This is a genomic window from Nocardia sp. NPDC051570 (genome assembly GCF_044454005.1).
Lineage (GTDB): Bacteria > Actinomycetota > Actinomycetes > Mycobacteriales > Mycobacteriaceae > Nocardia.
Genome location: NZ_JBITDI010000009.1, coordinates 1 through 113,050 on the forward strand (window position 1 = coordinate 1; position 113,050 = coordinate 113,050).

General features: G+C 68.0%; 114 protein-coding genes, 1 pseudogene and 1 riboswitch (1 of these 116 cut by a window edge). Of the genes and pseudogenes, 72 read left to right on the forward strand and 43 right to left on the reverse strand.

Annotated features, from left to right (window positions below):
• Positions 1-740: 740 nt before the first annotated feature.
• The 5 genes from ACIA76_RS22820 to ACIA76_RS22840 form a co-directional block, all read right to left on the reverse strand.
• Positions 741-1,010, reverse strand: coding sequence for a hypothetical protein (locus tag ACIA76_RS22820; RefSeq protein WP_397153880.1), 270 nt, complete (start codon positions 1,008-1,010; stop codon positions 741-743).
• Positions 1,011-1,389: 379 nt separating this feature from the next.
• The gene (locus ACIA76_RS22825; RefSeq protein ID WP_397153881.1) at positions 1,390-2,499 is read right to left on the reverse strand and encodes a serine hydrolase domain-containing protein; all 1,110 of its coding nucleotides are present in this window, start codon (positions 2,497-2,499) and stop codon (positions 1,390-1,392) included.
• 9 nt (positions 2,500-2,508) lie between these two features.
• Positions 2,509-3,072 (reverse strand): GNAT family N-acetyltransferase, encoded by a 564-nt coding sequence (locus ACIA76_RS22830; protein WP_397153882.1) that lies wholly within the window; start codon positions 3,070-3,072, stop codon positions 2,509-2,511.
• Positions 3,073-3,159: 87 nt separating this feature from the next.
• A complete protein-coding gene (locus tag ACIA76_RS22835; RefSeq protein ID WP_397153883.1) occupies positions 3,160-4,224 on the reverse strand; it encodes a diacylglycerol kinase in 1,065 nt (354 codons plus the stop codon).
• A 10-nt stretch (positions 4,225-4,234) separates the two neighbouring features.
• Positions 4,235-5,023: an SDR family oxidoreductase gene (locus ACIA76_RS22840; RefSeq protein WP_397153884.1), complete on the reverse strand. Its 789-nt coding sequence runs from the start codon at positions 5,021-5,023 to the stop codon at positions 4,235-4,237.
• A 160-nt stretch (positions 5,024-5,183) separates the two neighbouring features.
• On the opposite strand from ACIA76_RS22840, the gene ACIA76_RS22845 reads away from it, so the two are divergent.
• The 4 genes from ACIA76_RS22845 to ACIA76_RS22860 all read left to right on the forward strand — a co-directional run bounded on the left by ACIA76_RS22845 (position 5,184) and on the right by ACIA76_RS22860 (position 6,945).
• Positions 5,184-5,795 carry a TetR family transcriptional regulator gene (locus ACIA76_RS22845; protein WP_397153885.1) on the forward strand — a complete coding sequence of 204 codons (612 nt, stop codon included), beginning with the start codon at positions 5,184-5,186 and terminating at the stop codon, positions 5,793-5,795.
• 20 nt (positions 5,796-5,815) lie between these two features.
• Positions 5,816-6,193, forward strand: a complete 378-nt coding sequence (locus ACIA76_RS22850; RefSeq protein ID WP_397153886.1) for a glyoxalase superfamily protein — start codon at positions 5,816-5,818, stop codon at positions 6,191-6,193.
• Positions 6,194-6,233: 40 nt separating this feature from the next.
• Positions 6,234-6,686: a DUF2752 domain-containing protein gene (locus ACIA76_RS22855; protein ID WP_397153887.1), complete on the forward strand. Its 453-nt coding sequence runs from the start codon at positions 6,234-6,236 to the stop codon at positions 6,684-6,686.
• 70 nt (positions 6,687-6,756) lie between these two features.
• Positions 6,757-6,945, forward strand: a complete 189-nt coding sequence (locus ACIA76_RS22860; RefSeq protein WP_397153888.1) for a hypothetical protein — start codon at positions 6,757-6,759, stop codon at positions 6,943-6,945.
• Between the two features lie 19 nt (positions 6,946-6,964).
• Here ACIA76_RS22860 and ACIA76_RS22865 read toward each other — a convergent pair whose 3' ends face one another.
• A complete protein-coding gene (locus tag ACIA76_RS22865; protein WP_397153889.1) occupies positions 6,965-8,284 on the reverse strand; it encodes an aminotransferase class V-fold PLP-dependent enzyme in 1,320 nt (439 codons plus the stop codon).
• 46 nt (positions 8,285-8,330) lie between these two features.
• A riboswitch (SAM riboswitch) is annotated at positions 8,331-8,444 on the reverse strand.
• A gap of 212 nt (positions 8,445-8,656) precedes the next feature.
• On the opposite strand from ACIA76_RS22865, the gene ACIA76_RS22870 reads away from it, so the two are divergent.
• Positions 8,657-9,277 (forward strand): LysE family translocator, encoded by a 621-nt coding sequence (locus tag ACIA76_RS22870; RefSeq protein WP_397153890.1) that lies wholly within the window; start codon positions 8,657-8,659, stop codon positions 9,275-9,277.
• A 1-nt stretch (position 9,278) separates the two neighbouring features.
• Here ACIA76_RS22870 and ACIA76_RS22875 read toward each other — a convergent pair whose 3' ends face one another.
• The 3 genes from ACIA76_RS22875 to ACIA76_RS22885 form a co-directional block, all read right to left on the reverse strand.
• Positions 9,279-9,743, reverse strand: coding sequence for a flavin reductase family protein (locus tag ACIA76_RS22875; protein WP_397154487.1), 465 nt, complete (start codon positions 9,741-9,743; stop codon positions 9,279-9,281).
• A 111-nt stretch (positions 9,744-9,854) separates the two neighbouring features.
• Positions 9,855-10,328: a YbaK/EbsC family protein gene (locus tag ACIA76_RS22880; protein ID WP_397153891.1), complete on the reverse strand. Its 474-nt coding sequence runs from the start codon at positions 10,326-10,328 to the stop codon at positions 9,855-9,857.
• A gap of 42 nt (positions 10,329-10,370) precedes the next feature.
• Complete coding sequence (locus tag ACIA76_RS22885; RefSeq protein ID WP_397153892.1) at positions 10,371-10,685, reverse strand: 2-oxo-4-hydroxy-4-carboxy-5-ureidoimidazoline decarboxylase; 315 nt, start codon at positions 10,683-10,685, stop codon at positions 10,371-10,373.
• A gap of 156 nt (positions 10,686-10,841) precedes the next feature.
• Between ACIA76_RS22885 and ACIA76_RS22890 the strand changes: the two genes are divergently transcribed.
• A complete protein-coding gene (locus ACIA76_RS22890; RefSeq protein WP_397153893.1) occupies positions 10,842-11,663 on the forward strand; it encodes a crotonase/enoyl-CoA hydratase family protein in 822 nt (273 codons plus the stop codon).
• 85 nt (positions 11,664-11,748) lie between these two features.
• A complete protein-coding gene (locus ACIA76_RS22895) occupies positions 11,749-14,910 on the forward strand; it encodes an AfsR/SARP family transcriptional regulator (protein WP_397153894.1) in 3,162 nt (1,053 codons plus the stop codon).
• A 214-nt stretch (positions 14,911-15,124) separates the two neighbouring features.
• On the opposite strand, the gene ppa is transcribed toward ACIA76_RS22895, so the two are convergent.
• On the reverse strand, positions 15,125-15,634 hold the full coding sequence (gene ppa, locus ACIA76_RS22900; RefSeq protein WP_397154489.1) for an inorganic diphosphatase: 510 nt from the start codon (positions 15,632-15,634) through the stop codon (positions 15,125-15,127).
• Between the two features lie 123 nt (positions 15,635-15,757).
• Here ppa and ACIA76_RS22905 point away from each other — a divergent pair, with 123 nt between their 5' ends.
• From ACIA76_RS22905 to ACIA76_RS22925, 5 genes are all read left to right on the forward strand, one after another.
• Positions 15,758-17,239 (forward strand): D-alanyl-D-alanine carboxypeptidase/D-alanyl-D-alanine-endopeptidase, encoded by a 1,482-nt coding sequence (locus ACIA76_RS22905; protein ID WP_397153895.1) that lies wholly within the window; start codon positions 15,758-15,760, stop codon positions 17,237-17,239.
• 145 nt (positions 17,240-17,384) lie between these two features.
• A complete protein-coding gene (locus ACIA76_RS22910; protein ID WP_397154491.1) occupies positions 17,385-18,392 on the forward strand; it encodes a zinc-dependent metalloprotease in 1,008 nt (335 codons plus the stop codon).
• Position 18,393: 1 nt separating this feature from the next.
• The gene (gene tilS, locus ACIA76_RS22915; protein WP_397153896.1) at positions 18,394-19,374 is read left to right on the forward strand and encodes a tRNA lysidine(34) synthetase TilS; all 981 of its coding nucleotides are present in this window, start codon (positions 18,394-18,396) and stop codon (positions 19,372-19,374) included.
• A gap of 82 nt (positions 19,375-19,456) precedes the next feature.
• A complete protein-coding gene (gene hpt / locus ACIA76_RS22920; RefSeq protein ID WP_397153897.1) occupies positions 19,457-20,014 on the forward strand; it encodes a hypoxanthine phosphoribosyltransferase in 558 nt (185 codons plus the stop codon).
• Positions 20,015-20,375: 361 nt separating this feature from the next.
• Complete coding sequence (locus tag ACIA76_RS22925) at positions 20,376-21,251, forward strand: LysR substrate-binding domain-containing protein (RefSeq protein WP_397153898.1); 876 nt, start codon at positions 20,376-20,378, stop codon at positions 21,249-21,251.
• Here the strand turns inward: ACIA76_RS22925 and ACIA76_RS22930 are convergent, their stop codons facing one another.
• A complete protein-coding gene (locus ACIA76_RS22930) occupies positions 21,252-22,640 on the reverse strand; it encodes an amidase (protein ID WP_397153899.1) in 1,389 nt (462 codons plus the stop codon).
• 334 nt (positions 22,641-22,974) lie between these two features.
• Between ACIA76_RS22930 and ACIA76_RS22935 the strand changes: the two genes are divergently transcribed.
• Genes ACIA76_RS22935 through ACIA76_RS22950 form a run of 4 tightly spaced genes read left to right on the forward strand, consistent with a single transcriptional unit; the run spans position 22,975 to position 28,966 of the window.
• Positions 22,975-25,398, forward strand: a complete 2,424-nt coding sequence (locus ACIA76_RS22935) for a serine/threonine-protein kinase (RefSeq protein ID WP_397153900.1) — start codon at positions 22,975-22,977, stop codon at positions 25,396-25,398.
• Positions 25,399-25,402: 4 nt separating this feature from the next.
• Positions 25,403-27,565, forward strand: coding sequence for a protein kinase (locus tag ACIA76_RS22940; RefSeq protein ID WP_397153901.1), 2,163 nt, complete (start codon positions 25,403-25,405; stop codon positions 27,563-27,565).
• On the forward strand, positions 27,562-28,272 hold the full coding sequence (locus ACIA76_RS22945) for a cyclase family protein (RefSeq protein ID WP_397153902.1): 711 nt from the start codon (positions 27,562-27,564) through the stop codon (positions 28,270-28,272). The genes ACIA76_RS22940 and ACIA76_RS22945 overlap by 4 nt, the downstream gene beginning before the upstream one ends.
• Before the next feature lie 10 nt (positions 28,273-28,282).
• The gene (locus ACIA76_RS22950; RefSeq protein ID WP_397153903.1) at positions 28,283-28,966 is read left to right on the forward strand and encodes a nucleoside/nucleotide kinase family protein; all 684 of its coding nucleotides are present in this window, start codon (positions 28,283-28,285) and stop codon (positions 28,964-28,966) included.
• A gap of 1 nt (position 28,967) precedes the next feature.
• On the opposite strand, the gene ACIA76_RS22955 is transcribed toward ACIA76_RS22950, so the two are convergent.
• From ACIA76_RS22955 to ACIA76_RS22965, 3 genes are read right to left on the reverse strand one after another with little or no spacing between them, the layout of a single operon-like run.
• A complete protein-coding gene (locus ACIA76_RS22955; RefSeq protein WP_397153904.1) occupies positions 28,968-29,831 on the reverse strand; it encodes a PfkB family carbohydrate kinase in 864 nt (287 codons plus the stop codon).
• Between the two features lie 19 nt (positions 29,832-29,850).
• Positions 29,851-30,693, reverse strand: coding sequence for an SDR family oxidoreductase (locus ACIA76_RS22960; protein WP_397153905.1), 843 nt, complete (start codon positions 30,691-30,693; stop codon positions 29,851-29,853).
• On the reverse strand, positions 30,690-32,354 hold the full coding sequence (locus tag ACIA76_RS22965; RefSeq protein WP_397153906.1) for an aldehyde dehydrogenase family protein: 1,665 nt from the start codon (positions 32,352-32,354) through the stop codon (positions 30,690-30,692). The genes ACIA76_RS22960 and ACIA76_RS22965 overlap by 4 nt, the downstream gene beginning before the upstream one ends.
• Before the next feature lie 135 nt (positions 32,355-32,489).
• On the opposite strand from ACIA76_RS22965, the gene ACIA76_RS22970 reads away from it, so the two are divergent.
• A complete protein-coding gene (locus tag ACIA76_RS22970) occupies positions 32,490-33,758 on the forward strand; it encodes a PucR family transcriptional regulator (protein ID WP_397153907.1) in 1,269 nt (422 codons plus the stop codon).
• A 10-nt stretch (positions 33,759-33,768) separates the two neighbouring features.
• On the opposite strand, the gene ACIA76_RS22975 is transcribed toward ACIA76_RS22970, so the two are convergent.
• A complete protein-coding gene (locus ACIA76_RS22975) occupies positions 33,769-34,020 on the reverse strand; it encodes a DUF2277 domain-containing protein (protein WP_397153908.1) in 252 nt (83 codons plus the stop codon).
• A 159-nt stretch (positions 34,021-34,179) separates the two neighbouring features.
• Between ACIA76_RS22975 and ACIA76_RS22980 the strand changes: the two genes are divergently transcribed.
• The gene (locus ACIA76_RS22980; protein ID WP_397153909.1) at positions 34,180-35,007 is read left to right on the forward strand and encodes a DUF1266 domain-containing protein; all 828 of its coding nucleotides are present in this window, start codon (positions 34,180-34,182) and stop codon (positions 35,005-35,007) included.
• On the opposite strand, the gene ACIA76_RS22985 is transcribed toward ACIA76_RS22980, so the two are convergent.
• Entirely contained in the window at positions 35,004-35,915 is a 912-nt protein-coding gene (locus ACIA76_RS22985) for a hypothetical protein (protein WP_397153910.1), read from the reverse strand. The genes ACIA76_RS22980 and ACIA76_RS22985 overlap by 4 nt on opposite strands.
• A gap of 325 nt (positions 35,916-36,240) precedes the next feature.
• On the opposite strand from ACIA76_RS22985, the gene ftsH reads away from it, so the two are divergent.
• From ftsH to ACIA76_RS23085, 20 genes are all read left to right on the forward strand, one after another.
• Positions 36,241-38,616, forward strand: a complete 2,376-nt coding sequence (gene ftsH, locus ACIA76_RS22990) for an ATP-dependent zinc metalloprotease FtsH (protein WP_397153911.1) — start codon at positions 36,241-36,243, stop codon at positions 38,614-38,616.
• A gap of 106 nt (positions 38,617-38,722) precedes the next feature.
• Positions 38,723-39,361: a GTP cyclohydrolase I FolE gene (folE, locus tag ACIA76_RS22995; RefSeq protein WP_397153912.1), complete on the forward strand. Its 639-nt coding sequence runs from the start codon at positions 38,723-38,725 to the stop codon at positions 39,359-39,361.
• A gap of 59 nt (positions 39,362-39,420) precedes the next feature.
• Positions 39,421-40,242 carry a dihydropteroate synthase gene (gene folP / locus ACIA76_RS23000; protein ID WP_397154493.1) on the forward strand — a complete coding sequence of 274 codons (822 nt, stop codon included), beginning with the start codon at positions 39,421-39,423 and terminating at the stop codon, positions 40,240-40,242.
• Positions 40,239-40,613 (forward strand): dihydroneopterin aldolase, encoded by a 375-nt coding sequence (folB, locus tag ACIA76_RS23005; RefSeq protein ID WP_397153913.1) that lies wholly within the window; start codon positions 40,239-40,241, stop codon positions 40,611-40,613. Before folP ends, folB begins: the two co-directional genes overlap by 4 nt.
• Positions 40,610-41,134: a 2-amino-4-hydroxy-6-hydroxymethyldihydropteridine diphosphokinase gene (gene folK / locus ACIA76_RS23010; RefSeq protein ID WP_397153914.1), complete on the forward strand. Its 525-nt coding sequence runs from the start codon at positions 40,610-40,612 to the stop codon at positions 41,132-41,134. Before folB ends, folK begins: the two co-directional genes overlap by 4 nt.
• A gap of 5 nt (positions 41,135-41,139) precedes the next feature.
• Positions 41,140-41,610 (forward strand): DUF3180 domain-containing protein, encoded by a 471-nt coding sequence (locus ACIA76_RS23015; RefSeq protein WP_397154495.1) that lies wholly within the window; start codon positions 41,140-41,142, stop codon positions 41,608-41,610.
• Between the two features lie 193 nt (positions 41,611-41,803).
• Entirely contained in the window at positions 41,804-42,517 is a 714-nt protein-coding gene (locus ACIA76_RS23020) for a DUF6779 domain-containing protein (RefSeq protein ID WP_397153915.1), read from the forward strand.
• A gap of 112 nt (positions 42,518-42,629) precedes the next feature.
• A complete protein-coding gene (locus tag ACIA76_RS23025) occupies positions 42,630-43,553 on the forward strand; it encodes a Rossmann-like and DUF2520 domain-containing protein (protein WP_397154496.1) in 924 nt (307 codons plus the stop codon).
• Positions 43,553-44,500, forward strand: a complete 948-nt coding sequence (gene panC, locus ACIA76_RS23030; protein WP_397153916.1) for a pantoate--beta-alanine ligase — start codon at positions 43,553-43,555, stop codon at positions 44,498-44,500. The genes ACIA76_RS23025 and panC overlap by 1 nt, the downstream gene beginning before the upstream one ends.
• A gap of 14 nt (positions 44,501-44,514) precedes the next feature.
• Positions 44,515-44,934 (forward strand): aspartate 1-decarboxylase, encoded by a 420-nt coding sequence (panD, locus tag ACIA76_RS23035; RefSeq protein ID WP_397153917.1) that lies wholly within the window; start codon positions 44,515-44,517, stop codon positions 44,932-44,934.
• Between the two features lie 16 nt (positions 44,935-44,950).
• Complete coding sequence (locus ACIA76_RS23040) at positions 44,951-45,745, forward strand: type III pantothenate kinase (RefSeq protein ID WP_397153918.1); 795 nt, start codon at positions 44,951-44,953, stop codon at positions 45,743-45,745.
• Between the two features lie 187 nt (positions 45,746-45,932).
• Complete coding sequence (locus ACIA76_RS23045) at positions 45,933-46,550, forward strand: cysteine dioxygenase (protein ID WP_397153919.1); 618 nt, start codon at positions 45,933-45,935, stop codon at positions 46,548-46,550.
• 5 nt (positions 46,551-46,555) lie between these two features.
• Complete coding sequence (locus ACIA76_RS23050; protein WP_397154498.1) at positions 46,556-46,978, forward strand: rhodanese-like domain-containing protein; 423 nt, start codon at positions 46,556-46,558, stop codon at positions 46,976-46,978.
• Between the two features lie 243 nt (positions 46,979-47,221).
• Positions 47,222-48,688 (forward strand): lysine--tRNA ligase, encoded by a 1,467-nt coding sequence (lysS, locus tag ACIA76_RS23055; protein WP_397154500.1) that lies wholly within the window; start codon positions 47,222-47,224, stop codon positions 48,686-48,688.
• Between the two features lie 112 nt (positions 48,689-48,800).
• On the forward strand, positions 48,801-49,166 hold the full coding sequence (locus ACIA76_RS23060) for an Lsr2 family protein (protein ID WP_397153920.1): 366 nt from the start codon (positions 48,801-48,803) through the stop codon (positions 49,164-49,166).
• 192 nt (positions 49,167-49,358) lie between these two features.
• A complete protein-coding gene (locus tag ACIA76_RS23065; protein WP_397153921.1) occupies positions 49,359-49,982 on the forward strand; it encodes an FHA domain-containing protein in 624 nt (207 codons plus the stop codon).
• A 75-nt stretch (positions 49,983-50,057) separates the two neighbouring features.
• On the forward strand, positions 50,058-51,005 hold the full coding sequence (locus tag ACIA76_RS23070) for an esterase/lipase family protein (RefSeq protein WP_397154502.1): 948 nt from the start codon (positions 50,058-50,060) through the stop codon (positions 51,003-51,005).
• A gap of 344 nt (positions 51,006-51,349) precedes the next feature.
• Entirely contained in the window at positions 51,350-53,893 is a 2,544-nt protein-coding gene (locus tag ACIA76_RS23075) for an ATP-dependent Clp protease ATP-binding subunit (protein WP_397153922.1), read from the forward strand.
• Positions 53,894-53,966: 73 nt separating this feature from the next.
• Positions 53,967-54,698: a hypothetical protein gene (locus ACIA76_RS23080; RefSeq protein ID WP_397153923.1), complete on the forward strand. Its 732-nt coding sequence runs from the start codon at positions 53,967-53,969 to the stop codon at positions 54,696-54,698.
• Positions 54,699-54,736: 38 nt separating this feature from the next.
• Positions 54,737-55,591, forward strand: a complete 855-nt coding sequence (locus ACIA76_RS23085) for a TrmH family RNA methyltransferase (protein WP_397153924.1) — start codon at positions 54,737-54,739, stop codon at positions 55,589-55,591.
• Here the strand turns inward: ACIA76_RS23085 and ACIA76_RS23090 are convergent.
• From ACIA76_RS23090 to ACIA76_RS23105, 4 genes are all read right to left on the reverse strand, one after another.
• Positions 55,588-56,382 carry an LLM class flavin-dependent oxidoreductase gene (locus ACIA76_RS23090; RefSeq protein ID WP_397153925.1) on the reverse strand — a complete coding sequence of 265 codons (795 nt, stop codon included), beginning with the start codon at positions 56,380-56,382 and terminating at the stop codon, positions 55,588-55,590. The genes ACIA76_RS23085 and ACIA76_RS23090 overlap by 4 nt on opposite strands.
• Before the next feature lie 37 nt (positions 56,383-56,419).
• Positions 56,420-56,683: a hypothetical protein gene (locus tag ACIA76_RS23095; protein ID WP_397153926.1), complete on the reverse strand. Its 264-nt coding sequence runs from the start codon at positions 56,681-56,683 to the stop codon at positions 56,420-56,422.
• An 85-nt stretch (positions 56,684-56,768) separates the two neighbouring features.
• The gene (locus tag ACIA76_RS23100) at positions 56,769-57,431 is read right to left on the reverse strand and encodes a response regulator (protein WP_397153927.1); all 663 of its coding nucleotides are present in this window, start codon (positions 57,429-57,431) and stop codon (positions 56,769-56,771) included.
• A gap of 8 nt (positions 57,432-57,439) precedes the next feature.
• Entirely contained in the window at positions 57,440-58,651 is a 1,212-nt protein-coding gene (locus ACIA76_RS23105) for a sensor histidine kinase (protein WP_397153928.1), read from the reverse strand.
• A gap of 128 nt (positions 58,652-58,779) precedes the next feature.
• Between ACIA76_RS23105 and ACIA76_RS23110 the strand changes: the two genes are divergently transcribed.
• The 4 genes from ACIA76_RS23110 (at position 58,780) to ACIA76_RS23125 (ending at position 64,131) form a co-directional block, all read left to right on the forward strand.
• Positions 58,780-59,682, forward strand: a complete 903-nt coding sequence (locus ACIA76_RS23110; protein WP_397153929.1) for an ABC transporter ATP-binding protein — start codon at positions 58,780-58,782, stop codon at positions 59,680-59,682.
• Positions 59,679-60,527 (forward strand): ABC transporter permease subunit, encoded by an 849-nt coding sequence (locus ACIA76_RS23115; protein WP_397153930.1) that lies wholly within the window; start codon positions 59,679-59,681, stop codon positions 60,525-60,527. Before ACIA76_RS23110 ends, ACIA76_RS23115 begins: the two co-directional genes overlap by 4 nt.
• 339 nt (positions 60,528-60,866) lie before the next feature.
• Positions 60,867-61,310, forward strand: coding sequence for an OsmC family peroxiredoxin (locus tag ACIA76_RS23120; RefSeq protein WP_397153931.1), 444 nt, complete (start codon positions 60,867-60,869; stop codon positions 61,308-61,310).
• Positions 61,311-61,416: 106 nt separating this feature from the next.
• Complete coding sequence (locus ACIA76_RS23125; RefSeq protein WP_397153933.1) at positions 61,417-64,131, forward strand: discoidin domain-containing protein; 2,715 nt, start codon at positions 61,417-61,419, stop codon at positions 64,129-64,131.
• On the opposite strand, the gene ACIA76_RS23130 is transcribed toward ACIA76_RS23125, so the two are convergent.
• Positions 64,128-64,442 (reverse strand): antibiotic biosynthesis monooxygenase family protein, encoded by a 315-nt coding sequence (locus ACIA76_RS23130; RefSeq protein ID WP_397153935.1) that lies wholly within the window; start codon positions 64,440-64,442, stop codon positions 64,128-64,130. The genes ACIA76_RS23125 and ACIA76_RS23130 overlap by 4 nt on opposite strands.
• Positions 64,443-64,571: 129 nt before the next feature.
• Between ACIA76_RS23130 and ACIA76_RS23135 the strand changes: the two genes are divergently transcribed.
• The 3 genes from ACIA76_RS23135 to ACIA76_RS23145 all read left to right on the forward strand — a co-directional run bounded on the left by ACIA76_RS23135 (position 64,572) and on the right by ACIA76_RS23145 (position 67,548).
• Positions 64,572-65,369 (forward strand): alpha/beta fold hydrolase, encoded by a 798-nt coding sequence (locus ACIA76_RS23135; RefSeq protein ID WP_397153937.1) that lies wholly within the window; start codon positions 64,572-64,574, stop codon positions 65,367-65,369.
• An 87-nt stretch (positions 65,370-65,456) separates the two neighbouring features.
• Positions 65,457-66,626, forward strand: a complete 1,170-nt coding sequence (locus ACIA76_RS23140) for an acyl-CoA dehydrogenase family protein (RefSeq protein WP_397153939.1) — start codon at positions 65,457-65,459, stop codon at positions 66,624-66,626.
• A 112-nt stretch (positions 66,627-66,738) separates the two neighbouring features.
• Positions 66,739-67,548, forward strand: a complete 810-nt coding sequence (locus ACIA76_RS23145) for an enoyl-CoA hydratase/isomerase family protein (RefSeq protein ID WP_397153941.1) — start codon at positions 66,739-66,741, stop codon at positions 67,546-67,548.
• Between the two features lie 8 nt (positions 67,549-67,556).
• Here the strand turns inward: ACIA76_RS23145 and ACIA76_RS23150 are convergent, their stop codons facing one another.
• From ACIA76_RS23150 to carD, 6 genes are read right to left on the reverse strand one after another with little or no spacing between them, the layout of a single operon-like run.
• The gene (locus ACIA76_RS23150) at positions 67,557-67,853 is read right to left on the reverse strand and encodes a DUF4190 domain-containing protein (RefSeq protein WP_397153943.1); all 297 of its coding nucleotides are present in this window, start codon (positions 67,851-67,853) and stop codon (positions 67,557-67,559) included.
• A 59-nt stretch (positions 67,854-67,912) separates the two neighbouring features.
• Entirely contained in the window at positions 67,913-68,887 is a 975-nt protein-coding gene (rlmB, locus tag ACIA76_RS23155) for a 23S rRNA (guanosine(2251)-2'-O)-methyltransferase RlmB (RefSeq protein ID WP_397153944.1), read from the reverse strand.
• Positions 68,887-70,281, reverse strand: a complete 1,395-nt coding sequence (gene cysS, locus ACIA76_RS23160) for a cysteine--tRNA ligase (protein ID WP_397153946.1) — start codon at positions 70,279-70,281, stop codon at positions 68,887-68,889. The genes rlmB and cysS overlap by 1 nt, the downstream gene beginning before the upstream one ends.
• Positions 70,282-70,326: 45 nt before the next feature.
• The gene (ispF, locus tag ACIA76_RS23165) at positions 70,327-70,818 is read right to left on the reverse strand and encodes a 2-C-methyl-D-erythritol 2,4-cyclodiphosphate synthase (protein WP_397153948.1); all 492 of its coding nucleotides are present in this window, start codon (positions 70,816-70,818) and stop codon (positions 70,327-70,329) included.
• Positions 70,815-71,531, reverse strand: a complete 717-nt coding sequence (gene ispD / locus ACIA76_RS23170) for a 2-C-methyl-D-erythritol 4-phosphate cytidylyltransferase (RefSeq protein WP_397153950.1) — start codon at positions 71,529-71,531, stop codon at positions 70,815-70,817. The genes ispF and ispD overlap by 4 nt, the downstream gene beginning before the upstream one ends.
• 2 nt (positions 71,532-71,533) lie before the next feature.
• On the reverse strand, positions 71,534-72,022 hold the full coding sequence (gene carD, locus ACIA76_RS23175) for an RNA polymerase-binding transcription factor CarD (RefSeq protein ID WP_019931623.1): 489 nt from the start codon (positions 72,020-72,022) through the stop codon (positions 71,534-71,536).
• Positions 72,023-72,325: 303 nt separating this feature from the next.
• Between carD and ACIA76_RS23180 the strand changes: the two genes are divergently transcribed.
• The 3 genes from ACIA76_RS23180 (at position 72,326) to disA (ending at position 75,643) form a co-directional block, all read left to right on the forward strand.
• Entirely contained in the window at positions 72,326-73,036 is a 711-nt protein-coding gene (locus ACIA76_RS23180; RefSeq protein ID WP_397153952.1) for a hypothetical protein, read from the forward strand.
• A gap of 76 nt (positions 73,037-73,112) precedes the next feature.
• Positions 73,113-74,507: a DNA repair protein RadA gene (radA, locus tag ACIA76_RS23185; protein ID WP_397153954.1), complete on the forward strand. Its 1,395-nt coding sequence runs from the start codon at positions 73,113-73,115 to the stop codon at positions 74,505-74,507.
• Positions 74,504-75,643, forward strand: coding sequence for a DNA integrity scanning diadenylate cyclase DisA (gene disA, locus ACIA76_RS23190; RefSeq protein WP_397153956.1), 1,140 nt, complete (start codon positions 74,504-74,506; stop codon positions 75,641-75,643). Before radA ends, disA begins: the two co-directional genes overlap by 4 nt.
• A gap of 19 nt (positions 75,644-75,662) precedes the next feature.
• On the opposite strand, the gene ACIA76_RS23195 is transcribed toward disA, so the two are convergent.
• Positions 75,663-76,331, reverse strand: coding sequence for a hypothetical protein (locus ACIA76_RS23195; protein ID WP_397153958.1), 669 nt, complete (start codon positions 76,329-76,331; stop codon positions 75,663-75,665).
• Positions 76,332-76,393: 62 nt separating this feature from the next.
• A complete protein-coding gene (locus tag ACIA76_RS23200; RefSeq protein WP_397153960.1) occupies positions 76,394-77,017 on the reverse strand; it encodes a carbonic anhydrase in 624 nt (207 codons plus the stop codon).
• A gap of 95 nt (positions 77,018-77,112) precedes the next feature.
• Here ACIA76_RS23200 and ACIA76_RS23205 point away from each other — a divergent pair, with 95 nt between their 5' ends.
• Positions 77,113-78,030: an A/G-specific adenine glycosylase gene (locus ACIA76_RS23205; RefSeq protein WP_397153962.1), complete on the forward strand. Its 918-nt coding sequence runs from the start codon at positions 77,113-77,115 to the stop codon at positions 78,028-78,030.
• 202 nt (positions 78,031-78,232) lie between these two features.
• Here the strand turns inward: ACIA76_RS23205 and ACIA76_RS23210 are convergent, their stop codons facing one another.
• The 5 genes from ACIA76_RS23210 to kstR form a co-directional block, all read right to left on the reverse strand.
• Positions 78,233-79,111, reverse strand: a complete 879-nt coding sequence (locus ACIA76_RS23210; protein WP_397153963.1) for a metal ABC transporter permease — start codon at positions 79,109-79,111, stop codon at positions 78,233-78,235.
• Positions 79,108-79,968: a metal ABC transporter ATP-binding protein gene (locus ACIA76_RS23215; protein ID WP_397153965.1), complete on the reverse strand. Its 861-nt coding sequence runs from the start codon at positions 79,966-79,968 to the stop codon at positions 79,108-79,110. The genes ACIA76_RS23210 and ACIA76_RS23215 overlap by 4 nt, the downstream gene beginning before the upstream one ends.
• A gap of 14 nt (positions 79,969-79,982) precedes the next feature.
• Entirely contained in the window at positions 79,983-80,834 is an 852-nt protein-coding gene (locus ACIA76_RS23220; RefSeq protein ID WP_397154504.1) for a metal ABC transporter solute-binding protein, Zn/Mn family, read from the reverse strand.
• 385 nt (positions 80,835-81,219) lie between these two features.
• Positions 81,220-83,793, reverse strand: coding sequence for a trehalose-phosphatase (otsB, locus tag ACIA76_RS23225; RefSeq protein WP_397153967.1), 2,574 nt, complete (start codon positions 83,791-83,793; stop codon positions 81,220-81,222).
• A gap of 183 nt (positions 83,794-83,976) precedes the next feature.
• Positions 83,977-84,639, reverse strand: a complete 663-nt coding sequence (gene kstR, locus ACIA76_RS23230; RefSeq protein WP_397153970.1) for a cholesterol catabolism transcriptional regulator KstR — start codon at positions 84,637-84,639, stop codon at positions 83,977-83,979.
• A gap of 142 nt (positions 84,640-84,781) precedes the next feature.
• On the opposite strand from kstR, the gene ACIA76_RS23235 reads away from it, so the two are divergent.
• The 6 genes from ACIA76_RS23235 to ACIA76_RS23260 are packed head-to-tail and all read left to right on the forward strand — an operon-like array spanning position 84,782 to position 91,719.
• Positions 84,782-86,926, forward strand: a complete 2,145-nt coding sequence (locus ACIA76_RS23235; RefSeq protein WP_397153972.1) for an acyl-CoA dehydrogenase family protein — start codon at positions 84,782-84,784, stop codon at positions 86,924-86,926.
• A gap of 26 nt (positions 86,927-86,952) precedes the next feature.
• Positions 86,953-88,017: an acyl-CoA dehydrogenase family protein gene (locus ACIA76_RS23240; protein ID WP_397154506.1), complete on the forward strand. Its 1,065-nt coding sequence runs from the start codon at positions 86,953-86,955 to the stop codon at positions 88,015-88,017.
• Positions 88,002-89,171, forward strand: coding sequence for an acyl-CoA dehydrogenase family protein (locus ACIA76_RS23245; RefSeq protein ID WP_397153975.1), 1,170 nt, complete (start codon positions 88,002-88,004; stop codon positions 89,169-89,171). Before ACIA76_RS23240 ends, ACIA76_RS23245 begins: the two co-directional genes overlap by 16 nt.
• Before the next feature lie 21 nt (positions 89,172-89,192).
• The gene (locus tag ACIA76_RS23250; RefSeq protein ID WP_397154508.1) at positions 89,193-90,125 is read left to right on the forward strand and encodes a bifunctional MaoC family dehydratase N-terminal/OB-fold nucleic acid binding domain-containing protein; all 933 of its coding nucleotides are present in this window, start codon (positions 89,193-89,195) and stop codon (positions 90,123-90,125) included.
• Positions 90,122-90,547 carry a MaoC family dehydratase gene (locus tag ACIA76_RS23255; RefSeq protein ID WP_397153978.1) on the forward strand — a complete coding sequence of 142 codons (426 nt, stop codon included), beginning with the start codon at positions 90,122-90,124 and terminating at the stop codon, positions 90,545-90,547. Before ACIA76_RS23250 ends, ACIA76_RS23255 begins: the two co-directional genes overlap by 4 nt.
• Complete coding sequence (locus tag ACIA76_RS23260; protein WP_397153980.1) at positions 90,544-91,719, forward strand: lipid-transfer protein; 1,176 nt, start codon at positions 90,544-90,546, stop codon at positions 91,717-91,719. The genes ACIA76_RS23255 and ACIA76_RS23260 overlap by 4 nt, the downstream gene beginning before the upstream one ends.
• Here the strand turns inward: ACIA76_RS23260 and ACIA76_RS23265 are convergent.
• Complete coding sequence (locus ACIA76_RS23265; RefSeq protein WP_397153983.1) at positions 91,706-92,302, reverse strand: TetR/AcrR family transcriptional regulator; 597 nt, start codon at positions 92,300-92,302, stop codon at positions 91,706-91,708. The genes ACIA76_RS23260 and ACIA76_RS23265 overlap by 14 nt on opposite strands.
• A gap of 113 nt (positions 92,303-92,415) precedes the next feature.
• On the opposite strand from ACIA76_RS23265, the gene zapE reads away from it, so the two are divergent.
• The 6 genes from zapE to ACIA76_RS23295 all read left to right on the forward strand — a co-directional run bounded on the left by zapE (position 92,416) and on the right by ACIA76_RS23295 (position 97,738).
• Entirely contained in the window at positions 92,416-93,348 is a 933-nt protein-coding gene (gene zapE / locus ACIA76_RS23270) for a cell division protein ZapE (protein WP_397153985.1), read from the forward strand.
• A gap of 249 nt (positions 93,349-93,597) precedes the next feature.
• Positions 93,598-94,536 carry a DUF4129 domain-containing protein gene (locus tag ACIA76_RS23275; protein ID WP_397153986.1) on the forward strand — a complete coding sequence of 313 codons (939 nt, stop codon included), beginning with the start codon at positions 93,598-93,600 and terminating at the stop codon, positions 94,534-94,536.
• On the forward strand, positions 94,533-95,036 hold the full coding sequence (locus ACIA76_RS23280; protein WP_397153988.1) for a hypothetical protein: 504 nt from the start codon (positions 94,533-94,535) through the stop codon (positions 95,034-95,036). Before ACIA76_RS23275 ends, ACIA76_RS23280 begins: the two co-directional genes overlap by 4 nt.
• 28 nt (positions 95,037-95,064) lie before the next feature.
• Positions 95,065-96,027, forward strand: coding sequence for an AAA family ATPase (locus ACIA76_RS23285; RefSeq protein WP_397154510.1), 963 nt, complete (start codon positions 95,065-95,067; stop codon positions 96,025-96,027).
• Positions 96,024-97,298: a DUF58 domain-containing protein gene (locus tag ACIA76_RS23290; RefSeq protein WP_397153990.1), complete on the forward strand. Its 1,275-nt coding sequence runs from the start codon at positions 96,024-96,026 to the stop codon at positions 97,296-97,298. Before ACIA76_RS23285 ends, ACIA76_RS23290 begins: the two co-directional genes overlap by 4 nt.
• Complete coding sequence (locus tag ACIA76_RS23295; protein WP_397153992.1) at positions 97,295-97,738, forward strand: hypothetical protein; 444 nt, start codon at positions 97,295-97,297, stop codon at positions 97,736-97,738. Before ACIA76_RS23290 ends, ACIA76_RS23295 begins: the two co-directional genes overlap by 4 nt.
• A gap of 138 nt (positions 97,739-97,876) precedes the next feature.
• Here the strand turns inward: ACIA76_RS23295 and ACIA76_RS23300 are convergent, their stop codons facing one another.
• Together ACIA76_RS23300 and kstD are read right to left on the reverse strand one after the other, a co-directional pair.
• Positions 97,877-98,740: a MaoC/PaaZ C-terminal domain-containing protein gene (locus tag ACIA76_RS23300; RefSeq protein ID WP_397153994.1), complete on the reverse strand. Its 864-nt coding sequence runs from the start codon at positions 98,738-98,740 to the stop codon at positions 97,877-97,879.
• 10 nt (positions 98,741-98,750) lie between these two features.
• Positions 98,751-100,460 (reverse strand): 3-oxosteroid 1-dehydrogenase, encoded by a 1,710-nt coding sequence (gene kstD / locus ACIA76_RS23305; RefSeq protein ID WP_397153996.1) that lies wholly within the window; start codon positions 100,458-100,460, stop codon positions 98,751-98,753.
• 124 nt (positions 100,461-100,584) lie between these two features.
• Between kstD and ACIA76_RS23310 the strand changes: the two genes are divergently transcribed.
• Genes ACIA76_RS23310 through ACIA76_RS23330 form a run of 5 tightly spaced genes read left to right on the forward strand, consistent with a single transcriptional unit; the run spans position 100,585 to position 104,045 of the window.
• Complete coding sequence (locus tag ACIA76_RS23310) at positions 100,585-101,370, forward strand: 2-keto-4-pentenoate hydratase (protein WP_397153997.1); 786 nt, start codon at positions 100,585-100,587, stop codon at positions 101,368-101,370.
• Between the two features lie 11 nt (positions 101,371-101,381).
• Positions 101,382-102,293 (forward strand): acetaldehyde dehydrogenase (acetylating), encoded by a 912-nt coding sequence (locus tag ACIA76_RS23315; RefSeq protein WP_397153999.1) that lies wholly within the window; start codon positions 101,382-101,384, stop codon positions 102,291-102,293.
• Between the two features lie 14 nt (positions 102,294-102,307).
• Positions 102,308-103,345 carry a 4-hydroxy-2-oxovalerate aldolase gene (dmpG, locus tag ACIA76_RS23320; protein ID WP_397154001.1) on the forward strand — a complete coding sequence of 346 codons (1,038 nt, stop codon included), beginning with the start codon at positions 102,308-102,310 and terminating at the stop codon, positions 103,343-103,345.
• A 57-nt stretch (positions 103,346-103,402) separates the two neighbouring features.
• The gene (locus tag ACIA76_RS23325; RefSeq protein WP_397154003.1) at positions 103,403-103,759 is read left to right on the forward strand and encodes a type II toxin-antitoxin system RelE/ParE family toxin; all 357 of its coding nucleotides are present in this window, start codon (positions 103,403-103,405) and stop codon (positions 103,757-103,759) included.
• A 34-nt stretch (positions 103,760-103,793) separates the two neighbouring features.
• Positions 103,794-104,045 carry a multiprotein-bridging factor 1 family protein gene (locus ACIA76_RS23330; protein ID WP_397154005.1) on the forward strand — a complete coding sequence of 84 codons (252 nt, stop codon included), beginning with the start codon at positions 103,794-103,796 and terminating at the stop codon, positions 104,043-104,045.
• 34 nt (positions 104,046-104,079) lie between these two features.
• On the opposite strand, the gene ACIA76_RS23335 is transcribed toward ACIA76_RS23330, so the two are convergent.
• A complete protein-coding gene (locus ACIA76_RS23335; protein ID WP_397154007.1) occupies positions 104,080-104,757 on the reverse strand; it encodes a TetR/AcrR family transcriptional regulator in 678 nt (225 codons plus the stop codon).
• A 74-nt stretch (positions 104,758-104,831) separates the two neighbouring features.
• Between ACIA76_RS23335 and ACIA76_RS23340 the strand changes: the two genes are divergently transcribed.
• From ACIA76_RS23340 to ACIA76_RS23350, 3 genes and pseudogenes are all read left to right on the forward strand, one after another.
• A complete protein-coding gene (locus ACIA76_RS23340; protein WP_397154009.1) occupies positions 104,832-106,031 on the forward strand; it encodes an FAD-dependent monooxygenase in 1,200 nt (399 codons plus the stop codon).
• Positions 106,032-106,059: 28 nt separating this feature from the next.
• A pseudogene (locus ACIA76_RS23345) lies at positions 106,060-106,188 on the forward strand (4-hydroxy-2-oxovalerate aldolase); the annotation flags it as partial.
• A gap of 80 nt (positions 106,189-106,268) precedes the next feature.
• Positions 106,269-107,666, forward strand: coding sequence for a glycoside hydrolase family 47 protein (locus ACIA76_RS23350; protein WP_397154011.1), 1,398 nt, complete (start codon positions 106,269-106,271; stop codon positions 107,664-107,666).
• Between the two features lie 254 nt (positions 107,667-107,920).
• Here the strand turns inward: ACIA76_RS23350 and ACIA76_RS23355 are convergent, their stop codons facing one another.
• Both ACIA76_RS23355 and ACIA76_RS23360 read right to left on the reverse strand, forming a co-directional pair.
• Complete coding sequence (locus ACIA76_RS23355; protein ID WP_397154013.1) at positions 107,921-108,295, reverse strand: DUF5615 family PIN-like protein; 375 nt, start codon at positions 108,293-108,295, stop codon at positions 107,921-107,923.
• A complete protein-coding gene (locus tag ACIA76_RS23360) occupies positions 108,292-108,525 on the reverse strand; it encodes a DUF433 domain-containing protein (RefSeq protein ID WP_397154015.1) in 234 nt (77 codons plus the stop codon). Before ACIA76_RS23360 ends, ACIA76_RS23355 begins: the two co-directional genes overlap by 4 nt.
• A gap of 386 nt (positions 108,526-108,911) precedes the next feature.
• On the opposite strand from ACIA76_RS23360, the gene ACIA76_RS23365 reads away from it, so the two are divergent.
• The 3 genes from ACIA76_RS23365 to ACIA76_RS23375 all read left to right on the forward strand — a co-directional run bounded on the left by ACIA76_RS23365 (position 108,912) and on the right by ACIA76_RS23375 (position 111,294).
• Positions 108,912-109,355, forward strand: coding sequence for a hypothetical protein (locus ACIA76_RS23365; protein WP_397154017.1), 444 nt, complete (start codon positions 108,912-108,914; stop codon positions 109,353-109,355).
• A gap of 628 nt (positions 109,356-109,983) precedes the next feature.
• Entirely contained in the window at positions 109,984-110,313 is a 330-nt protein-coding gene (locus tag ACIA76_RS23370; protein ID WP_397154019.1) for a transposase, read from the forward strand.
• A gap of 75 nt (positions 110,314-110,388) precedes the next feature.
• The gene (locus ACIA76_RS23375) at positions 110,389-111,294 is read left to right on the forward strand and encodes a transposase (protein ID WP_397154021.1); all 906 of its coding nucleotides are present in this window, start codon (positions 110,389-110,391) and stop codon (positions 111,292-111,294) included.
• A 15-nt stretch (positions 111,295-111,309) separates the two neighbouring features.
• On the opposite strand, the gene hsaB is transcribed toward ACIA76_RS23375, so the two are convergent.
• The 3 genes in view from hsaB to hsaD are tightly spaced (at most 5 nt apart) and all read right to left on the reverse strand, a layout consistent with a single transcriptional unit that may run on beyond the window.
• Positions 111,310-111,885: a 3-hydroxy-9,10-secoandrosta-1,3,5(10)-triene-9,17-dione monooxygenase reductase subunit gene (hsaB, locus tag ACIA76_RS23380; protein WP_397154023.1), complete on the reverse strand. Its 576-nt coding sequence runs from the start codon at positions 111,883-111,885 to the stop codon at positions 111,310-111,312.
• Positions 111,886-111,890: 5 nt separating this feature from the next.
• Complete coding sequence (gene hsaC, locus ACIA76_RS23385; RefSeq protein ID WP_397154026.1) at positions 111,891-112,796, reverse strand: iron-dependent extradiol dioxygenase HsaC; 906 nt, start codon at positions 112,794-112,796, stop codon at positions 111,891-111,893.
• 3 nt (positions 112,797-112,799) lie between these two features.
• Positions 112,800-113,050: the 3' end of a 4,5:9,10-diseco-3-hydroxy-5,9,17-trioxoandrosta-1(10),2-diene-4-oate hydrolase gene (gene hsaD / locus ACIA76_RS23390; protein ID WP_397154028.1), read on the reverse strand. 625 nt of this gene lie beyond the right edge of the window; the window shows 251 of its 876 coding nt (coding positions 626-876); its start codon lies off the right edge, out of view — the gene reads right to left on this strand; it ends in the stop codon at positions 112,800-112,802.

Sequence of the window (113,050 nt, forward strand, 5' to 3'; positions counted from 1 at the left end):
TGCCCGGCACCGTCTGGATCAACCCGCCGACCGAGGAGACCGACACAACGGCCGCATAACACACCCACTGGTCTCATTCAGCTTGAAAAATTCCGCGCCCGCAACTCCGCCTTCAGTGTCGGTGTCAATGGCAGCGTCCGCCCTGACATCTCCGACTTCGGCTCGTATTCGGTGGCCTGCCCGTTCCCGGCAGGTCGCGACGGCTGCGTCTGGACTTCGGGAGGTTCTCCTCCGTCTCGGTGCCGATCGCCACTCGACCGCGCCGCACCTTCAGTTTCTCGTTCTCGAATCGAGTCCAGCGCATCCCCGACACCTCCGAGCGCTGCGCGCCGTAGGTGGACGGCAGCCAGCAGGCATGGAGCCGTGATCGCGCGCCTCCCCTCGGAACCGCTCCACTTCGGCCACGGTCCACGACTTCACCGCTTCGGCTGCGTCGTCGTCCTCGGGGACCTCGACGCCGGGGTGTTCCACACGAGTGCGATCACGTTGCGCGGCAGCGCGCCCTGAACGACGTGGACTGTACGAGCGCGGTCAGGGTGGATCGGACCGTGACCGGCTTGACTCCGCGTGTGGCCGAGACCCGTTCGGTGGCCGTGTACATCGCACGTCCGTGTGATCCGTCCTGCACGGACGAGCGCCGACAGGGATCGTGGGGATGTCCCGCATTCCGTACCAAGCGTCACTGGTGGGCATAGCGCCGGAGGGTCTGTGCGGGTTCCAGGGTTGTTTCCCGACCCGTGTCAGCCGAGTTTGCCAAGTTGAGAGGCGAGTTCCTGCAACGTTTCTCGTGGATTCTTCCCGTTGAGTTCCTCGATACGCAGTAGTAGCAGTCCTGCGAGGTTTTGCAGGCCGATCGCCAGGTAGATCGGTGCCTGCTCGCTTTCGCTGAGCAGTATGGCGAGCCGGTGGTGGTGAAACGTCGTGTGCTCGGCGGGGTCTTCGCCGTCGCTGATCGACCATGCGGTCATTGCCTCGATCGCCTTGCGTGTAGCGTCCAGGGGCTCTTGCATACGGCCACGGTAGCCGTTTCGCCCACCTCAGGAGTCGTAACAGACGACTCCTGAGGTGGGCGGGGGAGCTCTCTCTTTCGAACGTGGCTCTGGGCACACATTTCGTGATCGGCTCCACGCGTCGACGGCCCGATGTAGCGCTCGCGGCGGCATAGCGCGCGTCGGGAAGCGGTGCCGCCCGGCCGATCCGGGTTATTCATGCGGGATCTCATCTGGCTGAAGGTCTTTGGTGGCCGTGCGCAGAACCGATGTTGCCCGAGAGAAGTCGCAATGGCGTTCGGGTCGTAGCTGGCGAACCACCCGAATGTGGTCCACATCGAAGGTGTTATGGGCATCGCGGCACTTGCGGCGGGGCGCCGGGTGAGGTCACGTGATGTGGTTATGGGCAGAGGGCGTGGCGTAGAAGGATGTCCAGGTCCGGGCCGGAGGTGGCGGTGCCGGTATGGGTCGCGGTCACCGCTCGGCCCGCGATGGTGGCACCGACGATGGTGGTGTAGCCGTGGCCGCCGCCTCGGTGGCCGGAATAGGTTGTGCCGCAGGGGAGGCGCTGGGTTCTGATGCCCAGGCCGTAGTCGCGGCCCTCCTCCAGCCCGACGGTGTTCAGCATCTCCTGTAGCTGGGCGGGGGAGATCACCTCGCCGGCGCGAAGTTCGGTGTAGAAGCGGTTGAGGTCGGGGCCAGTAGAGATCAGCGCGCCGGAGGACCAGGGATTCGTGGGTTCGGTGGGGGTGGCCTCGGTGGTCCTGCCGTCGATGGTGGCGTAGCCCGTGGGGTGGGGGCCGCGGATTCCGAGGTCGCCGGGGGCGGGGAGATAGGTGTCGGTCAGTTGTAGAGGCTCGAGGATGCGGCGGGTCAATTCGTCGGCATAGCTTGTGCCCGTGACCTTTTCGATCAGCAGCCCGCAGACGATGTAGTCGGTGTTGCTGTACCGGGCGTGAGTGCCGGGCGCGAATGCGGCGGGATGGCTCAGCGCGATCTCGATCTGCTCCTGCGGCGTCGTGGTCCGGTATGCCCGGGCCGCGCGGTCTCCGTCGGTGAGCTCCGGCAGGCCGCTCTGGTGCCGCAGCAGCTGACGGACGGTGATGGCGTGGCCGTCCGCCGCGTCGCCGCGTAGCAGTCCGGGCAGATAGGTCTCGATCGGTGCGTCGAGGCGGATCCTGTCCTCTCCCACCAGTTGCAGCACCAGCGCGGCGGTGAACGTTTCGGTGATCCTGCCGACCCGCACCTGCTGGGCCGGTTCCTGCGGGATCGGTCGGCTGGTGGCCAGATCGGCGAATCCGCCGGTGAGGGTCTGGTGCCGGTCCTGATCGGTCACGGTCACGATCACACCCGTCGCACCGGACCGCAGCAGCGCCTCGATATCGGTGCGCAACGGTGAGCTCTGCGATATGAGCGAGGCGGCGCGCGCGGTGGATCGACCGTCGTCGGACGAGCAGCCGACGAGCAGAATTGCGGCGGACAGGACCGCCGCGAGCCGTGACACGCGCATGAGCCGACGCTAAAACCCCTGCGTTCCAGGCACATCAGGGACCGCCCTGACTTTCGTATCACCCATCTGGCCGATGGCCGAGAGGTGCAGGGCCAGCAGCATCCCGGGCCAGGCGCCCACGGAGAACTCCGTGACGCGGGTGAAGCCATAGTTCTCGTAGACCCGCACCAGCTTCCCGTCGCCACCCGCGTAACAGTCGACCCGGAGCAGATCGATGCCGCGCTCGGCGGCCTCGCGCTTCGCATGGTCGATCAGGGCGCGGCCGAGGCCGCGGTGGCGGCGTGCGGTGAGCAGGAGATTGACGTAGAGCTCGCGCTCGTCCGCCGGTGGCGCGTAGGGCTGGCGGGTTTCGCTGATCGCCAGAGCGCCGACGATCGAGTCGGTGTCGTCGATGAGGACGCGCAGATCGTTGACGGCACGGGTGCGGATCGTCGACTTGCGGCGCTCGTTGGCGGTCCAGGGCGTGGTGCCCCACTGTTCGGTGTTGCCACTGGCGTTCAGCCAGGCCACGGTCTCGTCGCCGAGGGCGAGTACGGCGGGCGCATCCTCGGGTGTGCCGAGTCGTATCCGCATGCTGCCTCCCGCGCCGTCGATCAGTGATCGAGCCTACCGGGAGCCGATCGGCGGGCGCATGCGGATTTCCGTGCCGGACAGCAGGTTTCAGGACACCAGGCCGCGCCCGGTGGTGAGAGGGAGATCGAGGGCGGTGAGCAGTCCGGGAGCGGCCTCGACGACCGCGGGGATCGCGCTGACCAGACGGGCGGCGGTGCCGACGACACCGGCGCGGGCGTGGTCGCCGCCGCTGTAGAGCTGGAGATCGAGCCGATAGTCGGGTTCGCCCTCGACTTCGACTCGGTAGCAGCCCTTTCCGGTCGGTTGCGGCCAGTCGGGGGCCAGCGCGGGGTGCAGGCGCGTGACGTGCTCCACGGCGATGATCTCACGGCCGGAACGCATTCCGCTGATCCGGAAGCGCAGCGCCGCGGCGGTGCCCGCCGCCACCGTGCGGCCCGCTACCCGCAGCGGTTCGGGCGCGGGCAAACGTTCGAAATGCTGTGTGACGGAGTCCAATTCGACATCCAGCGCGGCGGCGAGCTGGCGGATCACGCTGCCCCAGGCGAGGGTGAGGATGCCGGGGCGCAGCAGCATGGGCAGTTCGTCGAGTGTGCCGCCGAAGCCCATGATGTCGAACAGGACCTTCGGATTGTCGTAGGTGGAGTAGTCCATGAGCTCCGAGCACACGATCCGATCGATGCGCTCGCTGCCGCTGGTGATCAGCAGTGGCAGCCAGTCGTTGGCCCAGCCGGGGTCGATGCCGTTGACCCACAGCGAGGCCCCGCCTTCTCGGGCGGCCTCGACGATCGGATCGATGGCCTCGGAAGGCAAGGTGCCGTACGGGAATTGGAGGAAGACCGGGCTGCTGGAGACCACGTTGATTCCCGCGCGCAGAAAGGTCTTCAGATCCTCGATCGCATCGGCCAGCCTGTCGTCGGCCATGGCCGTGTGCAGGATGCAGTCGGGGCGCAGCGCGAGCAGCGCCTGCGCGTCGGTGGTGGCCAGGATGCCGGTGGGTTCGTCGAGCCCGGCCAGTTCGGCCGCATCTCTACCGGCCTTATCCGGTCCGGAGACCCAGACGCCCACCAGTTCCAGTTCGCGGCGGGCGATGATGGACCGCAGCGCCCACCGCCCCACATTGCCGGTGCTCCACTGCACTACGCGATAGGTCATCGCCCGCTCCTCACAGATCCGCCACGCCCAGTTGGAGATTCGGGCTCTCGATGCCGCCGTCGATTTCGAGCACCTTGCCCGTGAGATAACCGCCCGCCGGTGCGCACAGATAGACGATGCCCGCCGCGATCTCCCACGGCTCGCCCAGCCGCTGCAGTGGGGTGGCGGCCTCCATCGCCGCCTTCACCTTCGGCTGACCGGCCACCACCTCGAGCGCGGAGGTGAGCACCGAGCCGACCGCTATCGCATTGACGCGGATACGCGGCGCGAGATCCGTTGCGGCCAAGCGGGTCCAGTGCGCGAGCGCGGCCTTGGCGGTGCCGTAGGCGAGGAAACCGCGCCCGGCCGCCCGGCCCATCATCGAAGAGATGTTGACCACGCTGCCGCCGTCGCCGCGCAGCATATGCGGCACCGCGGCCCGCGTCAGGACATGTGCGGTGGACACATTGAAGCGGAAGGCGTCCTCGAGGAATTCGGGAGTGGTGGTCAGAAAGGTGTTCGGCATGGTGCCGCCGACATTGTTGACCACGATGTCGAGGCGGCCCAGTTCGGCGGCGGCCGTTTCGGCGAAGGCCGTCACGGCGGATAGATCGGACAGATCGCATGGCACGGCGACCACGCGCCGGCCCAGCGCACGGACCTGGTCCGCGACCGTGTCCAGTTGAGCCGCGGTGCGGGCGGCGATGGCGACGTCGGCGCCCGCCTCGGCGAGTGCGAGCGCGGTCGCGGCGCCGATGCCGCGCCCGGCCCCCGTGACGACGGCGACACGGCCGTCCAGGCGGAAGGTGTCGAGAATCATGGCGGGTGGTCCTCCTTCGGATGCCCGCGGCGAAACGTCTTGGCCCCCCGGCGGATTGGCGGTGACGGGCGTCACAAGCAGTGTTAAGAACAAACGCTTAACTGTCAAGGATGAGTACTCGAATGCCTGGTGAGTGGCTATTCTTCCGAAGGTGGAAGCGATGACGGCCCGGGAGCGGCTCATCCTCGCGGCGGAGCGGCTGATCGCCGAGCGTGGCGCGGCCGTCCCGCTGCGCGATATCGCCGCCGCCGCCGGGCAGCGCAACAACTCGGCCATCCAGTACCACTTCGGTTCCCGGGACGCGCTGATCGCGGCCGTGGTCGAGCTGCGGATGGCGACCCTGGAGGTGCGGCGACTGGAGCTGCTGGCGCAGCGCCACGGCGACGGCGTGCACGATCTGCTTGCGGCCCTGGTGATTCCGATGTTCGAACTGGGCACTCGGCACGGAATCGGGCACTACGGACGGTTTCTCGAACAGATCCGCACCCACCCCTCGGTCACCGATGCCGCCAATCTCGACGCCGAGGCCCGCACCTCGGTGCGGGTGATCATGCGCGGGCTCGATCGGGCGCTGCCCGAACTGCCGTCGCGGCTGCGGCTGCGGCGGCTGCGGACGCTGCCGACCGTGCTGTTCGCGCTGCTGGCCGATCACGAGCGCGCGGTGGAGGCCGGGACGACCGAGGCCGCCGACCCCGCGGCCTCGGGTGAGGTCGTGGACATGCTGGCGGGGGTGCTCACCGCGCCGGCAGTCGAACGGGTCGCGAGTCGATGAGGATCCGACACCATCGGGGTATGGTCTCCGACGCGATCCGTCTCGCCGCCCCGATTCCGGTGCTGCGCATCTTCGATGTGCGTAAGGCATATGAATTCTATTGCGTCTATCTGGGATTCACCGTCGACTGGGAGCATCGGTTCGAACCGGCACTGCCGCTGTATGCCCAGGTGTCGCGCTCGGAGGCGGCCGTACACCTCAGCGAACATCACGGCGACGGCACGCCCGGCACGGTGGTGTGGATCGCGGTCGGTGACATCCACGCGCTGCATACCGAACTCGCGGCGAAGGATTACGGCTATGCGCGGCCCGGTCCGCCCGAGGACGGTCCGGGCGGACCGGGTTTCGAGGTGGTCGATCCGTTCGGTAATACGCTGCGCTTCGCCCAGTCCGACTGATCTGGCGGAGCGGCTTCGCCGACCGCTACCGTGGACTGTTGTGAACACCGCGCATGCACTGCCCGCCGCACGGGGCGAGATCCGGCCGGGCTGGCGAGCGCTCGGGCAGCCCTTGCTCGTGGCCGGGGCCGCGGTGGGTGTGGCGGCCGTACTGCATTTCCGCGATCCGCACGTATCCGGGTCCTACGGCATCTGCCCGTTCTACGCGCTGACCGGCTGGTGGTGTCCCGGCTGCGGCGGCCTGCGGGCCGTGCACAACCTCACCGAGGGACGGATTCTGGACGCGATGCACAGCAATGCGCTGCTGCTGCCGCTGATCGTCGGTTTCGCCGCGTGGTGGGGCGGTTGGGCACTGCATCGCTGGCGCGGGCAGCCGGGAAGTGCGGTGTCGTTCCGGCTGAATCGCACCGGTCTGTGGATCACGCTGACGCTGCTGATGGTGTTCTCCGTCGTGCGCAACACCCCGTGGGGTAGCTGGCTCGCACCGGTCTGATCCGGTGTTCCGGCCGACTCGTGGCGTGGTGGTCCGGGGTTGATCGTGGCGGACTGGGCATGCTGACACCATGAGTGATTCGCTGAAGGCGCGTGTGCGCGAGAAGATCCTGCGACAGCTGAACGAGGATGGCGCTCCCGATCCCGAGCAGCAGGACACTCGGCAGGTGTCGGTCGAGAACGATCTGGTGGCCCTCGACGCGGTGGCCGAGGACGATCCGCTGATCGAGGAGCTCGCCGAGCGCTATCTGACGCCGTAGTACCGGGAGCGATCCGCGTTCAGAACGAGCAGGGCGCCGCGCCCGCACCCGACTCCGGCGCGAGGCGTGGACGGGTCTCCGGGGCCGGATTCCACTGACCGTCGGTGCGGGTGTAATTCCACTGCGGGCCGCGCTCGACGAGGGTGGCGATGGCCTCGATCAGGCGGTCGACGTCGGCGGCGGAGCTGCCCAGGCCGATGCTCGCGCGCAGGGCGCCGTCGACGCCGAGGCGGGCCAGCAGGGGGTGGGCGCAGAAGCGGCCGTCGCGGACGCCGATGGCGTGTTCGGCGGACAGATAGGCCGCGACGCGACCCGGTTCGAATCCGTTCAGGGTGAACGCGACGATGCCGACGCTGTCGGCGCTGTCCGGCCAGATGCGCAGGAATCGAACTCCCGCAATGGCTTCCAGACCCGCGCGCAGGCGGTCGGCGAGGCGGCGCTCATGCTCGATCGCGGTCCGTTCGTCGAGCGCGCCCAGCGCGTCGCAGGCCGCGGCCAGGGCGGCCACGCCGAGCACATTCGGGGATCCGGCCTCGTGGCGCTGCGGTGCGCAGGCCCATTCGGTCTCGGTCGTGCCGACCTCCTTGACCGCGCCGCCGCCCGCGAGATAGGGCTGCGCGGCGTCGAGCCAGTCGCGGCGACCGACCAGTACTCCGGCGCCGAACGGCGCGTACAACTTGTGACCGGAGAAGGCCAGGTAGTCGATGTCGAGGGCCTGCAGATCGATGCGTCGGTGCGGGGCCAGCTGCGCGGCGTCGACGAGGATGCGCGCGCCGCACTGATGCGCGATGGTGGCCAGCCGCTCCAGGGGCAGCACCTCGCCGGTGACATTCGACGCACCCGTGATCGCAAGCAGCGCGGCCGGTTTGGCGCACAGCTCGGCGACCACGCGGCGGACGGTCTCCTCGACGGTGTCGGCCGCGGGCACCACGCGGCGGCCGTGCCGGGTCCAGGGCAGGAAGTTGGCGTGATGTTCGATATCGAGCACCACGGTGTCGCCGGGCACGCAGGAGGCCAGCAGATTCAGCGAGTCGGTGGTGTTGCGGGTGAAGACGACGACCTGATCGTCGGCGCAGTTCAGGAAGCGGGCCACCGAATCGCGGCTGGATTCGTAGCAGTCGGTGGAGATGCGCGAGGCGTAGCCCGCGCCGCGGTGGACGCTGGCGTAGAAGGGCAGCAGTTCGGTCAGCCGGTCGGTGACCTGGGCCAGGGCCGGGGCGCTGGCGGCGTAGTCGAAGTTGGCGTAGACGCGAGTTCCGCCCTGTACCAACGGAACTCGCAGATCACATCCGGAGACACGGGCGAGCGGGGCACAGGTCTGATCGAGAATGGCAGTCATCGGGCAATCCCTTCGGATGAGGGACTCCGGGGATATCGATGGTCGGAGTCCGCGCTTGCCGCGCCCGGTCGGGCAGCAGCCTGGTCGTCACCCGGAGCACCCCGCCGCGGAGGAGGGTTGCCGGCCAGCAAGCCGGGGCTTCACGCTGGCACTCATGACCTGACCCGAGATTGACAGATGGCGTGCGATCTTGTCAACCCCGGCGAAGAGCGTGCCGGGGTACTGATGGAGGAGGGAACCAGGGGCGTGCCGGGGTACTGATGGAGGAGGGAACCAGGGGCGTGCCGGGGTACTGATGGAGGAGGGAACCAGGGGCGGAAGCCTCGGGGTAATTCCGTTGCTCGCGGCGCTGATCTGGGATTTCATGTGGCGATGAGCGTGTCGCTGGTGCTGGGGTTCGTCGGGGTCTGTGTGGTGTTATCGCTGACGCCGGGGCCCGATTCGTTCTTGGTGTTGCGGTACTCGATCGTCGGGCGACGACCGGCGATCACCTCCGCGATCGGGTCGGCGGTCGGGGGTATCGCATGGGCCGTCGTGGTGGCCGCGGGGGTGGCGACCCTGCTGGAACAGTCGGCGACGGCGTATCGCGTGGTCAAGGTGATCGGCGGAATCTACCTGGTGTACTTGGGCATTCGGACGCTGATCGCACAGCGGCGCGCTCGGGCGGTCGAGGCGGAGCGGTCGGCGCCACGGTCGGTGTCCACGCGCTCGGCGTTCGGCGCGGGACTGCTGTGCACGCTGCTCAATCCGAAGGTGGGGTTGTTCTATCTCGCGGTGCTACCGCAGTTCCTGACCGAGGCGACCTTCGCGCATACGCTGGCGCTCGGTGCGATCGAATCATCGGTCGCCGCAACCGAAATGGTATTGCTGGCGGTGGCGGCGGCCAGGCTCGCCACGCTGTTGCGCCGACAGCGGGTGCGCGATCGGCTGGAACAGATCAGCGGGGGAATCCTTGCGGTACTGGGGATCGGGACGGTCGCGTCGGCGGGCTGAGTCAGTGCAATCCGGTCGGCCGGTGGTACGTGCCGTTGTAGTAGAGCAGCGGTGCGGCGATCGGATGGTCGTCGGTGTTGTCGTGCACCCGGGTGACCAGGCCGACGACCAGGGTGTGATCGCCGATCGGGATCAGCTGGCGCACCGTGGCCCGGACCCAGATCGGGGTGCCGTGTAGTACCGGCTCGCCCGTATCGAGGGTGGTCCACAGCGAGCGGTCGGTGAAGCGCTCGTCCGCGGTGCGCGAAAACCGTTGGGCCAGATGCTGTTGATGTTCGCCGAGGAAGTGCACGACCAGCGAGTCGGCCGCGAGCATGGCCTCGATGCTGGAGGAGGTGTGGGCGATATTGAACGAGATGAGCGGGGGCTCGAGCGATAGTGAGGCGAAGGAGGTGGCCGTGAAGCCGACCGGCCCGGTCGCCGAATTCACCGTGACGATGGTCACTCCGGCCGGGTAGTGCCGCATCGCCGCGCGGTACTGCGTCGCGGTGATGCCACTCAGATCGTCGGGCGCCCGTAGTCGATCGGTCACAGCCCTAACCTACGTCGCTCGGGCCTGCGATATTCCGATCGTGGGTCAATCCACATCGATGGCCAGCCCCGCGGTGATGCGGACCAGTTCGGTGAACGAGGTGCGGAAGACGGTATTCGGATGTCCGGCGGCGGCCCAGAGTTCGCGGTGGCCCGACAGTGCGTTGTCCACGTAGGTGGGCAGATTGGTGGGATGGCCGACCGGTGCGACACCGCCGATGGGCTGGCCGGTCACCTCGCGCGCCACCTCCGCCGAGGCCCGGGTGAGGGTGCCGTCGAGCCGCTGCCCGGTGCGTTCGATATCGACCTGATGGGCGCCGGAGACCAGCAGCAATACCGGATCGTCGTCGAGCAGGAACACCAGCGATTTGGTGATCGCACCCACCGCCACCCCGAGGGCCTGGGCGGCCTGTTCGGCGGTGTGGGTGGGCTCGGACTGGGTGACGATCACGCCGTGGTGTCCGCGCGCGATGAGCGTGTCCGAGACCCGGGATGTCACCGGGGGCAACGACCTGCGCATGGCACCAGCGTAGAGGCGAAATCGGGCTACTGTCGGGCGAATTCAGTATTCGGGGTAGCCCTCGGCGGGGCCGAGCAGCCGGTCGACGTGGTCGCGCATGATTCGGGACAGTTCCCCGACGGTTCGGGCCGAGAACTGTTCGTGCACAAGCGAATCGAATACCCGATCCAGATCGGCCGGGGACAGGGCCAGCAATTCCGCGTCGATGGCGGCCAGCAGCGCCTCGTGGCTGGGGTAGGGGCGGCCGTCGGCGATCTTCTCGGCCCAGGTCACCGCGCAGCAGCATTCGTAGAGCGCGTGTACCGCGCGGCCGCGGGTGAGGGCATTGAAACAATCCAAGCCCAGTCCCTGGTGCATCAACATGATCGTGGCCTCCCGGGACCGGTCGCGGTGGATTGGCTGACGAATACATGATCCGTCTCCGATTGACGCGAAAGCACTGCGACACTCCAGATTTAGCGCAGGATTTACAGGCCCTGCCGGAGTTCATGACGGTATCGCTACGCTGGGCGAATGACCGAATGGAAGGCTTTCACAGTCGAGGCCACCGACCACGTTGCCACGGTGACGCTGACCGGCCCGGGCAAGGGCAATGCCATGGGCCCGGATTTCTGGCGCGAGCTGCCGCTGATCTTCGGCGAGCTGGACGCCGATCCCGAGGTGCGGGCCGTCGTGCTGACCGGAGCGGGTAAGCATTTCTCCTACGGGCTGGATCTGCCGGCGATGAGCCCGGTGTTCGGTCCGCTGCTGGCCGAGAAGGCGCTGGCCGCACCGCGCACGGGCTTCCTGGACGAGATCCGGCGGATGCAGGCGGCGGTGACCGCGGTCGCCGACTGCCGCAAACCGGTGATCGCGGCGGTCTCCGGCTGGTGCATCGGCGGCGGGCTGGATCTGATCGCGGCCGCCGATATCCGATTGGCCAGTGCCGACGCCAAATTCAGCCTGCGCGAGGCGAAGGTGGCGATCGTGGCCGATATCGGATCGCTGCACCGGCTGCCGGGCATCATCGGCGTGGGCCACCTGCGCGAGCTCGCCTATACCGGCAAGGATATCGATGCCGCGCGGGCCGAGAAGATCGGTCTGGTCAACGATGTCTACGCCGATCAGCAGGCCGTGCTGGACGCGGCGCTCGCGCTCGCTCGCGAGGTCGTGGCCAATCCGCCGCTGGTCGTACAGGGCATCAAGGATGTGCTGGATCAGCCCAACGCGAGCCGGATCGCGGACGGGCTGCGGTATGTGTCGACGTGGAATGCGGCGTTCCTGCCGTCGGAGGATCTGACCGAGGCGATTCAGGCGGTATTCGAGAAGCGGTCGCCGGAGTTCAAGGGCCGGTAGCATCAATACGACCGTCCGGTATGTCCGAGATGCGACTATCGGTTAGCGTCGTCGGATCGGAATCGATGCTTTTCGGACAGGACAAATGCTGAAGTTTGCCATGCTCGGTGAGGTTCGTGCGTGGCGCGGCGAACATCGGCTGGAGCTGGGTCCGAAACAGCGACGGGCCGTGCTCGCCGCGTTGTTGCTGCGCCCCGGGCGCTCGGCGACGCTGCCGGATCTGATCGCCGACGTGTGGGGGAAGCGGCCGCCGCCGAGTGCGGTCGGGGCGGTCCGCAATCACGTCTTACATCTGCGTCGGGTGCTGGAACCCGAGCGGGAGAACGGGATGCCGCCCGCGGTGCTGGTCGGCTTCGGGGGCGGATATGCGCTGCGGGTGCCGCCCGGTTCGGTGGATGTCGAACTGGTGCAACGCTATGCGGCCGAGGCCGGGCAGGCGGTCGATCTCGCCTCGGCCCGGGATCGCCTGGATGCGGCGCTCGCGCTGTGGGAGGGCACGCCCCTGGCCGGACTGCCGGGGCCGCATGCCGAACGCGTGCGCGCCCAGCTGTGCGAGTTCCGCCTCGCCCTGACCGAACAGCGCCTCGTGGCCGATCTGCGGCTGGGGCGCCCCGGCGAGGTCATCGCCGAATTACGGCCTCTGATCGCCGAATATCCACTGCGGGAACAGATCCGGAAACTGCTCATGATCGCCCTCTACCGCGCCGGGCGGCAGGCCGAGGCGCTGGAGGTCTTCGCCGATACGCGCCGAATTCTGGTGGACCGCTTGGGAATCGAGCCGGGACCGCGATTGACGGAGCTGCAGCAGCGGATTCTCCGGGGAGAGGCGGTGGACGATGACTGCGCACATGATGTGGACGACAACGAGGTGGGCGATGCCCTGCCCGGCGGATCACTAGGTGCCGGGATCGTGGGTTCGGGGGATGTCGGGGCGCTGAAACCGGGCGACGGGGGAGGTGAAAGCGGCTCGGGGGAACCGGGATTGGAGGGGTGGGCCGCTGTGCTCGGGACGCGTGTTTCGGCGGGGTGGGGGCTGCCGCCCGCGCAACTGCCCGCCGATATCGCGGATTTCACCGGGCGGGGGGAGGTCGTGCGGCGACTGGTGGAGCGGTTGGGGGAGGCGGGGGCCGCGGTGCCGGTGTGTGCGATCACCGGGATGGGCGGGGTGGGGAAGAGCACGGTGGCGGTGCATGTGGCACATCGTGTGCGGCACCGGTTTCCGGACGGGCAGCTGCATGTGGATCTGCACGGATTCGAACGACCGGGCGGGACCTCGGCAGGGGATATCCTCGGGGATTTCCTGCGGGCGCTCGGGATGCCGGAGGGGGAGATCGCGCCGACGCCACAGCAACGGGCCGCGCAGTTCCGGGGCCGATTGGACGGTCGGCGGGTGCTGGTCGTGCTCGATAATGCCCGCGACGGTGACCAGGTGCTGCCGCTGATTCCAGCGACGCCCGGATCGGCGGTGTTGATCACCAGCCGGGCCGCGCTACCGCAGTTGCCGGGGGTGCTCGCGGTGCGGCTCGACGAGATGGACACCGAGGAGGCCGTGGCGCTGCTGACCCGCATCGTCGGGGCCCGGCGGGTCGCGGCCGAGCCGGCGGCCACCGCGGCGGTGGTGCAGGCATGCGGGCGATTACCGCTGGCGGTGCGGATCGTCGGATCGCGGCTGGCCTCGCGTCCGCGCTGGGATATCACGGCGATCGCCGAGCGGCTGGCCGACGAGCGCCAGCGGCTGGGGCTGCTGCGTACCGGCGAACTGACGGTGGAGGCGGTCTTCCGCCTCGGCTATGACCACCTGGAACCCGCGCAGGCCAAGGCATTTCGCATGCTGGCCGTGCCGGAGGCGGAGGATCTGCCGCTGGCAGGTGTCGCCGCCATGCTCGAATCCGGCGATGCCGAGGCCGAAGCGCTGTGTGAATCGCTGGTCGATCTCAGCCTGCTCGACGCCACCGCCATCGGCCGCTACCGCTATCACGATCTGCTCCGCCTGTTCGCCCGCGAGGTCGCGCCCGCCGACGACGCCGACGCCCTGGCGCGGCTGCTGGACTTCTATCTGGCCACGATGAAAAACGTGGTGGTCGTGTGCAATCCGGGCACTCGCCTGCCCGAGCATCTGAGACCCACTGTGGTCGCGGGCCTGTCGTTTCGCGACGGCATCGACGCGCAGTCCTGGCTCAATGCCGAACGCCTCAATCTGATCGCGTTGCTGCGCCAGGCCGCCAGGCTCGGCGGCGACGCGCTGGCGCTGTGCGCCGACTTGGCCTGGGCCATGGCCGAATTGATCGAATGCGGGCCGAATGCGCAGGAACATGTCCGCGCCCTGGAGGAACTGCTGCAGGCGGCCCTGCAGGTCGGTGATCGGGGGTTGGAGTGCCGGGTGCGCGCGGCGCTCGGGGCGGTGCTGACCTACGCACTGGCCCGGATGCGCACTGGCCGCGACCATCAGCGCATCGCGCTGTCGCTGGGCACCGACTCCGCGGACGCCGCCCGGCTGACCGCTTTCGCCGCCCAATTGCTGGCCGCCTCAACCCGAATGGGCACCGAGGTCGCCGCCTCGCTGGCCCATGCCGAACGCGCCATCCGGCTCGCCCGGCGCGTCGATGATCCGGCCATCGAGGGCGCCTGCCTGATCCACGCCGCCAAGTCGCTGTCGGACGCGGGACGGTTCGACGAGGCCGTCGCGCGCGCCGAACAGGGCCTGGCGCTGGCTCGGCGCATCGGCAATCACGCGCTGACCGGGATGGCCACCCATGAGCTCGGTGCGGCGCTGGCCTTCCGCGGGGAGTACGACCGTGCCGTCGAATTGTGTACGCGCGCGGTCGAATCGGCCCGGCTCAGCGGATCGCGGCTGCGGGTCGGCTTCGCGCTGGCCCGGCTGGCCCAGGTGGTCATGTTGGCGGGCCGGCTCGAGCAGGCGGAATCGGTGGCCGCCGCGGGCGTCGACGCGGTCACCGAGGCGGCCGGGCCGCTGCACCGGGCCCGGGTACAGGTGCTGCACGGTGTGGTGCTGCTGGCGCTCGGGCGAACGGATCAGGCGCAGCGGGCATTTCGTTCGGCGGCGGAGATCTTCGTGGCTCTCGAGGACGCCCATCTGGTGCACGAGCGGCTGAACGAGGCGATGGAGGCGCCCGTGGTGGAGATCCTGCGCGTACATCTGGACGCGGTGCTCGCGGAAAAGGACGGGCCGCGTCAGTTTTCCGTCATTTCCACCTCATCGACGGCGCTGACCTGCGTGGACGGCTGAGGGTCGGGGATGCGTGATCCGGTCGACCGGCGTTAGCGTGGAATGGCGGAATTCGGCCGCTGACAAGAACATTCGGCGGTCGGATTCCGGGCGACCGCGCGGTCATCGTCGTTCCTGGGGGGTCGGCGCTGGCGGCACGCGTTCCGGTCGTAGCGACCCGAGCGCTCGGCGGGAGCTCCGCAGCCCGGATCTCCCGCCGAGCATTCGACACGACTCAGTGGCCGCCCTGCTGCTGCAGCCGCGCGAAGGCCTCGTCGACGAGCGTCTCGGCCTTGGCCCGGTCGCCCCAGCCCTCGACCTTGACCCACTTGCCGGGCTCCAGATCCTTGTAGTGCTCGAAGAAGTGCGCGATGGCCTTGCGATCGAACTCGCCGATATCGGTGACGTCCTGAATGTGGTTCCAGCGCTTATCGCCCGCGGGCACCGCCACGATCTTCTCGTCGCCGCCGGCCTCGTCGCTCATGATAAGGACGCCCACCGGACGGGCCTCGACGATCACGCCCGGGAACACCGACTCCGGCAGCAGCACCAGGCAATCCAGCGGGTCGCCGTCGGAGCCGAGGCTGTTCTCGATGTAGCCGTAGTCGGCGGGATAGACCATCGGGGTGTAGAGGTAACGATCCAGCCGCACCCGGCCGGTCTCGTGGTCGACCTCGTACTTGTTGCGCTGACCCTTGGGGATCTCGATGGTGACGTCGAACTCCACGTCATCTCCTTCTGTGATGCGGTTGCGGCTGCCGACTCGCCAGCTCGTTCGGGGGAAGGCCGGCGAGGTGAGGATAGTGTGGTCGGCGGGTGCGTGGGTGCGGCAGGGACGTCACACGGTGATCAGGGAGACAACGGTCAGGTGCTTGGTCGAGACAACAGCAACGTCGGTGAGTCGGCCCCACGGCGGCGTCGCCACATATGGATAGGGGTGAGCGCCGGACTGGTCGTGGTGGTGGCCGCCGCCGCGGCGGTCTTGGTCACGGTGAAACCGTGGACCGAGGAATTCCGCCACGGCGGGTTGACGATCGCCGCCCCGCCCGAGCCGCTCCAGCCGAGTGTGCGGATGCCTGCGGCCCCGCCGAACGCACCCGAGCCCAGCGGGCCGGGGCTCGCCGCGGCGCTGGGCCCGGTCGTCACGAATCCGAATCTGGGCGGATTCTCCGGATCGGTGACCGATGCCGAGACCGGATCCGTGGTGTGGAGCGCCGATCCGGATAAGCCCGTGATCCCGGCCTCGACGACCAAGGTGCTCACCGTGGCCGCCGCGCTGCTGGTGCTGCCGCCGGATCGCCGAGTCACCACTCGCGTTGTCGCCGGGGCGAATCCGAACGAACTGGTGCTCGTCGGCGGCGGCGATCCGACGCTGACCGCACAGCCCGACGGTAAGGGCTACTACCCGGGCGGCGCGCGGCTGTCGGATCTCGAGGCGCAGATTCGCGCGGCGAGCCACGGCATCGACACGATCCTGGTCGACACCTCGCTGTTCAGCGGCCCGCCCTGGCCTGCGGGCTGGGATCCGAACGATATCGGCGGGGGTTCGTGGGCGCCGATCGAACCGGTCATGATCGACGGCGGCCGACTGGATCCACTGGTCGAATACTCCCCGCGCAGCGCGAATCCGGCCCTGGACGCCGGGCGTCGGCTGGCGTTGGATCTGGGCCTGGATCCGGCCAAGGTGCGCGCGGGCCGGGCGCCCGCCGGTGCGGCCGAGATCGCCCGGGTGCAATCCGCCCCGCTGCGAGATCGGCTGCGGGACATGATGGTTCACTCCGACGATGTGCTCGCCGAGACGATCGGCCGGGAGATCGCGGCGGCGACCGGCGGCGAGCAGTCCTTCGCCGGGGCCGCCGCGGCCACCAAGACCGCCCTCGAGGCGGCCGGATTCGACACCACGGGCCTGACCCTCCTCGACAACAGCGGCCTATCCACCGACGACCGCATCCCGGCCCGGCTGCTGGATCGGATCCTGGCGGTGGCCGCGGCGCCGCAGCCGGGCGCGGCCGGCGATCACACGGGCGGAACGCTCACCTCGATGGTCAACAGCGGTACGTCGACCGATATCGGCTCCCCGCTCGCCCCGTTGCTGGACTATCTGCCGATCGCGGGCGGTTCCGGATCGCTGGCCGAGCGGTTCGTCGATCCGCACGATCGCGGCGCCGCGGGCTGGGTGCGGGCGAAAACCGGAACTCTGTCGGTATCGAGCGCGTTGGCAGGGTATGTGCTGGACAGCGATGGCCGCGTCCTGACATTCGCGTTGATGTCGAACGATCGCCCACCGGAGGCGAGTCGCCCGGCACTGGATGCCATCGCTGCCACGCTGCGCAATTGTGGATGTCGATGACGGGTGGATGAACATGAGCGGACCCGGTGACGAGGCGGCCGACAGCCGAACCGAACGTTCCGAACAGACGGTGGTCGACCTGACCACCGGTCAACTGGTCCACAAGCAGAAGCGGTCCGCCCTGGCCGGGGCGGTGGACTGGAATATGGCCGCCCGCACCGCGACCGCGCTGGTGCCGGCGGGCCCGCGGACCTCGCGGTATTCGGCCGAACAGGTGGTCGCGGAGTTGGCTGCGGCTTCGGCGCGGGCCGAAGGCCCGGTGCGCGAGGTGAGCCTGCTCGCCGACGACGGAACGGTCCCGGCCGCACGCATCGTGGACCGGCCCGGCTGGATCCGGGCGGCCGCCGATTCGATGGCCGAGCTCACCGGCGAACCCGAGGCCGAACGCGGCCGCTTCGCGGGTAAGCCCGCCGGAATGCAGGCCGGTGCGATGCTGGCCTTCCTGGCCACCGCGATCCTCGGCCAATACGACCCGTTCAGCGGGCGCGACGGCACATTGCTGCTGGTCGCGCCGAACATCGTCGCGGTGGAACGCGCATTGGGCGTATCGCCCAGCGACTTTCGGCTCTGGGTCTGCCTGCACGAGGTGACCCATCGGGTGCAATTCTCCTCGGCGCCCTGGCTCGCGAACTACATGCGCGAGAACGTGAGCGTGCTCGGCGATGTCGGCGAGGAACCGCTCACCGAGATGCTGGCGCGACTGCTGGACGAGGTGCGCGAGCGCCGCCGCGGCGGCACCGACGCCGACGATCCGGCCGACAACGGCGTGCTCGGCCTGTTGCGCGCCACCCAGGCCCCGCCGCAGCGCGAGGCCTTGGATCGCCTGCTGATGCTGGGTACGCTGCTGGAGGGCCATGCCGACCATGTGATGGATGCGGTTGGGCCCGCGGTCATTCCGTCGGTCGCGCAGATTCGCCACGCCTTCGATCAGCGCCGCCAGCGGCCGGTGAATCCGGTGCAGCGGCTGCTGCGGGCCCTGCTCGGGGTGGACGCGAAGGTGGCCCAGTACGTACGCGGTAAGGCCTTCGTCGACGAGGTGGTCGGCACGGTCGGCATGGACCGATTCAATACCGTGTGGACCGATGCGGAGACGCTGCCGCGCACCGACGAGATCGCTCACCCGCAGCGCTGGGTCGCCCGGGTGCTGGGCTGAGATGACGGGCCGGGCCCGGCCGCTCCCCGAGACACCCGCGGCGCTGGATGTGCGTCGCGCCGTGCGTAATTGGCTGTCGGAGTTCGCACCGGCCGGTGTGGTGGCTGTCGGCCTGTCCGGCGGTGCGGACTCCCTCGCACTGACCGCCGCCGCCGTCGCGGAGGCCGAGGTGGTCGATGCGCTGATCGTCGATCATGATCTGCAGCCCGGTTCGGATCGGGTCGCCGCCGAGGCCGCCGAGGCCGCGCTCGGGCTGGGCTGTCGGGCCGCGCGCGTGCTGACGGTCGAGGTGGGCGGCGCGGGCGGGCTGGAGGCCGCGGCCCGGCGGGCCCGCTACGCGGCGTTGGACACCGCGCGCGACGGCCTGCCGGTGCTGCTCGGCCACACCCTCGACGATCAGGCCGAGACCGTGCTGCTGGGCCTGGCCCGCGGCTCCGGCGCGCGTTCGATCCAGGGCATGGCGCCCTTTGCCGACCCGTGGGGCCGGCCGCTGCTGGGCGTGCGGCGGGCCGCGACCAGAACCCTGTGCGCCGATCTGGGCCTGCGGCCGCATGAGGATCCGCACAACAGCGCGCCGGAGTTCACCCGGGTGCGGCTGCGCATGGAGGTACTGCCGCTGCTGGAGGATGTGCTCGGCGGCGGGGTGGCGCCCGCGCTGGCTCGTACGGCCGAGCAGTTGCGCGCCGACAATGCGGTCCTCGATGAGCTTGCCGAGAAGTTGCTATCCGCCGCGACCGATGGTGAGTCGCTGTCGATCGAGACGCTCGCCACTGCGCCGATCGCGTTGCGCCGCCGGGCGCTGCGGGCGTGGTTGTCCGCCGGTGGGGCAAAGGCGTTGACCGACAAGCATTTACGCGCGGTCGACGCGCTGGTCATCGATTGGCGTGGGCAGGGCGGCGTGGCACTCGGTGGCGGTAAGCCGGGGACGAGGTTGGTTGCCGCGCGCGAACATGGCAGGCTGACGCTGGCGTTGGGTCGATAATGGTTTCGGGTGTCGCTCGGCATCCGGATTTCCCGCTAGCGCCGTGAGTGCCATGACATCACTTGAAGGGAAACCAGCGCACGTGTACGGGGACGACATCGCGTCGGTGCTGATCACCGAGGAGCAGATCCAGGCGAAGGTCGACGAACTCGCCGCCCTGATCGCCAAGCGTTATCCCGCCGATGCGCCCGAGGGCGATCTGCTGCTGGTGGCCGTGCTCAAGGGCGCGATCTTCTTCATGGCGGATCTGGCTCAGGCGCTGCCCATTCCGACCCAGATGGAGTTCATGGCCGTCTCGTCGTACGGCTCGTCGACCTCCTCCTCGGGTGTGGTCCGCATCCTCAAGGATCTCGACAAGGACATCGCCGGGCGCAATGTGCTGATCGTCGAGGACATCATCGACTCCGGCCTGACGCTGTCGTGGCTCAAGCGGAATCTGTCCAGCCGCAATCCGGCCTCGCTCGAGGTGGTGACGCTGCTGCGCAAGCCGGATGCCCTGCGCACCCATGTGGACGTCGCGCATGTCGGCTTCGACATCCCCAACGAATTCGTCGTCGGATACGGCCTCGACTACGCCGAGCGCTACCGCGATCTGCCCTATATCGGCACGCTGAATCCGAAGGTCTACAGCAACGTCTAACCCGGTCGGCGCGTCTCCCATCGCCGCGCCGAAGATGTGATCAATCTCACTACTTGGGCAATTGCCCTGCATGCCCGGTTCGGGCAAATGTTGCTGGCTCCCCGGCCGTGATGCGGCCGGGGTTTCGCGCTGCCCGATTCGTGCGGGCGTGGTCCGCGTTACTGCTGATCAGCTGCCCTGATGACCGACGGCCACCGGGAAGTTCGAGATTGGCCGCGGATTCGCCGAGGCGGGTGTGCCGCGGTTATACATAGGCTCTATGCTGTCTTTAACAAACCTGACGGCTGTTTCTCTGCCTCAATCCCGACCCCGAGGACTGATACAGCTGGATTTCCAAGACCAATTCTGATAGCAAGGTGCTATGGATCCGCATTTGCGCGACTTGCGGTACTTCGTCGCCGTCGCTGAAGAACTGCATTTCACCAACGCCGCCCAGCGGCTGCACATCGCTCAACCCACGCTGTCCCGGCAGATCCGCCAGCTCGAGCGTCAGCTCGATGTGGTGCTGTTCGACCGGAATCAGCGCAGCGTCGCGCTCACGGTCGCCGGTAAGGAACTGCTCGAGGGCGCCCGCAAGATCCTGGAGCTGTGGGAAGTGACCAACGTCGCCCTGCAGGAGGCGGGCGAGGTGCTGCGCGTGGGCATCCAGAGTTCGATCGGCCGCGGCCTGATCGCCGATCTGGAGAGCGCCAGCGGCCACCGCCTGGCCCTGCACTCGGCGTCGTGGACCGACCCGTCCAGCGGGCTGGCCGGGCGCCAGGCCGATCTGGCGCTGATGTGGCTGCCCGTCCCGGATGTCGGCCGCTATCGCTGGCAGGTGCTACGCACCGAGCCGCGCTGGGTACTACTACCGGAGAACCATGCCCTCGCCGAGCGCGAGACCATCGACTTCGCCGATCTGGCCGATGTGCCGTTCGTCGCCATGCCGTCGGAAGCCGGTGCGGCGCGCGACTTCTGGCTCGGTAACGACGGCCGCGGCGGCCGCCAGCCGAAGATCGGCGGCGAGGCCGCGACCGCCGAGGAGCGGCTCGAGGGCGTCAGCCTGGGGCTGGGCGTCTGCCTGCTCGCCGAGAGCAATGTCCCGATGTATCGCTGGCCGGGTCTGACCGCCCGCGAGGTGACCGGTCTGGCCCGATGCGAGCTGGCCGTGGCCTGGCGCGCGGATGACGACCGCCCCACGATCCTCGACTTCGCCAACCGGGTGACGGCCGGCGGATTCGGTTCCGCGAAGGACTGATCAGCCGGCGGTGCGCCGCCACGGCCGCGCGGCCTCCAGCTGGGCCGCCAGCCGCAGCAGCGTCGACTCGCTGCCGGGCGGCCCGGCCAACTGAGCGGCCAGCGGGGTGCCGGTACGCGGATGCAGTCCCATCGGCACGCTCACCGCGGGCCAGCCGACCAGATTCCACAACGGGGTGAACGGCGAATACCGCACGCTGGTAAGCACATTCGGCAGCCAGCCGCGGTCATGCCAGGCCAAGGCGCGCGGCGGGGGTCCGGCCAGGGTGGGCGTGATCACGACATCGTGTTGTTCGAAGAAGTCCAGCAGCCGGGCCTCGACGCGATCGACCTGCCCGGGCCGAATCAGTCCGGCGCGCAACACCGCCCGGCCGAGGGCCGCATGTGTGCGGGTGCGCTTCTGTAGTCGCTCGGGGTGAGCGATCCCGACCGCCTCGCGCGCGGCATTGGCCAGCCAACGCAGCGCGAGCGCGCTGGTGGCACCCGTATAGGGCAGCGTTGCGGAGGTGACGGTGTGCCCGGCCTCGGCGGTCAGCTGGGCGGCCGTGCGGGCCGCGGCGGCCCACTGTTTGTCGACCATCAGCAGTGGTGACGGCGAGGCGAAGGCGAGTCCGATGCGCAACTGCGCGGGCGGTTCGAGTTCGGCCAGCGCCGGGCGGTCGGCCAGGACGGACAGCATCAGCGCGGCATCGGCGACGGTCGTTGCGAGGACACCGTTTTCGGTCATACCGCCCCAGGAGTCCACCCCGATCTGCGCGGGTACCACGCCGCGGCCGGGTTTGACGCCGAACACCCCACAGCAGGCGGCCGGAATCCGGACCGAACCCAGACCGTCGTTGCCGAGCGCCACCGGCACCATCCCGGCCCCGACGGCCGCGCCCGACCCGCCGGACGAGCCGCCCGCGCTGTGGCGAATGTTCCAGGGAGAGCGCGTGATTCGCTCCGGGGTATCGGTGACGCCGAACAGGCCGAATTCGGGCATCTCGGTGAGTCCGACGACGACGGCGCCCGCGGCGCGCAGCCGCCGCACGACCGGATGATCGGCCTCGGCGGGCCGCTCGTCACCGGCCAGCGATCCGGCGCGGGTCACCTCGCCCGCCACATCGACATTGTTCTTCACCGCGATCGGCACGCCCGCCAGCGGCAGCGCCTCCAGATCGGGTCGCTCGGCCAGCGCCAGGCTCTCCGCGCGGGCGGCCTCGGTGCGGATCAGACTGAAAGCGTTGACTTTCGGATTGCCGATGCGGATGCGCTCGAGTGCGGCCTCGAGGATCTCCTCGGGCCGAGCCGTGCCGTCGCGCACGGCCGCGGCGATCGCGGCGGCCGTCGTCAGCGCGGCCGCCGGCGAATCCTGCGGGGACGTCGCGTCGGCCGCATCGTTCGTATCCATCGGCACCTCCTGAGTGGCTCCGGTGACAGTGGTCGATGCCGCGTCCGCTAGTGCGGTGCCCTCGTTCTGCATACTCGTAGCCCCCGTCGCGTCATGCTCGAAATGGGTGATTCGGTACCGATGCGCAAATTATCATTTCCGGCAGTGCTCGGGAATGATGGTCTCGGGGTGTGGCGGATTCTATTCGCTGCGACCTGCGACCGACCAGTGCGGATTTCGGTCATCTCCGTCGAGCCGGACTCCGGGTCATCGCCGACCCGGTCTCCCGGTCTCTGTCGACCCGGCTTCCAGATCTTCGATGATCCGGGCGAAGCCCGGGTTCGTTAGGTGCGATATGAGCTACAGTTCCGACACCGGCGGCGGGTTCGGGCGACCAACGGCCGGAATCGAATTCGGTGCCGTGGCCGCGTTCGCCGCAGCCTGGGAGACCGACGCTCGTCCCCCCGAGATCGCCGACTACCTCCCCGACGCCGACACGCTGCGGCTGCATGCGCTGATCGAGCTGATCCGGATCGACCTACGCCACCGCTGGCTGCGCCGGGCCACCGACCACGGATCCGAGCCGGCCGTCCTCGGAGCGGTGCGCAAGCGGCTGCACGAGTACTGCTCGGAATTCCCCGAGTTGGCGCCCGATCGAATTCCGGCCGGTCTGGTCTATGAGGAGTTCGTGATCCGCCGGCACAGTGGTGAACGGGTCGATCCGCGCGAATGCCTGCGCGAATATCCCGAACAGGCAACGCAATTACGCGACCTGCTCAATGCCGACGACGAGGACCAGAGCACCCGGCGCGCCGCCCCGGACTCGACCGCGACCTTCGCCGCGGCGACCGCCACAGGGACCGGCAACGCCGCCCGGACCACCACGGATCTGAGCCGACCGCCCGACACCGACGGCCTGGACAGCATCCGGGTCGGGCAGCGCATCGACGATTTCGATCTGCTGACCGGCCTCGGCAGCGGCGCCTTCGCCCGGGTGTTCCTGGCCCGCCAGCGCGCGCTGCAGCGGCTGGTCGCGGTGAAGATCTCCGCCGATCGCGGTACCGAACCGCAGACGCTGGCCCAGCTCGATCACGACTACATCGTGCGGGTCTTCGACCAGCGGCTGCTCGACGACCCGATCCTCGAGTCCGGGGTCGATCTCGGCGTGCGCCGACTTCGCCTGCTGTACATGCAGTTTCTGCCCGGCGGCACGCTGCTCGGCGCACTGCGCTGGGTGCGGGCCACCCCGCCCGCACAGCGCAGCGGGCAGTTGCTGCTCGACGCGGTCGACGCGGCGATGGAGGAGAAGGGTGAGATTCGCCCGACCGATTCCAGCGTGCGCGCCGAACTCGCGACGCTGTCGTGGCCGGAGACCGTGGCCTGGCTGGGCCGCCGCCTGGCCGAGGCGCTGGCCTATGCCGACAGCCAGGGTGTGTTGCACCGCGACGTCAAACCCGCCAATGTGCTGCTCACCGCCGAGGCCGTGCCGAAGCTGGCCGATTTCAACATCAGCTTCAGCCGCGGCCTCGAGGGCTCGAGTCCGGTCGCCTACTTCGGCGGATCGCTGTCGTACATGTCCCCCGAACAGCTCGAGGCCTGTCACCCCGGCTATCGCCGTACTCCCGGCGACCTGGACACCCGTGCCGATATCTATTCCCTGGGCGTGGTGCTGTGGGAATTGCTCACCGGGGCGAAGCCTTTCGACGACACCACCGCCGGCGAGTACGGCGATGTCACCACGCTGCAGCAGATGCTGAACCAGCGCTGGGCCGGGGTGGATCCGGCCGCGCTGCACCGCATTCCGCCGGATTGTCCGGCGGCGCTGCACCGGGTGCTGCTGACCTGTCTGGCGCCGGAGCGGGACGAGCGCTGGGGCGACGGTGCGGAATTGGCCCAGCAATTGGAGTTGTGCCTGGACGCGCGGGCCCGTGATCTGGTGGATCCGCCGCCGCACAGCTGGCGGTTTCGGTTGCGGCCGTGGCTGATTCTGGTGGTGCTCCTGGCCATCGGAGTTCCGAATGTCGTTGCCTCGCTGTTCAATATCCAGCACAACCGGACGCTGATCATCGACCGGCTCAGCGAGCCGGCGCAGCAGACGTTCATGATCGTCACCGCGGTCGTCAACGCGGTGTTCTTCCCGGTGGGAATCGCGGTGCTGGTGTACCTTTCGCGGTCGCTGCTCATGGTCCGCCGCGGGCTGCGCAAGGGGCGCGGCTACGATCCGCGGACGCTGGCCCGGGCCAGATCCGATGCGCTGCTGCTCGGTGATCGTGCTGTGCTGGTGGCGTTTTCGCTGTGGAGCGTGGCGGCGATCGTCTTCCCGGTGGCCTTGCAGCTGGTCAACGGCGGGGTCACGCTGCCGATACTGGTCCACTTCCTCTGGTCACTGCTGGTCTGTGGCGCGATGGCGGTCGCCTATCCGTTCTTCCTGGTGACGTTCTATATGGTGCGCAGCATCTTTCCGATCTTTCTGCGCCACGGTGACGTCGGTGTCGCCGAGGTGGAACGCCTGCGCCGACTGGACCGACGGAGCACGAGCTATCTGGCGGTGGCGGCCTCGGTGCCGCTGCTCGCCGTGGCGGGCGTGACTTTCCTTCCGTCCGAGGACATTCCGGGCGTGATCGTGACCGTGCGGTTCCTCTGCGTGGGCGCGATCGCCGCGTTTCTCATCGCCTATATGCTGTTCCGCGCGCTCGAGGCGGATCTGCGCGCGCTGGAGCGCGTGATCGCCCCCACGGCGGGGCGTGCCCCGGACTCGTCGCCGCGGGCGGGAAGATGAGGATATGAATACCGCCTCGGTGGCGACGGTCGCGCGCTTCGCCGCCGACTGGGAGACCGCCCTGCGTGAATCGCGCGCGGAGCCGCCGCCGCTGGCGCACTACATTCCCGACGGTGGGGTGGTCCGGCTGGCGATGCTGGCCGATCTGATCCGGATCGACCAGCGCCAGCGCTGGCGGCGGCGGGGCTCGGGCCGGCGAATGTCGGAATACGGCAAGGACTTTCCGGATCTGATCGGCACCGCACAATTCCTCGAGCTGGTGTGCGAGGAGTACGCGCTGCGCCGCCGATACGAGGCGATCGGATTGCGCGAGTTCTGCGAGGAGTATCCGGAGCAGGCCGCCCAGCTGCACCGCCGATTCGATGATTCCGATGCTGGGCCCGGGCGAGTGGAGGTCGTCACGGCGATGCCGATCGGGATCGAGGTCGGCATCCGGCTCGACGATTTCGATCTGCTCACCGAGCTGGGCGGCCGGATCTCCGCGAAGGTATTTCTCGCCCGGCAGCTGTCGATGCAACGCCTGGTGGCGTTGCGGGTCGAGGCGGGGGACGAGCACGATCCACGCCGGGTGGCCCAGCTCGACCATCAGTACATCGTGCGGGTCTTCGACCAGCGCGTGGTGGCCACGGTGAGTGCTGCGGCGTTGCGCCTGCAGTACATGCAGTATCTGCCCGGCGGCACCGGCGCCGATCTGCTGCGGCTGATCCGCTCGACCACGCCGCATGGCGGGGGCGTGTTGTTGCGCTCGGTGGACGAGGCGATGGAGGCTCGGGGAGAGATCCGGCCGACCGATTCCACTGTGCGGCACGAGATCTCGGCGCTGTCCTGGCCCGAGACCGTCGCATGGGTGGGCAGCCGACTCGCGGTGGCATTGGATTACGCCGCCCAGCACGGCGTTTCACACGGCGCGGTCAAACCGGCGAATGTGCTGTTCACCGCGGAGGGGGTGCCGAAGCTGGCCGACTTCGGCCGCGACGCCGCGCTCGCCATCGATCCGGAGGCGCTGCCGTATCAGGCCCCCGAACGCCTGGCCGCGCTGATCGATCCGGCCGCACCGACGCCGCAGGCCCACGTCGATCTGTTCGCCCTGGGTGTCCTGCTCTGGGAAATGCTCACGGGCGCCAGGCCGTTCGACGATCCGGCCGATGCCGATCCGGACCCGTTGACCAGCCTGCGGCGTGCGCACGACGCGGGCGTCGGCCCGGACGCGCTGGAGCGCCTCCCCGCGGATACCCCCGCGACCCTGCGACGGGTGCTGCTGCGCTGCCTGGATCCGGATCCGGTGCGGCGCTGGCAATCCGGATCCGAACTCGCCGGACAGCTGGAGTTGTGCCTGGACCAGCGGGCCCGGGATTTGGTGGATCCGCCGCCGAACAGTCTCCGGCATCGGGCACGTCGGTGGCCGCTGCTGATCGCGGCGCTCTGCGTCGGGGTGCCGAATCTGCTTGCCAGCCTGTACAACATCCGGCTCAATCAGATCTTGATCGTCGATCGGCTGGCGGCGGGGGATCAGCAGCGGTTCCAGACGGTTGCCCTCGTCAACAACGCGATCGCGTTTCCGCTGGCATCGGTGGTGATGTTGATGCTGTGCCGCCGGGCCTTGGTTGCGGCGCATCGACTTTCGCGTGGGCGCGGATATCCGGCGGGCGCACTGGCGCGGGCGCGGCGAGAGACGCTGTCGCTCGGGGACCGGCTGGTCTGGGTACCGTTCGGCATGTGGCTGCTGGCGGGGGTGTTGTGGCCGCTCGCCCTGATGTACACCGGTGTCGCGCTGCCGTCCCGGAACTTCGTGCAGTTCTATATCGCCCAGGTCGTCTGCGCGACCATCGCCCTGGCCTATCCGTTCTTCCTCGCCACGGTCTATGCCGTGCGTTCGCTGTATCCCCAGCTGCTGGTGGCCGGGCCGGTCGGTCCCGAGGACGGGCGGCAATTGGGCCGGCTGGCGCGGTGGAGCAATGGTTATCTGGCCGCGGCGGCCTCGGTGCCGCTGCTGGCGGTCGCCAGCGCGACGTTCGTTCCCGATGGGCAGCTGGGCCTGGTGGTCGGGCCCATGCGGACGTTGAGCGTGGGCGGCATCGTGGCATTCGTGCTGAGCTACTGGCTGTTTCGGCTGTCGGAGGTGGATCTGCGGGCCTTGATCCGCGCCGTCGGGCGAGGCGCGCGGTGAGCGCGCCGATCGGGCGGGTGGTGAATCTGTCGCATGTGCACGATCCGGCCACCACGCCGCTGTATCCGGGGGATCCGGCCTTCGTCGTCGAGACCGTGGCCGAGATCGACCGGGACGGCTACTACCTGCGCTATATCCGGCAGGGGGAGCATACGGGGACGCATTGGGGGGCACCGAGACATTTCGATCCGGAGGGACTGGCGGCGGACGAATTGGATCCGGCGGATCTACTGCTGCCCGCGGTGCGGGTCGATATGCGCGAGAGATGTTCGGGGAACCGGGATTACGCGATCACGGTGGATGATCTGCGGGACTGGGAGCGTGCGCACGGCCGGATCCCGGATCAGGCGGCGATCGTGGCGTGGACCGGATGGGATGCCCTCTGGGGTACGCCCGAATTCCTCGGGACCGGCGAATGCGCGGGGCACCAGCCCGGATTCGCGCCCGAGACCGTGCGCTGGCTGCTCGGCACCGGCCGCCTCGGTCGCCGCGGCGCGCTCGGCATCGACACCTTCGGGCCGGATCTGGGCACCGACGCGGAGTATCGGGTATCGCGGCTGTTGTATCGCGAGCACCGGATCAGCCTCGAATGCCTGGCCGATCTGGCGGCGCTGCCGCCCGTCGGCGCGTGGGTGCTGGTCGGCGGGCCGATCTATCGGGGCGGATCGGGCGGTCCGGCGGGCGTCCTCGCGCTGATCCCGGGGTAGTGTCGGGGCGGTGATCAGCGAGAATGCCGCTTGGTCCCTGGGCGCTCTGGCCGAGCGCGTATGGGCGCGGGCGCAGGGCCGCGGGCGGCGGTTCGTCCTGGGGATCGCGGGGCCGCCCGGTGCGGGGAAGTCGACCTTCGCCGCCGCGCTGCGCGATGCGGTGAATGCGCGGGCCGGGGCCGGAGCGGCCGAGGTGGCGCCGATGGATGGATTTCATGTCACCAATGCCGAGCTGCGGGTGTCGGGGGCGCTGCCGCGCAAGGGGGAGCCCGATACCTTCGATGTCGCCGCATATCTCGATCGGCTGCGGGCGGTGCGGGAAACTCCGGTGGGACAGCGGGTTTCGTGGCCGACTTACGACCGCGCACTGCATGAGCCGGTACCCGACGGCGTGACGTTCGATCGGCAGCCGCTCATCATCACCGAGGGCAACTATCTGCTGCTCGACGATTACGGCGGCGCCGGATGGTCGGCGGTGCGGGAATACCTCGACGAGGCCTGGTATCTGGACGCGCCGGTCGAGCAATTGCGAGAACGCCTGCTGGAACGGCATATTCGCGGCGGCAAGAGCGAGGCGTTCGCGCGGGACAAGGTGGCGCGCAGCGATCTGATGAATGTGGAGCTGGTGGCCAAGACGCGCGAGCGCGCCGATCTGGTGCTGCGTGCGGCCGGGCGGGACTATCTGGTGGAGTGAATCATTCCCGGTGCCGCATCCATTCGCGCGTGCCGAGGTACCCGCACGAGGCGGACGCCACCTCCGCCGCGTGGCGCAACGCGTCCGGAAATGCCTGTCCCGCAGCGTAATAGTGGCAGAACGCGCCGTGCAGCACATCGCCCGCGCCGAGGGTGTCGATCACCGGCGTCTCGGCGACCTCGATCTCACCGCGGCCGTCCGGCGTGACATAGCGAATCGGCTTGCCGCCGTGGGTGATCGCCGCATATCCGACCCCGAGCCCGCGCAGATGATCGAACAGATCCTCCGGTTCGACGCCGGGCGGGGCGAATGCCGCCGAGCAGATGGCGATATCGGTGAGCGGCAGCAGTTCGGCGTGGATCGCGCGCCAGCGCCCGGCGTCCAGCAACACCGGAACCCCGGCGGCCTTGGCGGCCGTGGCGAATCCGATCGCCAGCTCCGGATAGTGGCCGTCGATCAGCAGGACGGCCGCATCGTTGAGCGGGCCGAGCTGGCGCGGCTGGAACGGGGCCGAGATCTGTGAACCGTCCAGCGAGACGATCGTGCGGGTGCCGGCGCCGGTGGCGACCATGACCGAGGAGATGGGCGGGCGCTGGGCCCCGGCCGAGGTGACATCGACCGGTGCCACGCCGTGCTCGTCGAGATCGTGCCGAATCATCTGCGCCAGTTGATGCTCCCCGAGCGCGGTCACCAGCGCGGGCGTGCGGCCGGACAGGAAGGCATAGGCGACAGCGGCATTCGCGGCCGGACCGCCCGCACTCAGGAATGCCTCGCGGGCCTGGGTCTTGGTGTCCTCATCCGGATAGCGGTCCAGCGCATACGCGATATCCAGCGTTGCGAGACCTACGAATACCGCTGTCGCCATGTCTGCGACAGTAGCGAGATCACTGCGGCTCGGTGCGCACCCGCTGCTCGTAGGCCTTTCGCGCGCCCGCGTCGACCTGTTCGAGGAATGCGTGCTGGGAGCCGAAGACCCGGGCGACGGCATCGCCGATCGGCTCCGGCAACAGGCCGACCACCTGCGAGAGCAGGCCGGCGGCCCGGGTGACACGCACCTTCGAGCGCGGCTGCACCAGCAGTTTGGCGATGGCCTCGGCGATCTCCGCCGGTTCGGCCGGGCGCGGCATCAGCGGGGGCGTCGGGACACCGGAGATCAGTTCGGTTTTGGTCAGGGTCGGCAGCACCGACGAGAACGACAATCCGCTGCCGCGGTACTCCTCGCGCAGTGTGTCGGTGAAGCCGAGCACGGCATGTTTGGTGGCGTTGTAGGTGGCCAGGCCCGGGATATGGGTCTCACCCGCCAGCGAGGCGATGTTGATGATGTGCCCGCGGCCGCGCGGCAACATCCGCGCCAGCGCCAGCTTGGAGCCGAGGATCACGCCGTACACATTGATATCGAGCAGGCGGCGGGTCAGCGCGTCCGGTTCATCGATGACCTTGCCGGTCGGCATGATTCCGGCATTGTTGACCAGCACATCGATCGGCCCGAGCCGTCGTTCCACCTCGTCGAGGAAGGTACCGAACGACTGCTGATCGGTGACGTCGAGCCGTCCGTAATGATCGAAATCCCGTGCGGTGCCGGACTCCTTGACCGCCGTCTCGTCCACATCCCCGATGGCGATCTTCGCGCCGTATCGCTGCAGCGTGGTGGCGGTGGCCAGCCCGATGCCGCGGGCGCCGCCGGTGATCACCACGACCTTGCCGCGAATGATGCCGAAATCCGTCACTTGCCCTTACCTCCTACGGTATTGATGACATCCAGCACGCCGATCCGGCGCATGCCCCGCGCACCCGTGGCACGCATGGCCGTCAATGCGAGACCGAGTTTCGTTGTGCTGTAGGGGAACCAGAACGGTTCCTTCTTCTGGGTCGGCAGCATCGGCGTCGTAATCGCTTGTGCGCGACAGTATTTGCGCACCCCGGCCGCGCCGCCCCAGCGAGTGCCGATGCCGGACTGCTGCCAGCCGCCCATCGGCAGGGCGAAGTTGAACAGGTTGGCGAAGACGTCGTTGATATTCACCGCACCCGTATTCAATTGCCGCGCAAGGCGTTCCCCGCGGGCTTTGTCCCCGGTCCAGATCGACGCGGACAGGCCGTAGATCGAATCGTTGGCCAGGGCGACGGCCTCGGTCTCGTCGGCCACCTTCATCACCGGCAGGGTGGGGCCGAAGGTCTCCTCGGTCATACATGTCATCCGATGGTCGACGTCGACCAGGACGGTCGGCTCGAAGAAGGTGCCGATGCCTGTCGCCTTGCCGCCGGTCAGAGCCCGCGCGCCCTTGGCGAGTGCGTCCTCGACGTGGTTCGCGACGATGCTCTGCTGCGTCCGGTTCGCCAAAGCGCCGATATCGTAACGGGATCGGCGGTCATCGATGCCCTGACGCAGGCTGCGCACATGGTCGGTCAGCTTGGCGACGAATTCGTCGTAGACCGGCGCCTCGACGTAGACCCGTTCCACCGAGATGCAGACCTGACCGGCGTTGAACAGGCCGCCGAACGCGATTCCGTATGCGGCCCGGTCGATATCGGCGTCGGCGAGCACGATGGCCGGATCCTTACCGCCCAATTCCAGGCTGTAGGGAACGAGCCGGCGGGCGCACGCGGTCGCGATCGCGCGACCGGTGTCGGTGGACCCGGTGAACTGCACATAGTCGACGGTGTCGACCACGGCCGCGCCGGTCTCGCCCGCGCCGGTCACGACCGCGAATACCGGCGGGGCGCCGATCTCGGCCCAGCCGCGGGCCAATTCGAGCGCCGACAGCGGCGTCACCTCGGACGGTTTGAGCAGTACGGCCGCACCGGCGGCGAGTGCGGGAATGACATCGAGCGCGGGCATGGCCAGTGGGAAGTTCCACGGCGTGATCACCCCGACCACCGGATAGGGCCGGTAGACGGTGGTCAGCCGCTTGAGCCGGGCCAGCGGGCTGTGCGGGGCGGGATGTTCGTCGGCGAGGAACTTCGCGGCGCGGCGGGCGTAGTAGCCGACCAGATCGACCGCGAAGCTGGGATCGATGAGCGCGTCCATCCGCGGCTTACCGGTTTCCGACTGCAGCACATCGGCCAGCCGATCGGTGTTGTCGATCAGCCAGTCCTGCAGTTTCAGCAGCCACTCCTTGCGGCCCTCCGGCCCGATCGCCTCCCATTCCTGTTGGTACAGGCGCAATTCCCGCACCTTGGCGGCGACCGCGTCGGCCGGGGTGTTCGGCACCGTGCCCACCGGCTCGCCCGTCGCGGGGTTGAGCACCTCGATCTGGGTCGCGACGGTCGCCGGGCGCGGGGCGGTCGCGGTGGATGTGCGGGGAGTGGATTCGGCAGCGGTCTTGCGGGCTGTGGTCGTCTTCGGCTGCTCGGGAGCCGAGCCGGTATTGGTCACGATCTGCTCTCCCACGTGCGCGTCATTGCGGGGTTGTGAAGTGGTTCACTGAACTATGATCGTGACACAATTATGCGGCGACTTCTTGGCCGTGACGGTCAATGATCGCCCGATGTTTTGTACTTCGGACACAAATATGGAGGTGCGTCGATGACGGCTACGGGCACCGATCCGGTGGTGCGGCAGTGGATCACCGATTTCGTCGCCGAATCCCTGCGCACCGAAACTCTCGAGCAGATCGTGGACCGGCTCGACCGGGAGCTCGTCGCCCGCATGCCCGAACTGGCCGACCGCGATATCCGCCGCGATCTGGCGGCCAGCACCCATGCGCATGCGCTGGTGATGCTCGGCGGGCTGGCCCAGGATCGCGCCGACTATCCGGTGCCGCAGCAGGCGCACGACTTCGCCCGCACGCTGGCCCGGCGCGGTCACGATCTGCGGTTGCTGCTGCGGGTCTATCACCAGGGCCATCAGGCCGTCATGGACTACCTGACCGAACTGCTGGATCAACGGCAGCTGCCGTTCGATATCGAACGATCGGTCCTGATGCGGCTGTTCGACCGATCGCTGCGCTGGGTCAGCACCTCGGTCGAGGAGCTCACCGACACCTATATCGAGGAGCGCGAGCGCGGGCTGCGCGCGGCGCTGAATCAGCGCACCGAACTCGTGCGCGCGCTGCTGGCCGGGGCCGACGCCGATATCGATCAGGCCTCCGCGCGGCTGGGCTATCGGTTGGGCGGACGGCATCTGGCCTGTGTGCTGTGGACCGACGAGTCGATGCCGGGCTCGATGCCGCAGTCCGACAACGGTTTCGGTGCGGGCGTCGGCGACAGCGAGGTGCTGGGACTGCTCGACCGGACGGTCGCGCGGGTGGCGGCGGCGCTGGGCGGCGGCAGCGTCCTGACCGTGCCGGCCGGCGCCAGCGCGCTGTGGGCCTGGATCGCGGTGGAATCCGATGCGGTGCGCGTGCCCGCGATGATCGAGGCCCCGGTGCGGATCGCGATCGGCGCGCCCGCGGCGGGCATCGCCGGATTCCGCGACGGTCATCGCGAGGCGGTCGCGGCCCGTCAGGTCGCCGAGCGTGCGGCGGGGGAGATCGGCCGGATGCTGCACTATCCGGAGGTCGAGGTGGCCTATCTGGCCGGCGCCGACGAGGCGGCGATGCGGGCGCTGATCGCCCGGGAATTGGGTCCGCTGGCCGCGATGGATGTCAACTCCGCGCGGCTGCGCGAGACGCTGCACGCCTATCTGCGCTCGCATCGCAGCCCGGACGCGGCCGCGAAAAGGCTTGGTGTGCACAAGAACACCGTGCGCTATCGGATCCAGCGCATCGAGGAGCTGCTGACTCATCCGATCGAGCAGCGCAGTCTGCGGCTGGAGATCGCGCTCGAATGCGCCGCGGTGTACGGCGTGCGATAGCCGAAGCGAATCAGTCCGCGTTGGCCAGCCGTCGCAGTGGTGGTTCCGTCGTCGGGGGGACTCGGCGGTCCGGCAGCTCGGCCAGCAGTGCGGTGGTCGCCGCCGCCACCGCGGCCACCGCCTTGTCGAACGCGGGTTTGGTCGTGGAGGACAGGCCGGTCAGTCCACCGACCTTCCGCACGTATTGCTGTGCGGCCGCGTAGATTTCCTGCTCGGTCGCGGCCGGCTCCAGCCCGCGCAGGACGGTGATGTTTCTACACATGGCGCAGAGATTAGCCCTCGGTTCCGGCCCGCGACAGGGCAAGAATCTACAGATGTGAAACCTGTGTGTTGCGTGTGGCGCGTCTGGCGACTCGGCGTGACGCGCGTCTCCAAGGGGATGAGCGAACGTGGGACGCGTCTATGCGACACAATCGGTGATATGGCTGCCCGCGACGTGCCGACACTGACCACCTTCCCCTACGAGGAGCTGGACCGGCGCGAGGATGACCACTGGTCCGGTGCACAGGTCTCCGACGACGAGCTGCGCGCGCTGTCGCTGGGGGCGTTCTATTCGGCGCGCTGGGACGCGTTCCACGATGCGCTGCTGCTCGGCCCCGAGCGGGAACATCCGCTCGGCGACCGGCGCGAGCTGGCCATCGACACGCTCACCGGCGCCTGGGGCATCACCGATGCCACCGAGGCGATGGCGTCGATGGAACAGCTGCTGGACGGCATGCATTCACCGCTCTACGCGCTGGTGCATCCGCTGGTGATGGCCGGAATCAATTCGCCCGAACGGGACCGGTTCGGCGAGCGGGCCGATCGGCATCGGGCCTTCCTGCGGCAGGTCGGCTCGTTCCGTGGGATGGAGAATCCCGAGGCGTTGGTCCGCGATTACGACATCTGGTCTCAGGCCATCAAACTCGGCCTCACCGATCATCTGGTGCAGCCGCTGCCGGCCGATATCCAGGCGTGGGATCTGGCCCGCGTGGTCGCGGTGTCCCGGATGGCCTTCACCGCGGGCTATCTCGATGCCGATGTGGCCTGGGATTACGTCATGCGGGCCCTGCCCGCGGCCCAGCGCCGCTACCGCAATTGGCGGCAGTTCGGCGATTCCTATCTCACCGGCTGGACCTACTGGCAGGCCTGCGAGGACCTCGCCGAATTGAAGTCGGGCGGGGTGGATCGCCGCCTGGAACTGGTCCGCCTGTGGATGCGGCCCACCAGCCCCTGGCGGCGGATCTCGCTGCAACCGGTCGAGGACTAATCGGGCAGGGAGCGCAGGATTCCGCGGCCGTAGCGCTGGAACTGGGAATCGTCGACCATGCCGAGCGAATGCCGCTCGACCAGGAGCTCCCACTCCCCGTACAGATGCGACACACCGGGATCCGGCGGCGCGACGGCGCCGTCGGCGGATTCGCGCTGGATGGCGAAGGTCAGCGCGCCGACCACCCGCTCGGTATCGGCGCGGTCGGTGCCGGTGAAGCGCAGGATCGTATTGCCGTCGTATACCTCGATGCGCGACTCGCCGTCCTCGGCGTCGGTCGAGCGGGCCGACATGAGCGCCGCGACGGGTATCTCGTGGGCATAGCGCTCGCCCGGCCCGACGGAGACGAACAGCAGCCGCTCGGTGGTGACCGCGAGCAGGCCACGGCCCTGCCCGGCGGGCGGCTCGGCGGTGACCAACGCCGTCTCCAGCGCGAATTCCTCGGGCGTGACCAATCGATGCAGCGTGGTCACGGCCGTTCGGGTCTCGCGGCGCGGCGCCATCCGGCGCACCGCCCGATCCACATCGGCGCGGGTCGGGCCGGTCTTCTCCCAGACCGGGGCGGGCGGATTCAGGTCGGGCACGGACATATCGATGCGCTGGGTGGCCAGGATCTGGGTGTTGATCCGTTCCACGATCACGGTGGCCGCCGGCACGTCGTGTTCGGCGATCAACACCGGCAACGGGGTACGGTCGGCCGGAATGCCGGTCAGCAACGACGTGGGATACCGGAGATAGATCTCGATGACGACGGCATCATCGGTGCGACGGTTCAGCCGGACCTTGAGCAGGTCGGAGACCGGCACGTCGAGCACGCGCTCGCCGTCCGCGCCGGGTCTCAACACCTGCAGTCGACCGCCGCCGTGACGCAGTATCGCTGTGGGTGTCCGTAACTCGACTATGTCCATACCCCCTGCACTCGGGCTCTGTGTCGTCGATCACAATGGGACCTACATGTCATCATTGTGACCACTTGGTCCGACAGGAACGCACGATGTTCGTGTCGGTTCGAGCACAGATCGGGAACCACCGCTGTTCTCCGACCGTTTACTTGTCGAACTGCATAAGGTGCCGAACTGCGCGATGTATCGAGTAGACCGTACGCGGTAACGTGGCTTGTCCGCATCCGTTCGGTCGCACCCGGTCGGTCCGGATAGGGATACGGCTCCGCCCGATGCATCGTAGGCACGAACCGGAATTACCGGAAAGGACTGGCCCGCCGGCCGACGCTCTATGAACCGCAAGACAGTGTTTCGCAACCTGGCCATAGTCGCGGGCATCCTGCTCGTGATCTATCTGGTCAGCTATTTCAGCAACGACACGCGCGGCTGGAAGAACGTCGATACGTCCGTGGCGCTCACCCAGCTGCAGGACAAGGCCAACGTCAAACAAGTTCAGATCGATGACAAGGAGCAGCAGCTCCGCATCACCCTGAACAAGGGCAACGACGCGACCAGTGGCCAGGCCCAGATCATCGCGAAGTATCCGGGCGGCAGCGAGATCTCGTCCGAGATCCTCAAGGATGTCCAGGCCTCGGGCGCGCCCTACAACACCAGCGTCAAACAGGACAGCTGGTTCACCCAGGTGCTGCTGTTCGTGCTGCCGATGGTGGTGCTGCTCGGCCTGTTCATCTTCGTCATGGCCCGCATGCAGGGCGGTGGTCGCGGCGGCATGATGGGCTTCGGCAAGTCCAAGGCCAAACAGCTGTCCAAGGACATGCCCAAGACCACCTTCGCCGATGTCGCGGGCGCCGACGAGGCGGTCGAGGAGCTCTACGAGATCAAGGACTTCCTCCAGAATCCGGCCCGCTACCAGGCGCTGGGCGCGAAGATCCCGAAGGGTGTGCTGCTCTACGGCCCACCCGGCACGGGTAAGACGCTGCTCGCCCGGGCCGTGGCCGGTGAGGCGGGCGTGCCGTTCTTCACCATCTCCGGTTCGGACTTCGTGGAGATGTTCGTCGGTGTCGGCGCCTCGCGCGTGCGCGATCTGTTCGACCAGGCCAAGCAGAACAGCCCCTGCATCATCTTCGTCGACGAGATCGACGCCGTCGGCCGCCAGCGCGGCGCGGGCCTGGGCGGCGGCCACGACGAGCGCGAGCAGACGCTGAACCAGCTGCTGGTCGAGATGGATGGCTTCGGCGATCGCACGGGCGTCATCATCATCGCGGCCACCAACCGGCCCGACATCCTGGATCCGGCGCTGTTGCGGCCCGGTCGTTTCGATCGGCAGATCCCGGTCGGCAATCCGGACCTGGCCGGTCGCCGGTCGATCCTGCGCGTGCATTCGCAGGGCAAGCCGATCGCGCCCGACGCCGATCTGGACGGGCTGGCCAAGCGCACGGTCGGCATGTCCGGCGCGGATCTGGCCAACGTCATCAACGAGGCCGCGCTGCTCACCGCGCGCGAGCACGGCAGCATGATCACCGGGGCCGCGCTCGAGGAGTCGGTCGACCGCGTCATCGGCGGTCCGCGGCGCAAGAGCCGCATCATCAGCGAGCACGAGAAGAAGATCACGGCCTATCACGAGGGCGGTCACACCCTGGCCGCCTGGGCGATGCCCGATATCGAGCCGGTCTACAAGGTCACCATCCTGGCCCGCGGCCGCACCGGCGGTCACGCCATGACCGTGCCCGAGGACGATAAGGGTCTGATGACCCGATCGGAGATGATCGCCCGCCTGGTGATGGCGATGGGCGGCCGCGCGGCCGAGGAACTGGTGTTCCACGAGCCGACCACGGGCGCCTCCTCCGATATCGATCAGGCCACCAAGATCGCCCGTGCGATGGTCACCGAATACGGCATGAGCGCGCGCCTGGGCGCGGTGCGCTACGGCCAGGAGCAGGGTGATCCGTTCCTGGGTCGCTCGATGGGCATGAGCTCGGACTACTCGCACGAGGTCGCCCGCGAGATCGACGAGGAGGTGCGCAATCTCATCGAGGCCGCGCACACCGAGGCGTGGGCCATTCTCAACGACTATCGCGATGAGCTGGACGCGCTGGCCACCGCGCTGCTCGAACGGGAGACGCTGCACCGCAAGGATCTCGAGACGGTCCTGTCCACGGTCGAGAAGCGCCCGCGCATCACGGCATTCAACGACTTCGGCGATCGCGTCCCGTCGGATCGGCCGCCGGTGAAGACCCCGCGCGAGCTGGCCGCCGAGCGCGGCGAGCCGTGGCCCGACGAGGCGGCGACCCCGGCGGTCGAGAAGCCTGCCGCGCTGCCGGTTCCGGCCAACGGCTATCCGCCGGAGAGCGGCTATCAGCAGCAGCCCGCCTACGGCTATCCGCAGCCGAGCGGCTATCCACTGCCCGGCAATACCGCCGGCTATCCGCGTCAGGGTGGCGGCGGCACGCACGGCTCGCGGCCCGATTACGGTGCCCCGGCCGGCTGGTCGGCGCCGGGCTGGCCGCCGCAGGAGGATGCGCAGTCCGGTCAGCAGGGTTATGGCACACCGGGTGGTCAGTCGCCGAGCGGCTGGGCGCCGGCCGGCGGTCAGCGGTACGGCCGCCCGGCCTGGAATCCGCAGGGTGAGCAGGATGGCCCGGGCCATACCTCGCCCAACGGCGAGGGCGAGGGCGGCGACTGGGACGGGCCGAACGGTCGGCATTGACCGGCCGGTGATTAGGCTCGACGGTCGAGGTGCCGAGAGGTAGGCGGCGCCGGTTGCGGCCGGCGTCGATCGGCACCATGAACACAGATTTTGGAGGTGTCCTCGAGTGTCGGCCAACAACCGTGTCGTCGAAGCATCCGATGCGGCGTCCACGCCGATCGCGCTCGACACCGGCCGTCCCTTCGACCGGGAACGTGCGGAGGCGGCGGTCCGCGAACTGCTGCTCGCGATCGGTGAGAACCCCGATCGTCCGGGGCTGATCGAGACCCCGGGCCGCGTCGCGCGCGCCTATCGTGAGATGTTCGCCGGCCTTTACGTCGAACCGGATTCGGTGCTGAACACCACCTTCGACGAGGGGCATCAGGAACTGGTTGTGGTGCGCGACATTCCGATGTTCTCGACCTGCGAACATCATCTCGTGTCGTTCCACGGTGTCGCGCATGTCGGCTACATCCCGGGCAAGCACGGGCGGGTCACCGGCCTGTCCAAGCTGGCCCGGGTGGTCGATCTGTATGCCAAGCGCCCTCAGGTGCAGGAGCGGCTGACCAGCCAGATCGCCGACGCGCTCATGCGCAAGCTGGATCCGCGCGGCGCGATCGTGATCATCGAGGCCGAACATCTATGCATGGCGATGCGCGGCATCCGCAAGCCCGGCGCGAGTACCACCACCTCGGCGGTGCGCGGTCTGCTGCAGAGCAGTGCCACCTCGCGCGCCGAGGCCCTCGATCTGATCCTGCGGAAGTGAGTGAGCGGGCCGTGTCCGGACGACTCGTCACCCCGCGCGGCGGGCGCTCCTGTGTGGTGATGGGCGTGGTCAACGTCACCAGCGATTCGTTCTCCGACGGCGGGCGATATCTGGATCCGGCGCTGGCCGTCGCGCACGGCATCGCGCTGCACGCGGCCGGCGCCGATATCGTCGACGTGGGCGGGGAATCGACCCGGCCCGGCGCCGTACGCATCGATCCCGAGACCGAGGCGGCGCGGGTGGTTCCGGTCATCCGCGAACTGGTCGCGGCGGGCGTGCCGACCAGTGTGGACACCATGCGCGCACCGGTGGCCGAGGCCGCGGTCGCCGCGGGGGCGTCGGTGGTCAACGATGTCTCGGGCGGGCGCGCGGATCCGGATATGGTGAAAGTCGTTGCCGCGGTCGAGGTTCCGTGGATTCTCATGCATTGGCGCGCGGGCGCGGACTATCGCCACACCGGCCCGGCCGACCGGTACGACGATGTCGTCACCGAGGTGCTGGACGAGCTGTCCATGCAGGTGGATCTGGCCATGGCCGCCGGGGTCCATCCCGATCGGCTGGTGCTCGATCCGGGCCTGGGCTTCGCCAAGAACGCCGAGCACAACTGGGCGTTGCTGGGCGCGCTGCCCGAGCTGACCGCGCGCGGCCTGCCGATTCTGATCGGCGCCTCCCGCAAGCGGTTCCTGGGTTCGCTGCTGGCCGACGAGCGCGGACCGCGCCCGCCGGACGGCCGGGAGACCGCCACCGCCACCATCTCGGCGCTGGCCGCGCGGCACGGCGCCTGGGGTGTGCGGGTGCACGACGTGCGGGCCTCCGTGGATGCAATCGCCGTCGCCGACGCCTGGCGGCGCGCGGAACGAGTTCGACAGGGAGCCGAGTGAGTACCGATCGCATCGAACTGCGCGGGCTGCGCGCTTACGGGTATCACGGCTGCTTCGATTTCGAGCGCCGCGACGGTCAGGAATTCGTCGTCGACCTCACCCTGTGGCTGGACTTCGCGAAAGCCGCCGCCTCCGACGAGCTTTCGGCCACCGTCGACTACGGCGAGCTGGCCGGGCGCGCGGTCGCCATCGTGACGGGCCCGCCGCGCAATCTGATCGAGACGGTCGTATCCGAGATCGCCGACGAGGTCCTGACCGATCCCCGTGTCGCCGCGGCGGAGGTGGTCGTCCACAAGCCGTCGGCCCCGATTCCGCACACCTTCGCCGATGTCCGGGTGGTCGCCACTCGCCACCGTGAGGTGGAGGCATGAGTCGCGCGGTGTTGTCGATCGGGTCGAATCTGGGTGACCGGGTGGCCCATCTGCGGGGCGTCGCCGACGCGTTCGCACCGCATCTGGTCGTGGTGTCGTCGGTGTATTCGACACCGCCCTGGGGTGGGGTTCCGCAGCAGGACTATCTGAACGCCGTTCTGGTGGTGGACGATCCGGCCGCCGAGGCGTGGGATTGGCTGCGGCGCGGACAGGAGCTCGAGCAGGCCGCCGGGCGGGTGCGTGAGATGCGTTGGGGCGCGCGGACTCTCGATGTGGACGTCATCTGGTGCGCCGAGGGGGCGCGGGTGGTGCGCAGCGTCGATCCCACGCTGACCCTGCCGCATCCGCAGGCGCACAACCGGGCCTTCGTGCTGGTGCCCTGGCTCGAGGTGGAGCCCGAGGCGGTGCTCGAGACGCAGGGGCGGGCCCGGCCGGTCCGGGACTGGCTGGCGGAGTTGGACGCCGCCGAGATCGACGGCGTGCGCCGCACCGAACTCACCCTGCGAGCGGCCCGGTCATGAATGTGATGAAGCCGACGCGGGCACTGGATCTGACCGCGAACGTGCTGGTGGCCGCGGTCGTGGCGTGGATCGCCACGCGCTGGGCCTATTCCAGCTTCCCGCCGATCACGGTGATCGCGGGCGCCTCGCTGTATCCGGTGGCCGCGCTGGAGGCCGTGCTGGCCTTCGTGATTCGCACCCGCGTCCACGACGACCGCATCGGCGACGGGCCCAAACAGCTGCATCCGATCACCGCCGCGCGGGCGGTCGCGCTGGCCAAGGCCTCGGCGCTGGTGGGCTCGCTGGCCGCGGGGGTGTGGCTGGGCTTTCTGATCTGGGTGTTCCCGCAGCGGTCCACGCTGCGCGCGGCCGAGGCCGATACTCCGGGTGCGATCGTGGGTCTGATCGCCGGGCTGGCCCTGGTCGCCGCGGCGCTGTGGCTGGAGTATTGCTGCCGTGCGCCCGATGAACCACCGGACGAACCAGCAACCCCTTAGCTAATGTTCTTGCCGGAATCACCGCCCCGGCTTCGAGCCGGAAGCTGTCAACCGAGCTATCCTCGCGGTCATGGTTTCACCCGCCCGTAGCAGTACTTCCCGTAGACGGCGGGATGACGCGGGAAAGTTGGTCGTCGGAGCGCTCATCCTGCTCGGCCTGATTGCCAGCGTGTTTCTGATTTTCAGTAACAGCTTGCAATTGGTCCGGGTCGGTCTGGTTGTCGCGTTATGGGCGGCGGTGATCGGCGCATTGGCCGCGACCCGCTATCGGCGCGAGGCCGCGGTCGATCAGGCCAAGGCCCGTGACCTGCGGACGGTGTACGAGTTGCAGCTGGAGCGAGAGATCAGCGCGCGCCGCGAATACGAGCTGACCGTCGAGGCGCGGGTGCGCCGCGAGGTCGGCGCCGACGCCACCGAACTGGCCGCGCTGCGCGGTGAGCTGGCCGTGCTCCGGGAGAGCCTGCAGCGGCTGTTCGACGGCGACCTGCCGAATCAGCGACCGGCGCTCCATGCCGACGCGATCCGGATCCAGGAACTCCCCAGCGCCGATACGGCGAACGATAACTCGCGCGAAACCGACACCTGGGACGCCTGGAACGCGCCCGCGGTGCCGCTGAACGTGACGCCCGTCTTCGAATCCGATCATCCCGAACCACCCGCCTTCGCCAGCCCCTACGACGATCCGGTGACCGCCGAGACCGCCGTGGTGTCGCCGGAGCCCGTCGAATCCGATTCGGCGCGAGCCGAAGACGAACCACCCGCACCCGAGCGCCGCGGTTCGGTCGGTGCGTCGGGCTCCCGGCGTCGCCGTCGGGCCGAGGCCGAGGACGGCGAGACCTATCCCGGGCGCAGGCTGTCGGTCGCCGAGATCATGGCCAACCTGCGCTCCGAACAGAGCGGGCGCTGAGGTGAATATCACCGGGCCCGGCTCTGTGCGCGCCGTGGCGGCCGCCCTATTCTCGACTCGGTAACGTCCGGTACCCGCACAGCGGGACTGGAACGACATCGAGAGGACAATGGTGACCTCGGATAACTCTGGGAGTGACCCTGCGCCTGCACGATTGACGGTGGGAATCGTCTCGGCGGGACGCGTGGGCTCGGCATTGGGTGTGGCACTCGAACGCGCCGGTCACGTCGTATTCGGCGTCGCCGCGATCTCCGATGCCTCGGTGCAGCGCGCCCGGACCAGGCTGCCGGATTCGAGGATCCTGCCGGCGGAGAAGGTGGCCGCGCGCAGCGAGCTGCTGGTGCTCGCGGTGCCCGATAGCGAATTGGCCGGTCTGGTAAGCGGTTTGGCGTCTGCGGGTGCGGTGCGCCCGGGCACGATCGTGCTGCATACCTCGGGCGCGAACGGGATCGGCGTGCTGGCCCCGCTGACCGAGCGCGGCGCCCGCCCGCTGGCGGTGCATCCGGCGATGACCTTCACCGGCCACGACGAGGACATCGCCCGGCTGGGCAACGCCTGCTTCGGCGTCACCGCCACCGATGAGGTCGGCTATGCGATCGCGCAATCGCTGGTGATCGAGATGGGCGGCGAGCCGGTGCGGGTGCTCGAGGAACATCGCGCGCTCTATCACGCCGCCCTCGCGCACGGCAGTAATCATCTCGTCACGCTCATCGTGGACGCGGTGGCCGCGCTGCGCTCCGCGCTCATGGGTCCCGGACTGCTCGGCCAGCAGCTGGTCGACGATCAGCCGAACGGCCTGGCCGAACGCATGCTCGCGCCGCTGGCCTCGGCGGCGCTGGACAATGCGCTGCGCCGCGGGCAATCCGCGCTGACCGGTCCGGTCGCGCGCGGCGATGCCGCCGCGGTCGCGGCCCATCTCACGGCCCTGACCGAGGTCGATCCCCGGCTGGCCGCGGGCTATCGCGCGCTGTCGCTGCGCACGGCCGAGTTGGCCAATGCCGACCCCGCTCTGATTGATTTGCTGGAGGAACGCTGATGTCCGATCCGAACGCCCGGCTGCTGGCGCTGCGCGGTTCCTATAAACCCGGCGAGCTGACCCTGCTGCACGATCCGGCCACGGTGTCGGCCGTGACGACCGCACTGCGCTCGGTCGGCCGCAAGGTCGCGCTCGTGCCGACGATGGGTGCGCTGCACGAGGGACATCTGGAATTGGTGCGCCTGGCCAAGCGGACCAATCAGACCGTAATCGTGTCGATCTTCGTCAATCCGCTGCAGTTCGGCGCGAACGAGGATCTCGACAAGTATCCGCGCACCCTGGACACCGATATCGAACTGCTGCGCGGTGAGGGCGTGGAACTGGTCTTCGCGCCGAGCGCGGCACAGATGTATCCCGACGGGCCGCGCACCTCGGTACACCCCGGACCGCTGGGCGCGGAACTGGAGGGCCGCAGCCGCCCGACGCATTTCGCCGGTGTGCTGACCGTGGTCGCCAAGCTGTTGCAGATCGTCCGCCCGCATGAGGCGTTCTTCGGTGAGAAGGACTATCAGCAGCTGACGCTGATCCGAGAGCTGGTGCGGGACTTAAACTTCGATGTGCGGATCGTTCCGGTCGCCACCGTCCGCGAGCACGACGGGCTGGCCATGTCCTCGCGCAACCGTTTCCTCGATCCGCGGCAGCGCGAGGTGGCGACGACGCTGTCGGCGGCGCTGGCCGCCGGTCGGCATGCCGCCCCACTCGGCGCGGACGGTGTGCTCGCGGCCGCGCGGGCGGTGCTGGCGAGCGAGCCCGATCTCGAGCTCGACTATCTCGAATTGCGCAGGGCCGATCTGGGTGAGATCCCCGCGAGCGGCAATGCCCGCCTGTTGATCGCCGCCCGCGTCGGTACGACCCGGCTCATCGACAATCTGGCCGTCACCGTCGGCGTTCCGCTGGACGGCCATCCGGCCACTCCCGATGCCGTTCCGGCACAAGCGCTCTCGTAAGGAAGGCGACGACGATGTTGCGCACCATGATGAAATCCAAGATCCACCGCGCCACGGTGACGCATGCCGACCTGCATTACGTCGGCTCGGTGACCGTGGATCCGGATCTGATGGACGCCGCCGATCTGCTCGAGGGTGAGCAGGTCTGCATCGTCGACATCACCAACGGCGCCCGGCTCGAGACCTATGTGATCGCGGGCGAACGCGGGTCCGGCGTCATCGGAATCAACGGCGCCGCAGCGCATCTCGTCCATCCGGGCGATCTGGTGATCCTGATCGCCTACGGCATGATGGACGAGGCCGAAGTGCGCGAGTACCAGCCCCGCGTCGTCTTCGTCGACGAGCGCAACCGGCCCGTGGAATCGGGTTCGGATCCGGCGCACGCGCCGGCGGGGTCGGGTCTGTCCTCGCCCCGCGACCTCACCTTCGCGTGAGCGGCGGGTTCCGGCGATGCTGCTGACCATCGATGTCCGCAACACCAGCATCGAGCTGGGATTGTTCTCCGGCAGCGGCTCGCACGCGAAGCTGGTGGACACCTGGCGCATGCATACCAATCCGCTGCTGACTGCCGACGAATTCGCCATGCACGTGCGCGGATTGGTGGGCGATCGGCTCGATGAGGTGGTCGGCGTCGCGGCGCTGTCCACCATGGCGCCGGTGCTGCGCGAACTGCGGACCATGCTGACCCGATACTGGGGCGCGGTGCCGCATGTGCTGGTCGAACCGGGCGTGCGCACGGGAATCCCACTGCTGGTGGACAATCCGAAGGAGGTGGGCGCCGACCGGATCGTCAACTGTCTGGCCGCGTACCACCGCTTCAACTCCGCCGCCATCGTCGTCGACTTCGGCCCCGCCGCCATCTGCGTCGATCTGGTCTCGCCCAAGGGCGAATTCCTCGGCGGCAGTATCGCGCCCGGTGTGGAGATCGCGACCGAGGCGCTGGTGGCCCGCACGGCCCTGCGCCGCGCGGAGCTGACCCGCCCGCGGTCGGTGATCGGCAAGAACAGCCTCGAATGCATTCAGTCCGGCGCGGTCTTCGGCTTCGCGGGCCTGGTCGATGGCCTGATCGACCGCATCCGCGACGAGGTCGACAGCCTCGCCGGGGATGAGGTGGCCGTCGTGGCCACGGGCATCACGGCGCCACTGATCGTCCCCGAATCGGAGACTATCGACCATCATGAGCCGCATCTGACGCTGGACGGTCTGCGGCTGGTGTACGAGCGCAATCAGCAGCGGCGGCGTTGACCATCGGGGCACGAGGCGCGGTCGTGTGGGGAACCCAACACGGGACTTGTGCGAGACCGGGTCGCTGCTAGACTTTCGCCCGTGTCTTATCGCGTGAGCATTCAGGAGTGTTGTCGGGGCTGATTCGCCTCGACCGATGTCGGGGCTTCGTATTCCCCGGCCATCCACTTCTCCTGGAGCTTCGCTCATGCGTTCCTCTGTCATTACCCCCGTGCACAACTCCCTCGGCGCCGTGGCGCCCGCTCGCCTCGCCTCCGAGGTCACCGAGCGCGCGGTCGCCTCGGCATTGCCCACCCGGTTACGGCCGGCCGATCTGCTGCGGCTGACCGATGAGGGCGCCGAGGACGTGCTGGCCGGTCGCTATGATCATCTGCTGCCTGCCGATGGCCGCTGGCCCACCGATAATCGTTGGGCCACAAGACTTTCCGCCGATGACGAGGTGGACGTCTGGTTGATCGGGTGGGTGCCGGATCAGTCCACCGAACTGCACGATCACGCCGGTTCGATGGGTGCGCTGACCGTCCTGTCCGGGGCGCTGTCGGAATATCGGTGGAACGGCCGGGAATTGCGCAACCGCACCCTCACTGCGGGCGACCAGGCGTCGTTCCCGCTGGGCTGGGTGCACGACGTGGTGCGCGCGCCCGACCAATTCGCCGGTGCGCCGACGCCGGACAATCCCACGCTATCCGTGCACGCCTATTCACCGCCGCTCACCGCCATGTCCTATTACGAGGTCACCGGCCACGCCACGCTGCGCCGGACCAAGACCGTCCTCACCGATCAGCCGGAAGGCGATGCGAAATGACCCATCTGACGATCGATCGCATGCTGGAGAACGCCCGGGAACAGCTGCGGCGGATCTATGCCTTCGAATTGCCGCAGGCGATCGCGCGGGGGGCGCTACTGGTCGATATTCGACCGCAGGCCCAGCGGGTGAAAGAGGGCACGCTGCCCGGCGCCCTGGTGATCGAGCGAAATGTCCTGGAATGGCGGCTGGACCCGACCAGTTCGGCGCGGCTGGCCCTGGCCGCCGACCACGACGTGGAATGGATCGTGGTCTGCTCGGAGGGCTACACCTCATCCCTTGCCGCCGCCTCGCTACAGCAGCTGGGTTTGCGCCGGGCCACCGATCTGGTGGGCGGGTATCAGGCCGTGAAGGCGGCCGGTCTGCTGTCGGTCGCCGCCGCCGCGCCGCACATCGCCCGCGAGGTCCTCGCGCTCGCTTCGCTGTAATTCTTCCGCGCCGAGCAATTGTGACGAAACCGACAGATTCCGAACGGGACTGGTATTCGCCCCCGAAACGATGCCGATTCGTTACCTGGGTTAACTGACCCGGGCGGCCCGCAAAAGGATTTCCGTCGCACGATAGGGTACTTCGATGTGAGCACCCCGAACACCCCTTCCTCCGGTGGCGCCGCGGAGGTTCCCGCGGAGCAAAGCCGTCCTGCCGCAGCGGAAGTCGATCTTCCCGAGCAGATGCGGATTCGCCGGGAGAAGCGGGAGCGGTTGCTCGAGCAGGGTGTCGAGGCTTACCCGGTCGTGGTGCCGCGTACCCATACCCTCGCCGAAATTCGGGCGGCCTATCCGGACCTCGCGCCGGATACGCAGACCGGCCTGCGGGCGGGCGTCGCCGGTCGCGTCATATTCATGCGCAATACCGGCAAGCTGTGTTTCGCGACGCTGCAGGAGGGCGACGGCACCAAGCTGCAGGCAATGATCAGCCTGAACGGTGTCGGCGCGGACGCGCTGGCCGCCTGGAAGTCCGATGTCGATCTCGGCGACTTCGTATTCGTACACGGCGAGGTGATCTCCTCGCGCACGGGCGAATTGAGCGTCATGGCCGATTCCTGGTCCATGGCGGCCAAGGCCCTGCGCCCGCTGCCGGTGGCGCACAAGGAGCTGAGCGAGGAGGCGCGGGTCCGGCAGCGCTATGTCGATCTGATCGTGCGCCCCGAGGCCCGGGAAATGGCGCGTCACCGCGTCAACGCCGTGCTCGCGCTGCGAAATGCGCTGCAGCGCAGGGGTTTCCTCGAGGTAGAGACCCCGATGCTGCAGACCCTGCACGGCGGTGCGGCGGCCCGGCCGTTCGTCACGCACTCCAATGCGTTCGATATGGATCTGTATCTGCGCATCGCGCCGGAGCTGTTCCTGAAGCGTTGCGTGGTGGGCGGCATCGAGAAGGTCTTCGAGATCAACCGCAACTTCCGTAACGAGGGCGCCGACTCGACCCATTCGCCCGAGTTCGCGATGCTGGAAACGTACGAGGCGTACGGCACCTACGACGATTCCGCGCGGATGATGCGGGAATTGATCCAGGAGGTGGCCCAGGAGGTCTTCGGCACCCAGGTGGTCACGCTGGCCGACGGTACCGAATACGATCTCGGCGGCGAGTGGAACACCGTGGAGATGTACCCGTCGCTGTCGGACTCGTTGGGCGTCGCGGTCACCCCCGAAACGACCGTCCCGGAATTGCTGGTGCTGGCAGATCGGGTGGGCCTGGAAATTCCGCAGGACAAGGGCTACGGACACGGCAAACTGGTCGAGGAACTGTGGGAGCACACCTACGGCGACAAGCTGTACGCGCCGACTTTCGTGCGCGACTTCCCGGTCGAGACCTCACCGCTCACCCGCCAGCACCGCAGCAAGCCCGGTGTGACCGAGAAGTGGGATCTCTACGTCCGCGGCTTCGAGTTGGCCACGGGCTATTCGGAACTGGTGGATCCGGTCATTCAGCGCGAGCGCTTCATTGATCAGGCCAGATTGGCGGCGCAGGGTGACGACGAGGCCATGCGCCTGGACGAGGACTTCCTCGCCGCGATGGAACATGGGATGCCGCCGACAACCGGTACGGGTATGGGAATCGATCGGTTGCTGATGGCGTTGACGGGTCTGGGAATCCGGGAAACGATACTGTTCCCGATTGTGCGTCCGGCTGCTCGCTGAGCGCCGGATTGAATGTCGAACCCCGTCTTGGAAATTTCGAAATTCGAGGTATTCTCGACTCGGGTATCGGCCTACTATGCGGGTCGCACGATTTCGAGAGGACGTTCATCTCATGGCAAAGAAGGTCACCGTTAGCCTGATCGACGATGTCGACGGTGAGTCCATCGCGGACGAGACCATCGAGTTTGCGATCGACGGTGTGTCGTACGAGATCGACCTGTCTGCGGCAAATGCGGCGAAGCTGCGGGTCGGGTTGGAGCCCTGGGTTTCCAACGCGCGCCGGGTCAGCGGCCGGCGGCGCAGCAAGCCGGCCGGTGCGGGGGCGGGTACGCCGAAGAGCCGGGTCTCGATGGACCGCGAGCAGAGTGCCGCAATTCGGGAATGGGCGCGCCGCAAGGGACACAAGGTCTCCGCGCGCGGTCGTATCTCCGCCGACATTACCGAGGCGTACAACAAGGAAGTCGGCCGTAACAACTAAGCGACAACTCGGTTTGTCTATTGGGGCCGCTGCCGCCCGGAGGAAACGTGCACCGTCCGGGCGGCAGCGGCTTTTTTCATACCATTTCCGCATAACCGGTGAAAGTGCGGCTTTCCGGACCTGTGTGATGTGATCTTGCTTCGAGGCGACACGGCGCGGCACCATGGAAACCGTGAGTGAGGGATCGGGACAGTGACCGGATTTCACGGATCGTTCTTGCGTTTCACCGATGACACCGGACACCGTCAGGAGCTGGTCCTCTCCCCGGACCATCAGCGCGTCACCATCGGCCGTTCGCCGCAGGCCGACCTCACGCTGTCCTGGGACGCCGAGGTGTCGCGGCTGCACGCGGCGGTGGAATTCCTCACCGCGGGCTGGACCATCGTCGACGACGGGCTCTCGCGCAACGGCACCTTCGTCAACGGGGAGCGCGTGATCGGCCGCCGTCGCCTCGCCGAGGGGGATCGGATCCGAATCGGGTCGCAGCTCTTGTCGTTCCACGACTTCAGCGGCGTGGCCGACGATGCGACGCGCACCTCGGTAGGGGTGTTCCCGACCATGCGCTCGCTGACCGACACCCAGCGTTCGGTGCTCATCGCGCTGTGCCGCCCGTACAAGCACAACTCCGGATTCGCCACGCCCGCATCGAATCAGCAGATCGCCGACGAGCTGTTCCTGAGCGTCGACGCCATCAAAACCCATCTGCGGGCGCTGTTCTCGAAGTTCGGGGTGGAGGACCTACCGCAGAACCAGAAGCGTGTGCGGCTGGCGAGCCTGGCGCTGCAGACGGGCATAGTCTCCGACCGGGATCTGTAGATTCCGCCCTCTTACTGCAACAGGTTCTCGTAGCCTTCCGGAATACGTTCCATCGCTGGAGGGCTCATGCCACGCATGCTGCGGCGCCTGCCGGGTTCGATGCTGATCTTGGCGGTACTGACCGCCCTGATGGTGGGGACCGCAGGATCGGCACAGGCCGAATATCCGGTCGTCTACAACTTCTTCGCCGGAATTCCGAACGAGCTGGCGCACCACGGTGGTTCGCTGCCCGGTTCCAACGACCGGTCGTGCCGCCCGAGCGCGGCTCATCCGAATCCGGTGGTGCTGCTGCACGGGACCGGCGGTGGGGCGCAGACGAATTGGGGCGTCTACGTGCCGCTGCTGGCGAACGAGGGCTATTGCGTCTACGCACTCACCTACGGTGCCTACGATCTGCCCTGGCCGATTTCGGCGATCGGCGGGATGCGCCCGATCGAGCAGAGCGCCGCGCAGGTATCCGCCTTCGTGGATCGGGTGCTCGCGGCCACGGGTGCGGCGAAGGTCGATGTGATCGCGCATTCCCAGGGGAACATCGTCGGCAACTACTACATCAAGCGACTGGGCGGATCCGGACGGGTCGACAGGTTCGTCGCCCTGGCGGCGCCCTGGCTGTCGACCTTCGGTCCGGTGCTGGATCCGGTGCGCGACTTCGCCCGGCAGCTCGGGGCCGAACCCGCGATCGACGGGCTGCTCAGCGCGGGGCTGTGCGTCCCGTGCGGTCAGATGGCCGGACATTCCGAATTCATGAACGCACTGCTCGCCGACGGTGTGTACGACCCGAACGTGACTTACACCAATATCGAGACCCGCTACGACGAACTGGTCGTGCCCTATACGGTCGCCCTGACCCCGGGCCCGAGGACCACCGACATCCTGGTCCAGGACGGCTGCCCGGCCGATCTGTCCGATCATGCCGCGATCGCCGGCAGCGAACGCGCCGCGATCTTCGCGCTCAACGCCCTCGACCCCGACCATCCACGGCCGGTTCCCTGCCATTTCACCCCGCCGTTCACCGGAGGTTAGGGGCCCCCGCTCGCGGGTAGGCATCCGGAACGCACTCGTAACGCCGTGCGGGGAAGGTCACCACGCGGTTCCGGATCGCCGTCGACCCATGAGTTTCAGGCCTCGGACCGGCGGGTTGTTCGCTCTGGGCGTATCGAACCGGAAACGAACCCGGCAACGGCTGCGTTATGACTGAATGACGCGTGTTGTCGGAGGTCCGCAATAGGGTGGACGGACGACGACCGCGACCCCCGCCAACTAGAGTGGAGGCGAGGGATGCAACCCCAGAGCTTCATGGCAGGCTGGCGATCGGTCGACTGAAGCGCCGGAACGCCGTGGATAGCGGAGCAGGAAGTGAGGGAGCGATGTTCGAGAGGTTCACCGACCGCGCAAGGCGGGTCGTTGTCCTGGCTCAGGAAGAGGCCAGGATGCTCAACCACAACTACATCGGCACCGAGCACATCCTGCTGGGCCTGATCCACGAGGGCGAGGGCGTCGCCGCGAAATCGCTGGAATCCCTGGGCATCTCGCTGGAGGGTGTGCGCAGTCAGGTGGAGGAGATCATCGGGCAGGGCCAGCAGGCGCCGTCCGGTCATATCCCCTTCACGCCCCGTGCCAAGAAGGTGCTGGAACTGAGCCTGCGCGAGGCCCTGCAGCTCGGCCACAACTACATCGGCACCGAGCACATCCTGCTCGGCCTGATCCGCGAGGGTGAGGGTGTCGCGGCGCAGGTGCTGGTCAAGCTCGGCGCCGACCTGAACCGGGTGCGCCAGCAGGTGATTCAGCTGCTGTCGGGCTACAGCCAGGGCGGTAAGGAGGCCGTGGAGGCCGGTGGCCGCGAGTCGGGCACCCCGTCCACCTCGCTGGTGCTCGACCAGTTCGGCCGCAACCTGACCCAGGCCGCCCTCGAGGGCAAGCTCGATCCCGTCATCGGCCGCTCGAAGGAGATCGAGCGCGTCATGCAGGTGCTGAGCCGCCGCACCAAGAACAACCCGGTGCTGATCGGCGAGCCCGGTGTCGGTAAGACCGCCGTCGTCGAGGGCCTGGCCCAGGCCATCGTGAACGGCGAGGTGCCGGAGACGCTGAAGGATAAGCAGCTCTACACCCTCGACCTGGGTTCCCTGGTCGCGGGCAGCCGCTACCGCGGTGATTTCGAGGAGCGCCTGAAGAAGGTGCTCAAGGAGATCAACACCCGCGGCGACATCATCCTGTTCATCGATGAGCTGCACACGCTGGTCGGCGCGGGCGCGGCCGAGGGCGCCATCGACGCGGCCTCGATCCTGAAGCCGAAGCTGGCCCGCGGCGAGCTGCAGACCATCGGCGCCACCACCCTCGACGAGTACCGCAAGTACATCGAGAAGGACGCCGCCCTGGAGCGCCGGTTCCAGCCGGTCCAGGTGGGCGAGCCGACCGTCGAGCACACCATCAACATCCTCAAGGGTCTGCGCGACCGGTACGAGGCGCATCACCGCGTCTCGATCACCGACTCCGCGCTGGTCGCGGCCGCGACGCTGGCCGATCGCTACATCAACGACCGGTTCCTGCCGGATAAGGCGATCGACCTGATCGATGAGGCCGGCGCCCGGATGCGCATCCGTCGCATGACCGCACCGCCGGACCTGCGCGAATTCGACGACAAGATCGCCGAGGCGCGCCGGGAGAAGGAGTCCGCGATCGACGCGCAGGACTTCGAGAAGGCCGCGCGGCTGCGCGATAAGGAGAAGCAGCTGGTCGCCAAGCGCGCCGAGCGCGAGAAGCAGTGGCGCTCGGGTGATCTGGACGTCGTGGCCGAGGTCGACGACGAGCAGATCGCGGAGGTGCTGGCCAACTGGACCGGTATCCCGGTGTTCAAGCTCACCGAGGAGGAGACCACCCGTCTGCTCCGCATGGAGGACGAGCTGCACAAGCGGATCATCGGCCAGGAGGATGCGGTCAAGGCCGTGTCCAAGGCCATCCGCCGCACCCGCGCCGGCCTGAAGGATCCGAAGCGTCCGTCCGGCTCGTTCATCTTCGCCGGTCCGTCCGGTGTCGGTAAGACCGAGCTGTCCAAGGCGCTGGCGAACTTCCTGTTCGGCGACGACGACGCGCTCATCCAGATCGATATGGGCGAGTTCCACGACCGCTTCACCGCCTCGCGGCTGTTCGGTGCCCCTCCGGGCTACGTCGGCTACGAGGAGGGCGGCCAGCTCACCGAGAAGGTGCGCCGCAAGCCGTTCTCGGTCGTGCTCTTCGACGAGATCGAGAAGGCCCACCAGGAGATCTACAACACCCTGTTGCAGGTCCTCGAGGACGGCCGCCTCACCGACGGCCAGGGCCGGACCGTGGACTTCAAGAACACTGTGCTGATCTTCACCTCCAACCTCGGCACCTCGGATATCTCGAAGGCCGTGGGCCTGGGCTTCACCCAGTCCAACGCCGAGGGTTCGAACTACGAGCGGATGAAGCTCAAGGTCAACGACGAGCTGAAGAAGCACTTCCGCCCCGAGTTCCTCAACCGCATCGACGACGTGATCGTCTTCCACCAGCTCACGACCGATCAGATCGTGCAGATGGTGGATCTGATGATCAACCGCGTCGGCAACCAGCTGCGGAACAAGGATATGGAGATGGAGCTGTCGGCTCAGGCCAAGAGCCTGTTGGCCAAGCGCGGCTTCGATCCGGTGCTGGGCGCCCGCCCGCTGCGCCGGACCATCCAGCGCGAGATCGAGGACCAGCTGTCGGAGAAGATCCTCTTCGGCGAGATCGGCCCCGGTCAGATCGTGGCCGTGGATGTCGAGGGCTGGGACGGCGAGGGCGCCGGCGAGGACGCCAAGTTCACCTTCGTCGGCCGGGAGAAGGCCAAGAAGGCCACCGACGAGGAGACCCCAGTGGCGGCGCTCGCGGGCGAGGCCGCGGCGTCCGGAGAGTAGACGCTCGATCCGAAAGCCCCACCCTCCCGGGTTCGCTCGGGGGAGTGGGGCTTTCGTAATTCCGGGAGAAGGGATGGGCGTGGCGTACCGATTCGCGGTGGAGCGCACCGACTACGGCGATCTCGCCAGTGGCGCGGTATTGCGCTCCGCTCCCGGTCTGCCCGCCTTCCCGGTCCGATCGGCCTCGGAGATCCTGCAGCGGGCGCTGGCGCTGCGCGGCGGCGACCAGGCCGCGGTGGTGTGGGATCCGATGTGCGGCAGTGGATATCTGCTGACCGTGCTCGGGGTGCTGCACCGGGAGCGCCTCGCCGGGCTGATCGCCTCCGATATCGACGACCGCGCACTCGAGGTCGCGCGGGCCAATCTGCGCCTGCTGACCGCATCCGGACTGGCCGCGCGCACAACGGAACTGGAAGAGCTGGCGGCTCGATACGAGAAGCCGTCGCATATCGAGGCCGTCGCCGCCGCGGGTCGTCTCGGTGCGACCCTCGCCGCGCGGGGCGGTGATCTGCCCGCATCGATCGTTCGCGCCGATGTCTTCGATGCCGCCGGGGTGATCGGCGAGGCGGTTCCGGATCTCGTCGTCACCGATATCCCCTACGGCGAGCAGGTGTCCTGGCACGGTTCCGGCGGTGTTGCGGCCCTGCTGGAATCGCTGTGCGGGCTGCTGCCCGGGGAGGCGATCGTCGCGATCACCGCGCGGGGCCGCCGGATCGAATCGGGACGGTTCCGGCAGACGCAGTCGTTCCGGATCGGAACACGTGCCACCGCATTGTTCCGAGTGGCGGATCAGTTCGGTCGATAAGCCAAATCCGCTGTGCGGGAACGGCCGACGTTGGTCTAATGGTCACCTGGTCCGGGCTGCGGCAAGGAGGCTCAGCACTGGTGAAGGTCACCGTTCGAAATGCCGTCTTCCAGCAGTGGGAGGCATTGCTCACGAATCGGAACAAGCGGCAGCGATCCGGCCGATTCCTGATCCAGGGGGTACGGCCTATCACGCTGGCGGTCGACAATGCCTGGCCGTTGGCGAGTCTGCTGCGCACCCAGCGGCGGCCGCTGTCGGGCTGGGCCGAACATATGGTGCGCCGCAGCGGTGTCGAGGTCGTGGACGTCGACGCCGATCTCCTCGCCGAACTGGGCGAAAGGGATTCGGGGCAGCCCGAATTGATCGCCGTCGGCGAGCTGCCGCCCGACGATCTGAACCGGCTACCCGCCGGTCCGGATTTCCTCGGCATCGTCTTCGATCGGCCGGTGAGTCCAGGAAATGTGGGAACGCTCATCCGCTCCGCGGACGCCTTCGGCGCATCCGGTGTCGTGGTCACCGGACATGCCGCCGATATCTTCGATCCGAAAACGATTCGGGCGACAACGGGTTCGCTGTTCGCCCTGCCGGTGGTCCGGGCGGGATCGACCGACGAGGTGGTGCGCTGGGTGCGTGCGCGCCGTTCGGACGGGATGGCGATCCGGATCCTCGGGACGGACGAACACGGTACCGCCGCGATCGCCGAATGCGATCTGACCCAACCGACCCTGCTGATCGTCGGCAATGAAACCGCCGGGATGAGCGCACGATGGCGCGAGGTGTGCGACGACATCGTGCGCATTCCCATCGGTGGCGGCGCCAGCTCGCTCAACGCGGCGAACGCCGGGACCGTCGTGCTGTACGAGGCGGCCCGCCAGCGCGGATTCGGGTGCTAGACCAGGCGCTCCATGATCGGGGCGAAGGCGTCGGCGAGATCGGACGGGACGATCACCTCGTCGATGCCGTATTTCTCGTGCCGGTGCTCGATGATCGCCGCCGCCTCGACCGGGTCGGCGGGGAGTACGCCCGCCGAGTTCGCGGCACGCAGGGCGTCGGCGCTGGGGATGTTCCAGGAGCCGGGCCAGCGCTGCATGCGGTCGCCGATGCCCATCAGCTGGGTGGTGAAGGCCACCGGGCGGTCGGTGTTGTCGCGGACCAGAGCGATCATCGCGGCGAGATCGTCCTCGGTGGCCTGCGGCCCGGCGGCCAGGGAGATCCGGTCGGCGATCTGGGCGGCGAGGATGAGCATGCGCTGTCCGGAGGTGGCGATCACCACCGGCGGCGCCGGATCGACCCCGGCGCGGACCGCGGCCACGGTCTCGGCGACCTGTGCCCGGCGGCTCCCGGCCGAACCCCACGGTCGGCCGAGGCGTTCGGCCTCACCCGCGGCGTCGGGACGGCCGACGCCGATGCCCAGCTCGAAGCGGCCGTCGGAAAGATGTTGCAGCGCAGCCGTTTCCCGCACCGTAGCGGCCGCCGAACGCAGCGGCGCGGCGAGCACGTTCGGGCGCAGTCGCAGCGTTTCGGTGACCGCGGCGGACGCGGCGAGCGCCGGGAACGGGGACGGTGTGTTCAGGCTGTCCGGCAGCATCAGCGTCTGAAAGCCCTGCTGTTCGGCGGTTCGGGCGGTCTGGACCCAGGCGCGGCCGGAGAACGGGACGGTCATGAGTCCGAATCGGATGGACATAGAAGGGCCTCTCGGTGAAAGTCGTCGAATACGGTGATCAGAAGCGTCGCCGCGAGCGCCGCAGCACCGCGAGCCGGGTCAGATAGTCCTCCTCGCCGATCTCCCCGCGCGCGAATGCCGAACGCAGCGTGCCGATTCCGCGATCGCGGCGACAGCCGCGCCGGAAGACGAATCCGACCGTGATCAGTCCGAGCCAGAACAGCAGGGGGAAGATCCAGAAGTACGGCCAGGGGCCTCCGCCGTAATCGGAATGCTGGTCGGCCAGCAGCGAAACGGCCGCCGAATACAGGTGAATGTTCATGCCTCCAGCCTGTTCCGGCGTGCCGCCGGTGGCATCGGTTTCCGGACGGCATCGCGGCTACGTCTCGAGACGTATATCCCGCCGGCTACTGCCAGCCCGGCCGCACCAGCCCGGACTCGTAGGCCAGCACCACCAACTGGGTGCGGTCACGGGCGCTCAGCTTCAACAGGATTCGGCTGACATGGGTGCGGGCGGTGGCCGGGCTCAGGAACAGTCGCTCGGCGATCTCGGCATTGGTGAGGCCCTCGGCGACCAGGACCATCACCTCGCGCTCACGGTCGGTGAGTTCGGACAGCGCCGAGGCGGGCGCGGGCTTTGCGCGCGAGGCGAATTCGGCGACGAGGCGGCGGGTCACGCTGGGGGACAACAGCGCATCGCCCGCGGCGACGACCCGCACGGCCTTCACCAGATCGGCCGGTTCGGTGTGTTTGACCAGGAAACCCGTTGCGCCCGAACGCATCGCCTCGAAGACGTATTCATCCAGTTCGAAGGTGGTCAGCACCACGACGCGCACCCCGGCCAGCTCGGGATCCCCGGCGATCTCGCGGGTGGCACACAGGCCGTCGAGCACCGGCATCCGGATATCCATGAGCACCACGTCCGGGCGCAGCTCGCGCGTCATCCGCAACGCCTGCTGCCCGTTATCGGCCCCACCCACCACCTCGATCCCGTCCTGTGCGTCCAGCAGCGCGGCGAAGCCCGCGCGCACGAGGGCCTGGTCGTCGGCGATCAATACTCGAATCGTCATGAAATCCCTTATCCGCGTCCACTATCGATCGGTCCGAGCGGCAGCCGGGCGCGCACGCGGAACCCGCCGTCCTCGGCCCGGAGTGCGGTGAGATCGCCGTGCAGAGCGTGCGCGCGCTCGATCATTCCCGCGATACCGTTGCCGCCGCCTGGGGACGGTTGTGGAGAATCGGCGGGTCTGCCGTTCTCGATGACCAGCCGTAGTTCGTGCGGCGAATAGTCCACGGTGACAACGGCTCGCGCGCCGGGCGCGTGGCGGATCGCATTGGTGAGCGATTCCTGCACGATGCGCGCCGCGGCCACATCGACGAGCGTCGGCAGCCGCCGGACGGCGCCTCGGATATCGGTCTCGACGCTCAGCCCGGCCGCCCGAGCGGGGGCGAGCAGGGCGTCCAGATCGGCGAGGCCGACGGTCGGAGTCATCGGCGCCGCACCGGTTTCCGCGCCGGAGCGGATCGAACGCAACAGCGTATGCACCTCGCCCAGTGCGTCGCGGCTGACCTGTTTGATGGCCGCCAGTGCGGTCGCGGCCTGTTCGGGCTTGCGGTCCAGCAGTTCCAGCGCCACCGAGGACTGCACATTGATCAGCGACAGGCTGTGCGCCAGCACATCGTGCAGTTCGCGGGCGATCGCGAGCCGCTCCTCGGTCGCGCGCTGTTCGCGTTGTGCCAGTTGGCGTTCGCGCTCGGCCCGTTCATTGCGTTCGGCCGCCTCGGCGCGCTGGCGGCGGACCGTCATGATCTCGCGGCGCTGGCGGATGCTCTCGGCCAGACCGAGCAGCACGCACAGCCACGCCAGCACACCGAGCATCTGCCAGCCGTTGGTCGGATAGCCGCGCAGCGCGGGCGCCGGCCAGATCATCAGCAGATAGCCCATGGGGACGAACGGGTATGTGCGCCAGCGGGAATCGCGCGTCGCGGCGGTGAGGAAGGCGATGATCAGCGAGGCGAAGATCGGCCCGTAGCCGTATCCGGCGAACAGATACGTGAGTACGGTCGCCAGCACGCCGACGAAGACGGTCAGCGGATACGCGCGCCGCACCACCAGCAGCACCGGACCGATCGCGAGCAGGGCATAGCCGAGGGTATCGAGCGGGCGCACGCCCGCCATGGCGTGCACGACCTCGGCGCGATTGGCCGCATGTCCCGCGCCGAGCTGGACGGCGGCGACGACCAGCGCCACCAGCACATCCCGCCCACAGGGCCGCACGGTCGGACTCACTCTCGCACGGTAACGCCGTCCCCACCGGATCGCCTACGCTGCCACGACGAATTACGTCGCGAGACGTATGCCCGATCGCGCCGGGCGGCCGATGCGTCCGACGAGGCTCGCGGCGGATTCTCGATGGCATGAACGAAACCGTCGTGGTCACCGAGTCGCTGACCAAACGCTACGGCACCCATATCGCCGTCGACTCCATCGCCATGACGGTGCATGCCGGTGAGATCTATGGATTCCTCGGACCCAACGGCGCGGGCAAGACAACCACGCTGCGCATGCTCACCGGCCTGATTCGTCCGTCCGGTGGCGTCGCGACCGTGCTGGGCTGCCGCCCGGGCGATCCGCGGGCGTTGCGCCGTCTCGGGGTGCTGATCGAGGGGCCCGGGTTCTATCCGTATCTGTCCGGCCGCGACAACCTGCGGGTGCTGGCCCGCTATCGCGGCTGCGGACCCGAGGAGGTGGCCGAGGCGCTGGATCGGGTGGCGTTGACCGACCGCGCCGAGGACCGCTTCCGGGCCTATTCGCTCGGCATGAAACAACGTCTGGGCGTGGCCGCCGCCCTGCTCGGCCGCCCGGACCTGCTGATCCTCGACGAACCCACCAATGGGCTCGATCCGGCCGGTATGGCCGAGATGCGGGAGCTCATCACCGGATTGGCCGCCGATGGGCACACCGTCGTGCTCTCGTCCCATCTGCTCAGCGAGGTGCAGGAGATCTGTGACCGGGTCGGCGTTCTGTCGCGGGGCCGTCTGCTGACCGAGGCCACGGTGAGCGAATTGCGCGGTGCGGCAACGCTTTTTCTGCGGGCCGAACCGGTGGAACTGGCATTTCCGGCGGTCCGCCGGGTGGTGGGCGATCGATCCGCGCTGCTGACCGCCGCCGGCATCAGAGTCGATGCCGGTATGGCAACGGCGCCGAAGGTGGCGCGCGCGGTGATCGAGGCCGGTGCGGAGCTTTTGGAGCTCCGCACCGACGAAAAGTCTTTGGAGGAAGTGTTTTTCGAGATGACGAAGGCGGAGGCGGCGTCATGAGCGACCTGTTGGCGTGTACGCGGGCGGAATTCGTGCGGCTGGCCAAATGGCCGGCGCTGTGGATCCTGATCGGGACGTGGATCCTGTTGAATCTCGCCTTCGCCTATCTGTTCAACTACCTGGCGTATTCGTCCGGCACGAGCATGCGGATGTCCAATGGCCTGCCCCGGAACCTGTTGTTGCAGCAGATGTTGCCCGCCGCGGTGCCGGAGGTCTTCACCCAGGGCATGGCCATGTTCGGCGGCGCGCTGATCCTGGTGCTGGGCGCTCTGGCCGTCGGCAGCGGCTACGGCTGGGGCACCTGGAAAACCGCGCTCGCCCAGGGACCTTCGCGGACCGCCGTCATCGGTGGCACCCTCGTGGCGCTGGCCGCGGCGGTGATCGGACTGGTGTTCGCCGCGTTCGTCGTGGACACCGGCGTGGCGGCGGTGATCGCCACCGCGCAGCATCAGTCCCTGGCGCTGCCGTCGCCGGGCCGCGCCTTACTCGGAATTGTCACGGGTACAGCCATTCTCGGCATGTGGACCCTGGCGGGCGCACTGATCGGCGCCCTCGCCCGCGGCCCCGCCCTGGCGGTGGGTCTGGGTCTGGTCTGGGTCCTGGTCGTGGAGAACCTCCTGCGCGGCGTGGCCGCCATCTTCGCCCCGATCCGCCCCCTCACCGACCATCTCCCCGGCACCGCCGCGGGCTCGTTGGCCAACGCCATGCGCACCATCAAGGGCGGGGCCACCCCTGGCGTAGTCGACATCCTCTCCCGCCCAGCCGCTTTCATCTCCCTGATCGTGTACGTCGCCACCTTCGCCGCGGCGACAGTCTGGTTGATCCGACAGCGGGATATGACCTGATGTCCGCGCCCGCTCTCCGGCCTTGGCGTACCCATGTCCCCGCTCTCCGGCCTCGGCGTACCCATGTCCCCGCTCTCCGGCCTCGGCGTACTCATGTCCCCGCTCTCCGGCCTCGGCCCATCCATGCCCCCGCCCTCCGGCCGCCAGGCCGGAGGGCGGGGCGGGCACGCCAGGGCCGGAGCCCGGGGACATGGGTGCGCGGAGGCTGGCGTGGACCTTCGTCCGGTCGCAGGCCGGGTGACCAACTCCGAGTAAGGAAATCGAACGGGTGGGCCGCGGCGGTGCGAGGCGGTAGGTTCGATCGCGACGGTGACCTATTCCCATTGTGAAAGGACTGTGATGCCAACACGTACCGCGCGCACCGCTTGGACCGGCGGACTGCAGGACGGTTCCGGACAGGTCGAGCTGGCCAGCTCCGGCGTCGGCAAGTTCGATGTGTCGTTCCCCAAGCGCAGCGCCGAGAACGCCGACGGCACCACCAGCCCCGAGGAGCTGATCGCGGCCGCGCACTCCTCCTGCTACGCGATGGCGCTGTCGGCGCAGATCGGCAATGCCGGGGGCACCGTACAGAGCCTGGACGTGAACGCCGATGTCACCCTCGGTCCGGATCCGGCGGGCGGCTTCCGGATCAGCAAGATCAAGCTGACCGTTCGGGGCAAGGCCGACGGCATCGATGCGGCCGGTTTCCAGACCGCCGCCGAGGGCGCCAAGGCCGGCTGTCCGGTCAGCAAGGCGCTGGCTGGTGTCGACACCATCGAGCTGGACGCCACTTTCGAGGGCTGACCACCCCGTGAGATGACACTCGCCGAAATCGTTGGCGGCCAAGGCCGTCAGCGATTCGGCGGGGCCCACGGCCCATGGATCCGATCATTTGTGGCAGTCTGCGTAGGTGGCGTCTGGAGCGCGACGGGTGCTCGGCGGTCGTACGCGGCTGCTGATCGGTATCGTCGCGGCCGTGGTCGTCGTGCTGGTGGCCGCGCTCATCGTGGTCGTGTTGCGCTCGGGCGCTGGCTCGGCCCAGGCACAGCCGTGTCCGGGCGACAGCGTCGCCGGACAGCCGGAGTGGGCGCCCGCCTCGGATTCGTTTGCCGCGACCTACGATCGGCATCCCTTCGTCGGCAACGGCTATCTTGGCCTGCGGATCCCGCCCGCGGGCACGGGCTATGTGGAGACCGGCGAGCCCACCGGATGGCCGCTGTACACCCCGCGCTACGACGGTGCGTTCCTGGCCGGACTGTACGGCGCCGAACCGGCCCTGGCCGACGGGCGCATGGTGGCCGCGGCCCTGCCCAACTGGTCCACGTTGCAGGTCGGGGTCGGCGACGAAACCTTCACCCCGGCAACGCCTCCCGGCCAGGTCTCCAAGTTCCGCCAGACCGAGTACCTGCGCTGCGGATTGGTGCGCACGACGCTGACCTGGACCACCCGCGACGGCCGGGCCACCGATCTGACCTACGACGTCTTCGCCGACCGCTCCGATCAGCACGCCGCCGCGGTGCGTCTCACGCTCACTCCGCACTGGAGCGGCCAGGCCACGGTCACCGGACTGCTCGATATGGCCGGTGCCCGCCGCATCGATCGGACCGCGAGCTCCGCGCCGGACGCCGATACCGTTGATCTCGAATTCCGTACCAGGACAACCAATATCGTTGGGGATATGGCCTCCGTGCTCGCGGCGGGCGATATACCGGTACGTCAGGACGATGCGGCCCAATGGGTGAAAATCCCGGTGACACAGGGTGATTCGTACGAGGTGACGAAGTACGTAGGCGTCGATACGAGCCTCACCGCCCCCGATCCGGCCGGTGCCGCCCTCGCCGCCGCCCATCGCGCCGCCGATCACGGCTGGACGGATCTGCTCACCGAACAGGCGCGGCAGTGGCAGTCGCTGTGGGCCTCCGATATCGAGGTGCCGGGCCGTCCCGATGTGCAGCGCTGGATTCGCGGCGCGCTCTATTCGCTGTATTCGGCGATCAATTCGGATCAGGACAACAGCATCTCGCCGACCGGACTGAGCAGCGACAACTATGCGGGACTGGTGTTCTGGGACGCCGATATCTGGATGTACCCGGGACTGCTGCAATTGGCGCCGAGCCTGGCCAAGTCGGTGGTCGACTATCGCTACAAGACGCTGCCCGCGGCTCGGGAGAATGCGCGGCGACTCGGACTTCCCGGCGCGTTCTATTCGTGGACCAGCGCGGCCACCGGCGATCTCGATACCGATTGCCACAGCTGGGCGCCGCCGCACTGCCTCATTCAGATTCATCTGCAGGGCGATATCTCACTCGCCGCCTGGCAGTACTATCTGGCCACCAAGGACATCGGCTACCTGCGCGATCGCGGCTGGCCGATCATGTCCGCGCTGGCCGAATTCTGGGCCGCACGCGTGAGCGCGAATCCCGACGGCAGCTATTCGATTCGCGATGTCGCGGGTCCCGACGAATACAGCAACGGCGTCGACGACGGCGTGTACACCAATGTCGTTGCGGCCGAGGCCTTGCGCAACGCGGTATCGGCGGCCCGGCTGCTCGGGCAGCCAACACCGCCCGACTGGACCACGATCGCCGATCATCTGCGCATACCCTTCGATCCGGTGAACGGCGTATTCCTGCAGTACGAGGGCTATCGCGGATCGCAGATCAAACAGGCCGATACGGTACTGCTGGAGTATCCGCTCGAATGGCCCATGTCGCCCGAGGCGGCGGCCAAGACGCTCGACTACTACGCCGAACGCACCGATCCCGACGGCCCGGCCATGACCGATTCCGTGCACGAGATCGACGCCGCCGAGAACGGCGAGCCCGGCTGTTCGGTCGGCACCTATCTGGACCGGTCGGCGCGGCCCTTCGCGCGCGAGCCGTTCGGCCAGTTCTCCGAGGCCCGGGGCAGCAAGGCGGGCGCCAACGATCCGCTCGCGGGCTCGCCCGCCTTCGACTTCACCACGCTGGCAGGCGGGTACGTGCAGGAGTTCACCAACGGCCTACTGGGACTGCGGTTCCGCGAGGATAAGGTCCGATTGACCCCGCTGCTGCCCGCGCAGTTGGCGCGGGGTCTGACCGTGCGCGGATTACATTGGCAGGGCCGGGTTTTCGATGTGGCCGTAGGCCCGCAACACACGACCGTCGCACTGCGCTCCGGCGATCCGCTGTCGATCGACACCGGATCGCAGGTGCGGCAGCTGGATTCGGGCCGCTCGCTGGATCTGACCACCCGCCGCCCCGATCTGAGCGCGACCGACGATGCGGCCCGCTGCAAGGCCGCCACGGCCGACAGCGAACAGCCCGGCGACTATGCCGAGGCGGCCGTCGACGGCGATACCGCCACGAGCTGGCGGCCCGATGCGGCCCAGGCCGACCTGACCGTCGACCTGGGCTCCGAGGTCACCGTCGCGCATGTGGCACCGCGGTGGACCGATCCGGCCCCGGTGTCGTCATCGATCGCGGTGTCGAACGACAATCGTTCCTGGTCGGTGGTCGAGACCGCCCCGAACGGGGATCTGTTCGAACCGATCACCGCCCGCTACGTGCGGATCCACGTCGACGGTGGGGATCCGACCGCGCGGCCGGGGATCCGGGAGGTGGATATCGCGACCAAGGCCCGCTAGTTCGCCGCCTTGCCCGCGACGTCGAGCACGACCTCGAACTCGAGCAGTGCGGCGCCCGTGGCGACCGGCTGACGAGCCTGACCCGCATGCGCCTCCTTGGCCGGGCCGCCCCGCCACGTTGCGAAGGATTCCTCCGAATCCCACTGCGTCACAACGAAGTAGCGATTCTCACCCGCGATCGGGCGCAACAACTGGAAACCGAGGAAGCCGGGGGAGTTCTCCACCGCATGGGCCCGCGCGGCGAACCGCTTCTCCAGCTCCGGGCCCGCGCCCTCGGGAATCTCGATCGCATTGATCTTCACAACAGCCATACAGACCACACTAGGCTAGGGGCGCTCGAGGAATTCGGCCCACGTAAAGGCTGATTTCGTGAGCACATCGGTAACTCGCCGGGCATGCCCACAGCTCAGCCCGGCACTGACGCAGGACCTGTGACCACGATGCGTGATGCTTACTTGTACGGCCGAAGACGCGGGGCGGCGGCCGAGCTGTATGACGAAGGTGGCGCGGGAGTGCCGATACTGCTGTTGCACGGGCTGATGGGCAGTGCGCGGACCTGGCACGATCAGCTGCCGTGGCTGCGCAAGCTCGGACACGTGTTCACCTTCGACGCGGCCGGGCACGGGCGCCCCGCGCCCGCCGAGCCGAGCACCGAGGCCTTCGTGCGTGACCTCGCGGACGCGACCGCGGGCATCGACGAGCCCATGATCGTGATCGGGCATTCCATGGGCGGGCTGCACGGCTGGGTCTTCGCGGCCGAATATCCGGATCGGGTGCGCGGATTGGTCGTGGAGGATATGGCGCCGGACTTCCGTGGCCGCACTGCGCGCGACTGGGCGGCCATGGTCGCCGCGTGGCCGCAGCCCTTTCCCGATGCCGACGCCGTCCTGGATTACTTCGGCCCGGTGGCGGGCCGCTACTTCCTGAACTCCTTCATCGCGAGCCCGGACGGCTATCGGCTGCATGGCGAGGTCGACACCTTCCGCGAGATCTCCGAGGAATGGGGTACGCGCGAGTTCTGGTCCCAGTGGCGCGCGGTGCGGGCGCCCGCGCTGCTCGTCGAAGGCGAACACACCATCACCCCGCCCGGTCAGATGCGGGAAATGGCCGCGCGGCATCCGAATTCGCGGCATGTGCTGGTGCACGGCGCCGGTCATCTGATCCATGACGATCGGCCGGAGATCTACCGCGCGCACGTCGAGGGCTTCCTGCACGCCATCCTCGATCACCGCATTTGATGGCACCCGCCTTCAGTCTGGCGGTATCGGGCCGTATGCTCGCAACCATTGGGAAATGCCCGGGGTCCGCCGGGGAAAGGTGAACCGATGATCGACTTCTCGCTGCCCGCCGATCTCGAGGCCGAACGCGACCGGATCCGCCGGTTCGTCATCGACACGATCGTTCCCTACGAACGCGATCCGCGGCTGACCTCGCACGGCCCCAACGACGAGCTGCGCCAGGAACTGGTCGAGCTGGCCCGCGCGGAGAAACTGCTGACCATCCAGGCCCCCGTCGAATGGGGTGGGCGCGGACTCACCCATATCGAACAGGCCGTCGCCTACGAGGCCGCGGGCTGGTCCACCCTCGGGCCGGTCGCGATGAACTGCGCCGCCCCGGACGAGGGCAACATGTTCCTGCTCTCGAAGGTCGCGAACGCCGATCAGATCGATCGCTATCTGATGCCCGTGATCACCGGCCGGCAGCGCTCGGTCTTCGCGATGACCGAACCGAACGGCGCCGGATCGGATCCCGATCAGCTCGCCACCACCGCGACCTTCGACGGCGAGAACTTCGTCGTCAACGGCCGCAAATGGCTGATCACCGGCGCCGACGGTGCCAAGACCTGGATCATCATGGCCCGCCTGGAAGCCAATCCCCATCTGCCCGAAGGCCCCACGCTGTTCCTCACCGACGGCGACACCCCCGGCATCGTCATCGAACGCACGATGAACACGATGGACCGCAACTACGTCGGCGGCCACGGTGTGGTCCGATTCGACAACCTCACCCTGCCGCGCGAGGCCGTCCTCGGCGAGACCGGTCAGGCGCTGCGGTTGGCGCAGCTGCGCCTGGCCCCGGCCCGGCTCACACACTGCATGCGCTGGCTCGGCGCGGCCGAACGCGTCCAGAGCATCGCCATCGAACACGCCCGCACCCGCACCGCGTTCGGCAAGTCCCTCGGCGAACATGAGGGCGTGTCGTTCATGTTGGCGGACAACGAGATCGCACTGCATCAGTGCCGGTTGACCATCTGGCACGCGTGCTGGCTCATGGATCAGGGGCATAAGGCCCGCCACGAGAGTTCGATGGCGAAATCCTTCGTCTCCGAGGAACTGTTCAAGGTCGCCGATCGCTGTGTGCAGGTGCTCGGCGGCATCGGCATCAGCGATGAGACCGTGGTCGAGATGATCTTCCGCGATATGCGCGCCTTCCGCCTCTACGACGGCCCGACCGAGGTGCACAAGTGGGCGATCGGTCGCAAGGTGTTGCGCTGATGGACAGATCGGCCGTCTACGTCGAGTTCGGTTGCGGGATCGTGCCCGGCTGTGTTCTGCTCGTTCGCGTACCAGGGGGCACGACCCGCGCACAGAGCTAGGATTTCGCCGCATGAGTTCGGAACTGCACGTCGATGTTTCCGCCGGAGTCGCCGTGCTCACGCTGCATCGTCCCGCGCAGCAGAATGCGTTCACCCCGGTGATGGCGACCGAACTGGGTGTGGCGCTACGCCGCTGCGATACCGAGGACGCGATTCGTGCGGTCGTCATCACGGGTACGCCGCCCGCATTCTGTGCGGGCGCCGATCTGTCCCTGCGCGTCGGTGACGTGACCGCCACCATCGATCCCGCGCCCTGGCGCGTCCGCAAGCCGGTGATCGCCGCGGTGAACGGGCATGCGGTCGGGCTCGGGCTGGCGCTCGCTCTGCAGTGCGATCTGCGCTACGTGGCGCGCGATGCGGTCTACGGGCTCAACCAGGTTCGGCGATCCGCCCTGGCCGACGGATACGCGCACTGGTTGCTGCCCCGGCTGGTCGGAATGGCCAACGCCGCCGACATCCTGTTCACCGGGCGCACCTTCGACGGCGACGAGGCGAAGGCGATGGGCCTGGCCAACAGCAGCCTCGACGCCGCGGAGGTCCTGCCGACCGCGCTGTCGGTCGCACACGACATCGCCGCCGGATCCGCGCCGCTACCGGTCGCGTTGTCCAAGCGACTGCTGTGGGAGGGCCTGGCCATGGGTCCGGATTCCGTGGCGGCGCTGGAATCCCAACTCAATACCTATGTCGCCGAGACCGATGATGCGGGTGAGGGGATGACCGCATTGCGGGATCGTCGCCAGCCGCGCTGGACCGGGCGCGTCAGCGACGAATGGCCCGCTTGGGAATCGCCCACCGAACCGGAGCGCCCGCGCCTGGATTGAGCTGTGGCTCAGGCGTGCCCGCCGATCAGCACCAACAGGTAGATGACCGCGATGACCACCATCAGAATCGTGCCGATGATGCCGAAGATGTAGCCCAGCATCACCTGCGTCCGGCCGCCGTACGCGCCGCCCGAGTACTCGATCTGATCCAGCGCCCGCTTACCCATCGCCCACGCCACCGGACCCAGTGCGCCGCAGCAGAATATGCTCAGCACCCCGAGTAACAGCACCGTGGTGGCGTGCGGATGCTCGACCGGCTGACCGATCGGCTCATCGGGGAAGTACTGGGGCGGGTAACTGGCCACCGGCCAAGTCTATGGGGGCCCGCGCCGCGAAAGCTTGCTGACGCGCTTGGTTTTGCGGGTCAGCCCCGGCGCTGGCGGGCGATATCGGCGAGCAAGACACCCGCGGCGACCGAGGCGTTGAGCGATTCGACCTCGCCGGCCATCGGAATGCTCAGGATGCTGTCGCAGGTCTCGCGGACCAGTCGCGACAGGCCCTTACCCTCGGATCCGACCACCACGACCGTGGGGGTGGTGGCCTCGAAATCGTCGAGCGAGGTATCGCCGCCCGCGTCCAGGCCGACGATCTGCAGGCCGGCCTTGGCCCAATCCTTCAGCGTCCGTGTGAGATTGGTGGCGCGCGCGACGGGCAGCCGGGCCGCGGCGCCGGCGCTGGTCCGCCAGGCCACCGCTGTCACGCTGGCGCTGCGTCGCTGCGGGATCACCACGCCGTGACCGCCGAAGGCCGCGACCGAGCGGATCACCGCACCCAGATTGCGCGGGTCGGAGATGTTGTCCAGCGCCACCAGCAGCGGGGGAGTGTCGGAGGCGAGGGCGGAGGCGAGCAGATCGTCCGGATGCGCGTAGCGATACGGCGGCACCTGCAATGCCAGGCCCTGATGTAAACCGTTGGAGCTCATCCGATCCAGGTCGGTGCGCGGCACCTCCAGGATCGAGATGCCGGTGTCGGCGGCGATCTTGACCGATTCGGTGAGCCGCTCGTCGTTCTCGGTGCCGTTGGCGACGTACAGCGCGGTCGCGGGGACCCCGGCGCGCAGACACTCCACCACCGGGTTGCGGCCGAGGACCAGTTCGGGACCGTCGTCACCCTTGCGGGTGCTCGGCCGCCCCGACGGACGGCCCTGGGCCTGCTTGGCCGCCGCCTTCTTCGCCGCCGCGGCTCGTTTGGCGGCGGGGTGGTACACCCGCGCCTCCGCGGGCGGGGTCGCGCCGCGACCCTCCAGCGACCGTCGCCGCTGACCGCCCGAACCGACGGTCTGCCCCTTCTTGGTGCCGGATTTGCGGATCGCGCCCCGCCGTTGCGAATTACCTGCCATCAGTTCGCCTTTCCGCTCAGGCTCCACTCGGGGCCTTCCGGTGTGTCGGTGACCTCGACACCGGCCGCGATCAGCCGATCTCGGACCGCATCGGCGGTCTTCCAGTCCTTGTTGCCGCGTGCCAGCTGACGCCGTTCCAGTTCGGCGCGCACCAGCACGTCGATGGCGTCGAGGGCCGCCGAGGAATCCCCGGGCGCGGCCCAGTGCGGATCCAGCGGATCCACACCGAGAATGCCGAGCATCGCGCGTACCTGCCCCGCCAGTTCGCGCGCGGTGTCGGCGGCGCCGGATTCCAGCGCCTTGTTGCCCTCGTGCACCACGCGGTGAATCTCCGCCAGCGCCTTGGGAATTCCGAGATTATCGTCGAGCGCTTCGGCGAATGCGTCGGTCCATTTGCCGACCGGAGGTTCACCGGCGCGTTCGGCCGCGCGCCGGACGAATGCCTCGATGCGCTGATAGGTCTGGGCCGCATCGCGCAACGCCTGATCGGAATACTCCAGCATCGAGCTGTAGTGCGCGCTGCCCAGATAGAACCGAAGTTCCACGGCCCGAACATTTTTCAGCACATTCGGCACCGACAGCACATTGCCGAGCGATTTCGACATCTTCTCACCGCCGAGGGTCACCCAGCCGTTGTGCAGCCAGTACCGGGCGAAACCGTCGCCGGCCGCGCGCGATTGGGCGATCTCGTTCTCATGGTGCGGGAAAACCAAATCCATTCCGCCGCAATGGATATCGAATTCGGGGCCGAGATAGAACTCGGCCATCGCCGAGCATTCCAGATGCCAGCCCGGGCGGCCCGGACCCCATGGCGACGGCCAGGTCGGCTCGCCGGGCTTGGCGGCCTTCCACAGCGTGAAATCGCGCGGATCCTTCTTCCCCGCGCCGGCGCTCTCGCCCTGATGCACGTCGTCGAGCCGGTGACCGGACAGCTGGCCGTAATCCGGATAGCTGCGGATATCGAAGTAGACGTTGCCGCACGAGGCGTAGGCATGGCCGCGCTCGATCAGCCGTTGCATGAGCTCGACCATCTGAGTGATATGCCCGGTGGCGCGCGGCTCGACCGAAGGCGGCAGCACGCCCAGCGCCTCGTAGGCGCGTCCGAAGGCGCGCTCATACGTGGCGGCCCATTCCCACCACGGGCGGCCCGCCGCGGCGGCCTTGTTCAGGATCTTGTCCTCGATATCGGTGACGTTGCGGACGAAGGCCACGTCGAACCCGTTGGCGGTCAGCCATCGACGCAAGATGTCGAAGGCGACTCCGCTGCGCACGTGTCCGATATGGGGTTCGCCCTGCACGGTGGCGCCACACAGATACACCGATGCGTGGCCGGGGACCAGGGGCGTGAAATCACGCAGGGTCCGCGTCTCGGTGTCGAACAGGCGCAGAGTCACGACCAGCCATCCTAGCTGTTGAGAATTTGCAGAGTACGGGGCGGTTTACTGCTGGCTACAACAGTGCAACATCGCTGTCGCCACCGCCGCGATCCCCTCACCGCGTCCGGTCAGCCCCAGACCGTCGGTGGTCGTGCCCGAAACCGAAACCGGTGCACCGAGTAATTCTCCCAGGAGCTGTTGGGCTTCGCCACGGCGCGCCCCCATCTTGGGGCGATTCCCGATCACCTGGACGGCCGCATTCACGATCGTGAAGCCGGCCTCGTCGAGCAGGCGGCGGACCTCTTTCAGCATGGCCGCTCCCGACACGCCGGCCCATTCGGGCCGTCCGGTGCCGAAGACCGCGCCGAGATCGCCGAGCCCGGCGGCCGACAGCAGCGCGTCGCAGAGCGCGTGCGCGGCCACATCGCCGTCGGAATGGCCCGCACAGCCGTCATCGCCCTCGAACAGCAGACCGGCCATCCAGCAGGGACGGCCGGGTTCGATGGGGTGTACGTCGCTGCCGATGCCGACGCGTAGCGCGGCCGGGTCGATCATCGCGACACCGCCTGCGGCACAGGGCGATCGGCGAGCAGGGCATGGGCCAGGTGTAGATCGAGCGGGGTGGTGATCTTGAAAGCCATTGGGTCGCCGGGGATCACATGCACATGCGCGCCGAGGCGCTCGACCAGTCCCGCATCGTCGGTGGCGGGAACGTCGAGCGCGTAGGCCTCGCGCAGCAGCTGTGCCTCGAACCCCTGCGGGGTCTGGATCGCGCGCAGTCCGCCGCGATCCGGGGTGCCGGTCACCACGCCGTCGGCGTCGACCGATTTGATCGTGTCGGTGACGGGCAGGCCGGGTACGACCGCCCGCACTCCGGCGCGCAATGCGGCCACCACCTCCGCGATCAGCGACGGCGGCGTGAGGGCGCGGGCCGCGTCGTGCACGAGGACATGGGTGGCCTCCGGCGCGGCCGCGAGTCCGGCGCGCACGGAATCGATACGTTCGGCGCCACCGGCGACCACGCTCACCGGAACCCGGCCACCCGCGAGGGTGGACAGATCCCTGGCTCGCTCGATCAACTCGGCGGGCACCATGATCACGATATGGTCCACGACCCCGGACGCGATCAAACCGTCGATGGCGAGCGTGAGCATGGGGCTGCCGCCGATCGGGACGAATGCCTTGGGCAATGTCTCACCCAGGCGCACACCTCGACCGGCGGCAGGTACCAGCGCCACGACACGACTTTCGTCGTGCGGATGGTTCACGGTCAGGAAGCCGCAGCGAGAACCTCGTCGAGCAGGGTCTCGGCCTTGACGTCGTCGGTTCCCTCGGCAAGTGCGAGCTCACCGACGAGAATCTGGCGGGCCTTGGCCAACATGCGCTTCTCGCCGGCGGACAGGCCGCGGTCCTGCTCTCGGCGCCACAGGTCACGCACGACCTCGGCCACCTTGTTCACATCGCCGGAGGCGAGCTTCTCCAGGTTGGCCTTGTAGCGGCGAGACCAGTTCGTCGGTTCCTCCGTATGCGGCGCGCGTAGCACCTGGAAGACACGATCGAGACCTTCCTGGCCGACGACGTCGCGGACGCCGACGTACTCCGCATTCTCGGCGGGAACCCGAACGGTGAGGTCACCTTGGGCGACCTTCAGGACAAGATATTCTTTCTGCACGCCCTTGATGGTGCGAGTCTCGATTGCTTCGATCAGCGCCGCTCCGTGGTGGGGGTAAACGACGGTGTCTCCGACCTTAAAAATCATGTGTCCCGTGCCCCTTTCGATGTTCACAGTTTAACATGCGACTCGGTAACGGCGCGATCAACGACGCAGGTCAGGGCCACAACAGGGCGGCGGCGGGGGTTGACAGAACGCCTATGGTGTGCATCCCGTTGTGCCAGAAGGAGTTACGAGCGAGCCCGCTTTCCGCGTACCGAATGGTACTGCGCGTCCGGGGTTGACCGTACAAGTCCCCCTACCCGACACGGGGGCCCATGGGGCGACTACTACGCTCCCTACTACTACTCTCCATCGTGGAGTGAGCCGGTCGACATGGAGGACAAGCCCGTGACTGCCCTGAAAGCCACCACAGCGTCGAAGGCGCGCCGCCACGTCGTGACCGTCGCCGCGCTCGCCGCGGGCGCGGTGCTCGCGCTGTCGGGGTGCGGTGCCGGTCAGATCTCGCAGACCGCCCACCAGGTCGCGGCCGTGAACGGCAACAGCGCCAACGTCGGCAAGGTGGCGCTGCGCAATGTGCGCCTGCTGCTGCCGCCGTCGGAGGAGTACAACAACGCCAAGGGCGGTAAGGCCGTGCTCGCGTTCAGCGCGATCAACGGCGGCGCGGCCGAGTCCGACGAGCTCACCAGCATCACCAGCGATCTGGGCACGGTGAAGATCACCCCGGCCAACCCGCAGCTGCCGCCGGGCCGGACGGTCGTGGCCGCCGCCCCGCAGCCGGGCGCCCATGCCGCCGCGACGACCAGCTCGGCCGCGGCCACGAGCTCCGCCGCGCCGACCAGCGCACCCGCCCCGTCGACCGCCGCCTCGTCCACCGCGACGGCGAAGCCCGCCGAGGGTGCCGAATCGGCCGATCCCGCCGCGCATCCGCTGCTGGTCGAGATCACCGGCCTCAGCAAGGACATCACCCCGGGCCTGACCTATCAGGTGACCTTCAACTTCAAGGACGCGGGCACGGTCGCGGTCAACGTGCCGGTCGACGCGGGTCCGGATCTGGCCCGTAAGGACGGCGAGAAGGCCGCCGAGCATTCCGGCCACTGATGCGTCCCGCGGCGCGCGCCGAGATCGGCTCGCGCCGTTGCCCGATCGTGTCGGACCCGATCTCTAGGCTGCGCACGTGGCCAAGGTGAAATCGCAGTATCGCTGCTCCGCGTGCGCGCATGAGGTCGCCAAGTGGGTGGGCCGATGCCCGAGCTGCGGTGAATGGGGTTCGGTCGACGAGGTGGCGCCCGCGGCGACGGCGGCGGCGCCGCAGCGGCGAGCCCTGCTGCCGTCCACCGCGGCCGCGCCGATCTCGACGATCGACTCACAGGTGACCCGTGCCCGGTCCACCGGTGTGAGCGAACTCGATCGGGTGCTGGGCGGCGGCATCGTGCCCGGTTCGGTGGTGTTGCTGTCCGGCGAGCCCGGGGTGGGCAAGTCGACGCTGCTGCTCGAGGTCGCGCATCGCTGGGCGCGCCAGCGCGACGAGCGGGCGCTCTACGTCACCGCCGAGGAGTCGGCCGGACAGGTCCGGCTGCGCGCGGATCGCACCGACGCGGTACACGAACGGGTCTATCTCGCAGCCGAATCCGATCTGGCCACCATCCTCGGCCATGTCGAGCAGGTGCATCCGACGCTGCTGGTCGTGGACTCGGTGCAGACCATGCTGGCCGCCGATGTCGACGGCGTGATCGGCGGCGTCACCCAGGTGCGCGCGGTGGCCGCCGCGCTGACCTCGCTGGCCAAGGCGAGCGGTATCGCGGTGCTGCTGGTCGGGCATGTCACCAAGGACGGCACTCTGGCCGGGCCGCGCACGCTGGAACATCTGGTGGATGTGGTGCTGCAGTTCGAGGGCGATAAACACTCCACGCTGCGCATGGTGCGCGGCATCAAGAATCGCTTCGGAAGCGCCGACGAGGTGGGCTGTTTCGAGATGCGCGACAACGGGATCGCCTGTGTCGAGGATCCGTCCGGACTGTTCCTGCATCACCGGACCGATACCGTCCCGGGCACGGCCGTCACGGTCGCCATGGACGGTAAGCGCCCGCTGGTCGGCGAGGTGCAGGGCCTGACGGTGGAGACCCAGGCGGCCATGCCGCGGCGGGCCGTGAGCGGGCTGGACCACAACCGGGTGTCGATGGTGCTCGCGGTGCTGCAGAGCCGCTGTGGGCTGTACCTGGGCAAGTACGAGGTGTATGCGGCGACCGTCGGCGGGATGCGGCTCACCGAGCCGTCCGCGGATCTGGCCGTGGCCCTTGCCATCGCGAGCGCCGAGCGCGGGCGTGCGCTGCGGGCGGGGACGGTCATCCTCGGCGAGGTCGGGCTGGCCGGTGAGGTGCGCCGTGTCGCCGGGGCCGGTCGTCGCCTCGCCGAGGCCGAGCGGCTAGGTTTCACCGAAGCGCTGGTGCCGCCGGGGGTGGACCGTTCCGGACTCGGTATCAAGGTGCACGAGGTGACCGATGTTCGTGCGGCGCTGGCGCTGACCGGTTTGTCGAAGCGAGGACGCGCACGTCTGGAGGCCGTCGAATGAACCCAGGGCGTTGGGTCACCAACCTGCTCGGCAAACCCGCGGCCGGCCCGCTACCCGCGGCCGCACCCGCGTCCCGCCGCGAGATCGGCACGAATTCCCCCGCCCGTGACGTGGTCACCCGTCTCGTGCCCGGTACGGATCTGCGCGACGGCATCGATCGCATACTGCGGGCGCGCACCGGGGCGCTGATCGTCCTGGGTTACGACGAGGCCGTCGAGCAGATCTGCGACGGCGGATTCGATCTGGATGTCGAATTCTCCCCGACCCGGCTGCGGGAGCTGTCGAAAATGGATGGCGCCGTGGTGTTGTCGACCGACGGCGGGCGCATCCGGCGCGCCAACGTCCATCTGGTGCCCGATCCGCTGCTGCCGACCACCGAATCGGGTACCCGGCACAAGGCCGCCGAGCGGACCGCCGCGCAGATCGGATGCCCCGTGGTGTCGGTGAGCCGGTCCACCGGAATCGTGACCGTCTACGCGCACGGCTCCCGGCATCTGATCCAGCCCTCGGAAACCATTCTGGCGCGGGCCAATCAGGCCATGGCGACGCTGGAGCGCTATCGCACGCGGCTGGACGAGATGACCAGGCAGCTGTCGACGGTGGAGCTGGGCGATGTGGTCACCGTGCGCGATGTGCTGACCGTGATGCACTGCCTGGAGCTGGTGCGGCGGGTGGCCCGCGAGATCGAGGCCGATGTCGGCGAACTCGGCGTCGACGGCCGCCAGCTGGCCCTGCAGCTGGCCGAGGTGGTCGGCAATGCCGACGGCATGCGACGGCTCGTGGTCCGCGATTACGTCCGGCCGCCCTCGTCCGGCGCTGTCGCGGAGCCAGTGGTCGATCGCGCGCTGGACGCGCTGGATCAGCTGCTCGAGGTGGAACTGCTGGAGGTGACGAATCTGGCGCAGCCACTGGGCTTTCCGGCCACGCTCGAGGCGCTGGACACCGCCACCGGCCCGCGCGGCTACCGGCTGCTCGAGGAGATTCCGGGCGTGCCGAGGCCGCGGGCGGAGGCGCTGATCGCGGCGTTCGGATCGCTGTCCGCCCTGCTTGACGCCGATCTCGCGGACCTCGTCGCCGTCGACGGTGTCGACGAGGATGTCGCCCGGCGAATCCGCGAGGGACTCACCCGCCGATAAGCTCCGCTCCCGGCCGGGATCAGGCGATGTTGAACGGCTCCGGCGCGCTGTGCACCGAACCGAATTGCGCCACAACGGCATAGCCACCCGGCGGCACCGGCACCCGCTCGCCCGCGCAGTTGGCCTGTGAGGTCGTCCCCGACCAGGTCAGCGTGAATTCCGCCTGCTGTCCGCCGCCGAGGGCGCGCAGATCGGCCGGGCCGCCCTGATCGCAATCGGTGCTCGCCCACAGCCTGCGCTGCCCGTCGAGCGACTGCACCCACACCTGCTGCAGCCCCGAACCCATATCCCGGGTGCAGGCCGCGGTGGAGATGTTGGTGACCACGATATGGAACACCGGCTGCTCGCCCGATTTGTAATTCGGCTGGCCCACCGAGACCTTCACCGCCAGCGACTGATCCGGGCATTGCGCGGGCGAACCGCTGGCCGCCGCGTTCGCCGTGGCGCTGGGCGTGCTGGTTCCCGATTCGGAGGTGCCCGCCGCGGCCGCGCCCGACGTCGCCGCGGGCTTGGCGACCGCCGAACTCGAGGTCGCGGCGGCGGCCTTACCGTCGTCCTTACCGCTCTTGTGCGTCAGGAATACCGCCAGCCAGATCAGCAGCGCGAGCGCGATCACCAGCGCTGCGATGGCGAGCAGGCGACGGCGCCAGTAGATCTCGGGCGGTAGTGGTCCAGTCGGTTCCAGCACGGCAACAACGGTAAGCGCCCGATCGAGCCCGGTCCGGCTCAGGGGCACGGCGTGTCGAACCCTCAGGCCACCTCGCCGATGTTGCCGACCGCGCGATGCAATTGCACCTTGCCGTCCTCGAGTTTGTATGTGACGCAGGCGATCGCGCATTCGCCGGTGGCCACCCGCTGGGAGATGATCATCGAGCGCTGCATGAGCAGCCGCGCGGTCTCCACCACATGCCGGGCCTCGAGCTCGTCGACCTCGGTGAGGCCCTCGCGTCGGCCGATCAGAATGGAGGGGGTGACCCGTTCGACCACGCTGCGGATGAAGCCGCCGGGAACGTCGCCGCCGTCGAGCGCGTCGATGGTGGCGCGCACCGCACCACAGCTGTCGTGGCCGAGCACGATGATCAGCGGCACGTGCAGGATCTCCACGCCGTATTCGATCGATCCGAGCACGGAGGAGTCGACGACATGGCCGGCGGTGCGGACCACGAACATATCGCCGAGGCCCTGGTCGAAGATGATTTCGGCGGCCACGCGGGAGTCGCCGCACCCGAACAGGATTGCCGACGGCTGCTGTCCGCTCACGAGCTTCGCCCGGTCCGCGGCGCCCTGACTAGGATGCTGCAGCGTGCCACTGACGAAGCGCTCATTGCCCTCGCGGAGGGCCTTCCAGGCACTGATCGGGTTGGTATGAGGCATGTGTCCCATTTTCCATACGGGCCGGGTTACTGGCGAGTCCGTCGAGTTACGACCGGGCAAATCATCCGTACCGGGGCGTGCAGAGTTTACGGACGATGCGGGCATCGCGAGGGCAAATACGAGAGGACGAACAACGCGTGAGCATCGACTCCGATGCGCTGATCGATTGGTACGCCGAGACCGCCCGTGACCTGCCGTGGCGTCGGCCCGGGGTGAGCGCCTGGCAGATCCTGATGAGCGAGATCATGCTGCAGCAGACCCCGGTGGTCCGGGTCGAGCCGATCTGGCGGGAGTGGGTGGCGCGCTGGCCCGTGCCCTCGGCCATGGCCGAGGCCTCGCAGGGCGACGTGCTGCGGGCCTGGGGCAAGCTCGGCTATCCGCGCCGGGCGCTGCGATTGCACGAATGCGCGCAGGTGCTGGCCGCCGAGCACGGCGACGAGGTCCCCGCCGATGTCGAGGTGCTGCTCGGGCTGCCCGGCATCGGCGCGTACACCGCCCGCGCGGTGGCGTGTTTCGCCTACGGTCAGCGAGTTCCGGTGGTGGACACCAATGTTCGCCGAGTGGTCGCCCGCGCCGTACACGGCCGCGCGGACGCCGGTAATCCCGCCGCCCGCGACCTGCTCGAGACCGAGGCGCTGCTGCCGGAGAACATCGGCCGCGCCGCGCGATTCTCCGCGGCCCTCATGGAACTGGGCGCACTGATCTGCACGGCCCGCACTCCATCGTGCGCGAACTGCCCGCTGCCGCGCTGCGCCTGGATCAGCGCGGGCCGCCCCGCCTCGGATCTGGTCCGCCGCACCCAGAAGTACGACGGCACCGACCGCCAGGCCCGCGGCCGCCTGCTCGACGTCCTACGCGCCGCCCCCGGCCCCGTCGAACGCTTCGCCCTGGACCTCGCCTGGACCCGCGACCCCGGCCAACGCGCCCGCGCCCTGGACTCCCTACTCACCGACGGCCTCATAGAACAAACCCCCGACGGCCTATTCGCCCTAGCAGGCGAGGGCGGCCACTAGCCACCCCACCCCCCGCACCCCTTCCAGTGCTTCGCACCCCTTGCGGGCGCCTGCAGCGGGTGCGAAGCGCTGGAAGGGGTGCGAAGGTTTGGTGCGCGGCGGGTCCTCGGGTGGTCGCCTTGTGCGGCCGCACCCTTTCTGACGTTTCGCACCCCTTGTGGGCGTTCATAAGGGGTGCGAAGGGCGGGAAAGGGTGCGGGGTTCAGGCGGGGACGGGGGTGGGGCGGCGGGTTCGGGTTCGGGTGCCTATCAGGCGGCAGGTCAGGTAGATGGCGAAGGACAGGGCCGTGACGAAGGTGGAGACCGGGACGCCGGGGGCCAGGGAGAGCACGATGCCGCCTACCGCCGAGATCTCGGCGAAGACGATGGCGAGGACCGTCGCTCGTACCGGGTTCGCGGTGAGTTGTGCGGCGGCCGCGGCGGGAGTGATCAGCAGGGACAGGACCAGCAGGGCGCCGACGATCTGGACGCCGAAGGCGGCGGTGATCCCCAGCAGGACCGCGAACACCACCGAGAGAGCGCGCACCGGAACGCCGCGCGCCACGGCCACCTCCGGATCGGTGCTCGCGAACAGCAGCGGGCGGTAGATCAGGGCCAGCACGAACAGCACGCCGACCGTGCACACGCTCAGCAGCGTCAGCCCGTTACCGCCGACGCTGACCACCTGACCGGTCAGCAGCGAGAACTTCGATCCCGCGCGTGTCGGCCCCAGCCACAGGAACAGTACCGATAGCCCGAGCCCGAACGACAGCACCACCGCGATCGACGAATCCCGTTGCCGCGCACGCGTGCCCAGCACCCCGAACAGCACGGCCGCCACCACCGAACCGGCGATGGCGCCGACCCCGACCCCGATCCCGGCCAGCAGCGCGGCCGCCGCGCCGGTCAGCGACAGCTCGCTGGTGCCGTGCACCGCGAACGACATCTGCCTGCTCACGATCAGCGGCCCGATCGCCCCGGCCAGCAGGCCCAGCAGCGCCGCCGCCAGCACCGCCTGCTGTACGAAGTCGTAGGACAGCAGATCCGCGGTGACGTGGAAGTCGAGCAGCTTGGTGAAGACGCCGGACAGCTTGTCGGTCACAGCGCCTCCTCGCCCGCGCCCACGACCACCAGTCGCCCGCGCACCCGCAGCACATCGATCTGCGTGCGATACAGCTCCGAGAGCACCTCCGAGGTCATCACCTCGTCCGGTGTGCCGATCCGGAACTTCCCGTCGACCAGGTACAGCACCCGATCCACCAGCGGCAGTACGGGATTGATCTCATGCGTCACGAAAAGCACCGCGGTGCCGTGGCCGCGGCGGCGGGCGTCGATGAGTTCGGACACCAGTCGCTGATTCGCCAGATCCAGGCTCAACAGCGGCTCGTCGCACAGCAATACGCGCGGATCGCCGACAAGCGCCTGGGCCACCCGTAGCCGCTGCTGCTCGCCGCCGGACAGCGCGTCCAGCGGTGCGTGCGCGTACCGCTGCGCACCGACCTGTTCGATGGCGTCGGATACCTTGCGCCGCCGCTCCTTTCGCCCGCGCCAGCCCGGCCCCCAGCGATGCCCGTCCACGCCGAGGCCGACCAGATCCACCCCGCGCAACTGCACCCCGGCGTCGATCGTCTTCTGCTGCGGCACATAGCCGATATGCGGATTGCCCAGGCGTGCGGGCGAACCCGCGATCTCCACGCTGCCCGCGCTGGGCGCGATCTGCCCCAGCAGCATGCGCATCAGCGAGGTCTTACCGGATCCGTTCGGCCCGAGCACGGCGACGAATTCGCCGGGCGCGATCGCCAGATCCAGTCCCTCCCACAGGGTTCGCGCGCCGAAGCTCAGCCGTGCGTCGCGCAGCCGGACTGCGGGCGTCTCGGTCGAGGGCGCACAGACCGGATCGAATGGGCAGTCGGGCGTGGTGAGGACGATACGTTCGCTGGTGTCGAGGTTCCCGGACATCGCTGCTCCCCTCGTCAGCCCAGTGCCTTGGCCAGGGCCTGGGCGTTTCCGATCTGCCACTGCAGGTAATCGGTGTCCGCGGGCAGGGTTTCGGTCACCTCGACCACCGGAACGCCGGCGGATTTCGCGACGGTGGCCAGCTCCTGGGTGGTCTTGTCCTCGGTCTGCTTGTTGTAGACCAGCGCGCGAACCTTCTTGCCGCTCAGCAGATCACGCACGGTCGCGACATCGGCGGGTGCGGGATCGGTGCCCTGTTCGATCGACTCCTCGAAGGCGCGCGGGGTGCGGTCGTCGGCATCGGCGGCGAGCAGCAGATAGTGCGCGATCGGTTCGGTCTGCAGGACAGGCGATTTCGGATGTTCGGCGGCGATCTTGGCCGTGATCGCGCTGATATCCTTCAGCTTCGCCCGAAAGGCGTCGGCGCGCTCGGTATACGCCTGCGCGTGCGCGGCATCGATCGAGCCCAGCTCGTCGGCGATCTTGGCGGCGACGGCGTCGACGGTGTTCACGTCGTACCAGATGTGCTCGTTGTCATCGGATTTCGCCGCACCGACCCGCAGATCGAAGGCGTTGACGGTCGGCTTGCCGCGGCCCTGCGCGGCCTTCTCGGCGAATTCGTCGTAGTGGCCGCCGTTGACGATCACCAGGGCCGCGTCGCGGATCTTCACCGCGTCCGAGGGGCTGGTCTGATACTCGTGCGGATCATCAGTCGGCTTGCTGATGATGGATTCGACCGTCATATCCGGCCCGGCGACGGCGGCGGCGACGCTGCCCCACGCGCTGGTGGAGGCGACGACGGTGCGCTTACCCGAATCGCTGGTGGAACTCCCGCAGGCCGACAGTGTCGCCGCGGCCGCGACCCCCATCGCAACAGCGGCTATTCGAACGACAAGACTTCTGGTCACGCGGGGGTACTCCTGCACAGCACACTTAACGGAAACGATTTCCATTTAAATGTAGCGCACGTGTCCATATCCGCTGACATCGATCCGCCCGATTTGCCCTGTGGCCCTGGACACGGCCCCGCCCTCCCGGCGAAAAGCGTGCCGGGAGGGCGGGGACAGAGTGTCAGGCTGCCGAGGTGGGGGACAGGGTGTAAGCCAGCCGAGGCGGGGGACAGGGTGTAAGCCTGCCGAGGCTGGGGACAGGGCGTAAGCCTGCCGGGGACAGAGTGTCCGGCAGCCTGGCCAGCGGGAGGCCGGAGACAGTGTGTCCGGCCGCCCCGCTGGCGCGAGGCCGGGGCGTTGGTTACTACTGCACCAGCGCGGGAACCGGCTGGCTCAGCAGTTGCGCGCAGCGCAACAGGCCGAGGTGGCTGTAGGCCTGGGGATGGTTCCCCAGGGAGCGCTCGGCCACCGGGTCGTACTCCTCGCTCAGCAGGCCGGTCGGCCCGGCCACGTCGACCAGCTGGGCGAACAGTGCCTCCGCATCGGAGCGCTTGCCGATCAGCAGGTACGCCTCGACCAGCCACGCCGCGCAGAGGTGGAATCCGCCCTCGCCGCCGGGCAATCCGTCGTCGTGGTGATACCGGTACACGGTCGAGCCGCTGCGCAGCTCGGCCTCGGTGGCCACGACGGTCGCGGCGAACCGGTGATCCGACGGATCGATCAAGCCGCTCAACCCGATGTGCAGGGTCGCCGCGTCCAGATCCGTCCCGTCGTAGGCAGCGGTATAGGACTGCACCTCGTCGTTCCAGCCCTTGGCCTTGACCTCCTCGGCGATCGTGTCGCGCAGCGGCGTCCAGGCCGGATCCACGCGACGGTCGAACTTCTGCGCCAGCTTCACCGCGCGATCGACGGTCAGCCAGCCCATCACCTTCGAATACACATGATGGCGCGGATTGCCACGGATCTCCCAGATACCGTGGTCGGGCTCGCGCCAGCGCCGCTGCACCGCGGAGACCATGGCGTGCACCAATTCCCAGTCCTGATCGGGCAGGGCCTTGGCCGGATCGGTGATGCCCTTGCGCTCCCGCGCGTCGGCCAGCACGGCGATGAGATCCACGATCGGACCGAACACATCCAGCTGCACCTGCATATTCGCCGCGTTACCGACCCGCACGGGCCGCGAACCGGCATAGCCGGGCAGCGAATCGATGACCGCCTCGGGCGGCAGCGTCTCGCCGTAGAGGGTGTAGAGCGGATGCAACCGCTCCGGCCCGGCGAGGGTCTCCAGCACCCGATGCACCCACGCCAGCAGATCCTCGGCCTCGCCGAGGGAGCCGAGGGTCACCAGCGCATGCGCGGTGAGCGAGGCGTCGCGCAACCAGCAGTAGCGGTAATCCCAGTTGCGCACGCCGCCGATGTCCTCGGGCAGCGAGGTGGTGGCCGCGGCCATGATCGACCCCGAGGGCTGATGCACGAGCCCGCGCAGCGTGAGCGCGGAGCGCTTCATCAGATCAGGCTTGAGCGGCGGCAGTTCCAGCGTTTCGGCCCAGTCCCGCCAGTATCGTTCGGACTCGCGGCGGCGGTCGGCCTCTCCGGCCATGGCCGGGGCCAGATCCGAGGTACCGCAGCGCATTTCGAGCACGACCGGTCCGAGTGAAGGATCGATCACCGCGCGGGCGGTCTGGTGGATGCCTTCCTCGGTGATCTCCCAGTGCACGCCCGGCGAGCGCAGCACGATCGGATCGTTGGTGCCGTGCACCCGCAGGCCCGCGGCCTCGCGACGGATGGTCACCGGAACCTGACCGAATTCCGGCCGCGGCGCGAAGATCACCACCGCGCGCGCGTCACCGGTGATGACCCGGGTCAGATCGGTGCGCTCGGGCGCCACATCGTGCGGCAGATAGTCGACCACTTGCAAACTGGACCAACGAGTTTCGACGGTCATGGTGCCGTCCACATAGCGCTGCGACAGCGGCAGCCCGGGCCGTTCGGGCGAGATGGTGAAATGCCCGGCCTGCGGCCCGCCCAGCAAATGGGCGAACACCGCCGCCGAATCCGGTTCGGGATGGCAGAACCAGGTGACCGTGCCGTCCGGTGTGACAAGGGCTTTGGATCGGGGAGCGGCCAACATCGTCAGCCGCTCGATTCGGGGGGCGGAGGCACCGGCCAACCAGGTGCGCCGCTCTTCGAGCAGGAACGCCAGGGCCTTGGCCACCTCCTCGGTGCTGGCCACGCGGTACCTGGCGAGGCTGTCGCCCTCGCCCACCTTGATGCCCACGTCGGGGCCGGCCAGCCGCGAGAACGCCTTCTCGTCGGTCACATCGTCGCCGAAGAAGACCGCCGCGGAGGCGCCCTCCTGATGGCGGATGATGTCCAGCGCGTCACCCTTATCGGTCTGGATGACCGCCAGTTCGATGACCGCCTTGCCCTCGGTGACCTCCACCCCGACCCAGCTGGCCGGTCCCTGCCTGGCCTGCTGCAGCGCGCGGCGACCGACCTCGGGGGAGGCGTTGCGCACGTGCAGCGCGATACTGGCCGGCTTGATCTCCACGGCAGCGCCCGGGTTGTCCTCGGCGATGTGGCTCAGGGCGTTCTGTACTTCTTGCAGTAGCTGTTTGGCGTCGTTGTCGATGGCGTGCACGAAACCGACGTCGAATTCCGAACCATGGCTTCCGATCAGCTGTACCTCGACGGGTAGCCGGGACAGCGCCGCGAGATCCCGCAACGCCCGTCCGGAGATGACGGCCGCCGTGGTGGCGGTGAGGCCGGCGAGGGCGCGCAGCGCGCTCACCGATTCCCTATGGGGATAGGCCTTCGCGGGGTCGGACACAATGGGCGCGATCGTCCCGTCGTAGTCCGAAGCGACCAGTAGCCGCGGCATGCGGGCAACGGCCGACAAGGCACGGCGAAGTTCCTGTGGCAAATCCTGTGCGCTCACGCATCCAACCTAGTGATCGGAGGAGAAATGTCAGGGCGCGAGAAACTCTACTGGGTCAGGTTTGCTCGCATGTTCGGGCAGTGATACGAGACGTTTACAGACGCCTCGCCGTGCGCATCCCCGATTGTGCGGTCCCCTGGCGTACGTTAGCTGGCTTGCCACGCGGAACGGTGCGCAAACTTCTTATGCCTTATCGCCCAGCAGCAGGTCGACGGTCAGTTCGAGCCGCTCGGTGACGTCGGTCGCCGATGCGCGCCTGGTCAGCCACGCCACCAGATTCGACAGCCACACATCGCTGATGACCCGCGCGATGGCGAGATCGCGATCGGTCGGGTCGCCGCCGTCCTCGATGGCGCGGGCGAAGAACCGGTCCATCACCCGGCCCACCTGGTCGACCTCGGCGGCGGCCGAGGCATCGGCGAACATGAACGCCCGCGTCATGGCCTCGGTCAGCAGCGGATCGCGCTGCATGGCCCGGGTCACCTGGGTGAGCAACAGATGCATACGTTCGCGAGGAGTTTGCCCGGCCACCGGTTTGCGCTTGCTCTCGAACTGTTCGAACTCCCGCGCCAGCGCCGACACCAGCAGATGCACCTTGGACGGGAAGTACCGGTACAGCGTGCCCACGGCGACATCGGCGCGCTCGGCGACCGCGCGCATCTGCACCGCGTCGTAGCCGCCCTTGGAGGCCAGCGCGAGGGTGGCGTCGAGGATCCGCTTGCGCCGCTCCCGCTGCGCCGCCGAGCTCAGCTCGTCCTCGCTGAGCGTGCTGACCGGGGTGGCCCGGGCGCGGTTGCCGTTCGGCGCACCCGAGTCGGCTGCCTGCTCTCGGGAGGGACTGGCCATCGGTGAAAGTCCTTTCCTGCACGTGTTTCCTCGCGGCTGATGCGTCGCTGCCCGCAGCGGGATCGTCTCTTGACTTCCGCCCGGCTTGAATATTAGAACATGTTCTAGGTGTGGGAGTCACGCCGGAAAGGCGGTATGCACTGTGAGCATCGCCACGACTGACGAGCATAAAGCCGTTCAGGAGTCGATGCGCGGATGGGCCGCATCGATACGACCGATTGCAACCATGCGCAACGGCACGCCCGACCACTGGCGCATCTACTGGCCGAGTCTGGCGGGCCTGGGCATCTTCCGCGTCGCCGTGCCCGAGGTCGCCGGGGGCGCCGGCGGATCCGTCGGTGACCTGGCGGTCCTCATCGAACAGGCGGCCCACGATCTGGTCGGCGGGCCGGTCCTGGCCACCGCGCTCGCGGGCCTGGTCACCGCCGGAGCGCTCGACGAGGATGCCCCGTGCGGCGTCGCGCTGGGCGATCCGGTTGCCCTGTCCGCCAACGCGACCGAGCTCACCGGGACCTGGGATACGGTGCTCGGCGCCGCCGAGGGCGCCGCGATCCTCGTGCCCGTGGAGCGTGATCGCTGGTGTCTCGTGCCCCCGAACACCGACGGATTGCGCATCGAACCGTCGACACCGCTGGACGCGAGCACGCCGCTGGCCCGCGTCGCCTGCACCGGCGTGCCGATCACGCCCGACCAGCTCTTCGAAACCTCCTATGACGTCACCGATCTGCTCGCGACCCTGGTCGCCGCCGAGGCCGCGGGCATCGCCGCCTGGTGCCTCGAGACCGCGACCGCCTATGCGAAGGTGCGCGAGCAGTTCGGTCGCAAGATCGGACAGTTCCAGGCCGTCAAGCACCTCTGCGCCTGGATGCTGTGTCGCACCGAGCTGATCCGCGCGGTGGCCGCCGACGCGGCCGCGGCCGTGGACGCCCGCACCGACGAACTGCCGCTGGCCGCCGCCATCGCGATGACCATCGCCCTGGACGCGGCCGTCGAGACCGCCAAGGATTGCATCCAGGTGCTCGGCGGTATCGGCTTCACCTGGGAACACGACGCGCATCTGTATCTGCGTCGGGCGGTCGCGCTGCGGCAGCTGCTCGGCGGCTCGGCGCGCTGGCGTGCCCGGGTCGCGGAGCTGGTGTGCCGCGGCGAACGGCGAACCGTCGGAATGGATCTCGGCTTCGACGAGGGCCCCGCCGCGGCGGCGTGGGATGCGGTCGGGCTCGACGGCGCCGGAGCCGCGGAACTGGCCGCCGATCTCGCGCGGATCGCCGCGCTACCGCCCGAACGTCAGCGAGATGCGTTGGTGGACAACGGATTGCTCGCACCACACTGGCCGCGCCCCTACGGCCGCGGCGCGGGCCCGATCCTGCGTACGCTCATCGACGAACAGGTGCGCCGTGCGGGAATCACGGTGCCCGACATCCAGATCGGCAACTGGGCGGTGCCCACGCTGCTGCAGTACGGCACCCCGGAACAGATCGAGCGTTTCGTGGATCCGACCCTGCGCGGCGCGGCGATCTGGTGTCAGCTGTTCAGCGAGCCCGATGCCGGTTCGGATCTGGCAGCCCTGCGCACGACGGCCACCCGGACCGAGGGCGGCTGGCGGCTGCGCGGTCAGAAGGTCTGGACTTCGCTTGCGAACGTGGCGAATTGGGCGATATGCCTGGCACGCACCGATGGCTCGGTGCCCAAGCATCGCGGTATCAGCTACTTCCTGGTTGATATGACAATCCCGGGTATCGAGGTGCGTCCGCTGGTGCAGATCACCGGCGAGGCACGGTTTTCCGAGGTGTTCCTCGACGACGTCTTCGTGCCCGACGACTGCCTGGTCGGCGAATTGGGCGCCGGCTGGAAAATCGCGCGTTCCACATTATCGTCGGAACGAGTCGCCATGGGTGGCAGCGGTATCGGCGATGAACTCGAGCGTTTGATCGACATCGCTCCGACGCGGGGACCGGGCGCGGAATTGATCGCCGATCGACTGGGCGCACTCGTTTCCGACGCCGTCGCGGGACTGCTGCTGGAAACCCGCGCCGCCCAGCGCATGCTGGCCGGAGTCGATCCGGGACCGCAAAGTAGCGTACGCAAACTGGTCGGTGTCCGACACCGGCAACAGGTCGCCGAATTCGCTGTCGAACTCGCTGGTGTGGCGGGCGCGCAGGAATCGGATGTGGTGAAAGAATTCCTGCTGACACGCTGTTTGTCGATCGCAGGGGGCACCGAGCAGATCCTTTTGACCGTGGCCGGCGAACGGATTCTCGGACTCCCGCGCGAATCGCACAGTTGAGACCACACCTCACCCGGGAGCATGAATTGGATTTCGACTACGACGAGAGCCAGGACGCGGTCGCCGAGGTTGTCGTGAGTTTGCTGGAACGCGACAGCGCACGGGATATGGCACTGTGGCCGGCGGTGGTGGACAGCGGGCTGCTGATGGTGGCGCTGCCGGAGCGATTCGGCGGCGACGGCATGGGCCTGCCCGAGGTCGCGGCCATGCTGACCGAATTGGCCACCGATGCCGCGCAGGTGCCCGCGCTGACGACGCTGGGCTTCGGGGTGCTGCCGCTGCTGGATATCGCCCCGGATGCGCTGGCGGAGAAGATCTTTCCGGCCGTCGCCGAGGGTGCGGTACTGACCGCGGCTCTGAGCGAACCGGGTTCGCCGTTCGCGGTGAAGCCGGAGACGGTCGCGGTCGCCGAGGGCAGTGCCGTGCGCATCGCCGGACACAAGGTGGGCGTGCCCTATGCCGCGCAGGCGCGGTGGCTGCTGGTGCCGACGGATGCGGGCATCGCGGTCGTCGAGGCCGATGCGGCGGGCGTCACGCTGCTGGAGACTCCGACCTCGACCGGAATGCCGGAATTCTCCGTGCATTTGGCCGATGTCCGCATCCCGGCCGAACAGCTGCTGCCCGAGGGCCTCGGCGAGTTGCACCGGCTCGCGCTGGCCTCGATCGGCGCGGTCGCGGACGGGCTGGTGAAGGGCGCGCTCACCCTGACCGCCGAACATGTCCGCACCCGGCACCAATTCGGCCGCCCGCTGGCCGAATTCCAGGCCGTGGCACAGCAGATCGCCGATCTGTACGTCATCTCGCGCACCCTGCACGTGGCCGCGGCCTCGGCGAATTGGGCGCTGGCCCAGCCGGATCCGAGCCGGGAGCATCAGGACCGGATCGACGATGATCTGGACGTGCTGGCCTTCGCGGTCGCCTCGGAACTGCCCGCGGCCATGCAGAAATGCCATCACCTGCACGGCGGCATCGGGGTCGATGTGACCCATCCGCTGCATCGCTACTACTCACAGGCCAAGGACATCGCCCGTTGGCTCGGCGGCGCGTCGTTCCGGCTGGATCGTTTGGGAGCCCGATGTTCATCGACCTGACCGCCGAGCAGCGCCGGCTGCGCGACGAATTGCGTTCCTACTTCGCCGATCTCGTCACTCCCGAGGAGGAGTCCGAGATGGCGTTCAACCGGCACGGCGACGCCTATCGCGCGGTGGTGCGCCGAATGGGCCGCGACGGCAAGCTCGGCGTGGGCTGGCCCACGGAGTACGGCGGGCAGGGCTTCGGCCCGGTCGAACAGCAGATCTTCTACAACGAGGCCGCGCGCGCGGATGTGCCGCTGCCGCTGGTGACGCTGATGACGGTCGGCCCGACCCTGCAGCAGTTCGGTACCGAGGAACAGAAGCGAAAGTTCTTGCCCGCCATCCTCTCCGGTGAGGTGCACTTCTCCATCGGCTACTCCGAGCCGGAGGCCGGAACCGATCTCGCGGCGCTGCGCACGAGCGCGGTGCGCGATACGAGCGGGGACTGGATCGTCAACGGGCAGAAGGTGTTCACCACCGGAGCGCACGAGGCCGACCATATCTGGCTGGCCTGCCGCACCGGTTCCACCGAATCGCGGCATCGCGGCATCACGATCCTGATCGTGGATACGACCGATCCGGGCTACTCGTGGACGCCGATCATCACCTGTGACGGCGCGCATCACACCAACGCCACCTACTTCGACAGCGTCCGCGTCCCGGCGAACATGCTCGTCGGCGAGGAGAACCGTGGCTGGAAGCTGATCACCACCCAGCTCAATCACGAGCGGATCAGCCTCGGCCCGTCGGGCAAGATCGAGCAGCTCTACGACCGAGTGCGCGATTGGGCGCTGCGGCAGGGAGCGCTGGGCGATGCCGACGTACGCCGCTCGCTCGGCCGCATTCGCGCCATGGTCCGGCTCAACGAGCTGTTGAACTGGCAGGTCGCCGCGAATGCCGATCGGGCCGCCGAGGATCCGGCGGACGTGATCGCCTCGGCGTCGGCCACCAAGGTCTTCTCGACCGAGGCGCTGCAGGAGGCCGGTCGACTGGCCGAGGAGATCGTCGGCCGCCACGGCGATTACGCCGATCCGGCCACCGCCGAACTGGTCACCTGGCTCGACCGGCGTACCAAACAGAACTTGACGGTGACCTTCGGCGGCGGCGTGAACGAGATCATGCGCGAGCTGATCGCCACCGCCGGACTGAAGCTGCCGCGCGTACCGAGATAGGAGTTTCCCGTGCCGGAGACCATGACAGCGGCGCAGATTCGCGCCGCGGGCGAGCGGATCGAGGCATCGGGGGAGTGCGCCCCGCGCGTGGCCCGCGATCCGGTGAACCAGCCGATGATCAACAACTGGGTCGAGGCCATCGGCGACCGCAATCCGATCTACGTCGACGAGGCCGCGGCCCGCGCGGCCGGACATCCCGGCATCGTCGCCCCGCCCGCCATGGCCCAGGTCTGGACCATGCCCGGCCTGCACGGCGCGCGCCCGTCCGATGATCCGATGAACGCCGTCAACGATCTGCTCGACGCGGCGGGATACACCTCGGTGGTGGCGACCAACTGCGAGCAGACCTATCACCGGTATCTGGAGATCGGTGAGCAGGTGCGGGCCCGGACCCGGCTGCGGGATCTGGTGGGGCCCAAGCGCACCGCGCTCGGCGAGGGCTGGTTCGCGACCTATGTGCTGACCTGGTATGTGGGCGACGAGGCGGTCACCGAGATGCGTTTCCGCATGCTGAAGTTCGCACCGGGCACGGGGAAATCGGCGGAGCCGCAGGATGATTCGAGCCAGCAGGTGCGGCCCATCGTGTCGCGGGACACCGAATTCTTCTGGGCGGGCGCGAAACTCGGCGAGCTGCGGATTCAGCGCCTGCCCGACGGATCGCTGCGGCATCCACCGATTCCGGCGCTGTGGCAGGACAAGTCCGAGACGCCCGACTATGTGGTCGCCTCCGGCCGGGGCACCGTATTCAGCTACGTCGTGCATCACGCTCCGAAGGTGCCCGGCCGCGCGCTGCCGTATGTGGTGGCGCTGGTCGAACTGGAGGAGGGCGTGCGGTTCCTGGGCGAGCTGCGCGGGGTCGAGCCCGCCGATGTGCGTGTCGATCTGCCCGTCGAGGTGGCCTTCGAAACACTCGACGACGACAACGTTCTGCCGTATTGGAAGGTGAGCGCATGACCGCGACAGTGAGCATCGAGGTCGGAACGGTCCTGCCCGAGTTGGTGATTCATGCCGATCCGACCTTCGTGGTCTCGACGGCCCTGGCCACCAGGGACTTTCAGGATGTGCACCACGACCGCGACAAGGCGCTGGCGCGCGGTTCGAAGGATATCTTCGTCAACATCCTCACCGATATGGGGTTGGTGCAGCGGTTCGTCACCGACTGGGCCGGGCCGGGGGTGGTCGTGAAATCCAATGCCGTCCGGCTGGGCGTGCCGCTCTACGCCGGGGATACGCTGACGCTGTCCGGGACGGTGACCGCCGTCGAGGACGACGATATCCATATCGAGGTGCTCGGGCGCGACAGTCTGGGTGAGCACATTCAGGCGAAAGTCGTTATCGCACAACATCTCCCGAGCGTCAGTGAGGTACCGGCGTGAGCAGCGCATTGAACGGCGCGGCCGCGATCGTCGGCATCGGCGCCACCGACTTCTCCAAGGACTCCGGACGCAGCGAATTGCGTTTGGCGGCAGAGGCCGTCACGGCCGCACTGGCCGATGCCGGGCTGCGGCCGGAGGAGGTGACCGGGCTGACGACGTTCACGATGGATAACAACACCCAGGCCGCGGTCGCCCGGGCGGTCGGCATCCCGAATCTGACGTTCTTCAGCAATATCCCGTTCGGCGGCGGCGCGGCCTGCGCGACCGTGCAGCAGGCGGCGATGGCCGTGGCCACCGGGATCGCGGATGTGGTCGTGGCCTACCGCGGCTTCAACGAACGCTCCGGCCACCGATTCGGCCAATTCGCCACGCATGTGGCGACCGCGGTGACGTCCTCGGGCGTGGACGCGGGCTGGGGCTATCCCCAGGGCCTGGGTACCCCCGCCGCGCAGGTGGCGATGGTGGCCCGGCGCTATATGCACGTCTACGGCGCGACCAGCGAGGATTTCGGCCGGGTGGCGGTGGCCGATCGCAAACATGCCGCGGTCAATCCGGCCGCACACTTCTACGGCAAGCCGATCACGCTGGCGGAGCATCAGAATTCGCGCTGGATCGCCGAGCCGCTGCATCTGCTGGACTGCTGTCAGGAGACCGACGGCGCGGTCGCGATCGTCGTCACGAGTGCCGAACGGGCGCGCGATCTTCGGCAGCCCGCGGCCGTGATCGCCGCCGCCGCACAGGGTTCCGGCGCCGACCAGTACGTCATGACCAGCTACTACCGCGACGCCATGACCGGCCTGCCGGAGATGGGCCTGGTCGGCGAACAACTCTGGGCGCAGAGCGGTTTGCGCGCGCAGGATATGCAGGCCGCCATCCTCTACGACCACTTCACCCCCTTCGTCCTGATGCAACTGGAGGAACTGGGCTTCTGCGCCCGCGGCGAGGCCAAGGACTTCATCGCCGATGGCGCCATCGAACTGGGCGGCCGCCTGCCCCTCAACACCCACGGCGGCCAACTCGGCGAGGCCTACATCCACGGCATGAACGGCATCGCCGAGGCCGTCCGCCAGATCCGCGGCAGCTCGGTGAACCAGGTCGAAGGCCTCCGCAATGTGGTCGTCACCGCGGGCACGGGCGTCCCCACCTCGGGCCTGGTGCTCAGCGCGAACTGAGTTGTGCCACAAGGACTCCCGCCAGCTGTTGGACGCTGGCGGATGAGCCCGAGGGCATATCCCGGCGATGTCCGGCGAAGCGGTCGAACACCAGCCCCTCGAGCACGGCGATGAAGTCGGCGGCCGCCTCGGCCGGATCGTCGGCTCCCAGTGCCTCGAACAGCCCCCGGGCATGTTCGTGCGAGAACAGACATCCGCTCAGTCGCCGATGCAGCTCCGCGTCACCGAGCAGATCGATGATCAACGCATGCCGCACGATCAGATGATTGCGTCGCTCGGTGAGCAGTCGATCCACCCACGCGGCGACCGCCGCCGCGATCGCATCGGGCTCGCGCACCGGCAGCTCGGCCGCGGCGAAATCGGCCCGCGAGCGCTCCGCGATCCGATCGACGACCCCCTCGAGCAGCGCGCGCCGGGTGCGGAAGTAGTACGACACCGATCCGGGCGGCAGGCCGAGCGCGGTATCGAGAGCGCGATGGGTGAGCGCTCGAAGTCCCTGGCCGGCAATGAGATCGATGGCCGCGTCGACGATCGCCGCGCGCCGATCCGACGCGGACCTGCTCGAATTCATCGGCCGAGTCACGATTCCGAGTGTAAGGGCGGGTGTGTCGGCGCCATCCACCCCTTGCCGCTACAGATCGTGGGCATGGTCACCTTCGCTCGCTCTCGACGCCGAGATCCTCTACATCTGTAGAGGTGCTTCTCGACGAACTGATTCTGGACGACCGGCAGCGAGCGGCCGCGGCTCGATTGCGGACGGTGGCGGAGCGGATCGGCAAGCGGTGGCGGCGGCCGGGTGGCGTCTATCTCCACGGTCCCGCCGGGCGCGGAAAGACCATGGTGATGAACGACTTCTTCGCCGGGGTGCGCTCGAATCGCAAGCGCCGCTGGCATTTCCACGAGTTCTTCGCCGATCTGCACGCCGAATCCGGGGCCGCCGGATCGTTCGAGGCCGGGCTCGCCGCCATGGTCGGAGATGCCGAGCTGGTGTGCTTCGACGAATTCCATGTGCACGACATCGGCGATGCGATGTTCATTGCGCGACTGTTGGATCGGTTGTTCGCGCGGCGAGTCACGGTGGTGGTCACCTCGAACTATCCGCCCGAGGAATTGTTGTCCAATCCGCTGTGGCACGAGCGGTTCGCGCCGACCATCGAGCGAATTCGGGCGCATATGGCGGTGGTGGCGGTGGACGGGCCCCGCGACTATCGGGGCGGCGGCGCGCATCGGGCCGGATTCTCCGCGGGGCGCTACATCGTCGGTGCCGCGTCGATTGTGGGTGCGGTGGAAATGCCGGTCGGGCATGGGTGGATTCGTGCCCGTGCGGTGACCGAGGATGCGATAATCATCGATTTCGATCAGTTGTGCGGAAATCTATTGTCCGCCGCCGACTTTCTGCAAATGTCGCGGCGATTCCGGCGCTGGACGCTGTGCGCGGTGCCGCCGCTGCGCACGGTGCCGATGGACTGGGGGACCCGCTTCGTGAACCTGGTCGACATCCTCTACGACGCCGATTCGGAGCTGACCCTGTATGCCGAGACCGCGCGCGAGGACCTCACCCGCGACGTCGCGGCGGTGCGCGATCTGTATCGGACCGCCAGTCGATTGCGTGAACTAGTGGTCGTCTGAACCGCACTCGAGCGAACGCGGAATTGCATCCGTACGGAAGCGAAACAGATGTGAATCCGTTTGTGCCGCACCCGAATCGGTAGGGGTAACTGCTTGTGTGATTTCACAGGTGATTGCGAAATCAACCAGGAGCCAGAGGAGTACGTCGTATCGGTCGTCGATCGGTGTTTCGATTTCCCTGCTGGTGAACCGTTCGGCATGTAACGATATGGCTGTTTCGGGCAGTTTCGAGGTTCTTGGGAGAGGCCAGTGGGCCGGGTGGGAACGGCAATACCGCGCGCGATCGGTTCGATCGTGCTGCTGGCGCTGGCCGTGCTCGCCCTGCGGGGTTTCGTGCCGGGAACCGGTGGGCCGCATGCCGTCTCGCCGCCGTCGGCGGTGAGTGTCGCACTCATGCCGGTGCTATCGCTGGTGTCGGTGGTGATCCTGCTGGCCGGGGTGATCACCAGCAGGCATCGGGCGCAGCTGGCCCTGCCCGCGCGCGAACGAGACCGCGAACGCACGCCCCGGCATCTGCGGCGGACGGTTCTGATCGTCCTGGTGGCGCTCGCGCTGCTGGCCCTGTTCGCCGCGGCCGTCTGGGCGATCCACCTGATCGCCCCCGGCGATTCGGCGACCCAGCCGGGACCGTCCGCGAATCCGATAACGACCGCCTCGATGCAAACGCCGCCACCCACGCCCAACCCCTTCTCCGGCGCCCCGCGACTCACCGGCCGCGAGGTGATCCTGGTCGCCGCGTCGGCCGCTGCCCTGGTCGCCGTGGCCGTCCTCGGTCTGGTGGTCGTCGCACTCGGCGCCCGCCGCCCCCCGGCCGCCGAATCCGCCACGCCCGCACCGGCTTCGGCGGGGCCGCCCGTTTCGCTGGCCGAGGTCGCCGAGATGGGTCTGGCCGCCATGACCGCCCCGGGCCAGGCCGCCCGCGAGGCGATCATCGCCTGCTATGTGGCGATGGAACAGGGCCTGGCGCGCGCCCGCGAGGTCGCCCCGCTGATCTCCGACACCCCCGCGGAGGTGCTCGCCCGCGCCTTCGATCGCGGTGCGCTGCACGACGCCTCGGCGCGGGAACTGGTGGCGCTGTTCGAGGAGGCCCGCTTCAGCCCGCACGCGATGCTGGAATGGCAGCGCATGCGGGCCGAGCAGCTGCTGCGCATCGTGCTGAAAGACCTGCAGGGCGAGGGAGTTCGATGACGCGTGCGGTGATCGTCGGCGGCGCGATCGTGATGATCGCGCTCATCGAGCTGATCGCGCTCGCCGATCAGCGCGCGCTGATCCCGCTGCTGGTCGGGGCGCCGCTGGTGGGCGCGCTCGCGCTGCTGATCTGGTCGCTGCTCGAGCGCACCCGCACCGAGAGCCGGAATGACCCGGCGGACGACGAGATCGATAACGGTCCGGCCGAGATGCTGCGTCGCTGGCGGGCCCGCGCGCAGATGCTGGCCGAGCGGGCCGACGGCTCGCGCGCGGAATGGGACCGGCATCTGCGCCCGCTGCTGGCCAAGCAGTTCGAATTGTCCAGCGGGCACCGGATAGCCAAGAACCGCCGCGCCACCGAATCGGCCGGGCTGATGCAGTTCGGGCCCGAGCTGTGGCGCTGGGTGGATCCCGCCGATTCGGCGCTGCGCGATCAGCACACCCGGGCCCCCGGCCGCGCGGCCCTCGACGAAATCCTGCGCCGTCTCCAGTCGATGTGAAAAGGGTGCTACGAGTGTGAGTTCCAATATGACGACACCGATGGACGCCGCCGTGAAGCGGACCGAGACGGTGCTGCGGGAGATCGGGCGAGTGGTCGTCGGCAAACGCGAAGAGCTGCAGCTGATCATGATCGCGGTGCTGGCGGGTGGGCATGTGCTGATCGAGGATCTGCCCGGACTGGGTAAGACACTGATCGCCCGATCTTTCGCCGCCGCACTGGGTTTGCAGTTCACCCGGGTGCAGTTCACCCCGGATCTGTTGCCCGCGGACCTGATCGGCTCGACCATCTACGATATGAATTCGGGCCGCTTCACCTTCCGCCGCGGTCCGGTCTTCGCCAACATGCTGCTGGCCGACGAGATCAACCGCACCCCGCCCAAGACGCAGGCCGCCCTGCTCGAGGCGATGGCCGAGGGTCAGGTCAGCATCGACGGTGAAACCTTCCCGTTGCCACAGCCTTTCATCGTGCTGGCCACCGACAATCCGATCGAATACGAGGGCACCTATCCGCTGCCCGAGGCCCAGCTGGACCGCTTCGCCATGCAGCTGCGACTGGGCTATCTGTCCGAACGGGACGAGGCGCAGATGATCCGCCGCCGCCTCGAGCGCGGTGCGGTGCCGCCGCAGGTCGGTCAGGTGGTCGATGCCAAGGGGCTGATGGAGATGCGCCAGGCCGTCGAATTCGTCACCGTCCATCCCGATGTCGTCACCTATGTGGTGGCGCTGGCGAGCGCGACCCGCGGGCATCCCCAGGTCGAGGTCGGCGCCAGTCCGCGCGCGGAACTGGATCTGGTGCAGATGGCCCGCGCCCGCTCGCTGCTCATGGGCCGCGACTACGTCATCCCGGAAGATGTGAAGGCCCTGGCGATTCCGGCGATGGCACACCGCATCACGCTGCGTCCGGAGATGTGGGTGCGCCGCATTCGCGGCGAGGACGTGATCGCCGAACTGCTGCGCCGCCTGCCGGTTCCGCGCGCGACCGTGACATGAGGCATCGCGATACCGCATCGGTCGTCGAGGCCGAACTGCGTTGGCGGCCCGCGGCTCTGGTGTTCATGCTGGCCGGTGTGGCCGCGGTCGCGCTCGCGCTGGCGGTGATCCTCGGCCGCTGGCAGCTGGTGATCTTCGCCGCGCCGATGCTGGGCGTGCTCGCCACCGCGCCGATTCAGCTGGCGCGCACCAGGATTCAGGTCGACGGCGCGGATGTGCTGCGCTGCTTCGAGACCGAGGAGGTGGTGTTGACGGTCGTGGCCCTCGTCGAGGAGGGCCAGGCGCTGCTGCGCTGCCGGCCCGAACCGGTCGAGGGCCTCGAGGTGCGGGTGGAGCAGGCGGTGGATTCCGGTGCGGCGCCGGCCGGTCTGCGGCTGGCACTGTCGACCCGACGGTGGGGCCGCTATCCGATGACCGTCCGGATCACCGCGCTCAGCCCGGCCGGGCTGGCGGTGGCGTCGGTCTCGCTGCCCGCCGGTCAGGTGTATGTGTACCCGATCGCGGATCCGCAGCGAATGCGGTTGCCGCGCACGGAACTTCCCGAGCGGATCGGCACCCATCTGACCCGCCGCCACGGACCGGGCGTCGAATACGCCGATATCCGTGCCTACACCCCGGGTGATCCGCTGCGCACGGTGAACTGGCCGGTGAGCGCCCGCCGCGGACGGCTCTACGTCACCGAGCGATTGACCAACCGCGCCGCGGATGTGGTTGTGCTGGTGGACACCTCGCTGCAGGCGCCGGGCCCGGCCTCGGATTCGCTCGAGCTGTCGGTGCGCGGCGCGGCGCAGGTCGCGCAGTCGGCGCTGCAGGCCGGGGACCGCACCGCGGTGGTCTGCCTCGGACAGGAGCCGCGCTGGCTGCGGCCCGATATCGGCAGGCGGCAGTTCTACCGCATCGTCGACACCGTGCTCGACGTGGGCGATGAACATATCGTCACCTCGGGCACGCTCGCCCCGCATGCGGCGGTGCCGCTCGGCGCGATCGTGGTGGCGTTCTCGACCCTGCTCGATACCCAGTTCGCGCTGGCGCTGATCGATCTGCGCAAGCGCGGACATGTGGTGGTGGTCGTGGATGTGTTGCGCGGCACGCCCTTTCGCGAGGATCTCGACTCGACCCTGGCCCGGATGTGGCAGCTGGAGCGGATGGCGATGTACCGGGATATGGGCACGGTCGGCGTCGATATCGTGGGCTGGCCCGCGGATGCGCGGCTCGATCAGATCATGCGGCTGCTGCCCGAGCACCGCCGGCTCGTGCGGGTGCGGCGATGACCCGATTCCTCGCGGTGCTGTCCGGACTGCTGCTGACCGGGGCGGTGGCGATCGTGCTGCCGTGGGCGGTGCTGCCCGCGCTGGTGTTCGTGGTCGCCGGTTGGTGGTGGCGGATCTGCGCGATGGGCGCGGTGCTGGTCGCACTGGCGGCCGTGGCATGGGACGACACGGGCGCCCCGGTCGCCGCCGCGACCGGGGTGGTGGCCACCACATATCTGCTCAATACCGCGACCGTGCGCGCCCCGCGCGGTGTGGTTCCTACCACATTGCCCTCGGTCGCGGGTGCGCTGATCGCCACGGGCGCGGCCGTGGCGGCGAGCCTGGCGCCGGCGCATCTTGCCTGGTTACCGCTGGTCGCGCCCGTTCTGGTGGTGTTGGGGTACGCCCTCATCGTGCAGGGGCTGTTACCCCAGCGAACGGATCGGTCGACCGACCAGTAGAGTGGTGACGACGGCATGTAATACTACATACTGTAGTATTCGGACCATGTGGCTTATCCCGGTTGTTGCCGTCGCCAGTTCCATCGCCATCGCGATCCTGTTCGCGACCGGCTTCCCCGAATGAACCGCCCCTCGTAATCAGACGTCGTACGTCAGTCGCACGTCGCCGAGCACCGGCGCGTGCTCACGCTCCGGCACGGAGGCGGCGATGTGGACCTCACCCGGTTCCAGCCACATCCGCGAGCGAATCGATTCGCCCGGATAGAGCACGCCCGCGAACCGCGCCCGAAATCCGGTGACCCGGGCGGTATCTGAGCCGAGCACCGTATCGACCGCCGCCTTGCAGACGATGCCGTAGGTGCACAATCCGTGCAGGATCGGATCGGGAAAGCCCGCGGCGTGGGCGAATTCGGGGTCCGAATGCAGTGGATTGCGATCCCCGCACAGGCGGTAGAGCAGCGCCTGCTGCGGCAGGGTCGGGGTGGTGACGTCGAAATCCGGTGCGCGATCCGGCAGTTCGGAGCGGGTGCTCGGCCCGCGCTCGCCGCCGAAGCCGCCCTCACCCTTGGCGAAGATGGATGAGCGAGCCGTCCACAGCGGATGACCGTCCGATCCGGTGACCGCGGTCTCCTGCACGACCACCGCGGCCGAACCCTTGTCCCATACCTCGCTGATCCGCCCGGTGCTCGACGCCTTGCCCTCGGCCGGAATCGGGCGATGCACCACCACTTCCTGGCTGGCGTGCACCACCTTCGCCAGGTCGATCTCTACGCCCGGGAAGCTCACCCGTGGCGCTTCGGTCGCCCGCAGCGTCGCCGCGACCGTGGCGAAGGTCGGCAGCACCTGCGGCGCCCGGTCGTCGAGATAGCGCAGTTCGGCCGGGTCGGTCCAGCGCCCGCCCGCGCCCAGGCCCAGGTGATACAGCTGCACATCCGACGGCGACCAGGCGAACTCCTGGCTCGGAAGTGCCGCGCCCAGTGCGACTTTCGGGTCGATCGGCATAACGCTCTCCTCAGTGGTCCGCGCGGCTGGATACAGGCTGGCGGTGCGCGCGCTCGACGATGTCCAATACCGCGAGATATCCGAAGGTGATCGCCGGTCCGATGGTCGCGCCCGGACCGGCGTAGGTGTGGCCCATGACCGGGATCGAGGTGTTGCCCGCGGCGTAGAGGCCCTCGATGACGGTCTCGTCCTCGCGCAGCACCCGCCCGGCGGTATCGGTGACCAGGCCGCCCTTGGTGCCCAGATCGCCGGGGAACATCTTGGCGGCGTAGTAGGGACCCCGCACCAGCGCGGCCAGGCACGGATTCGGCTTGACGGTCGGATCGCCGTAGTAGCGATCGTAGGCGCTGTCGCCGCGGCCGAAATCCGCGTCCACCCCGGTCTCGGCGAAACCGTTGAACCGCTGGACGGTCTGGGCCAGATTCTGTTCCGGCACACCGATTTTCGTGGCAAGCTCGGCGAGACTGGGTGCCTGCACGATGTTGCTTTTCTCCAGCCAGCGCTTCGGGAAGCGTTGTCCCGGTTGCAATCCGGCGAAGATGTAGCGGTTGCGGTAGCGCTGATCGAAGACCAGCCATGCGGGCACATGTGCACCCGGGCCGTCGCCCTGACCGAATTCCCCGCCGTACATCTTGTGCACGGCCTCGACGTAGGGCAGGGATTCGTTGAAGAACCGGTTGCCGTCCATATCGACGATCAGGCCGCCGGGAAGGTTGCGCTCGGCCAGGCAGAACCAGGGCCGGCTGCCCTTGAACACGGTCGGCCCCCACCACGCGTCCTCCATGAAGTCCACGGCCGCACCGAGTTCCTGGCCCGCGCGGATCCCGTCGCCGGTATTGGCCGCCGCGCCCGTGGTCCAGTCGGTGGAGATGGGTTCGCGCTGATACTTGTGCCGCATCTCGGCGTTGTGCTCGAATCCGCCCGCCCCGAGCACCACGCCGTAGCGCGCCCGGAAGGTGACGCTCTCGCCCGCCCGCGTGGCCTCGACGCCGACGACACGACCGTCCTCGACCACCAGGCCGGTCATCGGAGTCTCCAGCAGCACACCGACATTCGCGTCCAGCAGACCCTTGCGCATCCCCGCGATGATGGCCTGGCCCATGCCCAGCAGATGTTTGCGGGTGGCCTTGGCCCAGTAGGTCCGGGCGCCGACCCGCAGTGCGCGCATCATGCCCTTGGGGTGGCGTCGGATCAGGCTCAGGCGGACGAAATCCGCCTGTGTCGTCACGACATTCAGCGGCGTCTTGGCATACGGCGGCTCCAGCTTGAACCGCTCGTCGCCGAGCACCATGGCATCGAACGGCTTCGGCTCACAGGAGCGGCCCAGCGGCTGACCGCCCGGAGCCTCCGGATAGTAATCGGGATAACCCGGAACCCACCGCAGCTTCAGCGCGCTGTGATCGAGGACGAACCCGAGTGCCTCGGGGCCGCGATCGATGTAGGTATCGATCCGCTCCTTGGGCACCGCATCGCCGATGATGCTGTACAGGTAGCGGCGTGCCTCTTCGCGGTCATCGGGACGCCCGGACGCGAGCAGCGCCTTGTTCCCCGGGATCCACACGCCGCCACCGCTGCGCGCGGTCGACCCGCCGTAGTGCGCGGCCTTCTCCAGGATCACCACGCGCAGGCCGTGATGCGCTGCGGTGAGGGCGGCGGTCATTCCGGCGGCGCCGCTGCCGACCACCACCACATCGTATTCCCGATCACTCATGTAGAACACGTTATAGAATCGGGCTAGCTTCGGTCTATATTGATCTGGCAGATGGGACTGCTGGAGCGAGAAGATCCAGGAAAACGCGTTACAGTCTCGGGCGCTGTCCCGGCCCCGGTGGAAGGAATTGAGCGTGCTGTCGGATGCGGTACGGAGTGAACTGGCCGCCCAGCTCGCGGTCGCCGAGCGCGACCGGGTGCCGATCGACCCGCTGATCGCGCGGTATCCGGACATCGACGTGGTCGATGCCTACGAGATCCAGCTGATCAACATCCGCGCGCGCGTGGCGGGCGGGGCGCGGATCATCGGGCATAAGGTCGGACTCTCGTCGAAGGCGATGCAGCAGATGATGGGCGTCGACGAGCCCGATTACGGACATCTGCTCGCCGAGATGCAGGTGTTCGAGGACGCGCCGGTCGAGGCGGGCCGGTATCTGTATCCGCGGGTCGAGGTGGAGGTCGGCTTCGTGCTGGGCGCGGATCTGCCGGGTGCGGACTGCACCGAGGCCGATGTGCTCGCCGCGACCGTCGCCTACGCGCCCACCATCGAGCTCATCGATACCCGGATCACGGACTGGAAGATCGCGCTCTGCGACACCATCGCCGATAACGCGTCCTCCGCGGGGTGGGTGCTCGGGCCGGCGCGGGTGCGGCCGGATCTGTTGGATATCGCCAAGATCGACGCCCGGCTCACCCGTAACGGGGAGGTGGTCGCCGAGGGCCGCAGCGACGCCGTGCTCGGCGACCCGACCATCGCGGTGGCGTGGCTGGCCCGCAAGGTCGCCTCCTTCGGCGTGCGACTGCGGGCCGGTGACATCGTGCTGCCCGGCTCGTGCACCCGCGCCATCGACGCGCGGCCCGGCGACGCCTTCCATGCCGAGTTCGCCGGACTCGGTTCCGTCCGTGTGGAATTCAGCTGAGGAGACCTGGAGTGCCTGCCAAGGGAAAGGTCGCGGCCGCCATCGTCGGCTCCGGCAACATCAGTACCGATCTGCTGTACAAGCTGCTGCGCTCGGAGAAGATCGAACCGCGATGGATGATCGGAATCGATCCTGCCAGTGAGGGTTTGAAGCGCGCGGCCGGATTCGGGCTGGAGACCTCGCACGAGGGGGTGGACTGGCTGCTCGCGCAGCCCGAGCTGCCGGATTTGCTGTTCGAGGCGACGTCGGCGTATGTGCATCGCGATGCCGCGCCGCGCTACGCCGAGGCCGGAATCCGCGCGGTGGATCTGACCCCCGCCGCCGTCGGTCCCGCGGTGGTGCCGCCGGTGAATATCGATGCGAATCTGGACACGCCGAACGTCAACATGATCACATGCGGTGGGCAGGCGACGATTCCGATCGTGGCGGCGGTATCGCGCGTGGTCGAGGTGTCCTATGCCGAGATCGTCGCCTCGGTGTCCTCGGTCTCGGCCGGGCCCGGAACGCGCGCGAATATCGACGAGTTCACCAAGACCACCAGCCGGGGCGTGGAGACCATCGGCGGCGCGCGGCGGGGGAAGGCGATCATCATCCTGAATCCGGCGGAGCCGCCGATGATCATGCGCGACACCATCTTCTGTGCGATTCCCACCGATGCCGACACCGACGCGATCGGGGAGTCGATCCATCGGATGGTCGCCGATATCCAGCAGTACGTACCCGGTTATCGACTCCTCAACGAGCCGCAGTTCGACGAGCCCTCGGTGATTTCCGGTGGGCTGGCGAAGGTGTCGGTATTCGTGGAGGTCGAGGGCGCGGGCGATTTCCTGCCGCCGTACGCGGGCAATCTCGACATCATGACCGCCGCCGCTACCCGCGTCGGCGAGGTCATCGCGGACCAGATCGTCTCGGCTCGGGTGTAAGGAGTTACCGGACAATGCCTTTCTCGAATGAACTCGATATCCGCGTCACCGATACCTCGCTGCGCGACGGCTCTCATCACAAGCGCCACCAGTTCACCGCGACCGAGGTGCGCGATATCGTCGCCGCCCTCGACGGCGCTGGCGTGCCGGTGATCGAGGTGACCCACGGCGACGGCCTGGGCGGCTCCTCGTTCAACTACGGCTTCTCGAAAACCCCTGAGCAGGAACTGATCACGATCGCGGCCGAGACGGCCCAGCGCGCCGAGATCGCGGTGCTGATGCTCCCCGGCGTCGGCGTCAAGGAGGACATCAAGATCTCCCAGGACAACGGCGCCTCGATCGTCCGCATCGCGACCCACTGCACCGAGGCCGACGTCTCCATCCAGCACTTCGGTCTGGCAAGGGATCTGGGCCTGGAAACCGTCGGCTTCCTGATGATGTCGCACACCCAGCCCCCCGAGATCCTGGCCAGGCAGGCCCGCATCATGGCCGACGCGGGCTGCCAGTGCGTCTACGTAGTCGACTCCGCGGGAGCCCTTGTCCTGGACCAGGTCTCCGACCGCGTCGGGGCCCTGGTCGCCGAACTCGGCACCGACGCCCAAGTAGGCTTCCATGGCCACGAAAACCTGGACCTGGGCTGCGCCAACTCCATCTACGCCATCCGCGCCGGAGCCACCCAGATCGACGGCAGCGCAAGACGTTTCGGAGCGGGAGCGGGCAACACGCCCGTCGAGGCCCTGATCGCGGTCTGCGACAAACTCGACATCAAGACCGGCGTCGACTTCTACGCCATAGCCGACGCCGCCGAAGACGTGGTCCGTCCGGCCATGCCCCAGGAATGCCTCCTCGACCGCCAATCCCTGATGATGGGCTACGCAGGCGTCTACTCCAGCTTCCTCAAACACGCCGAACGCCAAGCGGAACGCTACGGCGTCTCCGCCGCGGAAATGCTCGTCCGAGCAGGCCGTCGCAAACTGGTCGGTGGGCAGGAAGATCAACTCATCGATATCGCCTTGGAGCTCCAACGGGAGCAGCAGTCGGTCACGGCCTGAGATCCGGTTCGTGCAAAAGTGCTATGGCCTTCCACCTGGGCATATAGCATCCATGCTATGGGATGGGGTACTGTCGAGCTGGAACCCGAGGTGTGTGAATGGCTGGAGAAGCTCCCTGCAGATCTGTTCGCCAGAGTGGCCTTCTACGTCGACCTGCTGGCGGACGAAGGCGCGTTGTTGGGCGAGCCGTACACGAAGCAGCTCGACGGCAAGCTGCGGGAGCTTCGGTTCCATCTCGACAATCGGCAGGTGCGTGTCACGTACTGGATTGCTCCGGGGCGAAGAATCATACTGCTGACAGTCTTCGTGAAGACGCGGATGCGCGAGCGTGCGCAGATCGAGCGTGCGCGACTCGCGTTGGCGCGCTGCATTGCCGCGCGGCACTCTGCTGAGGAGGATGGGAACGATGGTTGAAGGCGCCGATTGGGCAGAGCTCCGGGATCGTCGGATGCGGGAGCCGGGTGCCGTCGAAGCGTATGAGACAACGCGATTGGCGTACGAGCTCGGGCGGACCATCCGGCAGATGCGGGAACATCACGGGTGGACCCAGAGCAGGCTGGCGGAGGCTGCCGGTATGACGCAGTCCGCGGTCGCCCGGTTCGAGGCAGGTGGGACGGTCCCGAGCCTCCCGGTGTTGGAACGGCTTGCTCACGCACTCGATGCCGATCTGGTTGTTCAGGTGCGCCCGCGAGTGGCGTAGTCGGCTACATCAGTACGCCCGGTCGAACGACAAGTTATGAGTTCCGCTCCCAGGGATCGTCATCGCCGATGCGATCCTCCGTGCCGAAGAACTCGTCGACTTCTTGGCGCATCTCGGCGTAATCGACGTGGGGGAGGGAACGGGTTCGTGTCGCGCGGCGTTTGGTCGTAATGCGGCGCAACCCCTCTGTCAGGTCTTCGGCGGTGGGGGCCGAGGCGGGGTCTATCAGGTACTGAACGGCCAGGCCGGTGAGTAGGGCCTGGTAGAAGGCGCCCGTGGTGCGGGCGGCGGAATCGTCGGAGGGGTCGGTATCTGCGAGTAGCCGGGCCAGGCCCGCTCGGGCCTCTTGTTGGTCGGTGGCCAGGTGGGCTCGGGTTTCGGGGTGGGCCACCGATTCGAAGGTGGCCGACCAGACGTCGGGGTGGGCGCTGATGGAATCGATGATGGCCTGCCACTGACGGGTGAAGTGCTGCAAGGGGTTTCGGCTCGAATCGGGGGTTTCGGCCAGGGCGCGTTCCAGTTCGTCGCCCCATTCCCGCGTGGCCTCGGCTAAGGCTTCGTTGAGCAGGGCCTCCTTCGATCCGAAGTGATAGCCGATGGCGGCCATGCTGACGCCCGCGGCGGTGGCGATGTCGCGGACGGTGGTGCGGGCGTAGCCCTTGTCCAGGAGGCAGCGGCGGGCGCCGGACAGTAGATCCTCGCGGTTTCCCATGCTCACCAGGGTAGCGCAAATGCCTCAGACAAACGTATTGCGCGTTTGCCTAAGACATTTGTACAGTTCTGGGCATGCGAAAGAACCAGAACGCTCTGATCTCCGGCGCGAGCATCGCGGGCCCGGCCCTCGCCTTCTGGCTGAAGCGCTACGGGTTCAATCCCACCGTGGTGGAAAAGGCGCCGGCGCTGCGCGAAGGCGGCCAGGCCATCGATGTGCTCGGCACCGCCACCGAGGTGGTGCGGCGGATGGGTCTGCTGGAGCGAGTGCACGAGTTCAGTACCGGCAAGCGCGGCACGTCCTATGTCGATGCCGACGGCCGGGCCCGAGCCACCATCAGCAGCGAGGTCTTCAACGGCGTCGGCGCGGGCGGCGACACCGAGATCCAGCGCGGCGATCTGGCGCGAATGCTCTACGAGGCGACCCACGGCGACGTGGAGTACCTCTTCGGCGACTTCATCGCCGAACTGGCACAGGACGACAACGGCGTGCATGTCACCTTCGAACACGCCGCCCCGCGCACCTTCGATCTGGTCATCGGCGCCGACGGCGTCCACTCCCACACGCGCAGACTGGTTTTCGGCCAGGAATCCCAGTTCATCCGGCACATGGGCTACTACATTTCGATCTACACGATCCCGAACTTCCTGAATCTCGACCACTGGGAGCAGGACTACAACACCCCGGGCAAGGTGGCCGGTGCCTACAGCATCCGCGAAAACACCGAGGCGAAGGCCATTTTCGCGTGGGCGAGCGATCAGCTCGACTACGACTACCGCGACGTCGAGAGCCAGAAACGCATGCTCGCCGAGACCTTCGCGGACCAGTCCTGGCAGGTGCCGCAACTGCTGGCCCACCTCGACGACGCCGAGGACTTCTACTTCGACGCCATGGCCCAGATCCGCATGGACACCTGGCACCGCGGCCGCGTCACCCTCGTCGGCGACGCCGGATACTGCGCCGCGCCGCTGTCGGGCCAGGGCGCGGATCTCTCGCTCGTCGGCGCCTATCTGCTGGCGGGCGAATTGGCCGCGGCCGCAGGCGATCACACCGTCGCCTTCGCCCGCTACGAGCAGGAGATGCGGCCCATGGTCGACGCCTGTCAGAAGTTCGCCGAGGGCGTCGGCACCTGGTACGCCCCACCCAGCAACACCATGATCCGGGTCCGCAACGCCAATGTGCGCCTGCTGCCGTACCTGCCGTGGCGCGGTCTCATCGGCGGTGCGCCGCAGAAAGTCGCCCGCACCGTCGTGGTCCGGGACTATGCGGCCTAGTGACCTTCTACGTCGACCTGCTGGCCGACGAAGGCACGTCTCGGCCGCGGAGATGCTGGTCCGAGCGGGACAGCGCAAACTTGTCGGGGGGCAGGAGGATCAGCTCATCGACATCGCCTTGGAACTTCAGCGGGAGCAGCAGGCGGCGACCTCCTGAGAGCACCGGGTAGGGGGCCGGGCCGTCGAGAGCTCTGATACGGCGATCGACGACCAGTGTTGGCAGTACCGTCCTGGAACATGTCTGTTGAATCGGCGGGCAGGATCGGGCGAGGCTTGTCCCGGCGTGGGGCGCTCGTCGCCCTCGCGGCGGGCGTGCTGGCCGCCACGGCGGGCGTCGCCGAGGCGAGCGGTGTCGAGGGCGCTCAGATCCGTGCCGAATTCCTGCACGCCTGGAACGGTTATGGGCAATTCGCCTGGGGCCACGACGAACTCACACCTCTCTCCGGCGGCTACAGCGAGTTCTTCGTGCCCGGTCGGCCGATCGGACTGTCCATCATCGAGGCCCTGGACACCCTGTATGTGATGGAGTTGGATACCGAGCTGGCCGCCGCGGTCGCCTGGATCGAGCAGCACCTCGATTTCGATATCGACGGCGACTTCCATGTTTTCGAGGCCATCATCCGAGTGGTCGGCGGCCTGCTGGCCGGATACCTGGCCACCGACAACAAGAAGCTGCTCGCGCTCACTGTCGATCTGGCCGATCGGCTGATGCCCGCGTTCGCGTCACCGACCGGCATGCCGTATCAGTACGTCAACCTGCACACCGGCGCGGTCTCGGGAAACACCCCGCCGCTGGCCGAGATCGGGACCAACATCCTCGAATTCGGCATGCTGTCCCAGCTCACCAAGGACCCGAAGTATCTCGAGGCGGCGAAGAAGGCCTACCGCGCGGCCATCGCGAAGCGGTCACCGATCAACCTGATGGCCACCAACCTCAATGTGGAAACCGGTGTCTGGGCGGACAGAACCGATCTCGCGCCCAACCCCCCGAGCGACTCGTTCTATGAATACCTCTGGGGCGGTTGGGCATTGCTCGGGGATCGGGACTGTTTCGACTGGTTTCATCTGCTCAACGACGCGCTGACCCGCTACGAGGTGGAGACCTACCGCGGCCGGGTCTGGTACCGGCAGGTCGACTTCGAGACCGGCGCGGTCACCGGTCGGCGACAGTCCGAACTGGCCTCGTTCTGGCCGGAGGTGCTCGGCCACGCCGGCCAGCTGTCCCTGGGTCGTGCCTACTACGAAACCTGGACCGCGATATTGGACAAGTACCCGGTGCTGCCGGAGGAGATCGACTACACCACGATGACGGTCACATCGAAGAGCAATCAGTTCCGCCCCGAATACCCGAACGCATCCTTCGACCTCTATCTGCAGACCCACGACCGCTACTACGCGACCACCGCATGGCAATACTTCCTCGGAATGCGGACCCACGCGCGAGTCCCCAACGGATACACGATCATCGACGACGTCACCACCTCACCGATGCGGCTCGGCGACCTGTTCCCCGCATACGGCTTCGCCGAGAACTTCAAGTACCTGTACCTGACCTTCACCGAGACACCCAGATTCGATCGAGCCGACTTCTACCTCTCCACCGAGGGAAAGATCCTGCGCGGCCTGCGAAGGTGAGGTGTTCAGTCCCGTGCATTCCGATATCAACACCATCGTTCACGATGCTTGGCACGCGAATCGGAACGATGTGGACAACGAGACTTCCCGCTGATCGAATGACCGGATCAGCGGTGTGACAGATTGTCACCGCCGATGATTCGTTCGTCCTGCAACGTTGAAGCCATGATCCTCATACTTCCGCCGCCGGATCACGCCGATCTCTGAGGCGGAAGGTTCGACTCGGAGCACGCCGATTCGGATCGCCTGGGAGATCAGTCGGAGTCGGGGTCTCGATTGGCATGCGCAACAAGCCCGTTGCGACCCAGCTCGACGACGGCACTCTCTTCGAGCAAGCACACGATTTCGTGTACATGCCTCTCGAAGAGGGCGATGAGTTCCTTGTTTGGCAATGTTGCCGTCACGACTATCAGTAACGATCTCGGGCTTCGCTCGAGCAGATGTCCGATGAAGAAGTCGCTGTCCTTGGTGACCACCGTTCGACCTTCTCGGTCCGCTATGGCCGCTATCTCACCATCGGGTGTGCGATTGGCCTGAGGAAGGTCGAGCGTGTGTCGAGCATCGTGGCCTGCCGTCTCGAGGAAGGTCGCCAGCCGTCGCGGCAGCTGCGCATCGATCAAAAACCTCATGCGGCGTCGAAGGGGATCGTCGCCTTCCGGGCAGTCACCAGCGCAGCGTACTCGAGCGCGGCGAGGAGGTCGTCCCTTTCGAGATCCGGATAGTCCTCGAGGATCTCGTCGAAGTCCATGCCCGCCGCCAGCAGCTCGAGCAGCGTCTCGACCGGGTAGCGCAGGCCGCGGACCACCGGCTTACCGTGGCAGATGCCGGGGTCGGAGGTAATGCGCTCCAGGCGGGACATGGGTTCACTCTACTTGCACTACCAGCATTACAGCGTGTCTGGGACTTGCATTAGAGCTCGACTTTCGCGGTTCTTGACGAACGGGTGTTCGATGCCCTAGCCCGCCCGGCGACATAGGGGCGTTCGCGAGGGCCTGTCGGTGATCATAGACACGCGAGCTCGGCAGACACGCCGATCCACGTGCAGGTGCCGATGGGCTGACGGCCCTGGTGCTGGAATGGTTACGCCCATCCGGACGCTCAGCGGCAACGAATCAGTGGGGTGAGCGGCCAGGTGTCGGAAGGTGCACCGTAGCCAGGCGGGGCCTATTGATTGGCTACATTTCCTGGACATGCTGTGCTTCTGCTTGAACTGCCCGTGAGTTGTTCCCCGGCGAAAGGAGTTCAGTGAATCTGTCGAAGATTGTATCCATTGCCATTGCAACCGGCGCTCTTGCGACCGTAGCAGCCTATCCTGCTATCGCGCAGGGCGACGACAGCACGTCGAAAGGCCCGCGAGCCACCGCATACCTGTGCGAAAAGCTCGTAATGAAGGATGTCGATCACGTACCGAGCAGTGTGGAGTATACCGGCGAAAAAGCTACCGTCGTTATCTGGAACGCTGTCGGGATCAACTGCGACCCGCTCGGAAGCTCTCCTAAGACGGGCGCATCAAAGGGGTTCGTCGAAGGTAAGACGGTGGAGATGGTCGACAAAAACGGCAAAACCGTTCGCAAGCTTAGTAGAATCACGTTCTTTTGCAAGCTCGACGCCGGTGATGGAAATGGCGCTGTTACGGGCGATGATTGCAGACTGTCCCCCGCAACTGCCGAAGAGCTCGCGCCGTCCTAACTCAGAAATTTCGTGCGCGGCATCCCGACTCGACTTTCGCTATCTCTCTCGAACATTCATTCGATCACGGATCGCAGACTCCTTCCCGAACGACCGAAATGCGCCATCACCGCGCGTTGAAAGGTCTTGTCATTCAGTTGGTTTGGATGATCGACCAACGCTCGCGCAGCGGCAGGAGAGTATGTCCGCAAGACGAGCTCGGTTGACCGTTGGTCGTGGTCGGCCTGGCGCGTGGTTGCGGCAATTGCGCGCATTCGTGCGAGGTCCGCGCCGCCACCAGCCTCAGGGCGCACCGGCACAGCTCATTGATTACTTTTTGATAACCAGATGGCGTGTCAATCGCGGGAGCGACTACTGATTCCAGCGCGACCGGCCCTACCCCGCACACCGATCCTTCGGACAAGCCACAACCCGGACCTGCCGCCATCCAGTCTAACAGCGACCTCCCAACTGCCTCTTGACATAAAGGGGAGCCATGAGCGATCACTATAGTTAATAATAGTCAGAGTCGGTCGGCAGTCGAAAGACAGCTGGCGCGTGTGAGACAGGCCGGCGACCGTCTCGGCGTGTCGAGGAATCAGCGACGGGTGCGTGCGGTGATGATCGGCGGTTTGTGTCGATCCCTGCGGTGCCGAAGTCGTTGCAGCCCTTGTTGGATGCGTTCCGGCCGTGTTTCACCACCCCGACGTTCACCACGTTCGTTGCCCTGACCATCGGGCTGATCGCCGCCCCGGCCCGGCGGACGGTGTGCGGCATGCTGACCGCCGCCCGGATGGGCGGCCATCACGCTCGCGCGCATCGGTTCTTCGCCACCGCACACTGGAACCTGGACCAGGTCAGTATGGTGATGCTGAGACTGGTGATCGGCTGGCTCATCCCGACCGGTGCACCGTTGCTGATCGCGGTCGACGACACGTTGTTCCGCCGCAGCGGCAAGAAGGTGCACGGCGCGGTCTAGGCCTACGACGGCTCCCGCCAAGTTGCCAGCGGCCAAACCAAACTCTCGCGCGGCACCACGTTCGTGGTTGCCGCCGTGGTGGTCGAGCTGCCGTTCGCAGACCGTCCGATCGCGCTGCCGGTGCTGTTTCGGTTATGGCGTCCCGGCGGGCCAACCAAAACGATTCTCGCCCGCGACCTGATCGGCCGGATCGCCGCCGCGCGCCCCGACCGTGCCGTCCATGTCGTCGCCGATGGCGCGTATGTGTGCAGCACCCTGCGGCAGCTGCCCATGAACGTGACGTTGACCGGGCCGCTACCCCGCAACGCCGCCCTCTACGATGTGCATCCCGACCTGGACAACCCGCCGAACATGCAAGGCCGACGAGGTCGGCCCCGTACCCGGGGCACCCGGATCGGCACACCAGCCGAGCTGGCCGCCACCACCACGGGCCAGCCGGTCACCGTGACCCGGTACGGCCGCACCGCCACCGTGACCGTGCACGAACGACGCTGCCTGTGGTACGGCGCCTTCCGCTCCCAACCCGTCCGGGTCCTGGTCGTGCGCGAACCCCGCCGCCCCGGACTGGCGCTACTGACCACCGACACCACCACCACCACCACCGCAGCCGAACTCATCACCCGGTATTCCGCCCGCTGGTCGATCGAGGTCGCATTCTTCAACGCCAAAAACGTCACCGGTGCCGGCGAGGCCCGTAACCGCACCCGGGCGGCGGTGGAGCGCACCGTCCCGTTCGGGATGCTCACCCAGACCCTGGTGATTCTCTGGTATCACCTCGCCGGGCACTCACCCGCGGTCGTCGCCGAGCACCGCACCCGGGCCCGCTGGTACACCACCAAAACCCACCCCAGCTACCCCGACATGCTCACCAAGCTCCGCCGCACACTGATCACCGCCCAATATCGTGCCGACCTACCCGGCGACCCCACCCCCGAACAAATCCACACCATCCGCTTGGCCTGGGAGAACACCGCTGCCTGACTGCGAAACACGAGATTAGAGCCAGGTGTCCAAGGTCGTAGTGGTGAGGAAATGCTCCAGATCCGCGCGCCACGGCGCGGGGGTGGTCTTATCCGGCTCGATGGCGGTGTACTGGCCGCGGTAGAACAACAGCGGCCTGCCGGAGTCGGTGGACTCCGACAGGGCCGCCACCCGGCCGATCACGATGTAGTGATCGCCGCCGTCGACGACGCTGTCCACTGTGCACTGGATCGTGGCCAGCGCGCCGTCCAGGAGGGGAAGCCCCAGGTTCGATGGGTGCCAGGGGATTTCGGCGAACTTATCGGGTTCGCGGGAGCCGAAGCGTGCGCAGGTCTCGCGCTGTTCCTCGGCGAGGACGTTCACGCAGAATCGGCCGGCCTGTTCGATGGCGGCCCAGGTGCGGGAGGTCTTGGTGGGGCAGAACACCACCAGGGGCGGCTCGAGGGAGAGGGCGGCGAACGACTGGCAGGCGAATCCGATCGGCGCGCCCTCGTCGTCGAGGGTGGTGATCACGGTGATGCCGGTGGCGAACTGCCCCAGCGCATCGCGGAACCGGCGCGGATCGATCTGCGGGAGGTCGTCCGTCGTCATCTCGTTCACTCCTGCCGGAAACCGATGCTGAAGTCGTGGCCCCACAGGCTGACCGCGGTGGATTCGCGCGCGATCCACGAGTCGTCCTCGACTTCCAATCCCTCACAACCGAATTCGATGTCGAAGCCCCCCGGGGTCTTCATGTAGAACGACAGCATCTTATCGTTGATGTGCCGCCCGAGGGTGGCCGACATTTTTACCTTCTTGCGCAGCGCGCGATCCAGACACAGGCCGACGTCGTCGGAGTTCTCCACCTCGACCATCAGGTGCACGATGCCGGTGGGGTTCGGCAGCGGTAGGAACGCCAGCGCGTGATGGCGCGGATTGCAGCCGTAGAACCGCAGCCAGGCGGGGTCGCCGTCGGCGGGGCGGCCGACCATCTGGGGCGGCAGCCGCATCGAGTCACGCAGCCGGAAGCCGAGCACATCCTGGTAGAACGCCTGTGCCGCGGCATCATCGGTACAGGTCAGCACCACATGGCCCAGGCCCTGCTCGGCGGTGACGAACTTATGCCCATAGGGACTGACGAACCGGCGCGCGAGGTACTGCGCCCCGTGGAAGGCCTCCAGCGTATTGCCGTCCGGATCCTCGAATCGGATCATCGCCTCGACGCGACGCTCGGCGACCTCGGACTTGGTGCCCTCCGCGAAGGACACCCCGGCCTTCGACAGCCGCTCCCGAAGACGTTGCAGCGCAGCGGCGTCGACCACTTCCCAGCCCGACACCTGTAGGCGGTCGGTCTCGCCCGGCACGATCACCAGACGCGCCGGGAACTCGTCCATGCGCAGATACAGCGCATCCTTATCGGGCCCGTCGGCCGCCATCATGCCGAGCACCTTCGTCCCGTACTCACGCCAAGCGGGGATATCGGTGGCCTCGATGCGCATATAGCCGAGCGCGCGAATACTCATGTCCTACTTCTCCTTCGGCGAGAGGAAGTCGATCGCCAGCCGGTTGAATTCGTCGAACTTCTCCACCTGCGCCCAGTGCCCGCAGCCGCCGAACACGTGCAGCTGTGCCCGGGGAATCGTCTTCAGGGCCACCAGCGCCCCGTCGAGCGGATTCACCCGATCCTCGCGGCCCCAGATCATCAGCACCGGCTGACGCAGCGTGTAGCCGTCGCGCCAGAGCATGCCCTTGTCGAAATCCGCTCCCGCGAACGACT

Coding starts and splice junctions, on each gene's coding strand:
- ACIA76_RS22820 (WP_397153880.1), bottom strand. CDS start 1,010: ATGCAAGAGCCCCTGGACGCTACACGCAAGGCGATCGAGGCAATGACC.
- ACIA76_RS22825 (WP_397153881.1), bottom strand. CDS start 2,499: ATGCGCGTGTCACGGCTCGCGGCGGTCCTGTCCGCCGCAATTCTGCTC.
- ACIA76_RS22830 (WP_397153882.1), bottom strand. CDS start 3,072: ATGCGGATACGACTCGGCACACCCGAGGATGCGCCCGCCGTACTCGCC.
- ACIA76_RS22835 (WP_397153883.1), bottom strand. CDS start 4,224: ATGACCTATCGCGTAGTGCAGTGGAGCACCGGCAATGTGGGGCGGTGG.
- ACIA76_RS22840 (WP_397153884.1), bottom strand. CDS start 5,023: ATGATTCTCGACACCTTCCGCCTGGACGGCCGTGTCGCCGTCGTCACG.
- ACIA76_RS22845 (WP_397153885.1), top strand. CDS start 5,184: ATGACGGCCCGGGAGCGGCTCATCCTCGCGGCGGAGCGGCTGATCGCC.
- ACIA76_RS22850 (WP_397153886.1), top strand. CDS start 5,816: ATGGTCTCCGACGCGATCCGTCTCGCCGCCCCGATTCCGGTGCTGCGC.
- ACIA76_RS22860 (WP_397153888.1), top strand. CDS start 6,757: ATGAGTGATTCGCTGAAGGCGCGTGTGCGCGAGAAGATCCTGCGACAG.
- ACIA76_RS22865 (WP_397153889.1), bottom strand. CDS start 8,284: ATGACTGCCATTCTCGATCAGACCTGTGCCCCGCTCGCCCGTGTCTCC.
- ACIA76_RS22870 (WP_397153890.1), top strand. CDS start 8,657: ATGAGCGTGTCGCTGGTGCTGGGGTTCGTCGGGGTCTGTGTGGTGTTA.
- ACIA76_RS22875 (WP_397154487.1), bottom strand. CDS start 9,743: ATGCGGCACTACCCGGCCGGAGTGACCATCGTCACGGTGAATTCGGCG.
- ACIA76_RS22880 (WP_397153891.1), bottom strand. CDS start 10,328: ATGCGCAGGTCGTTGCCCCCGGTGACATCCCGGGTCTCGGACACGCTC.
- ACIA76_RS22885 (WP_397153892.1), bottom strand. CDS start 10,685: ATGCACCAGGGACTGGGCTTGGATTGTTTCAATGCCCTCACCCGCGGC.
- ACIA76_RS22890 (WP_397153893.1), top strand. CDS start 10,842: ATGACCGAATGGAAGGCTTTCACAGTCGAGGCCACCGACCACGTTGCC.
- ACIA76_RS22895 (WP_397153894.1), top strand. CDS start 11,749: ATGCTGAAGTTTGCCATGCTCGGTGAGGTTCGTGCGTGGCGCGGCGAA.
- ACIA76_RS22910 (WP_397154491.1), top strand. CDS start 17,385: ATGGCCGCCCGCACCGCGACCGCGCTGGTGCCGGCGGGCCCGCGGACC.
- tilS (WP_397153896.1), top strand. CDS start 18,394: ATGACGGGCCGGGCCCGGCCGCTCCCCGAGACACCCGCGGCGCTGGAT.
- ACIA76_RS22925 (WP_397153898.1), top strand. CDS start 20,376: ATGGATCCGCATTTGCGCGACTTGCGGTACTTCGTCGCCGTCGCTGAA.
- ACIA76_RS22930 (WP_397153899.1), bottom strand. CDS start 22,640: ATGGATACGAACGATGCGGCCGACGCGACGTCCCCGCAGGATTCGCCG.
- ACIA76_RS22935 (WP_397153900.1), top strand. CDS start 22,975: ATGAGCTACAGTTCCGACACCGGCGGCGGGTTCGGGCGACCAACGGCC.
- ACIA76_RS22940 (WP_397153901.1), top strand. CDS start 25,403: ATGAATACCGCCTCGGTGGCGACGGTCGCGCGCTTCGCCGCCGACTGG.
- ACIA76_RS22955 (WP_397153904.1), bottom strand. CDS start 29,831: ATGGCGACAGCGGTATTCGTAGGTCTCGCAACGCTGGATATCGCGTAT.
- ACIA76_RS22970 (WP_397153907.1), top strand. CDS start 32,490: ATGACGGCTACGGGCACCGATCCGGTGGTGCGGCAGTGGATCACCGAT.
- ACIA76_RS22975 (WP_397153908.1), bottom strand. CDS start 34,020: ATGTGTAGAAACATCACCGTCCTGCGCGGGCTGGAGCCGGCCGCGACC.
- ACIA76_RS22980 (WP_397153909.1), top strand. CDS start 34,180: ATGGCTGCCCGCGACGTGCCGACACTGACCACCTTCCCCTACGAGGAG.
- ACIA76_RS22985 (WP_397153910.1), bottom strand. CDS start 35,915: ATGGACATAGTCGAGTTACGGACACCCACAGCGATACTGCGTCACGGC.
- ftsH (WP_397153911.1), top strand. CDS start 36,241: ATGAACCGCAAGACAGTGTTTCGCAACCTGGCCATAGTCGCGGGCATC.
- folP (WP_397154493.1), top strand. CDS start 39,421: ATGGGCGTGGTCAACGTCACCAGCGATTCGTTCTCCGACGGCGGGCGA.
- folK (WP_397153914.1), top strand. CDS start 40,610: ATGAGTCGCGCGGTGTTGTCGATCGGGTCGAATCTGGGTGACCGGGTG.
- ACIA76_RS23015 (WP_397154495.1), top strand. CDS start 41,140: ATGAAGCCGACGCGGGCACTGGATCTGACCGCGAACGTGCTGGTGGCC.
- panC (WP_397153916.1), top strand. CDS start 43,553: ATGTCCGATCCGAACGCCCGGCTGCTGGCGCTGCGCGGTTCCTATAAA.
- panD (WP_397153917.1), top strand. CDS start 44,515: ATGTTGCGCACCATGATGAAATCCAAGATCCACCGCGCCACGGTGACG.
- ACIA76_RS23040 (WP_397153918.1), top strand. CDS start 44,951: ATGCTGCTGACCATCGATGTCCGCAACACCAGCATCGAGCTGGGATTG.
- ACIA76_RS23045 (WP_397153919.1), top strand. CDS start 45,933: ATGCGTTCCTCTGTCATTACCCCCGTGCACAACTCCCTCGGCGCCGTG.
- lysS (WP_397154500.1), top strand. CDS start 47,222: ATGCGGATTCGCCGGGAGAAGCGGGAGCGGTTGCTCGAGCAGGGTGTC.
- ACIA76_RS23060 (WP_397153920.1), top strand. CDS start 48,801: ATGGCAAAGAAGGTCACCGTTAGCCTGATCGACGATGTCGACGGTGAG.
- ACIA76_RS23070 (WP_397154502.1), top strand. CDS start 50,058: ATGCTGCGGCGCCTGCCGGGTTCGATGCTGATCTTGGCGGTACTGACC.
- ACIA76_RS23075 (WP_397153922.1), top strand. CDS start 51,350: ATGTTCGAGAGGTTCACCGACCGCGCAAGGCGGGTCGTTGTCCTGGCT.
- ACIA76_RS23080 (WP_397153923.1), top strand. CDS start 53,967: ATGGGCGTGGCGTACCGATTCGCGGTGGAGCGCACCGACTACGGCGAT.
- ACIA76_RS23085 (WP_397153924.1), top strand. CDS start 54,737: ATGGTCACCTGGTCCGGGCTGCGGCAAGGAGGCTCAGCACTGGTGAAG.
- ACIA76_RS23090 (WP_397153925.1), bottom strand. CDS start 56,382: ATGTCCATCCGATTCGGACTCATGACCGTCCCGTTCTCCGGCCGCGCC.
- ACIA76_RS23095 (WP_397153926.1), bottom strand. CDS start 56,683: ATGAACATTCACCTGTATTCGGCGGCCGTTTCGCTGCTGGCCGACCAG.
- ACIA76_RS23100 (WP_397153927.1), bottom strand. CDS start 57,431: ATGACGATTCGAGTATTGATCGCCGACGACCAGGCCCTCGTGCGCGCG.
- ACIA76_RS23110 (WP_397153929.1), top strand. CDS start 58,780: ATGAACGAAACCGTCGTGGTCACCGAGTCGCTGACCAAACGCTACGGC.
- ACIA76_RS23115 (WP_397153930.1), top strand. CDS start 59,679: ATGAGCGACCTGTTGGCGTGTACGCGGGCGGAATTCGTGCGGCTGGCC.
- ACIA76_RS23120 (WP_397153931.1), top strand. CDS start 60,867: ATGCCAACACGTACCGCGCGCACCGCTTGGACCGGCGGACTGCAGGAC.
- ACIA76_RS23130 (WP_397153935.1), bottom strand. CDS start 64,442: ATGGCTGTTGTGAAGATCAATGCGATCGAGATTCCCGAGGGCGCGGGC.
- ACIA76_RS23135 (WP_397153937.1), top strand. CDS start 64,572: ATGCGTGATGCTTACTTGTACGGCCGAAGACGCGGGGCGGCGGCCGAG.
- ACIA76_RS23140 (WP_397153939.1), top strand. CDS start 65,457: ATGATCGACTTCTCGCTGCCCGCCGATCTCGAGGCCGAACGCGACCGG.
- ACIA76_RS23145 (WP_397153941.1), top strand. CDS start 66,739: ATGAGTTCGGAACTGCACGTCGATGTTTCCGCCGGAGTCGCCGTGCTC.
- rlmB (WP_397153944.1), bottom strand. CDS start 68,887: ATGGCAGGTAATTCGCAACGGCGGGGCGCGATCCGCAAATCCGGCACC.
- ispF (WP_397153948.1), bottom strand. CDS start 70,818: ATGATCGACCCGGCCGCGCTACGCGTCGGCATCGGCAGCGACGTACAC.
- carD (WP_019931623.1), bottom strand. CDS start 72,022: ATGATTTTTAAGGTCGGAGACACCGTCGTTTACCCCCACCACGGAGCG.
- disA (WP_397153956.1), top strand. CDS start 74,504: ATGAACCCAGGGCGTTGGGTCACCAACCTGCTCGGCAAACCCGCGGCC.
- ACIA76_RS23200 (WP_397153960.1), bottom strand. CDS start 77,017: ATGCCTCATACCAACCCGATCAGTGCCTGGAAGGCCCTCCGCGAGGGC.
- ACIA76_RS23205 (WP_397153962.1), top strand. CDS start 77,113: ATGCGGGCATCGCGAGGGCAAATACGAGAGGACGAACAACGCGTGAGC.
- ACIA76_RS23215 (WP_397153965.1), bottom strand. CDS start 79,968: ATGTCCGGGAACCTCGACACCAGCGAACGTATCGTCCTCACCACGCCC.
- ACIA76_RS23220 (WP_397154504.1), bottom strand. CDS start 80,834: ATGGGGGTCGCGGCCGCGGCGACACTGTCGGCCTGCGGGAGTTCCACC.
- kstR (WP_397153970.1), bottom strand. CDS start 84,639: ATGGCCAGTCCCTCCCGAGAGCAGGCAGCCGACTCGGGTGCGCCGAAC.
- ACIA76_RS23245 (WP_397153975.1), top strand. CDS start 88,002: ATGTTCATCGACCTGACCGCCGAGCAGCGCCGGCTGCGCGACGAATTG.
- ACIA76_RS23250 (WP_397154508.1), top strand. CDS start 89,193: ATGACAGCGGCGCAGATTCGCGCCGCGGGCGAGCGGATCGAGGCATCG.
- ACIA76_RS23255 (WP_397153978.1), top strand. CDS start 90,122: ATGACCGCGACAGTGAGCATCGAGGTCGGAACGGTCCTGCCCGAGTTG.
- ACIA76_RS23280 (WP_397153988.1), top strand. CDS start 94,533: ATGACGCGTGCGGTGATCGTCGGCGGCGCGATCGTGATGATCGCGCTC.
- ACIA76_RS23285 (WP_397154510.1), top strand. CDS start 95,065: ATGACGACACCGATGGACGCCGCCGTGAAGCGGACCGAGACGGTGCTG.
- ACIA76_RS23290 (WP_397153990.1), top strand. CDS start 96,024: ATGAGGCATCGCGATACCGCATCGGTCGTCGAGGCCGAACTGCGTTGG.
- ACIA76_RS23295 (WP_397153992.1), top strand. CDS start 97,295: ATGACCCGATTCCTCGCGGTGCTGTCCGGACTGCTGCTGACCGGGGCG.
- ACIA76_RS23300 (WP_397153994.1), bottom strand. CDS start 98,740: ATGCCGATCGACCCGAAAGTCGCACTGGGCGCGGCACTTCCGAGCCAG.
- dmpG (WP_397154001.1), top strand. CDS start 102,308: ATGCCTTTCTCGAATGAACTCGATATCCGCGTCACCGATACCTCGCTG.
- ACIA76_RS23325 (WP_397154003.1), top strand. CDS start 103,403: ATGGGATGGGGTACTGTCGAGCTGGAACCCGAGGTGTGTGAATGGCTG.
- ACIA76_RS23330 (WP_397154005.1), top strand. CDS start 103,794: ATGCGGGAGCCGGGTGCCGTCGAAGCGTATGAGACAACGCGATTGGCG.
- ACIA76_RS23335 (WP_397154007.1), bottom strand. CDS start 104,757: ATGGGAAACCGCGAGGATCTACTGTCCGGCGCCCGCCGCTGCCTCCTG.
- ACIA76_RS23340 (WP_397154009.1), top strand. CDS start 104,832: ATGCGAAAGAACCAGAACGCTCTGATCTCCGGCGCGAGCATCGCGGGC.
- ACIA76_RS23350 (WP_397154011.1), top strand. CDS start 106,269: ATGTCTGTTGAATCGGCGGGCAGGATCGGGCGAGGCTTGTCCCGGCGT.
- ACIA76_RS23355 (WP_397154013.1), bottom strand. CDS start 108,295: ATGAGGTTTTTGATCGATGCGCAGCTGCCGCGACGGCTGGCGACCTTC.
- ACIA76_RS23360 (WP_397154015.1), bottom strand. CDS start 108,525: ATGTCCCGCCTGGAGCGCATTACCTCCGACCCCGGCATCTGCCACGGT.
- hsaB (WP_397154023.1), bottom strand. CDS start 111,885: ATGACGACGGACGACCTCCCGCAGATCGATCCGCGCCGGTTCCGCGAT.
- hsaC (WP_397154026.1), bottom strand. CDS start 112,796: ATGAGTATTCGCGCGCTCGGCTATATGCGCATCGAGGCCACCGATATC.